The following is a 111929-nucleotide window of genomic DNA, read 5'->3' as shown; positions in this document are numbered from 1 at the left end:
CGGCGGCACCGGAGCCGGGTGCGGCCACTGCCGTGCCGGCGCCGCCCGCGAGCGCCGAACCCACCGCCCGCACCTGGCGGGTCGACCCGTCGACAGGTGACGCCTGGCCGGCACGACCGGGGCGCGACCCGACGCCCAGGGCACTCCGTGGGCCGGCCACGGCACCGGACCGGTCGGTGGTGCTCCGGGTCGAGGAGGACGGCACCTCGCATGTGCTCCAGGTGTCGCACGTGGTGTGGCGGGAGACGTCCGGCCTGACGCCGGACGGGCCCCCCGTCGTGCGGCAGGTGAACCCCTCGCGGGGCGACGACTACCGGCTGACGGTGAGCTGCTCCGGGGACGGGGCGGTCGCCGTGCAGCTCTCCGGTACCGGGTCCGGTGACGCGCGTCGGTTCCTCCGGTGCGGCGGGCGGCTGGAGCTGCCCTTGCTGGGCGGCACCGGCGCGCCGGTGCTGGTGCGGTTCACCGGCGTACGCGGCCGGGCCGAACTGGACGCCCGGCTCGAAGCGCTCTACTGACCGCCGTCGCGCCGGCCCTCAGCCGCCCAGCCGGGCCAGGTCGGCGCCGTAGTCCGACAGCGGGCCCAGCTCCGGCACCACCCGGACCAGCGAGCCCTGCCGGTCCACGAGCAGCGCGGCGGCGGTGCCGGGATGAGCGGACAGGTGCAGGTAGGAGCGCAGGCCGCCGGCCGGGTCGCCGAGCGGGCGTACCCCGGGGACGCTCGCGGGTCCGGCGCTGCGGCCCTCGGTCACGGTGACCACCGTGACGCCGGGCGGCGCGGCGCGCGCCGCGGTGCCGACCTGCTCGGCGCAGGCGCAGGCGTCGACCAGGATGATCATGGCGGGCAGCAGGCTGCGCAGCGGTACCGGTGTGTCGTCGGCGCCGACCAGGTCCAGCGCGGGCAGTGGGCCGACCGGTTGCGGCGCGGTGGTGGAGCGGGGGAGCACCGTCGGCGCGCCGGACCGCGTGGTGGTACGCGGCCAGGTGACGGCGGCCAGCCCGGCGAGTGTGACGAGCACCGACACGAGCAGGATCAGCACCGGCAGCCCGAGGCGGGCCGGAACGGTACGCCGGCCGGAGCCCTGCCGCGCGCGGCGCAGCTCCCGGCGGACCTGCCGGGCCTCGTCGGCGAGCGCCGAGGCGTCGTCCGGGACGACCACCCGGCCCCACTCCGGAGGCAGGCCGGGCAGCCCGTCCGGCGGCCCCTGGCCGTCAGCGTCAGGCACGCCCATCGGACCCCCAGGAACGTCTCGGTGAGCGGACGTCACGTCCCTCACCAGCGTCCCGCACCGACCGCCGTAACGCCACACCTGGGCGCGGACGGAGTTGCGGAGCTACCATGGAAGGAGCGCATTGCCCTAGATCTGGACGCTCCCGTCACCCCTTACCGGGTTGTCACGTGTTCCTCACGGAGCGTGTCGAAAGCATCGGTTTGACCGCCTGTCAAGCTGAAGAAATACCTCTCACAGGGCCCCTGAGCTGCGCCAACGATCAGGACAGCGGTGAGACATCGGTGCCTGAGCGTGTTACCCTAGACACAGCGAAAGGGGTTTCGAACCTATGGTTTTCAGTGTCGGCGAGACCGTTGTTTACCCCCACCACGGGGCCGCACTCATCGAGGCAATCGAGACTCGGGTCATCAAGGGCGAGCCCAGGGAATACCTCGTCCTGAGGGTCGCACAGGGTGACCTGACGGTCCGGGTGCCCGCCGAGAACGCCGAGATCGTGGGTGTGCGCGAGGTGGTCGGCGAAGAGGGCCTGGGCAAGGTCTTCGACGTGCTCCGTGCACCGCACACCGAGGAGCCGACCAACTGGTCGCGGCGTTACAAGGCGAATCTGGAGAAGCTGGCCTCCGGAAACCCGCTGAAGGTGGCCGAGGTCGTCCGCGACCTGTGGCGCCGGGAGCGGGAGCGGGGCCTGTCGGCGGGCGAGAAGCGGATGCTCGCCAAGGCTCGTGACATCCTCGTCGGCGAGGTCGCGCTGGCGGAGAAGAGCACCAAGGACGAGGCCGAGACGCTGCTCGACAAGGTGCTGACCGAGGCCTGATCCACGCCTCTGCCTCTACCCACCCCGCAGCGAACGAATCCGAGGACCGCGACGTGACCGCGCAGCTCAATCCGCGCGGTGACGTCGCGGTCCTCGTTCCTGCGGCAGGTGCCGGGGTACGCCTCGGACCCGGCGCCCCGAAGGCACTCCGGCTGCTCGCCGGTGAGCCGCTGCTGGTGCACGCGGTCCGCCGGATCGCCGCCGCACCCTCCGTGCACACGATCGTGGTGGCCGCACCGGCGACCGAGGTCGAGGCGGTACGCGCGATGCTCGCCCCCGTGGCCCCGGTGACTGTGGTGCCCGGTGGCGCCGAACGCCAGGAGTCGGTGGCGGCGGCCCTCGCCGCGGTTCCCGCCGGTCCGGAGATCGTCCTCGTGCACGACGCGGCCCGTGCACTCACCCCGCCCCACCTGGTCGAGTCGGTGGCCGCGGCGGTCCGCGACGGGCACGACGCGGTGATCCCGGTACTGCCGGTGGTCGACACGATCAAGGAGGTCGACGCGACCGAGCGGGTGCTCGGGACCGTCGACAGGTCCGCGTTGCGGGCGGTGCAGACGCCGCAGGGCTTCCGCCGGTCGGTGCTGACCGCGGCCCACCGGTCGCCGGGTGACGCGCTGACCGACGACGCCGGCCTGGTCGAGAAGCAGGGGATCCCGGTGACCTGCGTGCCCGGCTCCGAGCTGGCCCTGAAGATCACCCGCCCGTTCGACATGGCCCTGGCCGAACACCTCCTGACCACAGGCGCCTGACGCCGCCCGCCCGCGGTCCCGTTCGCGGCTTCGAGATCTTGGTACGAACTGGCCCCCATAGGGGCCGTTTCCTACCAAGATTTACTCGTATCCCGGGTTCTGGAATGTGGATCCCACTTTTCGGTCGATGGTTGACCGGTGCGCTGGGGCGCGTCCGTGTTCGAGAGCTGGGCGGCGTCGGGCAGAGCGACGCTCCACTCGTACAGCCCACAGGCTTGCTTCATGGCCACGGCGGTAGCCAGCTGGAGACGTGCGATCTTCTGCCGCGCCGACCGTAAGAAGGAGCCCCAGGCGCTTGCACGAGGCAGAGGCGACACCGGGGCGTACGGCAACCGAAGCCAACCACAGCCCGGGCCGCGGTCAAGGCGCGACGCGTACCCTCTGGTCATGATCGTTCCTCGGGTGGCTGTCGGCACCGACGTGCACGCGTTCGCGGCCGGGCGGCCCTGCTGGGTCGCGGGTCTGCACTGGCCGGACCAGGACGGCCTGGCCGGGCACTCCGACGCCGACGTGGCGGCGCACGCCGCCTGCAACGCCCTGCTCTCCGCCGCCGGGCTCGGTGACCTGGGCGCGAACTTCGGCGTGGACCAGCCGGAATGGGCCGGCGCGTCCGGGGTGGCGCTGCTGACCGAGAGCGCGCGCCGGGTACGGACGGCGGGCTTCCAGATCGGCAACGTGTCGGTGCAGGTCGTCGGCAACCGTCCCAAGATCGGGCCGCGCCGGGAGGAGGCGCAGCGGGTGCTCTCCGAGGCGGTGGGCGCGCCGGTGACCGTCTCCGCGGCCACCACCGACGGGCTGGGCTTCACCGGGCGCGGGGAGGGGCTGGCCGGGATCGCGGTGGCCCTGGTCTACGAGGCTCCGGCCGGCTGACGCGGTGACCGGGGACGCCGGTCACCGCGTCCACCCGATCAGTCGACGTCGGTGCAGACGTTGTGGGTGGTGCCGTGGAGCATCGTGATGGTCTTGTCGTAGGTGGGGGAGAACTCCACCCGGAACCGGCCGTCGACGATCCACAGCCCCTTCGGCAGCGTGCCGGCGTTCTCCCGGAAGCCGAGCAGCACCGGCCCGGTCACGTACCAGGTCATCGAGCCGTCGGTGCGGTAGGCGACGAGGGCGGTGCCGCTCGCGTCCGCCGTCGAGGTGGCGCCGGTCTCCAGGTTCGTCACCCGGTTGAGCAGAGCGCCGGTGAACAACTCCCGCTTCGGCGCGCCGTCCGGGTAGGTCTCGATCGTCAGCTTCCGCACCTCGTCCACGATCGGCTCGACCCGTACCGCGAACTCGCATCGCGCGCCGGCGGGCATCTCGAACGGCGCCTGGGGCGCCGGCTCCCAGGCACCCGGGGCGGGATGCCGCCCCGGCGCGGCGGACGCCGACCCCGGTAGGGCCGCGACCACCGCCACCGCGACGCTCGCCACCGCGATACTCATCCTGAACCGCATGTTCCACTCCATCCCTCGCTGGTCCGGGCGGCGAGCATCGCCGGGCCCGCTCACCACCGGCTCACCGCGTCGAGCGGCGGGCGTCGCGCGGGCGGACCCGGCCGGCCGGGTTCCTCACCATGCGATCACCGCCGGGCGACAACCCCGGGCCGGTACCGGGTCGTCCTGTTCGGTATGGAGTTCCGCCTGCTCGGGCCGTTCGAGGCCCGCCACGACGGCCGGCCGGTCGAGGTCGGCAGCCGGCGCCAGGAGCGTTGCCTGCTCGGGGTGCTGCTGCTCGACGTGGGCCGGGTGGTGCCGACCGACCGCCTCATCGACCTGCTCTGGAACGGCCGGCCGCCGCCCACGGCCCGCAGCGCGGTGCAGACGTACATCGGGCGGCTGCGGGGCTCGCTCAACCCGTACGGGGTGCGGATCAGTACCCGGGGTGAGGGCTACGTGGTGGAGGAGGACGGGCACCGGGTCGACGTCGACGAGTTCGCCGACCTGGTACGGGCGGCCGGGCGGACCGCCGATCCCGCCGAGCGGGTGCGGTCGCTCGACCGGGCGCTCGCCCTGTGGCGCGGGCCGTTGCTCGACGACGCGGCGGACGACGAGCTGCGGGACCGGCTGCACGGCACGGTCGAGGAACTTCGCCTCGTCGCCGTGGAACTACGGGCCGAGGCGCAGCTCGCGCTGGGCCGGCACACAGGGGCCATCGCCGACCTGATGCCGCTGGCCGCCCAGCACCCGACGCGGGAACACCTCGTGGCGGTCCTGATGACCGCCCTGTACCGGGGCGACCGGCGGGCCGACGCGCTGCGCCTCTACCGCGCCACCCGGGACCTGCTCGCGGCCGACTTCGGCGTCGAGCCGGGGCCCCGGCTCCGGGAGGTGCAGCGCCGGGTGCTCGCGGGCGACGACCGGCTGGACCGGGCCGCCCGGCCGATGCACGAGATCCGGGTCGGCGACGAGAGCCTGCCGTGGAGCGTGGGCGGCCACCCGGCCCTGGACTTCTGCAACACGCTCGCCGGGTGGGGGCACGAGCCGCCGTTGCCCGGCGCCGAGTGGCTGCGCGGCTACCGCACCCTCGCCGTCTGGGCCGGCCATGTCGGGCTGGTGGACGAGGTTTCGACGAACCGCCTGCTGCACCTCGCGCGCCGTGACCCGGCAGCGGCGGAGGCGGTGCTCGACGAGGCCCGGACGCTCCGCGCCGCGCTCTACGCCGGCCTGGTCGACCCGGACGACGGCCCGGCCTTCGAGACCGTCGCGCGGGCCGCCGAGGCCGCCGCTCGTACGCTCGTCTTCCGGCGCGAGGCGGACGGACGCGGCAGGTGGTGGCCGGACCTGGCGGCCGGGCTGCGGCTGCCGGTGCACGCCGCCGCGTTCAGCGGCGCGCAGCTGCTCGCCGATCCGGCCCGGTTCACGGTGCGGGTCTGCCCGGACCGGCGGTGCGGGTGGCTGTTCCTGGACGAGAGCGGACTGCGCCGGTGGTGCAGCCTGGGGACGTGCGGCGGCCGGGCGGGCGCGTCCTGCCGGAGTGCCTGACGCCGGGCACCCTCGGCGCGCGGTGGGGCCGGGCGGATACGCTCGCCGGGATGCCGAGTGACGCCGCCCCCGACCAGTCCGCCGCCGACGGTTACCTGCAACGCGCCCACCTGCTCGCCGAGCTGGGACGCTACGACGAGGGAATCGGCGAACTCACCGCGCTGATCGCGACCGAGCCGGCGCACGTGCCAGCGTTGACCATGCTGGCCCGGATGCACCTGGCCGCCGGCCGCCCGGCCGAGGCGCTCGCCGCCACCGAGGCCGCCGTCGAGAAGGCGACCGCCGGTCCCGAGGCGGTACCGGCGCTCGTGGCGCGCGGGTTCGCCCTCCTCGACCTCGAACACTGGAAGCCCGCCGCGGCCGCCGCCGACGAGATCCTGGCGCGTGCGCCGGGCGACGCGTACGCGCAGCGCAGTGCCGCCGCCATCCTCTCGGCGTCGCGCAACGGGCAGGCGGCGCTGGACGCGGCGTGGCGCGGGGTGGAGCTGGCCCCGGAGGAGCCGGAGGCGCATCTCGTGCTCGGCCTCGTCGCGGTGCGTTTGCAGCTGTTCGACCTGGCCGAGCGGGCCTACCGGGAGGCGCTGCGGCTGGACCCGGAGCTGGGCGACGCGGGGCAGGACGTGGGCGTGGCCCGGCTGGAACGCCGCCGGTACGCCGAGACGCTGGAACACCTGACCGCGCTGGCGGACCTGCCGGTGGCGCGCCCCGACCCGGTGCGGACCGTGGACGACGGCATCCGGCGGCTCCTGCTGTCGGTGGCCGGCTGGTCGCTGCTCGCGAGCGTGCTGGTCGCCGCGCTGGCCCCGGCCTCGTCCGGCGCGTCCCGGCTGTTCGCGGTGCTGGCGGTGGCCGGGACGGCGGTGCTGCTGCGTCGCCCGGCGACGTGGCGGCCCGGCCTGCGGGAAGCGATGTCACGCGGCCTGGTCGTGCCGGTCTACGCGGCCGCCGCCGCGGTGCTGCTGCTGCTCGTGTACGCGCTGGTCGGCGGCCCGTTGCCGCTGGTCGGGGCGATCACCGCGTCCGTGGTGGCCGGATTCACCGCGTTCGCTCGCCGGTGAGAGGGTAGGAGGACCGGAAACACCGGCTGAAGGAAGCGGGAACCAGTGCTCACCGTCAACGCCTACGCGGCGACGTCCGCGACCGAACCGCTCGCCCCGACCACCGTCGAGCGGCGCGATCTCGGACCGGACGACGTTCTCATCGACATCAAGTTCTCCGGCATCTGCCACTCCGACATCCACACCGCGCGCAGCGAGTGGGGCCCGACCCGCTACCCGATCGTGGTGGGTCACGAGATCGCGGGCGTGGTGCGGGAGGTCGGCTCCGCGGTCACCAAGTTCGCCGTCGGCGACCGGGTCGGCGTCGGCTGCCTGGTCGACTCCTGCCGGGAGTGCGACAACTGCCGCAAGGGGCTGGAGCAGTACTGCCTGAAGGGCAGCACCGGCACGTACGGCGGGGTGGGCCGGGACGGCAAGCCGACCCAGGGCGGCTACTCGCAGGCCATCGTGGTCACCGAGGACTTCGTGCTGCGCATCCCGGACGGCATCGAGCTGGACGCCGCCGCGCCGCTGCTCTGCGCCGGCATCACCACGTACTCGCCGCTGCGGCACTGGAACGCCGGGCCGGGCCGCCGGGTGGCGGTGATCGGCATGGGCGGTCTCGGCCACATGGCGGTGAAGCTGGCCCACGCGATGTGCGCCGAGGTGACTGTGCTGTCCCAGTCGCTGAAGAAGCGGGAGGACGGGCTGCGGCTCGGCGCCGACCACTACTACGCGACAGCCGACGAGGACACGTTCACCGAACTGGCCGGCTCGTTCGACCTGATCATCAACACGGTGAGCGCGACCCTCGACATGGACGCGTACCTGCGGCTGCTCGCGGTGGACGGGACGCTGGTCAACGTGGGCGCGCCGGAGAAGCCGCTGTCGGTGCACGCGTTCTCGCTGATCCCGGCCCGGCGGTCGTTCGCCGGGTCGAGCATCGGCGGCATCGCCGAGACCCAGGAGATGCTCGACTTCTGCGCCGAGCACGGGCTGGGCGCCGAGATCGAGGTGATCGGAGCCGACAAGATCAACGATGCGTACGAGCGGGTGCTCGCGTCCGACGTGCGCTACCGCTTCGTCATCGACGCGTCCACGTTCTGACGACCGTGTGCGAAGGGGCCGCGTCCGTGCCGGGCGCGGCCCCTTCGCGCGTACGTCAGGACTTGCGCGCCCAGGTCCAGGCGTAGCCGTCGTCCTCGCAGCCGGCGGCGGCGTCGCAGAGGTCCAGCGGGCGGAACGTGTCCACCATGACCGCCAGCTCGTCGAAGAACTCCGCACCGATCGACCGCTCGGCGGCGCCCGGCTGCGGGCCGTGGGTGAAGCCGGACGGGTGCAGCGAGATCGAGCCCTGCTCGATGCCGGAGCCGCGCCGGGCCTCGTAGTTGCCGCCGGTGTAGAACAGCATCTCGTCGGAGTCGACGTTGTGGTGGTTGTACGGCACCGGGATGGCGGCCGGGTGGTAGTCCACCTTGCGCGGCACGAACGAGCAGATCACGAAGTTCGGGCCCTGGAACGTCTGGTGCACCGGCGGCGGCTGGTGGATCCGCCCGGTGATCGGCTCGAAGTCGTGGATGGAGAACGCCCACGGGTACATGTGCCCGTCCCAGCCGACCACGTCGAACGGGTGGTTGGCGTAGACGTACTTCGTCCACCCACGCCTGTGCCTGACCAGCACCTCCACCTCCTCGCCGTCGACCAGCAGCGGGGTGTCCGGTCCCCGGACGTCGCGCTCGCAGTAGGGCGCGTGCTCCAGGAACTGCCCGCGTACGGAGAGGTAGCGCTTGGGCGGCCCGATGTGGCCGGACGCCTCGACGGCGAGCAGCCGGGTCGGTTCGTCGCCGGTGGGCACCAGGCGGTGGATGGTCGAGGTGGGGATGACGACGTAGTCGCCGGCGACCGCGTCGAGCACGCCGAACGGCGACTCCACACGCATCGACCCGGCCTCCAGGTAGAGGCAGTGGTCGCCGGTGGCGTCGCGGAACAGCGGCGACGGCCGGTCGGCGAGCACGTACGCGATGCGTACGTCGTCGTTGGCGAGCAGGTACTGCCGGCCGAGCACCGGGTCCGCGCCGGTGCCGTCGAGCTTGTGCGTGCGCAGGTGGCGCGGCTTGAGCGGCAGGTTCGGCACGCGGGTGACTGTGGGCGGGGCGTACTCCTGCGCGGCGAGGATCGCGGTCGGCGCGTGCCGGTGGTAGAGCAGCGACGAGTCGGAGGAGAAGCCCTCCTGGCCGACCAGTTCCTCCGCGTAGAGCGTGCCGTCGGGCTGGCGGAACTGGGTGTGGCGCTTGCGCGGCACGTCGCCGACGCTGCGGTAGTACGGCATCTCGCCTCCCGATATGTCCCGTTCTCCGGCCGGTGGCGTCCGATAATCGGACGCTGTTGTCCGTTCCTCGTAGCGTCCCGTACATTCTTGTCTCGTGTCAACGCAGGTGCCCCGCCTCCTCTCCGGCCTGGTGGACGACGCCGCGGTCTTCCCGCCCGGCAACGCCCCGCTGCCCGACGCGGTGACCGCGCACCGCACCCACCGCACCGCCTGGTACGCGGACATGGTCGGCCCGCTGCTGCTGCCCGCCTCGGAGATCCAGCGCGGGTCGCTGAGCGGCCTGGTGGACCCGGCCGAGGGCCTGGTCATCGGGCTGATCGGCGACACCGGCCTGGATCAGCTCCCGCAGGCACTGGACGCGCTCGCGCCCGACGGGGTGACCGCCCGGCAGATCGAGGCGCCGGTCGCCAAGCGCGGCGAGGACCCGCAACCCGGGCTGGCCGAGCTGATGACGCTCGCCGGCCGGCTCGACGGCACCGCCGTGTACGCCGAGATCCCGCTGACCTTCGGCCTGATGGGCGCGCTCGACACGCTCGCCGGGGCACGCGCCGCCGGGCTGCCGGTGGCCGCCAAGTTCCGCACCGGCGGGCTCGCCGCCGAGCTGTTCCCCACCCCGGCCGAGCTGGCCGCGGTGATCTGCGCCTGCCGCGACCGGAAGCTGCCGTTCAAGCTCACCGCCGGGCTGCACCACGCGATCCGGCACCGCGACCCGGAGACCGGCTTCACCCACCACGGTTTCGTCAACGTGCTCGGCGCGACGCTCGCCGCCGTCGGGGGCGCAGAGGTGGACGGCGCGGCCGAGCTGCTCGCCGCCACCGACCCGGTACGCGTGGTCGAGCCGGCCCGGGCGCACCGCGACGCCGAGCGCCCGCTCTGGGTCGGGTACGGCTCGTGCAGCATCTCCGAACCACTTACCGATCTGATCCGGCTGGGGCTGGTGAACGGAGGCTACGAGGCATGACCTGGGTTCCGGGTGTGGCAGGGTCGCCGTACGGGGTGACGAACCTGCCGTACGGCGTGTTCCGGCACGGCGAGGGCGAGCCGCGCGTCGGCGTCCGCATCGGTGACTTCGCGCTGGACCTGGCCGGCGCGGAGGCCGCCGGTCTGGTGCTGGCCGGCGGTGCGCTGGGTGAGCCGGCGCTCAACGCCTTCATGGCGCTCGGCCGCCCGCAGTGGACGGCGGTCCGGCAGCGGGTCGTCGAGCTGCTCACCGAGCCGGAGCACCGCGCGGCGGTCGAGCCGCTGCTGGTGCCGCTGCGCGAGGTCGAGATGGCGCTGCCGTTCGAGGTGGCCGACTACGTCGACTTCTACTCCTCGGAGCACCACGCCTCGAACGTCGGGCAGATCTTCCGGCCCGGGCAGCCGCCGCTGCTGCCGAACTGGAAGCACGTGCCGATCGGCTACCACGGCCGGGCCGGCACCGTGGTCGTCTCCGGCACCCCGGTGATCCGCCCGACCGGTCAGCGGGCCAGCGCGCAGGGCCCGACCACCGGCGCCTCGGTCCGGCTGGACATCGAGGCCGAGGTGGGCTTCGTGGTGGGTGTGCCGAGCCGGCTCGGCGAGCGGGTGCCGGTGGCCGACTTCGCCGACCACGTCTTCGGCGTGGTGCTCGTCAACGACTGGTCCGCGCGGGACATCCAGGCGTGGGAGTACCAGCCGCTCGGACCGTTCCTCGGCAAGTCGTTCGCCACCTCCGTCGCGGCGTGGGTGACGCCGCTGGAGGCGCTGGCCGACGCGTTCGTACCCGCGCCCGACCAGGATCCGCCGGTGCAGGACTACCTGCGCGACACGCCGCACCTCGGGCTGGACCTGACGCTGTCGGTCGAGTGGAACGGCGAGCGGGTCGCCGAGCCGCCGTTCGCCGGCATGTACTGGACCCCGGCGCAGCAGCTCGCGCACCTCACCGTCAACGGCGCGTCGCTGCGTACCGGCGATCTCTACGCCTCCGGCACCGTCTCCGGTCCGGAGCGCGGCCAGGTCGGGTCGTTCCTGGAGCTGACCTGGGGCGGGTCCGAGCCGGTCAAGTTCGCCGACGGCAGCGAGCGGACGTTCCTGGAGGACGGCGACACGGTGACGATCACCGCCACCGCGCCCGGCCCGGACGGCACCACTGTCGCTTTGGGCGAGGTCACCGGGACGATCCTCCCGGCCCGCTGAGATCCGACCTTCCGAACCGGCCCCGGTCGCACCCGATGTGCGACCGGGGCCGTTTCCTTCGGCGTTGATCGCTGGGATCACCTACGCCCCGGCCGGTGGCTTCTCCCGAGAGCTGCCCGCGGTGCCGGGCCGGGCGTACCAGCGGAAGCCGAAACAGGAAGGATCGAGCATGACCGAGTTGACCGGTGCCGTCTGGCGCACCAGCAGCCGCTCGAACGATCAGGGTCTCTGCGTCGAGGTGGCGACGAACGTGGTCGCCGCGCACGGCGTGGTGGGCGTACGCGACTCGAAGGACCCGGACGGTCCGGCGCTCGCGGTGAGCCCGCCGGGCTGGGCCGCGTTCGTCACCGCGCTGCGGGGCGGCACGTTCGGAGGCTGACCGCTCGCGCCCACACCGGTGCCCCGGCCGGGGCACCGGTGGTGGAAATGTCACCGGGAGGCTCCCCGTTTCCGGTCACGGCCCGTACCGTGTACGACACGGGAGGTGCCATGTCGACGGTGACGGTTTCCGCATTCATCGAAGCGCAGGACGCCGACCTGTGGCGACTGCTCACCGACCTCCCGGCCCGCGCCGACTGGCTCTCGGCGGTGGATGCGGTCGAGGTCGTCGGCACCGGCGGCTTCGGACCGGGCACCGTGTGGCGGGAGACCCGCGTCCGGCCGGACGGCGGCACCGAGCCGGAGGAGTTCGAGGTGATCGAGGCGGTCGCGCCCGGCCGCCTGGTGCTCGGGTCGCGCGGCGCCGGCGCCGACTACCGGATCACCTGGACGCTGCGCACCGTCGAGCGGCGGCGGCGCGGCTGCACCGAGGTCACCGTCGAGCAGGAGGCGGTGCCGACCCGGGCGTACGGCCGGGTGCTGGCCCTGATCCTCGGTGGCCTGGCCGCCCGCGCGGTCGAGGGCGCGCTCCGGCGTGACCTGGCCGACCTGGCGCTGGCCGCCGGTTCCGACCGATCCACCGAGGCCGCCTGAGCCGACCCGGCCGCTCCCCGCACCCCGCCCGCACACGGCCGGTAGGGTGCCGGGGCGGAGGTGACGGATGGCGAAGGCCGCGAGGCGGCGGGCCGTGGTGGCGCTGGTGGCGGTGCTCGCCGTCGCGGCGTCGGTCGCCGTGGTCGTCCGGGTGCTGGCGCCCGCCGAGGTCGACACCCCGGCCCGGAAGCCGTACCCGGCGGCGCCCGCGCCGATCGCCGGGGTGCTCGCGCGGCTGCCCGTGGCGCCGCTCGTCGTGGACGGCCGCCTCCGCGTCTACGCGGGCGCCCGTCAGGTGTACGCGGACCAGCCGGTCACCGGGCGGCACCGGGTCACCCCGTTCTGGTCCTTCCGCCGCTGGCCGGCGACGCTGGTCGGCGTGCTCACCGAGGGGACCACGGTGGTCAGCCGCTGGTCCGACGGGAAGCTGGTGGCGCTCGATGCGCGTACCGGACGGGTGGCCTGGCAGGCCGACGGCCCGCATCCGGGGTCGGTGCCGGAGCCGCGACGCACCTTCGCCGCCACGGTCTGGGATCCGGCCGGGCTGCACGTGGCGCGCACTGCGGCCGGGCGGACCGTGCTGCTCGCGGCCGGTCCGGGCGGGCTCGGCGGCTACGACCTGGCCGACGGCCGCCGGCTCTGGCGCGCGGACGTGGGCAGGGGTTGCCGGTCCGACGTGGGCACCACCGCCAGCGGCGAACTGGTCGGGGTGGACAGCTGCGACGGCCCGGCCGCGGTCGAGCTGCGGGACGCGGCGACCGGTACGGTGCGGACCCGCTGGCGGCCGCCGGACGCGCCGGAGCAACTCGTCGTCACGCCTGTCGGCTGCCCGCACGGGCACTCCGGTTGCCGAGGGCTGCGTACCGCCGGGCCGGACGGCGCGGGCAGCCGGGGCTGGCTGGTGACCGACCCGGGTGAGCCGGCCGCCGCGCCGGGCCTGGACCACCCGGACACGGTGCTGGACGGCGAGCGGGCGGTGGACACGTCCGGCCCGGTGGTGGTCGGGCGCTCGGCGCGGACCGGCGAGGAGCTGTGGCGCCGGGCGGACATCCATCCGGCCCGGGTGCTCGCGACCGAGCCGGGGCGGGTGCACCTGCTGACCGACCGGCGGGAACTGGTGACTGTCGACCCGCTCACCGGGACCACCCGGTCGAGTTTCGTGCTCGACCTGGGCCGGGACGGGATCGGTTGGCGGCCGGGCCGGGCGTACGCGGTGGACGGCTACGTCGCGGTGGAGCGGCTGCGGGAGAGCGCCGATCCGGAGGACGACGACCAGGGCTACTTCCTGATGGCCGAACCGGTGCTGCTGGCAGTGACCTGATTCGGCGGGTCAAGCCTCAAATCGGACAAAAGCACCTATAGTCCTCTTGTCTGATCGGTCGGACGAAGACGCCCGGCGCCGGTCCGTAGGGGGTTGACGGACCGACGCCGGGCGCGCCCGGTCAGGCCAGCGCGGCCTCTGCGGCGGCCAGGAACGCGTCGTTCTCGGCCGGGGTGCCGATGGTGACCCGGACACCGTCGCCGGGGAACGGGCGGACGATCACGCCACGCGCCTCGCACGCCCGGCCGAACTCCACCGCCCGCTCGCCCAGCGGCAGCCAGACGAAGTTGGCCTGGCTGTCCGGCACGTCCGGGACGAACTTGCGCAGCGCCTCGGTGACCCGGTCCCGCTCGGCCACGACCAGCGCACAGCGCCGCTCCACCTCGTCGGCCTGCGCCAGCGCGGCCAGCGCGCCGGCCTGGGCGGCCGTGCTGGTGGAGAACGGGGTGACCACCTTGCGCACGGCGGCGGCCACCTCCGGCGCCGCGACCAGCCAGCCGATCCGCAGACCGGCCAGGCCCCACGCCTTGGACAGCGTGCGCAGCACCGCCACGTTCGGCCGGTCCAGGTAGGTCAGGCCGTCCGGCACCTCGGGGTCGGTGACGAACTCCCGGTACGCCTCGTCGATCACCACGAGCACGTCGTCCGGCATCGCGTCGAGGAAGCGGTCCAGCTCGGCCCGGCGCACCGCCGTACCGGTGGGGTTGTTCGGGTTGCAGACCAGGACCATCCGGGTCCGGTCGGTCACCGCCGCCGCCATCGCGGAAAGGTCGTGGCCGTGGCCGGCGTCGTTCGGCACCCGCACGCTCGTCGCGCCGCTGGTCGCCGCGATGATCGGGTACGCCTCGAAGGAGCGCCACGAGTAGAGCAGCTCGTCACCGGGCAGGCAGGTGGCACGCACCAGGTGCTCGGCCAGCGCCACCGAACCGCAGCCGGTGGCGATCCGGTCGGCGTCCACGCCGTACCGCTCGGCGAGCGCCTGACGCAGCGCCACCACGCCCATGTCCGGGTAGCGGTGCGAACCGGCCACCGCCTCCGCGACCGCCTCCACCACGCCCGGCAACGGGCCGTACGGCACCTCGTTGCTGGCCAGCTTGATCGCCTCGGCCAGCCCCAGCTCGCGGGCCAGGTCGGCCGGGCTGCGGCCGGGCACGTAGTTGGGCAGCGCGTCCAGGTCGGCGCGGGTGAGCCGCAGCGCGGGCTGCTGGCGTCCGGTCTCGGTCATGGGGTGTCTCCCGGGGTGTCGGCGCTCTCGGGCGGGGTGGTACGGGTGTCACGTTTGCGGGGGAGCTGGACCACCACCGTCTGCGCCCGCTTGTCGTGCAGGGCCTGGCGCAGCGGATGGTCGAACAGGGGTGAGACCGCGTCGATGAGCTGGAGCACCAGGCCCAGCCCGCAGCAGTACCAGAGCAGCGTCGGCAGGCCGAGCGTGCTCCAGCGCCGGGTGGCCCGGCCGAAGCCGAGCGGCTGGTCCGCCTCGACAGGCAGCGCGCGGATACCCATCAGCCGCTTGCCGAAGGTCTGGCCGCGTGCCGCCATCGACGGCACCTCGTACGCGTACCAGAGCGCGGTGGCGATCACCAGAATGGCGATCTGGAGGCCGCCGGCCTGGTCGTCGATCTGGGGCAGTCCCTCGGTGGACGTGTCACCGTTGAGCGCCCGGCGCACCGACTCACGCAGGTACGGGGACACCGCCTCGATGTAGCGCCAGACGAACCAGCCGTTGACCACGGCGTTGAGCAGGAACACCACGCCGAAGTCGATCAGGCGCGCGACCAGCCGGGCGCCGTACGACGCGAGCGGCAGCCCGTGCGGGCGCGGGATCGGCTGTGCGCCAGGCCAGTGCGGGTACGGCCAGCCCGGCGGCGGTCCCTGCATGCCCGGCCCGGCCTGTCCCGGCTGCCCGGCCTGTCCCGGCTGCCCGGGCGGGCCCGGCTGGCCCGGCCACGGGTTCACCTGACCCGGCTGTCCCGGCCACGGGCCGCCCTGGCCGGGCTGACCCGGCTGACCCGGCCACGGGCTCGGTCCGCCCGGGCCGCCGGGCGTGCCGGACGTCGGCGTCGCGTCGGGGCGGCCGCCGGGGCCGGTGGCCTGCTGGCCGGCGGCGGGCGTCGCGGCGGCCGGCGCCGGCTCCGGTTCGGGGGGCGGCGGGCCGTCGGGCGGGGTGACGTCGACCGGGATCGGCGCGCCGATCCAGCCCTCGCCGTCCCACCACCTGCGGGTCTCTGTGTCGGCGGGGTCGACGTACCAGCCAGGTTCCAAACTCACGGGCCAACCTTAACGACGACCGTTCCGGCGAACTTGTCGTGGAGGCACTGCTGCCAGGGCTTGTCCCACAGTTGCCAGAAACCGTCGAGGTAGCTGAGGAACGGCACGAACATCCCGCCGGCGAACTCGACGACCCAGCGCTTGCCGAGCATCCCCCGGCTCAGCGCGGCGTCCGGCTGCAGCGGCACGATCCGCAGCTTCATCACCTTCTTGCCCAGCGTCTGCCCGGTCCGGCGGGCGTACTCGACGTGGTAGACCCAGTAGAAGGCGAGCATCAGCAGCAGGACCCCGAGCTCGGCGGCGAACAACGGCAGGAGCACGCCCGTCCAGAGCTCGGCCGGGTCGGGGCCGTTCGGCCCGGCCTGCTCGATCTCGTCGATCATCCGGACGAAGACGAGGAAGAAGACCGGCAGGAACAGTGCCATCGTCACCGCCATGGCGACTGCGGTGTCGATCAGGTAGGCGAGCAGCCGGTCACCGAAGCTCGCCAGCGGCTGCCCGTTCGGCGCCACCGGAGGCGGGAGGGGCGCCGGGGCGTACCCGGGCGGGGGGTACCCGGGCGGTGGGTAGCCGGGCGGGCCGGCGTACCCCGGGGGAACGTGCTGCGCGGGCACCGCCGGTCCGCCGGGCGGCGCGAAGCCGCCGCCCGCGGGTGGAGGACCGGCGGGCGGCGGCGTCGGGTTCGGAGGAGGCTGGGTCACGCGGACAGTGTTACAGGTTCCCGCGCTTCTCCTGCTCGCGCTCGATCGCCTCGAACAGGGCCTTGAAGTTGCCCTTGCCGAAGCCGAGCGAGCCGTGCCGCTCGATCAGCTCGAAGAAGACGGTGGGGCGGTCCTGCACCGGCTTGGTGAAGATCTGGAGCAGGTAGCCGTCCTCGTCCCGGTCGACCAGGATCTTGCGGGACTGAAGCTCCTCGATCGGCACCCGGACGTTGCCGATGCGGGCGCGCAGCTCCGGGTCCTCGTAGTACGAGTCCGGGGTGTCCAGGAACTCGACGCCCGCCGCGCGCATGGCGTCCACGCTGGCCAGGATGTCGTTCGTGGCGACGGCGATGTGCTGGGCGCCGGGGCCCTGGTAGAACTCCAGGTACTCGTCGATCTGCGACTTCTTGCGGGCCACGGCCGGCTCGTTGAGCGGGAACTTCACCTTGCGGGTGCCGTTGGCGACGACCTTGCTCATCAGCGCCGAGTAGTCGGTGGCGATGTCGTCGCCGATGAACTCCGCCATGTTCGAGAAGCCCATGACGCGCTTGTAGAACTCGACCCACTCGTCCATCCGGCCCAGCTCCACGTTGCCGACCACGTGGTCGACGGCCTGGAAGAACCGCTTCGGCTGGAGGCCGGCGTCGATCATCGGCTGGCGGTCCACGATCGGGCCGCGAGCGACGAAGCCGGGCAGGAACGGGCCGGTGTAGCGGGACCTGTCGACAAGGCTGTGCCGGGTGTCGCCGTACGCGGCGATGGACGCCATCCGCACGGTGCCGTGCTCGTCGCTGACGTCGTGCGGCTCGACCAGGCCGGTCGCGCCCTGCGCCACGGCGTGCGCGTACGCGGCGTCCACGTCCGGCACCTCCAGCGCGATGTCGGAGACGCCGTCGCTGTGCTTCGCCACGTGCTCGGCGCCGTCGGCGTCCGGGCGGACCGCGCCGGTCAGCACGAAGCGGGCCGAACCGCTGGTGAGCACGTACTGCGCGTGATCGCGGTAGCCCTGCTCCGGCCCCCGGTACGCCACGCAGGTCATGCCGAACGCGGTGGAGTAGTAGTGCGCGGCCTGCTTGGCGTTCCCTACCAGGAAGTGGACGTGGTCCATGCCCTTGACCGGGAACGGGTCGCGGGTGATGTCGTGGTCGACTGCGCCGACGAGAGCGTCGACGTCGACCTCCTCGGTCGACTGGGGTCGGTCGATCGCCTGGGTCATGGTGGCCTCCCTCGCGTACCGGCCGGCCTCGGGGGCCGCCGTGGATGTGCTCTTCCGGCGAGGATCTACGGACCGCGGTGAGTTGGGCAACAGTTGACGTAATTCCTGGTCAGGTTGTGCATTCGGTACCGTCGGACACCATGAACACTGGTCAGGATGTACAGCTCGACGAGCTCGACGCGCGCTTGATCGAACTGCTCGCGGAGGAGCCCCGGATCGGCGTGCTGGAGTGCTCCCGGCGCCTCGGCGTCGCCCGCGGCACGGTCCAGGCCCGGCTCGACAAGCTCGTCGACCGGGGCGTGGTGACCGGGTTCGGGCCGGACATCACCCCCGCCGCGATCGGGTTCGGGGTGACCAGCTTCGTCACCCTGGAGATCAGCCAGCGGCACGGCCACGACCAGGTCACCGCGCACCTGGCCGCGATCCCCGAGGTGCTGGAGGCGCACACCATCACCGGCTCCAGCGACCTGCTCTGCCGCATCGTCGCCCGGTCGAACACCGACCTCCAGCGGGTCATCGACCAGATCGTCGCCTCGGAGGGCATCCGGCGCGCGTCCACCATCATCGCGCTGGCCGAACAGATCCCGTACCGCACGCTGCCGCTGGTCCGCTCCGCCGCCCGCGGCGGCCCTTAACACCCCGGGCCACTCAAGAAGCGCCGCGACACGCACCGCACGCGGCCCGGGGGACCGGTGATCGTCGCTACCGTGTGCGGTGTGAAGGGCCTAGGGGTACGCGGCTGGTTGCTGCTCGGGCTCGTCACCGTGGTCGTACTCGCCGCGACAGGTGTCTGGAACCCGTTCCCGGCGCTGTGGGACTGGGTCGACCGGAGCAAGCCGATCAGCGAGCCCGACGTGGTCTGGCAGCAGCGCGTCGGCGGCACGCCGCGCAGCGTCACCATCGCCGGCGACACCGTGATCGTCGAGCAGCGCACCCGCATCGAGGCGCGCAACCTCGCCGACGGCGGCCAGCTGTGGGAACGCAAGGCCGACTGGTCGGCGGTCGCGGGCAGCGGCCGGGAGTCGGTCGTCGCCGTGGGCAAGCTGCTCGACAAGGGGTACGAGGTGCTCGACCCGGTCAGCGGCGTGACCCGGCGCCGCGACGATCGCGCGATCGCCGTCTGGACCTACCGGAACCTGCTGCTCGACGCGTACTGCGTGCAGGCCACCGACTGCACACTGCGCGCCTGGGACCCGCGCGGCACCGCTCCGCTGTGGAGCGCGTTCCTGCCCGGCGTGCACAGCGGCGTGCTCGCCGACAACCCGGAACTCCTCGGCACCCGGCGGCTCGGCGCCACCCGGATCGACGGCGGAGTGGCCGGGCCGGAGTCCGTCCCGCCGCTGCTCGGCTTCCCGGTCGACGGGCGGGTGCACGTGGTGGACACCGCCACCGGCCGGGTGCTCCAGAACGTCCAGCCCGGCCGGGAGGAGCGGCTCGCCGTGGTCGGCGGCCGGCTGCTGCGGATCGAGGCCACCTCCCGCGACGGGAGCTGCTACTACGCGGTCACCGCCGTGGACCCGGCCACCGGTCAGCAGGTGTGGCGGCGTACCGGGATCAACCTGCGCACCGCCGACTACGCCGGCTGCGTGCAGCGGGAGGACCCGCAGGGTGGACGCAACGTCCTCATCGGGGTCGCCCCGGACGGCCGTGAGGCGGTGCTCGACGGGTACGACGGCCGGCTGCTCCAGGTCGGCGCGGACGGCGAGAAGCTGCTCGCCGTGGACGACCGCTACGCCGTGGTGCGCAGCGCCGACAAGGGTTCGCTGTTGGGCCGGGAGCTGTCGGCCGACCGGACCCGCTGGACCCGCCCGGCGGGCGGCAAGAGCGGCGCGGCGCTCACCCCGTACGCGGCGGTGATCAGCGAGGAGAAGCCGTCCCGGCTGATCGCGGTCGGGCCCCGGGACGGCCGGGTGCTGGTCGAGCTGCGCACCTCCGCGAACGCGCTGGCGGTCGGCCCGAACGGCATGATCATCGGCGAGGGGCGGGAGATCGGGTACGTCCGCTGGGGCGCCGGCACGTCCGAGGCGCCGGGGCCGGACCAGGACGGCGCGCCGGTGGCGCCCGACCCGGGAGGCAGCTGGCGCCCGCCGAGCGACCAGGGAAGTTGCGGGCCGAAACGGGAACTCTGCGCCGACGGCAAGTGACAGCGGGTGAGAGGGTCGTCCCAGGACCGACCTGCGGGTGCCACCGATCGACGGCTCTGCCCTAGGCTTTTCGGTCATGAGCAGTGCCGCCGCCTTCTCGTACGCACCCCTGCTGCCGACCGGTCCCGACCAGACCGAATACCGCCTGGTCACCGACGAGGGCGTGGACGTCGTCAACGGCCCCGGAGGCCGCCGGTTCCTCACCGTGGATCCGGGCGCGCTGACCGCGCTGACGGCCGAGGCGATGCACGACATCGCCCACTTCCTGCGCCCGGCCCACCTGGCTCAGCTCCGCGCGATCATCGACGACCCGGCGGCCTCGCCGAACGACCGCTTCGTCGCGCTCGACCTGCTGCGCAACGCCAACATCGCGGCCGGCGGTGTGCTGCCGATGTGCCAGGACACCGGCACCGCGATCGTGATGGGCAAGCGCGGCCGGCACGTGCTCACCGACGGCACCGACGCGGAGGCGATCTCGCGCGGCGTCTACCAGGCGTACACCCGGCTCAACCTGCGCTACTCGCAGCTCGCCCCGCTGACCATGTGGGACGAGCGGAACACCGGCAGCAACCTGCCCGCCCAGGTGGAGCTGTACGCCGAAGACCCGGACGGCCACGCCGACGCGTACAAGTTCCTGTTCATGGCCAAGGGGGGCGGCTCGGCCAACAAGTCCTACCTCTACCAGGAGACCAAGGCGCTGCTGAACCCCACGCGGATGATGCAGTTCCTGGAGGAGAAGCTGCGGCTCATCGGCACCGCGGCCTGCCCGCCCTACCACCTGGCGATCGTCATCGGCGGCACCTCCGCGGAGTACGCGCTGAAGACCGCGAAGTACGCCTCCGCGAAGTACCTCGACGCGCTGCCCACCGAGGGCTCGATGAGCGCGCACGGCTTCCGTGACCTGGAGCTGGAGGCCGAGGTGCTGGAGCTGACCCGCAACTTCGGCATCGGCGCGCAGTTCGGCGGGCGCTACTTCTGCCACGACGTACGGGTGGTCCGGCTGCCCCGGCACGGCGCCTCCTGCCCGGTGGCGATCGCGGTCTCCTGCTCGGCCGACCGGCAGGCGGTGGCGAAGATCACCCCGTCGGGCGTCTGGCTGGAACGACTCGAGACCGACCCGGCGCGTTACCTGCCCGACGTGACCGACGAGACGCTGGAGACCGAGGAGGTCGTCCGCGTCGACCTGAACCGGCCGATGGACGAGATCCGCGCGGAGCTGTCGAAGTACCCGGTGAAGACCCGGCTGTCGCTGACCGGCCCGCTGGTCGTGGCCCGGGACATCGCACACGCGAAGATCGCCGAGCGGCTGGACGCGGGCGAGTCGATGCCGCAATATCTGCGCGACCACGCGGTCTACTACGCCGGGCCGGCCAAGACCCCCGAGGGCTACGCCTCCGGCTCGTTCGGCCCCACCACGGCGGGCCGGATGGACGCGTACGTGGAGAAGTTCCAGGCGGCCGGCGGCTCGATGGTGATGCTGGCGAAGGGCAACCGGTCCGCCCAGGTCACCCGCTCCTGCCAGGCCCACGGCGGGTTCTACCTCGGCTCGATCGGCGGCCCGGCGGCCCGCCTCGCGCAGGACTGCATCAAGCACGTCGAGGTGCTCGAATACGCCGAGCTGGGCATGGAGGCGGTCTGGAAGATCGAGGTGGAGGACTTCCCCGCCTTCATCGTCGTCGACGACAAGGGCAACGACTTCTTCGCCGAGGTCACCAAGCCGGTCCTCACCGTCGGCCGGCGCTGAGTTCTTGACGTACGCGAGGGGCGCCTGGGAGTGAACCCGGGCGCCCCTCGGCGTGTCCGTCGTGCATCGACATCGGTGCGCCTGCCGACCGAGCGGCCGACAGGCGCACCGCCCCCGTCGGATGTCGTCACCGACAACCCGCGACGAGTCTGGGTGCCGTCGCTATCGGATCGCTATCGCCTCGACGAGGCGTTCGGTGACCGTAGGGCTACGCTGCTGGAAGTTGCATGCGGCGGGCGGGGGCGCGGGTGCGGTTCGGGATCTTGGGACCCTTACGGCTTGGCGGTGGCGAAGCCACAGTTACCGCGGGCCGGGACCGGACCGTGCTCGCCATGCTGTTGCTGCGCCCGGGCCGTGTGGTGCCGGTGGAGGACCTGGTCGACGCCGTCTGGGAGGAACGCCCTCCGGCCACCGCGCGGACCCAGCTCCAGATCTGTGTGTCGCGACTGCGGCAGCGGTTCGCGGCGCTCGGGCTGCCGGCCGACACGATCGTCACCGACCCGGCCGGCTACGGCTTGCGGGTGGGGCCGGACGACCTCGACGCGGAGACGTTCGCCCGTACCGTCGAGGCGGCCCGAGCCGAGGCCGCCACCGGCCGGCTGGCCGACGCGCGGCACCGCTTCCGGGCCGCCCTGGATCTCTGGCGCGGCCCGGCGCTGGCGGGCATACCCGCCCAGAGTGTGCGGCGGCGAGCCCAGGCGCTCGACGAGCAGCGGCTCGCCGTGCTGGAGGAGTGCGTCGACGTCGAGCTGCGGCTACGCCGGGCGGCGGAGCTGGTCGACGAGCTGACCGAGGCGGTCGACCGCAACCCGCTGCGGGAACGGCTTCGGGGACAGCTCATGCTGGCCCTCTCGACGGTCGGCCGCCACGCGGACGCGCTTGCCGTCTATCGGGAGGGCCGGCGGATCTACGCCGAGGAACTGGGCATCGAGCCCGGCGCGGGGTTGCAGGAACTGCACCAGCGGCTGCTCGCCGGTGACCTGGCGCTGGGCGGGCCGGAGAGCCGGACCGGCGCCCCGGTGCGGGCGCTGCCACGGGCGATCGGCGACTTCACCGGACGGCGGCAGACCGTGGCCCGGCTGGTGAAGGAGATCGAGGAGGAGGCAATCCGCGTCCATCTCATCGACGGCATGGCGGGCAGTGGCAAGACGACGCTCGCCGTCCAGGTGGCCGGCGCGGTCGCCGATCGGTTTCCCGACGCGCAACTCTTCATCGACCTGCACGGGCACAGCGAACGCAGCCCGGTGGCCACGACCGCGGCCGTGGCCACCCTGCTCCGGCAGCTCGGCGTGCCGGCCGAGCGGGTGCCGGCCGATTTGGCGGACCGGCTGGCGATGTGGCGTTCGGAGCTGGCCGGCCGGCGGGCCGTGGTGGTGCTCGACAACGCCGCCGAGGCCGGCCAGGTGGCGCCGTTGCTGCCGAACGGCCCGGACTGCCTGGTGCTGATCACCAGCAGACGTCGTCTGGTCGGCCTGGACTCGGGCCGCCCGTCCTCTCTTCCGGTGCTCGACACCGACGAGGCGGTCGAGCTGCTGGCCCGGGTGGCCGGCGCGGAGCGGGTGGCCGCCGAGCCCGAGGCGGCGGCGGAGGTGGCCCGCCGCTGCGGGCACCTTCCGCTGGCCCTGCGGCTGGCCGGGGCCCGGCTGGCGCACCGGCCGCGTTGGCGGGTGGCCGACCTGGCGCAGCGGCTGGCCGGCGCGTCCGATCCGCTGGCCGAGCTGGTGGCCGGGGAGCGCTCGGTGGCCCGCGCCTTCGCGCTGTCGTACGAGCAGGTGTCGCCGGGCGCGCAGCGGGTCTTCCGGCTGCTCGGGCTGCACCCGGGCCACCGCATCGACAACCGGGTGCCGGCCGCGCTCGCCGATTTGCCGCTGCCGGAGGCCCAGGACGCGCTCGACGAGCTGGTCGACGCGCACCTCGTGGAGGAGGTGGATCCGGGCCGCTACCGGCTGCACGACCTGATCCGGGAGTACGCGCGCACCCTCGGCGCGGGACGCGAGACCGCCAGTGAGCGGCGGGCAGCGTTGGGCCGCCTCGTCGACTTCCACCTTCAGGTCACCGCGTCCATCGGCCGGTCGCTGGAGACCGGGTCCGAGCAGTCCCTGTTCGACCTGCCGGCGCCGGTGCTGCCCGACCTGGTGGCGGCCACGGCGGCTCTCGGCCGGCCGTGGCTGGACGAGAACCGCTCGACTCTGACGGCGCTCGTCCGGCTGGCGGAGAACGAGGGTTTCCTCAGGCAGAGCTGGCTGCTGGCCCGGGTCGGCTGGGTCAGCAACTTCTACGGCGGTCACCTCGACGACCTGATCGAGACACATCAGATCGGTCTGCGGGCCGCCGAGCGTCTGGGCGACGAGGAGGCCGTGGCGACGATGCTCAACTATCTCGCCTCGGCGGACTACCGCCGGGCGCGGTTCGCCGAGGCGATCGGGCGGCTGGAGGCGGTGGCGGGCCTCTACCGGAGGCTCGGCCGGTCGGACAAGCTGCGGAAGGTGCTCGGCAACCTCGGCACGGCGTACGCGCTCGACGGGCGGGCCGGGCAGGCGTCCGAGATGTTCGAATCGGCCCTGGCCCTCGCCCGCCGGACCGGTGACCCGTTGACGCTGGCGAACGCGCTCAACAACGTGGCGTTCGCCCTGATCTCGCGCGGCCGTTACGACGAGGCCCTGCGGATGTGCCGGTACCAGGCGGCCCTGGCCCGGCAGGTCGGCGACCTGCGGCAGCTCGGCAACGCGATCGGCCATCTCGGGATGGTGCGGCACCGGCGTGGGGAGCACCGGCCCGCGCGTCGCCTGCTGCACGCCGGCCTGGGGCTCAAACGCCGGGTGGGAAACCGCTACGGCGAGGGCGAGCTGCTCAACGAGCTGGGCATGATGGAACGCGAGGAGGGCCGGCCGGAAGCGGCCGGCGCGTTGCACTGGGAGGCGCTCGTGGCCATGACCGACGCCGGGGACCTGGTCGGACAGTGCGCGTCCCGGAACATGCTGGCCCGGGCGATCCTGGATCAGGGAGACGTCGCCAGCGCGTTGGACCTGCACCGCCGGGTGCTCGGCGACGCCACCCGGCTCGGTGCCCGCTACGAACAGGCCCGTGCGCTCGACGGCATGGCCCGCTGCCTGCCGCACACCGACGGCGATCAGGCTCGCCGGTACGCCGCGCGGGCGCTGGCACTGTTCCGTCAGGTCGGGTCGCCGGACCAGCGGGACACGGAGAAGCTGCTGGCCGAGCTGGGCTGAGGGCCGCGCCACTTTCCCTGCACACCGCCCGGCGGCGCGGCAGGATGGAATGCGTGACGACTCCAGAGGCGACCGGCTACCGGATCGAACGCGACTCGATGGGCGAGGTGGAGGTGCCCGCCGAGGCGCTGTGGCGGGCGCAGACCCAGCGCGCGGTGCAGAACTTCCCGATCTCGGGGCGCGGGCTGGAACCGGCCCAGATCAAGGCCCTGGCGCAGATCAAGGGTGCGGCGGCCCTGGTCAACGGTGAGCTGGGGGTGATCGACGCGGACGTGGCGCAGGCGATCGCCACCGCCGCCGCGCACGTCGCAGAGGGCGGCTACGACGACCAGTTCCCGGTGGACGTGTTCCAGACCGGTTCCGGCACCTCGTCCAACATGAACACCAACGAGGTGATCGCCACTCTGGCGAGCCGCGAGCTGGGCCGCGACGTGCACCCGAACGACCACGTCAACGCGTCGCAGTCCAGCAACGACGTCTTCCCCACCTCGATCCACCTGGCCGCCACCCAGTTCGTGGTGGAGGATCTGATCCCCTCGCTGAAGCAGCTCGCGGGCGCGCTGGAGGAGAAGGCGGCCGAGTTCGAGACGGTGGTCAAGGCCGGGCGTACCCACCTGATGGACGCCACGCCGGTCACGCTCGGACAGGAGTTCGGCGGGTACGCGGCGCAGGTCCGCTACGGCGTCGAGCGGCTGGAGTCGGCGCTGCCCCGGCTGGCCGAGCTGCCGCTGGGCGGCACCGCCGTCGGCACCGGCATCAATACGCCGCTGGGCTTCGCGGACCGGGTGATCGGCAAGCTGCGGGAGTCGACCGGTCTGCCGCTGACCGAGGCGCGCAACCACTTCGAGGCGCAGGGCGCCCGGGACGCGCTGGTGGAGACGTCCGGCCAGCTCCGTACCATCGCGGTCGGTCTTTACAAGATCGCCAACGACGTGCGCTGGATGGGCTCCGGCCCGCGTGCCGGGCTGCGTGAGCTGCGCATCCCCGACCTCCAGCCGGGGTCGTCGATCATGCCGGGCAAGGTGAACCCGGTGGTGGCCGAGGCGATGCGGCAGGTCTGCGCCCAGGTGGTCGGCAACGACGCGGCGGTGGCTTTCGCCGGGTCGCAGGGCGACTTCGAGCTGAACGTGATGCTCCCGGTGATGGGCCGCAACCTGCTGGAGTCGATCAAGCTGATCGCCGCGTCCAGCCGGCTGTTCGCCGAGCGGCTGGTGGCCGGCCTGGTCGCGGACGCCGAGGTCTGCCTGGCGTACGCGGAGGGCTCGCCGTCGATCGTCACCCCGCTCAACCGCCACCTCGGGTACGACGAGGCCGCCTCGATCGCCAAGGAGGCGCTGGCCAAGCAGGTGTCCATCCGCGAGGTGGTGATCGCCCGGGGGCACGTCGACTCGGGCAAGCTCACCGAGACCCAGCTGGACGAGGCGCTGGACCTGCTCCGGATGACCCACCCCTGAGCCGGCGCCGGTAATTGCCTCGACCCGTCACAGGGGGCGCGGCATGATCCGACGGTGCGTGACGACGGTGGCGTGTTGCTGGAGACCGCGCGGCTGACGCTGCGCCGGTTCACGACGGACGATGTGGACCGGCTGGTGGCGCTGGACGCCGACCCGGAGGTCATGCGCTTCCTGACGGGCGGCGTGCCGACCCCGGCCGGGACGTTCCGGGACGAGGTGCTGCCCCGGGTGCTCGCGCAGTACGACAGGCATCCCGGGCTCGGCCGCTGGGCGACGCTCGACCGGTTCACCGGAGAGTTCCTCGGCTGGCACTCGCTCGACCCGTCCGACGACGGCGCCGAGGCGGAGCTGGGCTACCGGCTGCGCCGCGCGACGTGGGGACACGGGCTGGCCACCGAGGGCGCGCGGGCGCTGGTGCGGCACGCGTTCGACACGGTCGGCGTCCGCCGGGTGTGGGCCCAGACGATGGCCGTCAACGACCGCTCCCGCGCGGTCATGGCCCGCGCCGGGTTGCGCTACGTCCGCACCTTCCACCTGGCCTTCGACGACCCGATCCCGGGTACGGAGCACGGCGAGGTGGAGTACGAGCTGCGCCGCGACGCCTGGCCCGCGACGCGTCAGGAGTGGGACGCGGCGGCCCTGCGGGCTCGGTAGGCGCTCACCGCGGCCCGGTTGCCGCAACCGGCGTCGCAGAACCGGCGGGACCGGTTCCGGGACAGGTCGACCAGCACGTTGTCGCAGTCGGGGTGGTCGCAGTGCCGCAGCCGGCTCAGTTCGCCCATCCGGACCAGGTCGGCCATCGCCATTGCGGCTTCGACCGCCATCCGGGTCGCCAGCGGTGCGTCCTGTGGCACGGCGTGCACGTGGTACGGCTCGTCGTCGTGCCGGACGAGTTGCGGCAGGGCGTGCGACTCGCGCAGCAGCGCGTTGACGATCGCCACCACCTCGTCGATGTCGGCGTACCAGATGCGGCGCAGCCGGGGCCGCAGCGCGCGGACCTGGCGCAGTTCGGCGTCGGTGTGCTCGTACCGGCCGCTCCACCCGTAGGCGGTGAAGAAGGTGTCCAGGGCGGTCACGTCGGGTAGCCCTTCCCGCCCCTCGCAGACGGTGTTCACCAGCGCGGCGGCGCCGACCAGCGCGCATTCGGTGTCATGAGCGAAAAGCAACTTGACTCCTGTCGGAGGCTACGCCTAGCGTCATCAGCATAACCTTCCTTCACTCATGACCGGGAGATGCCGATGCGGGAACGGTCAAGCGTCGGGCTCGGCCTGGCACTGCTGTCCGCGATCACGTTCGCCACCTCGGGCACCTTCGCCCGCCCGATGATCACCGGTGAGTGGTCGGCGGTCGCCGTGGTGATCGCCCGGGTCGGCATCGCCGCGCTGGTGCTCGCCGTCCCCGCTGTGCTGGCACTGCGCGGCAGGTGGGCGGTGCTGCGCCGCAACGCGGGCACCGTCGTGCTGTTCGGGCTGCTCGGCGTGGCCACGGCGCAGGCGTGCTTCTTCAACGCGGTCCGCTACCTCCCGGTCGGCGTGGCGCTGCTGCTGGAATACCTCGGCATCGTGCTCGTGGTCGGATGGATGTGGCTGGTCCACGGGCAGCGCCCCCGGCTGCTCACTGTGGCCGGTTCGATCATCGCCCTGTGCGGGCTGGTGCTCGTCCTCGACCTCACCGGCGCCGGACGACTCGACCCGGTGGGCGTGCTCTGGGGCCTCGGCGCGGGCGTGGGACTCGCCGGATACTTCGTCATCGCCGGCCGGATCGACGCGGGCCTGCCCTCGGTCGTGATGGCCAGCGGCGGCATGGCCGTCGGCGCGCTGGCGCTGCTCCTGCTCGGTGGCATCGGAGCGCTGCCGCTGGCGGCCGGCACCTCCGACGTCACCTTCGGCGGGCACCAGGTGAGCTGGCTGGTGCCGATCGCCGGGCTGTCGCTCATCGCCGCGGTGGTCGCGTACCTCGCCGGGGTCGCCGGCACCCGGCTGCTCGGTGCGCGGCTGTCCTCCTTCGTCGGGCTCACCGAGGTGATGTTCGCGGTGCTGATCGCCTGGCTGGTGCTCGACGAACTGCCCAGCCTGATCCAGCTGGCCGGCGGCGTGCTCATCCTCGGCGGCGTCGCGCTGGTCCGGGCCGACGAACTGCGCGGCACACCATCGGCGCCGGAGACGGCGCCGGCCGAGCCGGTGCTGACCGGCGACCGATGAGCGGGCTACGCGGCGCCGTCGTCTTCGACGCCGACGAGACACTCGTCGACCTGCGCCCGGCGGTCACCGGCGCGCTCGTCGCCGTACTCGACGAGATGCGGCGGCGGACCCCGGCGGCGGCCGGTGTGGTGCTCGCGGACCTGGAGGGGGACTGGGGTGCGGCCTTCGGCGCGCTCGGCGCCGCCCCGGTGCAGGAGATCCGGCGAGCCGCGCTGACTCGGTCGCTGGCCCGGGCGGGGCTGGAGGCGGACCTGGACGAGTTCGCGGCGTTGTTCTTCGCCCGCCGGTACGCGCTGAGCCGCCCCTTCCCGGACGTGCTGCCCGCGCTGGCGGCGCTGCGCCCGCACCACGTGCTGGGCTTCGCCACGAACGGCAACAGCCGCGCCGAACGCTGCGGCCTCGCCGGGCAGTTCGCCTTCGAGCTGTACGCGCACGAGGGCGGCCTGCCCAAGAAACCGGCGCCGGAGTTCTTCGCGGCGGTGGTGGCCGCGTCCGGGCTGCCCGCCGCGCGCATCGTCCACGTGGGCGACTCGCCGGAGCACGACGTGGCCGCCGCCCAGCGGGCCGGGCTGCGCGCGGTCTGGCTCAACCGGGCCGGGCTGCCCCGCCCGCGCGGCCTCGAACCGGACGCCGAGGTGGCCACGCTCGCCGGACTGTCCACGGTGCTCGCCACCTTGATGAGCGCGAATGCCTAGTTGCCGCCGATAACGGACGTCGATCTGGCGGAACCCGCTCCCGTGATGTGGGATGACACCACGTCCCTCAACGAGAGGATCTGATGTGGTGAGCAAGCGCTTCACCGTCGGCGCGGTCGCGGCTGCGGCCTCGCTGGCACTCACGGTGACCGGCCTGAGCATCCCGGCGAACGCCGCGCCGTCGGAGTTCCGGACCTTCACCGTGCTGGCCGAGAGCGGCGTCTCCAGCGACGCCGCGGTCGCCGCGATCACCGCCGCCGGTGGCAAGGTCGTCGCCCGCACCGACGACGTCGGCCTGTTCCAGGTCAGAAGCGACCGGGCGGACTTCGCCAGCCGGGCCACCGCGGCCGGCGCGCTGGTCGGCGCGGCCGAGGAGAAGGCGATCGGCCGCAAGCCGAAGCTGGACCGGGTCGAGCAGGAGCACCTGCTGGCCGCCGCGGCGACCAAGGGCAAGGCCGCCAAGGGCAACGGCAAGAAGATGGACCCGCTCGACGACAAGCTCTGGGGTCTGGACATGATCCGGGCCGACAAGGCCCGCAAGATCGAGCCGGGCGACCGCCGCGTCACCGTCGGCATCCTGGACACCGGCGTCGACGCCAGCCAGCCCGATCTGGCGCCGAACTTCAACTGGGCGCTGTCGCGCAACTTCGCCCCGGACATCCCCGAGGTCGACGGCCCGTGCGAGGTGGCGAGCTGCCTCGACCCGGTCGGCACCGACGACGGCGGGCACGGCACGCACGTCGCAGGCACCATCGGCGCCGCCGCCAACGGCTTCGGCCTGTCCGGCGTGGCCCCGAACGTCTCCCTGGTCGAGCTGAAGGGTGGCCAGGACAGCGGCTACTTCTTCCTCAACCCGGTGGTGAACGCCCTGGTGCACGCGGGCCGGTCCGGGCTGGACGTGGTGAACATGTCCTTCTACGTCGACCCGTGGCTCTACAACTGCACCGCCAACCCGGCCGACTCGCCGGAGGCGCAGGCCGAGCAGCGCACCGTCATCGAGGCCATGAAGCGGGCGCTGAACTTCGCGCACCGCAAGGGCGTCACGCTCGTCGGCTCGCTCGGCAACAACCACGAGGACCTGGGCGCGCCGCGCACCGACGTGAGCAGCCCGGACTACGGCGCGGACCCGTACCCGCGCCCGATCGACAACGCGACCTGCTGGGACCTGCCGGTCGAGGGCCCGCACGTGATCGGCGTGTCGGCGGTCGGCCCGTCCGGCAAGAAGTCCGACTACTCGAACTACGGCACCGAGCAGATCTCGGTGGCGGCGCCGGGCGGCTGGTTCCGCGACGGCTTCGGCACCGACACGTACCGCACCGACGCCAACATGATCCTCTCCACGTACCCGAAGAAGGTGCTCCAGGAGGAGGGGTCGGTCGACGAGAACGGCGACATCGTCGCCGGCTTCGAGAACTCGGTGTTCAAGCAGTGCACCGCCAAGGGTGAGTGTGGCTACTACACCTACCTGCAGGGCACCTCGATGGCGTCCCCGCACGTCTCGGGCGTGGCGGCGCTGATCGTCAGCAAGCACGGCAAGAAGGAGGGCCGCAACGGCTACGGCATGGCGCCCAACCTGGTCGAGCAGCACCTCTACCGGACGGCGGCGGAGCACGCCTGCCCGGAGCCGCGGCTGCAGAGCTACACCAACGAGGGCCGGGACGCCGAGTTCGACGCGTACTGCGCGGGCTCGCTGAACTTCAACGGCTTCTACGGCTACGGCATCGTCGACGCCTACGCCGCGGTGAAGACCCCGGTCAAGCCCAACGTTCGACCGTAACGACCGTTTCCCCGAGGTGGCGGTGTCCGGTGGTCCCGGACGCCGCCACCTCGGCGTTCCGGCGGGTGTCACGGCCGCCACCCCCGGGCCACCAGTGCGGCGCGGATCTCCCGCACCAGTGCGGGGAACTCCTTGCGCAGACGGCGGCCGGTCACGTGCAGCACCAGCCAGCCGGCCGCGACGAGCTGGTTGAGCCGCCGCCGGTCTAGGTGCATCCGGTCCGCGTCGGAGTGCCACTGACCGTCGTACTCGACAGCGACCCGGAACTCCGGCCAGGCCAGGTCGGGGTACAGGATCAGCCCGGTCGACACCCGCACCGGATACTGGGCCACCGCGCGAGGCAGGCCGGCGAGGACGAGACGGACCCGCAGGTGGGACTCGGGCGGGGACTGGGCCAGCCCGTCGGTCAGGCCGAACACCCAGACCGCCCGCCGCCCACCGGGGCGACAGGCGTTCCGGGCCGCCTCGCTCGCCAGCGCCGACCGGTTCACCGAACCGGTACGCAGCAGCCCGTCGATGATGCCGACCGCCTCCACCGGATCGGCCCAGACCGCTGTCTCCCAGGCACAGGCGGCCGGCTCGGTGCGGGGCGGAGGCCCGGCCAGGATCATCACCGCGCCGGGAGACGAGCGGTCCGCCGCCAGGTGTGCCGCGACGGGTGACCTCGTGCCGGCGGGTGACCTCGTGCCGGCGGGTGGGCTCGTGCCGGCGGGTGCGGCGGCGCCGACGGGGACCAGGAGACCACTGCGTGTGCTCGACATAGGGGCGTGGTGCACCCGGACACCCGGCTGGGAGTCGGCCCGGACCGTGGTCGGCAGCAGGACGTGCACGTCGTCGGTGAAGCCCGCGGCGTGCTCGACCCCGTGCAGGTAGGCAGCCGACGGACCGGCGATCGCCGCGCCGGGTGGCAGGCGCAGCAGCGCCGCGCGGCAGGCCAGCGCGTGGTCGCGGTCGAGTCGCGCGTCGGCGTAGACGTCCTGCCGGAGCCGGATCCAGGACGCGCCGCGCAGATGATGCCGGGACAGCAGCCCGCGCCGGATCGCTTCCGAGCCCCGGAAGACCTGCCAGGCCAACTCCGGTGGTCGATGAGGATGAGGTGGCATGTGACGAGCGTGGCGGCGCACGGGTCGAGATCGGAACCCCTGTGGACAGTCGCAGCCGGGCCGCCCTACGCGCCCTGTGGACAACCCCCGCACCACCTTGTCCGCGTGCTATAGCCCTTCGGCCCGTGCATGATCCCCCCCATCTCGGGGAGGTGGCGGTATCCGGGCCGTTTGATGCAGCCACTTCGCCGATCTGGCGTGAGGACCCGCGGCGTGAGGACCCGCGGCGTGAGGACCCGCGAGGACCGGCGAGGGCACGCGGGTCAGGAGAGCGCGGCGGCCACCGCCTCGGCGGCGGCGGTGACCTGGGCGCCGACGTCCGCCACGTCGAGCGGGGTCAGTGACACCACCCCGACGCTGCCCTCCAGGCCCGGCACACCGAGCACCGGCGCGGCCACCCCGTACGCGCCCGACTGGAGCTCGCCGCTGGTGCTCACCGGCCCCGGATCACCGGCCCGCCCGGCCAGCACCGCCCGGCCGGCGGCCCCCCGCTCCAGCGGGTGCCGGGTGCCGGTCCGGTACGCCACGTGGAAGGACGTCCAGCTCGGCTCGACCACCGCGAGCGCCACCCCCTCGCCGCCCTCGACCACGGTCAGGTGCGCGGTCGCCCCGGTGCCCTCGGCGAGCCGGCGCAGCGCCGGCAGGGCGCCCTCGGCCAGCAGCGGCTGGGCGCGGCGGGCCAGGTGCAGCACACCCACGCCGATGCGCAGGCGGCCCTCGCCGTCGCGCCGCAGCATCCCGTGGCCGGTCAGCGCGCCGACCAGCCGGTAGACGGCCGCCCGGCCGATGCCCAGCCGGTGCGCCGCCTCGGTGACTGTGAGCCCGCCCGGCGCGTCCGCGACCAGGTGCAGCAGCCGCAGGCCCCGGTCCAGGGTCTGTGCCGTCTCTCCCGTGCGCGCCGCCGTGTCCACAGCACGCAGCGTACGACCCGGCTCCGGCCAACCCGGAAATGTGCGGACGGCTACCCTTGTGAGGTGACGCTACGCCTGTATGACACCGCCACCCGATCGGTGCGGGACTTCGTCCCGCGGGAAGCCGGCAAGGTGGGGGTCTACCTGTGTGGTCTCACGCTCCAGGCCCCGCCGCACATCGGTCACCTTCGCTCCGGCGTCAACTACGACGTGCTGCGCCGCTGGCTGCTCAGCAAGGGCTTCGAGGTCACGTTCATCCGCAACCTGACCGACATCGACGACAAGGTCCTGGCCAAGGCGATGGAGCAGGACCGGCCGTTCTGGTCGATCGCGTACGCGAACGAGCAGATCCTCACCACCTCCTACCGGGCGCTGAACGTGCTCCCGCCGACGTACGAGCCGCGGGCCACCGGGCACATCCCGGAGATGCACGAGCTGATCGCCCGGCTGATCGAGACCGGCCACGCCTACCCGGCCACCGACGGCTCCGGCGACGTCTACTTCGACGTGGCCTCCTGGCCCGCGTACGGCTCGCTGTCCGGCCAGTCCCCGGCGGACATGCAGCCCGCCGGCGACGCCCCCGACCGGGGCAAGCGGGACCCGCGTGACTTCGCGCTCTGGAAGGGCGCCAAGCCGGGCGAACCGGCCGACGCCTACTGGCCGTCGCCGTGGGGCCGCGGACGCCCCGGCTGGCACATCGAGTGCTCGGCCATGTGCTGGCGCTACCTGGGCCCTGAGTTCGACATCCACGGCGGCGGGCTCGACCTGACGTTCCCGCACCACGAGAACGAGATCGCCCAGTCGCAGGCCGCCGACCTGCCGTTCGCCCGCTACTGGGTGCACCACGGCCTGCTCGGCATCGGCGGCACGAAGATGGGCAAGTCGCTCGGCAACACGCTCGACCTCGACTACGTGGCCTCGCTCGGGGTGCGCCCGGTGGAGCTGCGCTACTACTACGTCGCCGCGCACTACCGGTCCCGCATCGACTACTCCGAGGACGCGCTCCGCGAGGCCGCCGTGGCGTACCGGCGGATCGAGGGCTTCGTGCAGCGGGCGGCCGAGCGGGTCGGTCCGGGCCGGCCCGGCGACCTGCCGGCCGGTTTCGTGGCCGCGATGGACGACGACCTCAACACGTCGGCGGCGCTGGCGGCGCTGCACGAGGTGGTCCGTGACGGCAACACCGCGCTGACCGCCGGTGACGATGTGACCGTCCGCACGACGCTCGCCGCCACCCGGGCGATGCTGGATATCCTCGGCGTCGACCCCCTGGACCCGGCCTGGACCGGCGGCGGCCGCACGGACGACCTGCGCGGCGTGGTGGACTCCCTGATCGCGCTGGCCCTGGAGCAGCGCGCGCAGGCCCGTGGCCGCAAGGACTGGGCCGCCGCCGACGCCGTACGCGACCAGCTCAAGCAGGCCGGCGTGGTCGTCGAGGACACCCCCCAGGGCCCGCGTTGGACTATTGGAGAGCAGGACTGATGGCCGGCAACTCGCAGCGCCGTGGCCGGCGACTGACGCCGAAGGCGGGCGCCCCCAAGGGCACCGGTGGCAAGAACAAGGACTCCCTCGCCGGGCGGGGCCGCACGCTGCCCGCCGACGAGCGGCCCTGGCACAAGGCGTACTCGGGCACGGAGAAGCTGCCCCAGCGCACCGCCTGGAAGCAGGACAAGGAGCGCCGCGCCGCCGCCGAGGAGGGGCGCGCGCCCAAGATCGGTCAGCCCGGCACCAAGGACACCACCTGGGGCAAGGGCGGTGGCCGAGGCACCCCCACGACCAAGGGCCGGGGCGGCAAGCCGGCCGGCGGCCGGGGCGGTCCCCGGGTCGCGCCGGGCCGCAAGGCCAACCCGGCGAAGGACAGCCCGGAGCTGCTGGTCGGGCGCAACCCGGTGCTGGAGTCGCTGCGTACCCAGGTGCCCGCGACCGCGCTCTACACCGCGCATGGCATCGACATCGACGACCGGGTCAAGGAGATCGTCCGCACCGCCGCCGACCGGGGCATCGCGATCCTCGAGGTCAGCCGCGCCGAGCTGGACCGGATGACCGGCGGGGTGCTGCACCAGGGCGTCGGCCTCCAGGTGCCGCCGTTCGCCTACGAGCCCTTCGACGACCTGGTCGCCGCCGCGATGGAACAGGCCGCCCCGCTGCTCGTCGCGCTCGACGGCGTCACCGACCCGCGCAACCTCGGCGCGGTCATCCGGTCGGCTGCCGCGTTCGGCGCGCAGGGTGTCTTCGTACCCGAAAGGCGTGCCGCCGGGATCACCGCGACCGCCTGGCGGACCAGCGCCGGCGCGGCCGCGCGCGTGCCCGTCGCCCAGGTCACCAACCTGACCCGGTCGCTCAAGGCCTGCAAGGAGGCCGGCTTCGTGGTGGTCGGCCTGGACGCCGACGGACAGACCGACCTGTACGACCTGGAAGCCGCCGTCGGTCCGCTCGTCGTGGTGGTCGGCTCGGAGGGGCGCGGGCTGTCCCGCCTGGTCGGCGAGACCTGCGACCTGACCGTCAGCATCCCGATGGTCTCCGACGTGGAGTCGCTCAACGCCAGCGTCGCCGCCGCGGTCACGCTCGCCGAGGTCGCCCGCCGCCGGTCCGTCGAGGTCTGATCGAGAGTACGAAGAAGGGGCGGTCCGCCGTGGCGGGCCGCCCCTTTCTCGCGTACGTCAGATCCGCTCGCCGGTGGCGGAGTGGAAGACGTGGCTGCGGCCGGTACGCGGCTTGACGAACACGGTGTCGCCCATGTTCGGCATGCTGCGCCGGTCGGTGCGGACCACGAACCGCTCGTTGTGGCCCTCCAGCGCGGCGTGGCCGTAGACGTTGGCGTCGGAGCCGAGGTCCTCGACCAGCTCGACCACGACCGGCATGCCGCCCTCGGACGGGCTGACCAGGTCGCAGTCCTCCGGCCGGAAGCCGACGGTGACCTTGCCGTCGCCGCCCTCGGCGCTGGCCGCCTGGACCTGCTCGCGGGTCAGCGGCACGATCATCTCGGCGAACGCGCCGCCCTGCTCGGTCAGCTTCACCGTCTTGATGTTCATGGCGGGGGAGCCCATGAAGCCGGCGACGAAGACGTTGGCCGGGGTGTCGTAGAGCGCCCGCGGGGTGTCCACCTGCTGGAGCACGCCGTCGAGCATGACCGCCACCCGGTGACCCATGGTCATGGCCTCGACCTGGTCGTGGGTGACGTAGACCGTGGTGACGCCCAGCTTCGCCTGCAGCGAGGCGATCTGGGTACGGGTCTGCACGCGCAGCTTGGCGTCGAGGTTCGACAGCGGCTCGTCCATGAGGAAGACCTGCGGCTCGCGGACGATCGCGCGGCCCATGGCGACACGCTGGCGCTGACCACCGGAGAGCGCCTTCGGCTTGCGGCTGAGGAACTCCTCCAGCTGGAGCAGCCCGGCCGCCTCCTTGACCCGCCGGTCGATCTCCGACTTCGAGGTCTTGCGCAGCTTGAGCGCGAACGCCATGTTCTCGTACACCGTCATGTGCGGGTAGAGGGCGTAGTTCTGGAAGACCATCGCGATGTCGCGGGCCTTCGGCGGGAGGTGGGTGACGTCCCGGTCGTCGATGTAGATCGCGCCGTCGTCGACGTCCTCCAGGCCGGCGAGCATCCGGAGGCTGGTGGACTTGCCGCAGCCGGACGGGCCGACCAGGACGAGGAACTCCCCGTCACCGATCTGGAGGTCGAGCTGGTTGACGGCGGGGCGCTCGGTGCCCGGATAGATCCGGGACGCCTTCGAGTAGGTGACCGTAGCCATGATGGAGCGCTTCCTTTCACCGGCAGGAACGTGCCGGACGATCCGAGTGAAGGAGCGACCGGCGCCCAAGGCACCGGCCAACGGGGTCGTCGCTCAGGGCAGCCGAGGCCGACCGGAGTGTCGTCCGTGTCACTGCACCGTAAACGGCTTTCGCGATCGTGCCAAGACGTAGCGCTCCGGGTGGGATGGACGGCATACGCATAACGGTCAGTCGGGCACGGCGAGGCATCAATCTCCCGCCTGGGAGCGCGACCGAGCGATGATCCATCGGCCGCACCGGTCGGGATACCGACGTTTTCCGTGCTCGGGAGCCCTGCGAGGCGGGATTTCCGGGGGCAAGTCGCTATGCTGAGCGCGACGCACGCGCCCCTGTAGCTCAGCTGGCCAGAGCACTCGCCTTGTAAGCGAGATGTCGCCGGTTCGATCCCGGCCGGGGGCTCCAATTCCATCAGGTGTTTCGCGGCGGCAGCCGCTGCGATCCGGCCGGATGACAGCAACGCTGACAGCAACGACGGTCACGACAGCCGCCCGTCGAGCTTGCCGAGCGCCTGACGCATCGCGTCGAGGTTGGCGTGGGCGTAGACCTTCAGCGTGACCTTGACGTCGGCGTGCCGGGCGATGGCCTGCACGACGTGCGGAGGGACGCCCAGCTCCATCAGCAGCGACACCACCGTGTGCCGGAGGTCGTGCAGCCGGACACCGGGCAGGCCGGCGGTCTCGCGCAGCCGGGCAAATGATCGGCTGAGGTTGGTGGGCTCCATCGGAGTGCCGCGCTCGGAGGGGAAGACCAGGTCGTGATCCTCCCAGACCTCGGCGAGACCGGCCCGCTCTGCCTGCTGGCGCTCCTGGTGCTCCATCAGGCTCAGCCAGGTGACCTCGGGCAGCGGCAACACCGCCTCGGAATCCTCGGTCTTGGCGTCCAGGACGTGAAGCGTCCCGGCGACTCGCTGGACAGTCTGCTGAACCCTCAGGGTGCCTTGGTCCAGATCGACGTCCGACCACCGCAAACCGACAAGCTCACCGCGTCGTAGGCCCATGGTGGCCGCCACGACGTAGAGCGCGTGAAGCCGGTGGCCCGACGAGGCGGCAAGGATCTTGCGTACCTGGTCGACCGACAGGCCCTTACCCACCTTGTACCGGGGTGAGGGGACCCGGACGAGCTTGGCGACGTTGCGCGACACCAGCTCCTCCCGCATGGCATGTTGGAGCGCATTGCGCAGCACGGCGTGAACGAACTGGATCTGCCGAGCGCTGGGATAACGCTGGCAGCAGTTGCCGACCGAGCAGCAACGCCGATCAGCCGGGCGGATCTTGTCCAGGCCGTTCGTGCAGCAGAGGCACTTGCGGCGGAAGTCGTCCATGAACGCCTTGACGTGTTGGACCTGGAGGCCGTCGAGGCGCTTGGTGCCGAGTGCCGGGATCAGGTGTAGCCGGACGGCGCTTTCGTAGCCGCGTGCGGTGGTGGGTTTGAGGTCGGTGACGTAGGCGGCGAGCCAGTAGGGCAGGTAGTCGGCGAGTTTCCAGGCTCGGTCGGGCACGGGTATGCCGCGTTGGGATCTCGACTTGAGTTCGACGAGTTTGGCGTGGGCTTCCTCCCAGGTGGCGCCGTAGACGAACTTGCGTTTGCGGGTGCCGTCGGTGGTGAGGACGTATGCCTGTCCGACCCAGCGGCCGTCGCTGGCGCGTTGGTAGATGGAGCCTTCGCCGTTGGGGTTGCGGCGGGCGGGTTGGCGGGGCGTGGGTTGTCTGGGCATCAGGCGGCTTCCTCGGTGAGTGTGGTGATGACTTCGTCGATGGCGGTGGCGGGGATGAGGCGGCGGCTGCCGACCTTGAAGGAGCGCAGCCGTCCGGAGCGGATGAGGTCGTAGACGAGCGACCGGCCGATGCCGAGCGCTCGGGCGGCTTCCTCGACGCGCAGCACGCGAGGAGTGATCGGGGTCGGGATGTCCAACGGGTGGCCTTCCTCGTGTGTCGGGTGGTGGTCACGCGGCAACCGGCGGCATGTCGGCCGGGGTGATGGCGCTGAGTTCGTGGGCGAGTTCTTCGCGGCCGATGGTTCGTCGTTCGCGGGCGAGGGCGGCGGCGGTGTTGGCGAGCAGTGCGTCACCCGAGGTGTGCCAGCCGACTCCGGCGAAGGTGAGGGTGCCGACGATGAGCGTCGTGTCCTCGTCGACCAGGTCGGTGGGTGGGCCGCTGGTGGCCGGGTGTTCGTGGTCCTGGTGCTCGTGGCGCCGGAACGCAACGCGGGTGTCGCGTAGGAGCCGGAAGGTGACGGAGTAGCGGCGGGCTTTGGTGAGGAAGTGGCCGCCGTAGCCGAGCATGTGCGCCCATCGGCGCAGCCGGGCGTAAGGGTTGGCCGTCGTCGATTCTGTCGGTTCGGTGTCAAGGGCGGCTTGACGGCGGGCGACGCAGACGGGGCAGGCGGCGTAGCGGGTGTGGGTGCCGCAGTCGGGGCATTCCCAGCGCTGGACGAAGCCGGGCCGGGGCCGGGGCTGGCGGGACCGCTCGGCCAGCGGGGTGGGTGTGCCGGTGGGTCGGCCGATGCGCCAGCAGGCGTCGATGAGGCGGGCGGTGTGGTCGCCGTCGGGGTCGGCGTAGTCCCCGATCGTGTCGGCGGTCAGGCGGGTGGAGGTGTGCCCGGTGGCCTCGGTGCTTTTGGTGGCGTACTTGGCAAGGTAGCCCGCGACCATCCCATCGGTGACCTCCCCCGAGCCGTCGGTAGCGATCGGTTCCAGGTCGACCTGCTCGCCCCAGGCGATCGGCCATCCGTCGGGCCGGTCGGGGTGGGGCGGGGTGTGGAAGGCGATCTGCCGGGCGGCGTGGCGCAGCGCGTCGACGAGGTCGTCGACGGTGAACCCAGGCGGTGGGGGCACGATCGCTTGCGGGTCGGTGGGGTCGACGCCGTCGAGGCGGGCGATGGCGTGGAAGTGCACCGCTCCCCGCGCTTGCAGTTCGGCGACCTTCCCGGGCGACAGCCGCACCGGAGCGACTTTCCGGGGCTTGCCGGAGGCGGTAACCACCTCGACCCGAGGGACGCCGCGGCGTCGGGCGAGTTTCGCCAGCCAGCGCTCGGCGGCTTGTTTCGTGCGGTGCCAGAGTTCGCCGGAGAAGATGTTCCAGACGACCTGGTGGTCGTGGTCGTAGCAGTCCAGGCACAACGGATGCCCGAGCACCGCGTCACCGGTCTCGTGGCGGGCCCAGCAGACGGCGGGTCGGCCGTGGGGGCAGAGTCCGGTGTCGCGGCGGGCGTGGCAGGGTTCGGCGCGGCAGTCGCAGCGGCGTCGGTTGCGGCAGGTGTGCCGCTTCACGATCCGGGCGTGGACGGTGCCGAACGACGGCGCGGTGAACGTGGCGAACACCGCCGGATGCTGCGCGACCGATTCGGGGACGCCTTTGCCGCCGACCAGGCCCGCCCGCAGGAGTTCACGATGCCGCGCGCCGAGACGCTTGATCTGCGCGACAAGGTGGAATCGCTCGTCGACCAGTCTGGCCAGTCTTACCGGATCAGCGTCGAGAGCGGGCGCACCAGCTGGGGCGGCGACAGCGGAGAGATCATGGCAGTGGCTCTCTACGTCAGCGGCGCGGTCACCCAAGCTGCAATCGGGCACCAGGTGGGGAACCTCTTTGCCCAACTTCGCCAGCGACGTCAGGCGCGCACAACCGCCGAAGTGAGGCCGCTAATACTCCAACGTCACTTGGCCTGTCTGCGCTGGTAGTGGGCTCGGCGGGCTCGGGATTGGGATGTTCGTCGCCAGATCGACCAGTGCAGGATGTGCTCTGGTGGGAGCGCCACGGCGAGGACGAGGGCGTTGAGGAGTCGGCGGATCTCGGCGACGGTCAACGCGATGATCCCCGAGTCGGCGTTGGGTTGCTGCGCGGTGGCGGCGAGGATGGTCAGGACGGCGAGAGCGAGTATGGCCAGGGTGATGAAGCGGTGCCAGCCGGTCCAGCCGCGGACTTGGTAGTGGTCCAGGCCGACCTGGCCTTTGCTGGCCTGGAACAGCTCTTCGATGCTCCAGCGGGAGCCGGCGACACGGACGAGGGTGTGCAGCGGGACCGGTCGGGGTGACCAGCACAGGTAGAAGGCCAGCTCACCGGTGCTCCGGTTGCGGCGGATCAGCAGCCACCGATGCTCACCCCGGTTGGTGGCGGTGGTGATCCACGCCCACAGGTAGTCGCGGGGACCTTTCGCCCCGGGTCCGCAGCTGTGCTGCTGCCACGCGCGGGTGGGGAGCCGCTCGGCGAGGTCGTCGACGCGGATGAGGGTGCGGCCGTCGTTAATGTGCACGCGTCGGTCGCAGCCGACGGCCAGGACGTAGCCGATCTGACGCTGCTCGAGGTCGCCGCGCAGGCCGGGGTCGGCGCCGTAGACCTCGTCGCCGGTCACCCACCCCGCAGGGACACCGGCGTCCAACGCGGCAGCGATCATCTGCCGGGCCAGCGCAGGCTTCGTCGCGAACTCGACCTCGTCTGGAACGCCGGCGGCGGCGAGACGCTCGGGCCGCTCGCACCACGTCGCCTCGGGCAGGTAGATCCGGCGATCGATCAGCGCCCGCCCCAGGGGCGAGACGTAGGCCAGGAACACCCCGACCTGACTGTTCTCGATCCGACCAGCGGTGCCGGTGTACTGCCGCTGCACCCCAACTGAGCACACGCCCTTCTTCAGGAACCCGGTCTCGTCGGTGGCCAGCACCGCGTCGGGGTGCCCGAGCTGCTCGACCAGCCAGGAACGCACGTCATCGCGGACGTCATCGGCGTCCCACACCGCCGTGCGCAGCAGCCGCTGCATCGCCTGCGGATCAGCGTGACCGGCGCGTTCCGCCAACGACCAGCAGGTCTTGCGTTCCACATCCGACAGCAGCCCTTCCACGAACTGCCCGGCGGTCCGACGAGGCTCCGCCCGCACGAACCGGGCAGCGACACGCGTCACCGCCTCGTCCAGGATGACCCGCCACCGATCAAGGTCTACGCTGTGGCACGCGGCCACCGCACGATCTTCGGTTGTCCTCACAAACCATCGATGATCAACGCGGTGGCCGTCTTCACGCCCGCGCCACGCCCAACGCCGAAGCCAAGTGACGTTGGAGTACTAAGCCGTGAGGAGGCGATCTCCCGAGCGAGGTGGAGCGTCGCACGCCGATATGCGGCGATGTTGTCCGTCGGCGCGATCGATGTCGATCGGCTTGACGTCGTCGGGGAAAGTGAGGATCGCGAGAGCGGTGCTTGGACCATCACGCTTCTGAGCGACCTGGGCTGGACCTTCCAGGTGACACTTCGAACCCGGGAGGGCCTTGTGACGATTGACCGGGTGGACGCGAACCGCGAACGATAGTCGCTCCTGGAGTGTGGGGCACTCTGGGGGCACAAGACACCGTCAAACGTCGTCAACCAGCGAGCAGCCATGGCAGACAGGGAAGCCCCGTGAGCAGGCGCAGGAGTGTGTTCCCGCTGGTTGACGGAAAGCGGCTCTGAGTTCCGCTTCAACGTCTGACGGTCGCCGGTCTTTGCGGTTGTGCCACGGAACCGGGAGCAGGGGGATGTGGTTGTCACGCTCCGAATCGTCGACTGCGGGCCGAGTAGGAGCGCAGGGCGCGCAGGAAGTCGATCTTCCGGAAGCCGGGCCAGTACACGTCGCAGAAGTACAGTTCGGAGTAGGCGGCCTGCCAGAGCAGAAACCCGGACATGCGGCGTTCTCCGCTCGTGCGGATGACCAGATCAGGGTCGGGTTGGCCGCCGGTGTACAGGTGCGCCGCGAGAGCCTCGGCGGTTAGTCGCTGTGCGACGTCGTCGAGCGTGGCGCCCGCTCGTGCCTCCTGTTCCAACAGGGAACGAACTGCACTGACGATTTCCTCGCGGCCGTCGTAGCCGATGGCGACTGTGAGATGGAACTCGGCACCGCGTTCGCGGGTGGCGTCTTCCGCGAGTTTCAGGGCGTGGCGTGTCGAGTCGGGTAGGACGTCCGCGCGGCCGGCCAGGTGAAGCTGCCAGGGATTGGCCGGGCGGAGGAGCGGCTCCGCGACGACCTCCTCGATCATCCGCATCAGGTTCTCCACCTCTTCGGATGCCCGTTTACGCATGTTGTCGACGGAGGCGATGAACAGAGTGACGTGATGGATGCCCATGTCGGCACACCAGCCCAGTACCTCGTGGACGTGTTCCGCGCCGTACCGGTGGCCCACCCCGGGGTCATCGAAGCCCACCTGCCTGGCCCACCGGCGGTTCCCGTCCATCACCATTGCCACGTGCCGTGGCAGCGACTTCCCAGCCAGTTGGGCGCGGAGGCGGCGGGCGTAGAACCGGTAGGCGCCACGGCGTATGGGCTGCATCATGATCGAATGAAATCACCTCATCGGCGCTGGCGTTGGCCCGGCTGCTCAAACGTCAGGCGGACGGGGAATTGTGACCTTTGCCCGGGCGGGCTGTCGACAGCAACGGTGACAGCTACGAGCCGGAACAAAGACGACCACGCCCGGCGTCGCGTGGACGGTCGGCCGAGGCGGGCGACGGATGCGGACGCAGGCAGACGAAGCGCACGGTTCTTGTAAGCGAGATGTCGCCGGTTCGATCCCGGCCGGGGGCTCCATTTTCACAAGGTGTTCCGGGGCCGCCGTCGCCACGAGACGCACGGCCGCCCAGTCGCCCGTCGCCGGATGTACGCCGCCGTCACGATCGGACGTTCGTGGCCGCCTGACAGCGGGATCGCAGTGGCTCGATGAAGCGGCTAACGTGCGGGGATGGGTCACGAGGATGGCGGCTCGCATGCTCTGCCCGAGGTCGTCGGAGTCGAGATCGTCGAGGTGCTGGACTGGTACGACGGACCGCTGGACGGCCTGGCCCGTCACGGGGGTCGGTTGTTCTGGTTCTCGGCCGGGCCGGACTGGGTTCCGGGCCAGCCTCGACGGCTCGTCCTGTATGCGGTCACCGCAGAGCAGGCGGCTCGGTTGCGTGCAGAGGCCCAGCGGTCCGAGGCGTTCGCAGCCGCGGTTCCCGCTGATGGCGACGCCTGGGAGCCGTCGGGTTGGTTCGTCGCCTGAGCCGGCGCCGTGGGTGACAGTTCGGGCTGGACGCTCGTCGAGCGGTAGTGGGAATCTGCTCGGATGAGCCAGGAGCAAGCGCAGGTCCTGTCCCGTGGTGCCAACTGGGCAGTCGTGCAGGTGCCAGGTCGGGCTTTTCCCGGCCTTCACGTGCAGGGCGATACGTTTGCCGCCCTCTGGACGCAGCTCGCCGGAGCGGCTCGCATGCTCCGCGAGGATCCCGGGAACGGCGAGGCTCTCGACGACCTGGACGATGCGGTCCGAGGGGCGGGGGAGTTACTTCGTTTCTACGAGGCGGCGCTCGCGAAGCGAGGCATCCGGCGGCCGTACTGACGGGGCGGTCGCCGACGCCGGCATGGCCGCCAGGACGGTCGGGCCGGGCTTCTGCCACCAGGAAGACACGTCGTAGGACTCCGGTGCCAGGTCGACCCCGAGATGGGTGGCGTACCAGCGGTTGATCCGGTCCGGGTTGTGGGCGCGGAAGAAGACGCCGCCGATGCCCGTCACGCGTTCCATGATCTTCTCCCCCGCTGGGTGCTGTCAGGCCGAGCCTGCCGGGTTCAGGCTAGAGAGGCCCCTGGCGTCTGACGAGCAGCCATTCCGGCGACCCGGACGAGGACCAGCGCGACGTGCTGCCCTTGCGGAGGCTCTCTCCGGCGGGCGGGTCGGGCCACGAATGGTCAGTCCCAGAAGTTGAACATCAGCTCGCCGACGGTGGCCGGTGTCCAGTAGCGGATCTGGTCGAGTTCGACGCGGTCGAGAGCGGTCAGGTCGGCCTGTGACAGCGGGGTCTGGAGCTCATCGGCGGGGAGGACCTGGGCGTCGGTCAGGGTGTCGAGGACAGCGGCGAGGCCGGGGTGGTCGACGAACGTGACGGTGGCGTCGTCGCCGCCTCGTGGGCGGGCGAAGGCGATGAACGGCACGGTGACGTGCCGCAGCACCGCGACGTGGTGCCGGGCAGCGGCGATGTCGACGGTGTGGAAGCTGGGTGTGACGCCGGCGGGGGTCACGCCGGTGACGGTGGCACCGAGGGCGCGGGCGGCGTGGTGACAGACGGCGGTGAAGGCCCTGACGTCCGCTCGTGCGCCGGGTGCGTGGAAGCCGGTGGCCCCGGGCGGCAGTCTCATGGTCGGGCTCCCTGGTCGTCGCAGTCGGCGGATATCGATTGTCCGCCCGGGACGCCTGCGTCACCCTCTCCGCATGCTTGAGACGCGCGTCCTCGGCGAGGACGACTGGAAGGTGTGGCGGGAGCTGCGGCTCGCCGCGCTCACCGAGGCCGGGTACGCCTTCGGTGCCCAGCTGGCGGACTGGCAGGGCGACGGTGACCGCGAGGAACGTTGGCGCGGGCGGCTTGCAGTGCCCGGCTCGTACAACGTCGTGGTGCTGCTCGACGGGCAACCGGTCGGGATGGCCAGCGGGATGCCGACCGAGCACGACGGGGTCGTCGAGCTGATCTCGATGTACGTGGCACCGGCGGGGCGCGGCCGGGGCGTGGGAGACCACCTCGTCCGGGCGGTCGAGCAGTGGGCCCGGCTGGCAGGCGCGCGGACGCTGCGGCTCGCGGTGGCGGAGGGCAACCCGAACGCGTGGGGCCTGTACCTGCGCAACGGCTTCCGGGACACGGGCGACGTCGGCGGCCTGATGCCCGACGGCGTACGCCGCGAGCACATCATGGCCAAGAGCCTCGCGCACGAGCCGTAGGGACGCGAGGCGCGGGCCGCGCAGTAGGCTGACCAGCGATGAGCCGCGCCGTCGAGGAGTCCAACCGGGCGATGCTGCGCGCCCGGGACGCGATGGACCGGGCGTACGCGCAGCCGCTGGACATCCCCGCGCTGGCCCGGATCGCGTACGTCTCGGAGGCGCACTTCATCCGTACCTTCCGGGCCACGTTCGGCGAGACGCCGCACCGCTACCTGCAACGCCGCCGGGTGGAACGGGCCATGTACCTGCTGGTACGCACCGACGAGCCGGTCACGGAGATCTGCCACCTGGTCGGCTTCGGCAGTCTGGGCACGTTCAGCCGGACGTTCCACGGCATCGTGGGTGAGTCGCCGTCGGCCTACCGGCGCCGCAAGACCGTGCCGGCCGGCGTCCCGGGCTGCTTCACCAAGGCCTGGATGCGCCCGAGCAGCACGGCGGGCGAGCCGGTCACCGCCGGCGAGCCGGCCACGGAGGGCAAGAGGCCAGCCGCCGCGGTCAGCGCCCCCGCACCTGCCGCCGCACGATGACCCAGAGCCGGTCGCCGAGCCGGCTGCGCCGTACCCAGCGCAATCCGGCCAGCCGGCTCTTCGCCGGCGTACGCGGGCGCGGCGGCGCGGTGACCCGGGCGTAGGTGGCACCTGTCGACGGCCTGGTGAAGGCGGGTTCCAGCCGTTCGGAGGCGACCGCCAGCGCGGTGAACTGGGCGAGCACCCGGGGATCGGGCCGGCCGCCCCGGGCGGCGGTACGCAGGTCCCGCTCCACGACCGGCCGCCGGATCAGCTCGGTGAGCGGCCCGTGCACGGTGTCCAGCAGGTCGGCCACGGCGGCGACGCCGTCGCCCTCCCAGATCCGGGTGGCCCGGGACGGCCCGGTGGCGGCGCTGACGAACGGCACGTCCGCCCACTCCGGTACGAGCCGGGCGATCAGCGCGGTGTGCGGCAGTCGTGCCCGCTTCTCCGCCACGGTGAACGCGAAGCTGGCCGCGACGAAGCCGGGCGCCAGGAACGGGGTGACCATCCCGGTGGTGTACGCGGAGGTGCACCACCGGCGCATCCGCTCGACCAGGTAGAGGTAGTCGATCAGGTGCTCGTCGCGGAGGCCGATGTCGCGGGCGTAGGCCAGCAGGGCGGTGACCCGGTCCCGTTCGGTGGCCAGTGCCTCCGGTGACACCGCGGCGTTCGGCACGCCCGCCAGCAGCTTGGTCAGGCCCGCCTGCTCCGGGGTGGGCGCCGGGTCGGCGTCGGCCCGGGGATACCAGTAGCCGACCACCAGTTCGCCTGCCGCGCCGGTGAGGCTCGGCGCGCGTACCACCTCGGGCAGCCGGGTGCGCACGGCCGGCCGGGCCAGGTAGTTCGACGGGAACTGGTGGTCGTGCAGCGCGGCGAGCCGTCGCGCCCGGTCGCGGAGGCCGACGCCGAGGACGGTGGCCGGGGGCGCGGCCGGCACGAGGCGGTGCGGCAGCTCCAGGCCGCGCCGGTCCCGCACGAGCCGGACCAGCTCGCGGGCCACGTCGCCCTCGGCGGCGGTGTCGTCGTTCGTGGCCAGGTTCGGCGTACGGCCGGCGGCGACGAGCGTCGCGGCGATGAGCCGGGAGTCCTTCCCACCGGAGAGGCCGAGCGTCACCTCACCGTCGTGCAGCCGGTGCAGGCCGGCGACGGCCCGGGTCAGCGCGTCAGCGGCCCGGTCCAGCCGCTCGCCGAGCGGCCGGTCCCGGTCGGCGAGGCCGCTGCGGACCACGTCGTCGGTGGCGTACCGGATCTCGCTGGTGAGCTGCCAGCCGCCGTCGGCGCGGCGGCGGCCGGTGATCCGCTCGCCCGGCCGCAGCAGCCGGATGTCGGCCAGCGGGGAGAGGTCGCCGCCGAAGTGGCCGGTGAGCAGGTACGACGTCCACCCGCCCGGGTCGGGGCGGGCCTCGCCGTGCAGGAAGGCGGCGAGCAGGCCGGGCCGGGTGCACCAGGCGGTGACGCCGTCGGAGGTGCCGGTGAACACGCGGGCCATGCCGAGCCAGTCCTGTTGCAGGGCGAGGCGGTCGTGGCCGAGGGCGAGCAGCGCGAACGGCGGTACCACGTCGCGGTGCACGTCCGCGCCGGTGAGCAGGTGGCGGGCGAGCGTCACCGGGTCGTCGCCGTCGACGCCGACCGGGATGCCCACCGAGACGGCGGTGACGTCGCCGTCGCCGGCGACGGGCGGCCACCGGTAGCCGCCCGGGTCGGCCGGGTGCAGCACCAGCACACCCCAGTCGGTGCCGCCGAGGTGCCGGCGGTGCCAGCTCTCCGGCACCAGCTCGGCGGCGGCGCTGTGGAATCGGGCGACGGCGGCGTCACCACGGGAGGGCGGGAGGGCGCTCGTGGCGGCCCAGGCCAACATCAGCTGCATCGACTTCCCCCGATTTCGTCGCGAAGACGTCAACAGCGGGTGACGAAATGGTGTCCCCGTGTGGGCAAACGACGCAAGCCGGACCAGGGTGCCGGGCGGCAGGACTGCGCGGTTTTGGATAAGCAGCAGGCCGGGGCGCTGCTCTAGCGTCGTCGGCATGACGATGCTTTCGACTTCCCGCTCCCAGATCTACGTGCTCGACCAGGACGAGGCGCTCGACTTCTACGTCGGCAAGCTCGGCCTGGAGGTCAGCCTCGACCAGGATCTCGGTTTCATGCGCTGGCTCACCGTGCACGTGCCGGGCGACCCGGGCCGGGAGATCCTGCTGGAGAAGCCGGGCCCGCCGGCGCTGGACCCGAAGACCGCCGAGCAGGTCCGGGAACTGCTCACCAAGGGCGCCGCGGGCGGGTTCCTGTTCTTCACCACCGACGACGCGCACAAGACGTACGCGGACCTGGTCGCGAAGGGCGTCGAGGTGACCGACGAGCCGACCGACCAGCCGTACGGCATCGACTTCGGCATCCGCGACCCGTTCGGCAACCGCATCCGGATCGGGCAGATGCGCCAGGGGCAGTGAACGGCGCGGCGGCGGGCTAGTCTCGCGGTCCCCGACCGTGGAGGTGCCGATGCCCAGCCGCCTGCTCTACCTGGTCCGTCACGGCGAGCAGGACCGGCCGGAGGAGGAGGCGGACACCGGGCTGTCGGAGCGAGGGCGGCGGCAGGCGACGCTACTGGGCGCGCGGCTGCGCGGCACGCGCTTCGCCGCCGTACATCATGGGCCGGCCCGCCGGGCCGCGGAGACCGCCGCGCTGGTCGCGGCGTCGCTGCCAGATGTTCCGGTACGCGAGGACGACCGCGCCGGCGACCACATGCCGCACGACACCGACCCGGCCGGCCTGCCGGAGTCGTACGCGGCGTTCCTGGCCGGCTTCTCCGAGCGGGAGCGGCGCGACGGACCGCGCGTGACCGCGGAGGCGGTGGCGCGGTTCGCCGCCGCTCCCGCGGAGGGTGACGTACGCGAGCTGGTCGTCACCCACAACTTCCTGGTCGCGTGGCTGGTGCTGCACGCGGTGGACGCGCCGGCGCGCCGGTGGATCGGGCTGAACCAGCAGAACTGCGGGTTGACGGTGATCCGCTACAGCTCGGGCGGCCCGCCGGCGCTCATCGCGTTCAACGACGTCGCCCACCTGCCGCCCGAGCTGCGTGCCACCGGCCTGCCCGGCGACTACCGGATCTGACTCAGGCGATCAGCTTCACCACGGCGTCGGCCACGGCGCGGGCGGACTGCGGGTTCTGGCCGGTCACCAGCCGCCCGTCGACCACCACGTGCTCGGTGAAGTCCGGCGCCGGTACGTGCTGCGCGCCCGCCTCGCCGAGCTTGTCGGCGAGCAGGAACGGCACCTCGTCGGTGAGGCCGACGGCCGCCTCCTCGCTGTTCGTGAACCCGGCCACCCGCTTGCCGGCGACGAGCCGGGAGCCGTCGGTGAGGGTGAGGTTCACCAGCGCCGACGGGCCGTGGCAGACGGCGGCCACCACGCCGCCGCGCTCGTACACCGAGCGGGCGATCCGGGCCAGGTCGGGGTCGTCGGGGAAGTCCCACATGGTGCCGTGGCCGCCGGCGAAGAGGATCACGTCGTACCCGGCCGGGTCGACGTCGGCGGCCTTCGGGGTGTCCGTGACGCCGGCGGTGGCGAGGAAGTCGTTCTGGGTGCTGTCGTTCTCGTCCCGACCGTCGACGGGCGGCTCCCCGCCGGCCACCGAGACGAGGTCGACGTCGTACCCGGCGGACCGGAACACCTCCCACGGCTCGGCGGCCTCGCCGACGTAGTAGCCGGTCGAGCGGCCGGTGCGGCCCAGCTCGGAATGACTGGTCAGGGCGATGAGTGCGCGAGTCATGCCTTCCATGCTGGCCCGGTCGCCCGCCGGCCGGCCATAGGCCGATGTCACAGCCGGAACGGGTTTGAAATCGGGCCGGGTCAGCCGGTGGCGCCGTTGAGCAGGTCCACCACCTGCGCGGTGACGGCCGGCGGCGTGGTCTCCGGCGGGCAGTCGACGTAGCCGACCTGCCGGGGCCCGATGGTGAGCCGGTAGGTGAACGCGTCGGCGCACATGGTCGGCGGGACTGTGGCGGCGGCCTCGGTGGCCAGCCGGGGGTCGGCCGCGAGTTGCCGCAGCCGGGTGAGCTTCTCCGCGCCGAGTTGTCCCTCGCGGGAGGCGCCGGCGCGGTCGGTCCTCGTCCAGTGGCCGTCCGGCCCGACCCGGACGGTGTCGGACAGCCCGGCGATGCCTCCCGACTTCTCGAGCACGACCTCGGAGACGAGCGGCGGGGGCCCGTCCGTGACGACGGGTGGCGCGTCGGTGCGGGCGCAGCCGGCGAGCGGGACGAGAAGGGCGGCGACGGCCGCCACGGCGGGGGCAGCTCTCATACCGGTTCGGACGCGCGACGGGACCACCCGGTTCCGGGTCACCGCTCCTCCTCATCCGTTCGGTCAGTGTCTCCGGCGGGATCCCGCCAGCCTCTTTCACGTTCTTCGATGTATCGCTATATCTACATCAGTGACTACCCCCGTCACAACTTCGCCTTCCAGGAGGGCCCGTGAAAAGATCCGTCGCCGCCGTCAGCGCAGCGCTGCTCACCAGCGGCGTGCTGGCCTGCGTCACCACCTCGGCGCAAGCGGCAGCGCCAACCGCCCCCAGCCCCGAGACCTCTGCCGCAGCCAAGGCCGCGAGCCTGCTGCGCGCCAACCCCGGCGTCGTCCAGGGCGCCGGCGGTGAGGCCTATCAGGCCGTCCGCACCAAGGTCGACCCCTCCGGGGCCGCGCACACCCGGTACAGCCGGACCTACCAGGGCCTGCGGGTGTACGGCGGTGACTTCGTCATCCACACCGCCCCGAACGGCACCCTGACCAGCGCGTCGGTCAGCCTGTCCGCCCCGCTGACCCTGAGCACCACCGCGAAGGTCGGCGCGGACGCGGCCAAGGCCAGCGCCCGCAAGACGTTCTCCGGTTCGCTCACCTCGGTCGGCGCGCCGGAACTGTTCGTCGACGCCAGCAGCGGCAAGGGCCGCCTCGCCTGGGAGACCGTCGCGACCGGCTGGAAGGCGGACAAGCAGACGCCGTCGAAGCTGCACGTCATCACCGACGCCACCACCGGCAAGGTGATCGGCTCGTACGACGAGATCGAGACGGTGGCCGGCACCGGCCAGGGCGTCTACACCGGCTCGGTCACCATCGACACCACGCTCTCCGGCAGCACATACCAGATGATCGACCCGGTACGCGGCAACGGCCGTACCTGCGACATGAACAACGGGACCTCCACCTGCACCACGTTCACCGACGCGGACAACGCGTGGGGCAACGGCGCCACCTCGAACCGGCAGTCGGCCGCCGTGGACGCGCACTTCGGCGCCGCCAAGACGTTCGACTACTTCAAGAACACGCACGGCCGCAACGGCATCTTCGGCAACGGCCAGGGCGTGCCGAGCCGGGTGCACTACGGCAACAACTACGTCAACGCGTTCTGGGACGGCGCCCAGATGACCTACGGCGACGGCTCGGGCAACTCCCGCCCGCTGGTCTCGCTGGACGTGGCCGGGCACGAGATGAGCCACGGCGTCACCGAGGCGCTGGCCGGGCTGGTCTACTCCGGTGAGTCCGGTGGCCTCAACGAGTCCACCAGCGACATCTTCGGCAACATGGTGGAGTTCTACGCCACCGCGCCGAGCGACCCGGGCGACTACCAGGTCGGTGAGAAGATCAACATCAACGGCAACGGTACGCCGCTGCGCTACATGTACAACCCGTCGCTGGACGGCTCGTCCGACTCCTGCTGGTCCACCAGCACGAAGAACAAGGACGTGCACTACTCCTCCGGCGTCGGCAACCACTTCTTCTTCAACCTCGCCGAGGGCACCGGCGCCACCGCGTACGGCACCTCGCCGGTCTGCGGCTCGGCCCCGGCGGTCACCGGCATCGGCCGCGCCAAGGCGGAGAAGATCTGGTACCGGGCGCTCGACGTGTACTTCACCTCGAACACCTCGTACGTCAACACCAGCAACCCGGCCAACACCGCCCGCGCGTACACCCTGCGGGCCGCGACCGACCTGTACGGCAACTGCTCCACCGAGTACAAGACCGTCCAGGCCGCGTGGACCGCGGTGAACGTGGCCGGCAACGACGCGCCGTGCAGCTCGACCGGCAACGACTTCTCTGTCTCGCTCTCGCCGACCTCCGGGTCGGTGACCGCGGGCGGATCGGCCTCCGCCACCGTCGGCACGTCCACCACCAGCGGCACCGCGCAGACCGTGACGTTCTCCGCGTCCGGCCTGCCGACCGGCGCCACCGCGTCGTTCAGCCCCACCTCGGTGACCTCGGGCGGGTCGTCCACCCTCACCATCGCCACCAGCTCCAGCACCCCGGCCGGCACCTACTCGGTGACCGTCACCGGCAGCGCGGCGTCGGGCACGAAGACCGCCACGTACTCGCTGACCGTGAGCAGCGTCGGCGGCGGTTGCACCGGCGCCGGCCAGAAGCTCGGCAACCCCGGCTTCGAGTCCGGCAACACGGTCTGGTCCGCCAGCTCCGGCGTGATCGGGCAGCACGGCAGCAGCCAGCCGACCCGCACCGGATCCTGGAACGCGTGGATGAACGGCTACGGCAGCACCCGTACCGAGACGCTGTCGCAGTCGGTGAGCCTGCCGAGCGGCTGCTCCGCGTACACCCTGTCGTTCTGGCTGCACATCGACTCGGCCGAGACCACCAGCAGCGTTCAGTACGACAAGCTGAACGTGCAGGTGCTCAACTCGTCCGGTTCGGTGCTGGCCACGCTGGCGACCTACTCGAACCTGAACAAGGCCAGCGGCTACAGCCAGAAGTCGTTCAACCTGGCGGCGTACGCCGGGCAGACCGTCACGCTGAAGTTCACCGGCACCGAGGACGTCTCGCTGCAGACCTCGTTCGTGCTCGACGACACCGCGATCAACGTCTCCTGACCTGACCACCGACTCCGGGGCCCGGCGGCCACCCCACGCGGGTGGTCGCCGGGCCCCGGCCGTTACGGTCGCACCATGTCCGACGCGGAACTGACAGTCACCCTGGACGGGCCGGTGGCGACTGTGGTCATCCACAACCCGACCCGGCGCAACGCCATGACCCCGGCCATGTGGCGGCAGCTTCCGGTACTGCTCGACGGTTTGGAGGCGGACCCGGCGGTACGGGTGCTGGTGCTCACCGGCGCGGGCGGCACGTTCTGCGCCGGCGCCGACCTGGGCGACCTGGACGAGCTGCTGGCCGCCGGTGACGGCAGCATCGCGGTGGCCGCCGAGGAACGGCTCGCCGCGTTCGGCCGCCCCACGGTCGCCGCGATCGAGGGCGCCTGCGTGGGCGGCGGCTGCCAGCTCGCCGTCGCCTGCGACCTGCGCCTGGCCGCGGCGGACGCGCGGTTCGGCGTACCCCCGGCCCGGCTCGGCCTGGTCTACCCGGCGCCGACCACGCGGCGGCTGGCCGCGCTGGTCGGTCCGTCGGCGGCCAAGCACCTGTTGTTCACCAGCGAGCTGGTCGACGCCGAGCGGGCGCTGCGGATCGGCCTGGTGGACGAGGTGCTGCCGGCCGGTGAGCTGGCCGGGCGGGTGGCGGCGCTGACCGCCACCATCGCCGAGCGGTCCCGGCTCACCGTGACCGCCGCCAAGGAGATCGTCGACGGGCGCACCGACGCCGACCGGCTCGCCTGGTGGCACGCCCAGGTGCGGGACAGCGGCGAGGCCCGCGAGGGGGTGGCGGCGATCAACGAGCGCCGTCCGCCGCGCTTCGGCTGGACCCCGCCCGCCACGCGCTGACCGCCGTTTGAACGGCGCCCCCCCCCGGCGGGTACGTTCAGGCCGTCGAACGGGGGAGACCATCGTGGACGGTGGGCGGGAACGTCACGAGATCCGGCGGGGGCGCCGTCGGTTCCGGCTGCTGCTGGTCGGCGTGGCGCTGGTGTTCGCGCTGGTGTCGCTGCTGGTGGGGCTGATGGCGGGCGGCGCCTTCCCGAGCAGCTGGCTGGAACGCGGTGACCCGCCCACCTGGATGACGGTGACCGGCGGGGTCCTCACGGTGCTGGGCCTCGTGCTCGAGATCGTCGCGTTGGTCCGCATGATCCGCAGCGGCACCTACCGGGCCGACCGGGAGTCCCGGCTGTGGGCGGTGAGCATCAGTCGTCGCCGGGAGCTGGCCCGGGCGGTCCGGCGCGGGGTGGTGGACTCCCCGAGCGACCTGCCCTGGCTGCGGACGACCGCTGCGCAGATGATCCGGCAACGGAGATTCGTCCCGATGATCGGGGGCCTGGTGACGATGAACCTCGGCCAGATACTGCTCAGCCTCACCCCGATGTGGTTCGTCCTGTTCGGCGTCACCGGGGCGATGTTCGCGTTCGCCTGCTGGCAGATCCTCCGGGACGCGCCCCGGGCCGAGGCGTTCCTGCGGGAACACCCCGGCGATCCGGCGGTCACCGGCTCTCCCTGACCTGGGCCAGCAGTTCCTCCACCGACCACTGGTCGGAGGCGTGTTCGCCGTATTTCTCGGCGAGGACCCGCCCGTCGGGCGCGATCAGGAAGTCGGCCGGCAGCCCGAGCCGCCCGCCGTGCGGGGAGGTGGACGGCAGCTTCTCCCGGCCGCGCAGCACATGCCAGGTGCCGGTCACGACGGCACGCAGGATCGGCAGCCAGGCGCGCGGGTCGAGCAGCGACCGTCGCGCCGACTCCACGCCGAACTCCCGGTAGAGCCGCCGGTCCGGATCGGCCACCACGGCGAACGGCAGGTCGGCGACGTGCTCGCGCAGTTCGTCGGCGGGGGAGTGGAAGAAGACCACCTCGCGTACGCCGGCAGCCTCGATCTCGGCGTGCCGGCGGACGATCGAGCGCAGGTGGAGGTTGCAGACCGGGCAGCCGGCGAAGCGCCGGAACTGGAGGTGGACCAGGCGGTCCGGATCCGGCAGTTCGATCCCGGCGCCGGTCACGCTGGTCAGGTGGCGAGGGGTGACGACGTCCATGCGCGCTCCCGTTGTAGGCGTACGACGTACTCCTACAACCGTAGGCGTATCTTGTACGCTGTCAAGGCCATGCCCCGTCCCCGTTCTCTGACCCCGGCCCAGCTCGCCGACGCGGCGCTCGCGGTGCTCGACCGGGACGGCCTCGCCGGCCTCACCATGCGCGCGGTCGGCGCGCAGCTCGGCACCAGCACGATGGGCCTCTACCGCTACGTCGCCGACCGCGACGAACTGGAGGCGCTCGTCGTCGAGCGGGTCCTCGAACCTGTGGACACCCGTCCGCCGGGCGACGTCCCGTGGGCGGACGGCATCCGCGACCTGGCCGAGCGGGTACGCCGCGCGGTCGGTGTCCACCCGGCAGTGGTGCCGCTGCTCCCCGCGTACCGGCACCGCTCGCCGACGATCCTGCGCTGGGGCGAGGCGGTGCTCGCGGTGCTGACAGGGGCCGGCTTCACCGGCGTCGGACGGGTGATCGCGTTCCGCGCCCTGCTCGGCTACGTGGTCGGGGCGATCCAGATGGAGCACCTCGGCGCGCTGTCAGGCCCCGGAACGGCTGTCATCGCGGCGCTGCCCCGCGACGAGTTCCCCCTGCTCGCCGCGACCGCGCGCGAGGCCGGCGGGGTCGCGCCACAGGACGAGTTCGGGGGCGGGCTGGACCTCCTGCTCGACGGGCTGGCCCGGCGTCTCGACAGGTAGGCGCCCTGGTGGGACCGGCGGGCGCGGCGCCGGGGCGTACCCCCGACACCGCCCCCTGTGCCCGCCGGCCGTCGGTCACCGCGCCAGCGCGGCCCAGCTCGGCGTCACCGGCTCCCGCCGCAGCGGCATGCCCGCCTCGGCCGGGGTCCGGTCACCCTTGCGCTGGTTGCACGCGTAGCAGGCGGCGGTGGTGTTCCCCCAGGTGTTCCGGCCACCGCGCGAGCGGGGCAGGATGTGGTCGATCGTGCTCGCCGCGCCGTCGCAGTACGCGCACTTCCGCCGGTCACGCGCCAGCACCCCAGGCCGGGACCAGGCCGGGCCGGCGCTGAACCGCCAGCGGGTCACCACGTACCGGACGAGGCGGACCACCCGCGGCAGCGGGAAGACGCCGATCACCCGGTCGGGCTCGGCCTCGTGGATCTCGGCGACCCGGCGGCAGAGCATCCGGATCGCGTGTTTGACGGTGACCCGGTGCAGCGGGCCGAGGTCGGCGTTGATGACGAGGACGGCGTCCACCGGGCTCTCCCTTCACGATCGGCGGTACGGCGACGACGGGGACGCGCGAGGCGCGTCAGTCGTGCCCTCCGGGCCGGGGACCGTGTTCCCGGCAGCCGTCGCCGAGCAGCCACGACGTCGTCGTGGTGGCGGATCGCAGCGACATGGACGGCTCCCGGAGCGGTGGTTGGCCTTGCGCGCTCACGGTAGATCGATTCGGGAATCGTGGGCAACGTATTTCGATCCGTCGGCGGCGGGCCGCCGCTGGCGTCCGGCCCGGCCGGCGCGCCGGGCGGCGGTGAGCGGCCGGTCGATCCGGGCGGTCATCTGCACCACCAGCTCGCTGTCCAGCAGCGGGCGGTTCACCTCGGCCGCCACCGACAGCGTGGGCGTGGAGATCGACCGCCAGATCGCGGTGAACCCGGCGCCCAGACCGACGAGCGCCACCGCCGCCCGGGTGGTGGGGGAGCCGGCCGCGGCGGCGGCGCTCACCCCGACCACCGCCAGCAGCACCACCAGCAGTGGCGCCAGCACCGGCCAGAAGATGCCCCGGGCCGCCTGCGCCACCAGCTTCCGGTCCCGGATGATGACGTTGCGGGCGACCACCGCCCAGTTCTCCTCGTCCAGCAGGTCGCGCGGGTGCAGGCCGCCGGTCAGGACGTCCTGCCACAGGTCGCCCTGGTTGCGCAGCTCGCGGGCCAGCTCGGCGAGCCCGGCCTCGCCCGGGTCACCCACCGTGGCGCGGCCGACAGCCGTGGCCCAGGCGGCAAGTGAGCGGCGCACCACGGCGGCCGAGTACGGCGGCAGCACGCTCGCCAGCTCGTCCAGCCACCTGCTGATCTGGAGGTGCCGGCCGCCGAACCGAGTGGCGAGATGGTCGGCGTCGCCGCGTCGTACGGTGTCGGCGAGCGAGCGCCCCAGCCGGTACGCCACACCCACCCGGTGGTTCGTCGCCATCGTCCAGCGCAGCACGTCGATGTTGAGGTCGTCGAGCGCGCGCAGCAGCGGCTCCCGGTCGGTGCCGGTGGCGCGGCGCGCGGCGGCGGTGGACGGCACGGTACGGCCCGCCGGGGTCAGTGGCGCGATCTGCGCCAGCGCCACGTCCACGCCGTCCAGGTACATGCCGAGCCGGTGCCATCCGGCCAGCTCGGTCAGGTTCGACAACTTCGGCGGCGCGGCCACCGGCCGGTTCCCGCCGTCGGTCAGGTCGGCTGTCTGCGCGTGGTGGTAGGCGTCCGCCATGGACCAGCCGAGTCGCAGCGCGGTGACCACCGCGGTCCGTTCGTCCCGTGGTGTCCCGTGCTCCTCGTCGCGCCGCTCCCGTGTCGCGGTGCTCACCGCCCGACCTCCCGTGTCACCGGATCAGTCGAGCCTAGAGCCGTTTTTGTCCGCTTAAAGCCGTTTCGGTCCCGTCTTCCCGGCCAGCAGGCCGCGCGGCCGGATCGAGCGGACCGGCTCGGCCGCCGCCCCCTCGGCCCGCAGGATGTGGTTCGCGGCGATGATCCCGGTGGCCGCCGACCGTTCCATCAGCGCGCTCGGGAACTCCGTGCGGATGCCGTCCCCGGCCAGGTAGAGGCCCGGCGCGTCGGTCTCCACCCCGGGACGCCAGGCGTGGCTGCCCGGCGTGAACGCCGGCGCCTGCGCCTCGACCCGGGCGCGCAGCTCGCGTACCCGCAGGTCGGCCACCTCCGGCCAGAGCGCGGTCAGCTCCCGCAGCATCCGGGCGGCCAGCTCGTCGGCCGGCACGTCCGGCTCGCAGGCGTACGCGTGCAGCTCCACGACCGAGCCGCCGGTCTGCTCGGCCCAGCGGCGGGGCTCCTCCTCCAGCCGGTGGTAGAGCGTCACCGAGTCCAGCGTGGGCTGCCGGGAGACGCCGCTGAACACCGCCCGGTCCGCCCGGACGTCCCCGTCCATCCAGTAGCGTGCCACCGCGTACGGCGGCCCGGGCGTGCCGAACGCGGGCATCCGCGCCACCAGCTCGGGTGCCGCCGCGACCAGGCCGGGCGAGGCGCCGACAAGCGCGGCGAGCGCCGGTGGGTCCACCGCGAGCACCACGTGCGGCGCCTCCCAGACGTCGCCGTCCGCGCCGGTCACCCGCCACCCCGCCGGGGTACGGTCCAGCCGGGCCGCCGCCGCGCCGGTCGTCACCCGGCCGCCGTGCTTCTCCACGTACCGGGTCAGCGGCTCCCAGATCGCGGTGCCGTAGTCCCGATCAGGGCAGTCGAAGGCCAGCCCCTCCGGGTTGCCGAGCAGGTAGAAGTGGAACTGCGCGATCATCTCGGCGGCCGACATCTCCGCCTCGTGGTTGAAGAACGAGTGGGAGAAGACCTCGAACAGCATGGCCCGCGCCCGGTCCGGCAGCCGCAGCGAGGTGAGCAGCTCGTCGGCGGTCCGCTCGTCGAACTCCTCGTAGGTGCGTACCGGGTCGTAGGTGAGCAGCGGCAGCGCCGCGTCCCGATCCATCGTGCGCAGGTCCGCCAGGCGCAGGCTCGGGCTGCGCAGCAGCAGCGCCAGGAGGTTGGCCGGCGGCGCGGGCGGCAGCTTGCCGAACTCCTCCGTGGGCCACTGCTCGGACAGGATCGGGTAGCCCGGGATCGGCTTGAGGAAGCCCAGCGCCGGATCGACGCGGCGCAGGATCGACCGCCAGTTCCAGTACTGCCGGAAGAACGCGTGGAAGCCGTGCTCGTTGCGCTGGACGCCGTCGGACAGCTTCTCCGGCCAGGCGCCGAGCCGCCCGCCGAGGTGCGGCGCCGCCTCCAGCACCGTCACCGCCACGCCGCGCTCGGCCAGCACCACCGCCGCCGACATGCCGGCGATGCCGCCGCCCACCACCAGCGCCGGGACCGGTCGCGGCACGCGGTCGGCGCCACCGCCGCCCGGGTCCACCAGGTGCTCGCGTACGCCGATCAGACGACCTACCACTTGCGACAGACTCACGGGGGCATCCTCCAGTCGGCGGTCCCCCCAGTCTGCCGCTTGAAAGGGCAACACGCTGGGTACGCGTCGACGGGGCTTTCACGGCAGGCAGCGGCGGGGGCGGTCCGACGGGGGCCAGACGTACTCCAGGTCGGGGGAGACGTCGGTGAACAACCGGGCATAGTGGGCGGGGTCCTTGCGCAGCAGCGACGACCGGTGGCTGCGGTGCAGGTCGTCGCGGCCCAGCCAGGGCGGCAGCTCACCGGCGGCGGCCAGCTCGTCCTGGGTACGGATCAGCGTGATGCCGCAGGCGGCGGCGAGGTCGGTGGCGAGCGTCCCGGCGCAGGTGTCGGCCCGGCCCGGCTCGCACCACACCGCGCACATGTCCAGCCCGTACCGGGTCAGCGCCTCCTCGTACCCGGCCCACATCTTCACCGCGGGGTGGTTGCGCCAGCCGTAGTCCGGCCGGGTCAGCCCGCGCAGCACCTGGATCGTCTCCACGCGCTGCTTGCCCAGCCGCTTCTGGTCCAGCGTGCGCGCGCTGGCCAGGAAGTCCGGATACGGCAGGAACGTCTGCATGCCGGTGCTCTACCCGTACCCGCCCCTGCCATGCGTCCATGATCGCCGGGGCTGCGCACATCGCGAGCGGCTGACTACGATCCGGACATGGCCGAGCCTCTCCGCGACCGCGCGCGCCGCGCGACCGGCTGGCGGCTCCGGATGAACGGTGACGAACGCCCCCACTACGTGGTCTGCGGCTCCGACCCGCTCGCCTACTGGGTGGTCCGGTCGCTGCTCGCCACCGACAACGCCGACGGCCGGGTGCGGGTGACGCTCGTGGTGCCGGGCCGCCGCCGGTCCGAGGGCCCCGACGGGCGCGACGTGCCCGGGGTACGGGTCGTGACTGCCGAACGGCTCGACGAGGCCGCGTTCCGCCGGGCCGGGCTGGCCGGCGCGGCCGGGCTGGCCCTGTTGCACCAGGACGACGTGGGCAACATGCACGCCGCGCTCTGCGCCCAGGAGGTCGAGTCGCGGCTGCGCCTGGTGGTGCGGATGTTCAACACCAACCTGGCGGACGGGCTGCGGCAGCTCTTCCCCGACTCGGCGGTGCTCTCCGACGCCTCGATGGCCGCGCCCGCCTTCGTGGCCGCCGCGCTGGGTGAGGTGGCGCCGACCCACTTCCGGCACGCGGGGCGCACGCTCTACGTGGCCCGCCGGGACGACGTACGCCCGCAGGACGTGGTCTGCGGCCTCGCCGTCACCACGGATCCGGACCTGGTCCGGGTGCTGCCCGCCGACGAGTCGGCAGCCGACGTGGTGCTGGCCGAGGCGACCGGGCGCCCGGCGGGCACCGAGGTCGCCGCCCGGCGGCTGGTACGCGCGCGGCGGCGCCGGCAGCCGGTGGCGGTGCTGCTGAGGGCGGTCCGCCACTTCGCCACCCGCAAGATCGGCATCGCGGTGCTGGTGCTGCTCGGGGTGATCGCGGCGCTGGGCTGGCTCAACGCGCGGGCCGCCGACGTGAGCTGGAGCGAGGCGATCTACCTGACGCTTGTCACCACGCTCACCGGCCAGGATCCGGACGTCGGCAAGCCGGTAGCGGCCCAGGTGATGCAGGTGGTGCTCAACCTGGCCGGGCTGGCGCTGATCCCGCTGATCACGGCCGCGGTGGTCGACGGCATCGTCAACGCCCGGCTGGCGTTGCACGCGGGCCGGGTTCAGCCGGACCGCTCCGGGCACGTGGTGATGGTCGGGCTGGGCAACATCGGCACCCGGGTGATGGCGCAGTTGCACGACTTCGGCGTCGAGGTGGTGGCGATCGACAAGAACCCGGACGCGCGCGGCGCCGCGCTGGCGCGCCGGCTGGGGGTGCCGCTGATCGTGGGCGACGCGGGCCGGGAGGAGACGCTCCGGTCCGCCTCGGTGGACACCTGCCAGGCGCTCGTGGTGGTGTCCACCGACGACGGGACGAACCTTCGGGCCGCGCTGATCGCCCGGTCCCTCGACCCGGACCTGCGCGTGGTGCTGCGGCTGTTCGACGGCGACTTCGCCGAGCGGATCCAGCAGGCGTTCGGCATCGGCATCTCGCGCAGCGTGTCCTATCTGGCCGCGCCGGCGTTCGCGGCGGCCCTGCTGGATCGCGCGGTGGTCGCCACCATCCCGGTCGACCGGCACGCGCTGCTGGTCACCGAGGTGCCGGTGGTGGCCGGTTCGCCGCTGGACGGGCGTCCGCTGAGCGCGGTGGCCCGGCCGGGCGAGGTGCGCCTGCTCGCGCACACCCGGCCGAGCCAGAAGGCCGACTGGTCGGCCGACCCGCGTGTGGTGATCCAGGCCGGTGACCGGCTCACGGTGGTGGCCCGGCGGGCCGGGCTGACCGCGCTGCTCCGGGAGACCACGCCCGCGCCGCCGCCGGCGCCCACCGGCCCGCCCGCCGCGCGCCGCCCGCAGGAGTGACCGGGCGCGTCGGCGGTCAGGGCCGCCGGGCGCATCAGGGACGGTCGGGCCGCGTCAGGCAGGTCGACGACGGCTGCGGATCGCGTACCCGAGCGCGCCGAGGGCGAGCACGCCGAACCCGGCGAGCACGCTCGGCAGCGGCAGGTTGACCGCCAGCACCAGGCAGCCGACGAGCCCGAGCGCGGCGAGCAGCCGTACCGGGAGGCGCCGGTCCGGGTCCGGGCCGAGCGTCAGCGCCGACGCGTTGGTGATCGCGTAGTAGACGAGCACCGTGCAGCTGGAGAAGCCGATAGCGCCCCGGATGTCGCCCACTGTCACCACGGCGGCGACCACGGCGGCCACCGCCAGCTCGGCGCGGTGCGGCACCCGGTGGCGCGGATGGACCGCCGCCAGCGCGCCCGGAAGATCGTGCCGCCGGGCCATCGCCAGCGTCGTGCGGCCGACGCCGGCCAGCAGCGACAGCAGCACCCCGGTCACCGCGACGGCGGCGCCGGCCCGGACCAGCCAGGCAAGCCCCGGGTGCCCGGCGGCGGTCACCACCTCGACCAGTGGCGCGTCGGTGGACGCCAGCCGGTCGGCGCCGAGCACGCCGAGCGCGACCACCGCCAGCGTCAGGTAGATCGCCAGCACCGCGCCGAGCGCCAGCGGCACCGCCCGGGGGATGGTGCGTTCCGGGTCGCGGACCTCCTCGCCCAGCGTGGCGATCCGCGCGTACCCGGCGAAGGCGAAGAACAGCAGCCCGGCGGCGGTCAGCACGCCGCCCGCCCCGATGCCGGCGGGCGCGGTGAGCCGGTCGGCCGCGATCTGCGGCGCGCCGGTCACCGCCACCACGGCGAGCACCGCCAGCACCACCGCGACGAGGACCCGGGTGGCGGTGGCGGTCTTGCCGATGCCGCGCAGGTTCACCGCTGTCACCGCCACCACCGCGAGGACCGCGACGAGCCGCGCCCGCCCCGGCCACAGGTACGCCCCGACGGTCAGCGCCATCGCCGCGCAGCTCGCCGTCTTGCCGACCACGAATCCCCAGCCGGCGAGGAAACCGGCGAACGGGTGCAGGCGTTCCCGGCCGTAGACGTAGGTGCCGCCGGACTCGGGGTAGCGGGCGGCGAGCCGGGCCGAGCTGGTCGCGTTGCAGTAGGCGATGAAGCCCGCGACCGCCAGCGCGACCAGCAGGCCCGGACCGCCCGCCGCAGCCGCGGCCGGTGCGAAGACCACGAAGACGCCCGCGCCGAGCATCGAGCCCAGACCGACGACCACCGCATCGGGTACGCCGAGTCGCCGCGCCAGCTGTTCCACACCGGCAGCCTAGGGTGCTCGGGTGAACGGGAGGTGCCCCGCGACCGGAAATTGACGAAAATGATTTGCGTAATTTAACCGGTGCTCAGCGGTGGCTGATTGCGGAGGGCCTGGGTAGAGTCGTTTACGCAGGTCAAGCAGTTTGCAAATGTTCCGTTCCGATTATCCGATGGCGATGATCAGATTCTTTCTGCGTCGATCGGGCAATGGCGCCCTCGAATCGGCTCCGGCAATTTCGGGAACGTCTTCTCCGCGAACGCGGGAGGTACCGCACATGACGCTTTTCGGCTGGGACGCCAGTGACTACGACGTCGACCGGGGGTTGACGGCCGACCGGATCCGGGAGGCCCGCGCCGCGGGCATCGACTTCATGACCTACAAGGGCACCGAGCAGTCGCGCGACGGCACGTTCCACAGCCAGTACTACGGGGTGATGCTCACCGCCGCGAAGGACGCGGGCATCCCGTTCCTGGGCATGTACGTGGTGGTGCACTCCGACGTCTCCATCGAGGACCAGGCCACCACCGCCATCGACTACGCCGACAAGCACACCCCCTGGTGGCGCACCTACGACGGGTTCTTCTGGCAGATCGACCTGGAGCGCTGGCCGACCGACGACGTGCCCCCGCACATCGGCGTCGACGTGGGTAAGGAACTGGAGGAGCGCACCGGCAAGGTGGCGGTGATGTACGCCTCGCGCGGTGAGTACGGCGACGACGACCTGGGTGACTTCCCGCGCTGGAACGCCGACTACCCGTACCGGGTGGCCGAGGACTTCAAGGCCGCGTACGCGCGGGCCGGCGGGGACTCCGGGCCGGGCTGGACCCGCTACGGCAAGCCGGCGGAGACGCCGCGCATCTGGCAGTTCACCGATTCGGCGATCATCGGCCGCCAGCACACCTGCGACGCGGACGCGTTCCGCGGCACCACCGACGACTTCGCGAAGATGATCGGGGAGAAGACGTCCACGACGACGAAACGGGACGTGATCGCCACCTTCCACAGCACCGCGCACGCCGGCGACACGCTCGGCACCACTGACGTCTTCCACGCCATCCGCTGGGCCACCGGCCTCTACCACTGGACCGTGCCGGAGACCGGGCTGGTGAGCATCCAGGCGACAGTCGACCTGCGCGGGTTGCGGCGCGACGACCTGGTCCGGATCCGCGCCGAGTACACCCGGCCCGGAGACTCGGAGAACGACACCCCGCTTCTGCGGCAGGAGCGGGTGTCCGTCGACCCGGAGACCACCGGCGGGGTGTTCGTGGTGAGCACGCCGGACGAACGGGTCGAGCTGCCGAAGGGCACCCAGATCCGCATCCAGGTGGCGGTGCGGCCGGAGGACGGCGACCACCGCCGCAAGCTCACCTACAGCACCCGTACCCGGATCAGCATTGTGGAGATCCGGCCGGCCGGCTGAGCGCCGCGCCCGCCCGTCACCGCGTCGCGGAGGCGGCGGGCGGCGCGGACCAGGCGACCGGCCGTCCCCGGTCGCCGAGGCGACGCGGCAGCGGCAGGTCGTCCCAGGGCACCCGGCGCAGCAGGCGGTCCAGCAGCAGGCCGAGCAGCAGCCCGGCGACGGAGTCGGTCAGCCAGTGCCAGCCCAGGTAGACGGTGGTGCAGAAGACCACCGCCGGGGGCACCACCCGGACCGCGGTGACCAGCCCGGCCGGGACGGTACGGCCGAGCGTGCGCACGAGCGGGGCCAGCAGCAGGGCCAGGACGCCGTACCAGACGATCGAGTTGGCGACGTGCCCGGACGGGTACGACTGCGCGAAACGCACCGGCAGGTCGTGCTGGAACAGCGGCAGCGTCTGCTCGGGCGACAGGAACGGCTCCTTGACCGAGGCGCTCGGCGCCGGCCGGGCCGTCCACACCTTCAGCGGGCCGACCGTGAAGAACGTGAGCACGAAACCGGCCACCGGCGGCAGCAGCGGCCGTACCGAGCGCAGCCGCCACGCCAGCAGAACGCCCAGCCCGGCCGCGAGCAGCGTCAGCGGCGTGCCCTGGCCGAGCAGGTTCAGCGTCATCGCCACCCAGCGGGCGGCGGCCGGGCGGTTCTCGTCGGACCAGTCTGCGACCGCACGGTCGAGGCCGAACAGGTGACCGGAGGCGAGCGCGACGGTCAGCGCCACCACTGCCGCGAGCAGCAGTCCGTCGAACCACCACCCGGCCGGCCGGACCGGCCGCAGCCGCAGCCGCAGGTCACCGCGTACCCCCGAGGTCTGACGCACGCGACCACGCTACCGGCCGTCCGCGGCGGCCGGGCGGCGCGGGCATCGGCGGCTGTGTGCCCAGCCACGAAGGGAGGCGCGGCGCGGGGGTCAGCGGTCACACTGGTTGCCGTGCGGATCACCTCGGCTCTCGTCGACCCGGCGCTGCTCGACCTCCCCTGGTCGACCCCGCTGGAGCAGTGGCCTGCCGAGCACCTGGTGGCGCTGCCGCAGGGCATCTCGCGGCACATCGTGCGGTTCGTCCGGCTCGGCGGGTACGTCTACGCGGTCAAGGAGACCGGCGAGCGGGTCGCCGAGCGCGAGTACGACCTGCTGCGGGCGCTGGAGCGGATCGACTTCCCGTCGGTCGAGGCCATCGCGATCGTGGCCGACCGGCAGACCGACGACGGCGAGCCGCTGGACCCGGTGCTGATCACCCGGCACCTCCAGTTCTCGCTGCCCTACCGGGCGCTGTTCTCCAACACGCTGCGCCCGGAGACGATGAACCGGCTGCTGGACGCGCTGGCCGCGCTTATCGTGCGGATGCACCTGACGGGGTTCTTCTGGGGCGACTGCTCGCTGTCCAACACGCTGTTCCGGCGCGACGCGGGCGCGTTCGCCGCCTACCTGGTCGACGCCGAGACCGGGGCGCTGTACCCGTCGCTGTCAAACGGCCAGCGCGGCGAGGACCTGGAGATCGCCCGGGTCAACATCTTCGGCGAGGCGCTCGACCTCCAAGCCGCCGGCCTGCTGCACGAGTCGATCGACCCGGAGGTGGTCTGCGAGGAGGTCGTGCGGCGCTACGAGCGGCTCTGGCACGAGATCACCTACGAGCAGCAGGTCGAGCGCGCCGCGCGGCACGACATCGAGCGCCGCATCCGCCGCCTCAACGAGCTGGGCTTCGACGTGGCCGAGGTGGCCATGTCGACAGTCGACAACGGGCGCTACCTGGTCCGGCCGAAGGTGGTCGACGCCGGCTACCACACCCGGCGTCTGCTGCGCCTGACCGGCCTGGACGCGGAGGAGAACCAGGCCCGCAAGCTCCTCAACGACCTGGACGCCTACCGGCTGGAGAGCGACCTCACCGACGAGCAGCAGGCGGCGCACCGCTGGCTGACCGAGGTCTTCGAGCCGGTGGTCCGGGCGGTGCCCGCGCACCTGCGCCGGAAGCTGGAGCCGCAGGAGCTGTTCGCCCAGATCATCGAGCACAAGTGGCTGCTCTCCGAGCAGGCCGGTCGGGACGTCGGGATGCGCCGGGCGGTGCAGTCGTACCTGGCCGACGTGCTGGTGCACCGCCCCGACGAGCAGGCGGTGCTCGGCGTCGAGGTGCCCACCGTCTGACGCCCGGGCGGATCACTCCACCCAGTCGCCGCCGCGCATCACCCGTACCACGTTCAGGTCGTCGTCCAGCACCACCAGGTCGGCGCGCAGCCCGGTGCGCAGCGCGCCCACCCGGTCGCCCAGGCCGATCGCGCGGGCCGGGGTGGTGGCGACCATCCGGCAGGCGTCCGGCAGGGCCACACCCGCGCCGACCGCGTGCCGCAGCGCCGCGTCCATGGTGAGCGTGCTGCCGGCGATCGCGCCGTCGCGGCTGAGCCGGGCCACCCCGCCGGCCACGGTGACCGCCTGGCCGCCGAGCTCGTACTCGCCGTCGGGCATGCCGGCGGCGGCCATCGCGTCGGTGATCAGCGCGGCCCGCTCCGGGCCGGCCACCGAGGTGGCGAAGCCGAGCATGCCGTCGTGCAGGTGCACCCCGTCGGCCACCAGCTCGCACACCACGTTCGGGGCCTCCAGCAGCGCCACCACCGGGCCGGGCTCGCGGTGGTGCACCGGGCGCATCCCGTTGAACAGGTGGGTACCGACCGTCGCGCCCGCCGCCACCGCCGCCCGGGTCTGCTCCCAGGTGGCGTCGGTGTGCCCGACCGCCGCGACCACGCCGTGCGACACCAGCAGCTCGATCGCCTTGGTGGCGCCGTCCCGCTCGGGAGCGATGGTGACCATGCGCACGGCACCGCCGCCCAGCTCGATCAGCTCGCTCAGCTCGGCGGTGGACGGGTCGCGCAGGAACTCCGGGTTCTGCGCGCCGCAGCGGTCCGCGGACAGGTACGGGCCCTCGAAGTGGACGCCCGCGAGCACGCCGGACTCCACCAGCGGGCGGTAGGCGGCGGTGGCGTCGCGCATCAGCTCGAACGGGGAACTGACCAGGCTCGCCAGCAGCGTGGTGGTGCCGTGCCCGAGGTGGAACGCGGCGGCCTGCCCGGCCGACTCCGCGTCGCCGGTGGTGAACGTGTGCCCGCCGCCGCCGTGGGTGTGCATGTCCACGAAGCCCGGCACGATCCAGTGGCCGTCGCGCACCGACGGATACTCGGCCACGGCGGTGATCCGCCCGTCCGCGATCTCCACGCAACCCTGCCGGATGACGCCGGTCGGGGTCACCACCTTGCCGGTCACGCGCCGGGTCATCGACTCTCCTTCGCCAGGGTGTCCAGGGCCAGCAGGGCGGCGCCCAGGCAGCCGGCCTCGTCACCGAGGTCGGCCGCGACCAGGCGCGGCTCGCGGTGGAACGTCAGCCGCTCACGCAACGCCGCCCGCAGCGGGTCGAACAGCCGGGGACCGGCCTGGGCCAGCCCGCCGCCGAGCACCACTGTCGAGACATCGTAGAGCGCCTGCCCGGTGGCGAGTCCGTCGGCGAGCGCCTCGACCGCCTCCTGCCACACCTCCACGGCGAGCGGCTCACCGGCCGCCGCGCGGTCGGCCACCTGAGCGGCGGTGGTGGGCGCGCCGGACAGCTCGGCGTACCGGCGCCCGATCGCCGAGGCCGACGACACCGCCTCCAGGCAGCCGGTCCGTCCGCATCCGCAGCGCGGGCCGCCGGGGCGTACCAGGATGTGGCCGATCTCCCCGGCGGCGCCGTGCGCGCCGGTGGCGGCCGACCCGTCGACCACGTGGGCGGCGGCGATGCCGGTGCCGATCGCGACGAACAGCACGTGGCCGGCGTCCCGCCCGGCGCCGAGCCGGGCCTCGGCCAGGCCGCCCGCCCGCACGTCGTGGCCGAGCGCCGCCGGCAGTGCCAGCCGCGTGCCCGCCAGCTCCCGCAGGGGTACGTCCCGGAAGCCCACGTTCGCCGACCAGACCGCGACTCCGCGCGCCTCGTCGACCACTCCGGGTACGGCGATGCCGCAGGCCACCGGCGTACGGCCGTCGGCGCGGGCCTTGCCGGCGAGTCCTTCGGCCACGTCGAGGATCGTGCCGACCACCGCCTCCGGGCCGCGCTGCGCGCCGGTGGCGTGCCGTTCGGTGTGCACAGTCGTGCCGTCCGGCCGGACCAGGGCGCACTTCATCCCGGTGCCTCCCACGTCCAGCGCGACGACGACCTCGTCGCCTGCGCTCATGCCATGGGCTCGCTTCGCTCGCTCATGCCATGGGCTCGCTTCGCTCGCTCATGCTGTGCCGGCTGGGCATGCGCTCACGGCCCTCGCTTCGCTCGGTGCGTTCGCTCATGCTGTGCCGGCTGGGCATGCGCTCACGGCCCTCGCTGCGCTCGGTGCGTTCGGTCATGCTGTGTCGGCTGGGCATGCGCTCACGGCCCTCGCTGCGCTCGGTGCGTTCGCTCATGCCAGGACCACGGACCGAGTCAGGTGACGCGGCGCGTCCGGGTCGAGACCGCGGCTGGTGGCGAGCGCGACCGCGAAGCGCTGGGCCAGGATCAGGTCGGCCATCGGGTCTACCGGGTTGCGGCCGGCCGACCAGCTCGTCAGCACCGTGCGCCAGCCGTGGGTGCGGCTGTGCACGAACGCGGCGCCGGTCGCGGCCACGTCCTCGGACAGGCCGTCCGGGATCTCGCCGAGCGCCCAGACCAGCCGGCCGGGCGCGGCGACCGAGATCGGGCCGTGCCGGTAGTCCATCGCCGGGTACGCCTCGGCCCAGAACGTGGCCGCCTCGCGGCACTTCAGCGCGGCCTCCTGGGCCAGCCCGACGGTCCAGCCGCGGCCGAGGAAGGTGACCTGCTCGATGCCGGCCGGGTCGATCGGCAGCGGGGCGCGTACGGCGACCTCGGCGTCGGCGGCCAGCCGCCCGAGGTCCTCGCCGAGGTGGGCGCGCAGCAGCGCGAGCGCGGTGGTGGCGAAGCGGGTCTGCACCACCGACCGCTCGTCGGCGAAGGGCAGCGCGACTGTGGCGTCGGCGAGCGTGACGGCGGCCGAGTCCGGGTCGCCGACCAGGACCGTGGTGGGGATCCGCCCGCGCAGCGCGGTGAGCAGGTCGAGCACCTCGGTGGTGGTGCCGGAGCGGGTGATCGCGATGAGCCGGTCGTAGTGGCGGCCGGCCGGGAACTCGCTGGCCTGGAAGGCGTCGGTCTCGCCCTGGCCGGCGGCCTCGCGCAGCCCGGCGTACGCCATCGCCATGAACCACGACGTGCCGCAACCGACCACGGCGACCCGCTCGCCGGGACGCGGCAGGTGCTCGGCGACGGTCGGGGCGAGTCGCGCCGCCTCCCGCCAGCAGTCGGGCTGGCTCGCGATCTCCGCGTGCACGTACGCCATGACAACTCCTCCCCAGGGGAGACCTTGCGCAATACGGCGCGATACGGCCGCCTTTCGCGCGTCATTCTGCGCGAAAGCTGGTGGTCGTGGCAACCGTCTCCCCGTTCGCGCAGCGCAGGGTTTTGCGCGGACCCAGTTTCGCGCACTAGTGTGCACGCAACCGATCACCGTTCACGCACAGTCTGGGGAGGGCCCCGCGGTGGACCGCTACGCGCGCTGGAACGCGCTGCTGGAGATGCTGACCGACAGCGGCCGGGTCAGCGTCGAGGAGGCGGCCGGGCGGCTCGACGTCTCCCAGGCCACCATCCGGCGCGACTTCGACCAGCTCGCCCAGCAGCAGATGATCACCCGTACCCGGGGTGGCGCGGTCGCCAACGGTGTCTCCTACGACCTGCCGCTGCGCTACAAGACCGCGAAGCACTCGGCCGAGAAGCAGCGGATCGGCACCGCCGCCGCGGCGCTCGTGTCGCCGGGCACCGTGGTCGGTCTCAACGGCGGCACCACGAGCACCGAGGTGGCGCGGGCGCTGGCGGTCCGCCCTGATCTCAACACCAGCGCCGAGGGTGCCCAGCTCACAGTGGTCACGAACGCCCTGAACATCGCCAACGAGCTGCTGGTGCGCTCGCGGATGAAGGTGGTGGTGGCCGGCGGCGTGGTCCGGCCGAAGTCGTTCGAGCTGGTCGGCCCGCTCGGCGGGGCGCTGCTGCGCGAGGTCACGCTGGACGTGGCGCTGCTCGGCGTGGACGCGATCGACCCGCAGCTCGGCGCCGCCGCGCACCACGAGGGCGAGGCGGCCATGAACAGCCTCATGGTGGCCCGGGCCAAGCGGGTCGTCGTGATAGCCGACTCGTCGAAGCTCGGTGGGCACGCGTTCGCCCGGATCTGCCCGGTGGACCGGGTCGAGACGCTGGTGACCGACTCCGGCGCGTCGCCGGACGTCGTGGCGGCGTTCCGCGAGGCGGGCGTCCACGTCGTCTGCGCCTGACCTCTCCCGACACACCGACACTGCATACCGGGTATTGCCTTCCGGTGCATACCGCGTATGGTATCGCTGACGCCTACTTATCGGGGGAGGTCAGCTGTGTCGGCTGTCCTGGAGATCGAAGGTCTCCGCAAGACGTACCGGAGCCGGAAACGCGGGGTCCGCCACGCGCTCGACGGCTTCGACATGCGAGTCGAGGCCGGCCAGGTGCACGGCTTCCTCGGCCCGAACGGCTCGGGCAAGACCACCACGCTGCGGACGCTGCTCGGCCTGATCAAGCCGAACGGCGGCCGGATGGCCATCCTCGGCCAGGAGCTGCCGCACGCGCTGCCGGCGGTCGCCGGGCAGGTCGGCGCCATCGTGGAGAGTCCGCAGTTCTTCCCGCACTTCACCGCGCGGGACACGCTCGGCCTGCTCGCCCAGGCCGGTGAGCTGCCCAAGCAGCGCGTGGACGAGGTGCTGGAGCTGGTCGGGCTGCGCGACCGGGCCGGCGAGCGGGTCAAGACCTACTCGCTCGGCATGAAGCAGCGCCTCGCGGTCGCCTCCGCGCTGCTCAAGAACCCCAAGCTGCTGATCCTCGACGAGCCGGCGAACGGCCTCGACCCGGGCGGCATCCGGGAGATGCGCGGGCTGATGCGGGAGCTGTCCGAGGCCGGGATGACAGTGGTGCTCTCCAGCCACATCCTGGGCGAGATCCAGCTCATCTGCGACTCGGTCACCATCATCTCGCTCGGCCGCCGGGTCGCGTTCGGGCCGGTCGACCAGGTGCTCGCGGCCCACTCCCAGGGCGCCGTGCGGGTACGCCTGGAGGCGGTCGACGACCTGCCCCAGGCCGCCGACGCGCTCACCCGGGCCGGGGTCCAGGTGGCCGCCGAGCCGGACCACCTGATGCTGTCCGGCGTGGACAAGCCGGCCACCGTCAGCCGTCTGCTCGCCGAGCAGGGCCTGTACGTCAGCGAGCTCACCCCGGTCGCTGTCGACCTGGAGAGCGTCTTCCTCGAACTGACCGCCACCGCGCCGGTCCCCGGCCAGCACCGTCAGGTCGATCAGTCCGCCAAGGTCGACCAGACCGGCACCGCAGGAGGTTGGGGCGCATGAGCCTGTTCGTCACCGAGCTGCGCCGGCTCGGCAAGCGCCGGGTGACCCGGCTGATGCTCGTGCTGCTGGTGCTCGGCCTGGCCACCGTCGCGACCGCGTTCAGCTTCTCCAGCGAGAAGCTCTCGCCCGCCGCCGTGGCCGAGGCCGAGGCCAAGGCGAACAACGACTACCAGTCCGCGATGACGGACTGGAAGCGCACCGTCGCGGAGTGCGAGGCGGCCCAGGCGCGCGGCGAGAAGACCGAGGAACGGTACGGCCCGAACTGCGGCAAGGACTACCAGCCGCAGCCCGACATGTTCGAGGCGAAGTGGTACCTGCCGTACCAGTTCGACTTCCGGGCCGAGTTCCCCCTGTTCATCGCCGTGTTCGCCGCCTCCGTGGCACTGTTCGGCTTCATCGTCGGCGCCTCCTTCGTGGGCGCCGAGTGGAACACCGGCGGAATGATGAACCTGTTGCTCTGGCGGCCGAAACGGCTGACCGTGCTGGGCACGAAGCTGGCCGCCCTGCTCGCCACCGTCTTCGGCCTGACCGTGGTGCTCGGCGCGCTCTGGACGGCGGCGTTCTGGCTGATCGCCAGCCAGCGCGGCAGCACCGCGAAGATGACCGCCGGAGTGTGGCAGTCGATCGGGCTGGACGGGTTGCGGGCGCTGGGGATGACGCTGCTCGTGGCGGCGGTCGGGTTCGCGCTGGCCTCGCTCGGCCGGCACACGGCGATGGCGCTCGGCGCGGCGGTGGGCATCTTCGCGGTGAGCGAGATCGGCATCCGGATCGCGGTGGCGGTGCTCGGCGTCCAGTTCGGTGACCGGTACGTGCTGTCCACGTACGCACAGTCGTGGTTCCTGAAGCAGGCGGAGCTGTTCGACTACGACACCTGCCAGTTCTCCCAGGGCGCCTGCGAGCCGGCGACGTACGTGGTCACCTGGCAGCAGTCGGCGGTGGTGTTCGGCGTGGCGCTGGTGGGCGCGGTCGTGGCCGCGTTCTGGACGATGCGGCGGCGGGACATCGCCTGACCTGGTCCGCGCCGCCGGCTCCCCCGGCGGTGCGGACCCCGCGTCCGATGCGGCCGGGGGCGGCCCTGGTTACGCTGGGGCTCCCCCGGCCGGCGCGCTCCGCGTGCCGGTCACCCGCCGTCGGAGAGGAGCGCCATGTCCGCCGACGCCTCGCAGCGGGCCGCCGTCGACCGGTCCGGCCCGGCAGCGGGTACGCGCCACGCGGGCGGGACCGTTCCGCCGCCGCGCACCGCTCCGCCCGTCGAGTCCACCGCACCCTCGGAGCCGTCGGAGTCCGCTCGGCCCGCCGAGCCCGCCGCCGCCGGGCCCGCCTCGCCGCCCGTCGAGTCCGCCGCGCCGGTCGAGCAGGCCGGTCCGGATGCCGCAGATGCGGCCGGTGCGGGCACGACGCCCGTCGGCCTCACCGAGCGGGAGCAGCGGATCCTCGCCTTCGAGGCGCAGTGGTGGAAGCACGCCGGCGCCAAGGAGCAGGCCATCCGGGACACCTTCGGGCTCTCCGCGACCCGCTACTACCAGCTCCTCAACGTGCTGCTCGACCACCCGGCCGCGCTCGCCGCCGAGCCGATGCTGATCGGCCGGCTACGCCGGCTGCGGTCGTCGCGCGCCCGCAACCGGCGTCGCTGACCGGCGTCACTTCTCGTACGTGCGCAGCCCGTTGCCGATGGCGAAGAACGTCGGCGCCCATTCGCCGATAAAGATGCCCCAGCGGTCCGCCCGCGCCACCCCGGCGCGCTCCATGTGCTTGGAGAGGAACCAGCTGGTGACCGAGAGGCCGATGCTGACGAATCCGGCGAGGTAGGCGTGCTCCGCCCGGATGCCGCCCTCGTGCAACCGCTCCAACATCTCGTACCCCCTGTCACCGGGACCGACCCGGTCGCATCCGACGCTACCGAAGGTTGGGGGAAGATGACGCACGGTTACCGCGATCGGGGTCGGCGGCGGATGACCCGGCGCGGTCCGGGTAGGCGGCCGGCGACGACGAACGGAGGCCGACGATGGGGGCACCAGACCGCAGGTACGCGATCGGCAGCAGCCCGGCCCGCCCGGCCGCGCAGGCGCCGGTGATGCGGGTGCGTTCCGCCTCCGACCCGGCCCCCGGCCGGCCGGAGAACGAGGACGTGGTCTTCCGGTTCGGCCCGCTCGTCGGCATCCTCGACGGGGCCACGGTGCCCGAGGGCTTCGACACCGGCTGCGCGCACGGCCCCGCCTGGTACGTCCGCCACCTGGCCGCCCGGATCGGCCTGGCGGTCGCGGCCCGTCCCGCAGCCACGCTGATGAGCAGCCTCGCGGCGGCGATCCTCGCGGTACGGGCCGACCACGGCGGGACGTGCGACCTCGACCATCCCGGCACCCCGTCGTCCACCGTCTGCCTGCTCCGGGCCGGCGGCGACCGGGTCGACTACCTGGTGCTCTGCGACAGCCCGCTGGTGCTCGACACCGACCGCGGGATCGAGGTGGTCACCGACGACCGGCTCGCGGACGCGGTGGCGGACCTGCGTCGCAGCGCCGCCGCGCTGCCCGACGGCGAGACCGACCCGGCGACCCGGTTCCGGCGCGCGACGACCGTGCAGCGCACCCGGATGAACCGCACCCACGGCTACTGGGCGGCGGCGAGTGACCCGGACGCGGCGTACCACGCGCTGACCGGGACGCTTCCGCTGCGCGGTCCGGGTGCGCTGCGGCGGGCCGCGCTGCTCAGCGACGGCGCCTCCTGCGCTGTCGACCAGTTCGGCCTGTTCGACTGGGCCGGGCTGCTGGAGGTGCTGACGGTGGAGGGCCCGGACGGGCTGATCGACCGGGTCCGGGCGGCCGAGCGGGACCAGCCGGACCGGCTACGGCGACGCAAGCGCACCGATGACGCGTCGGCGGTGCTCTGCGAGTTCGACAGTCGGCCGTGACCACGCTCACGTCGGAACGACCGGTCGGATGACAACGCAGCGTGAGGCGGGAACACCCCGGGGGTACGACCGGACGAGGCGGTCGGCCATAGCGGCAATCCCTCCCCAAAGGGGTGGACGACCCGGACCACGCGCGGCAGACTGCGCGACGTGACGGGTGCTGTACGGCTGGAGCCGGTGGACGAACGGAACCTGGAACCGTTGCTCTCCGTAGCGGCGGCTGAGGCGGAACCGGAGGACGTCATGCCTCCGGTGGACGCCCCGGCGGGCTGGTCGCTGGCCCGCCGTGACGCGTTCCGCGAGTTCCACCGCGCCAACCTCGGCGGGCTGAACGGCCCGACCGGCACCGCCATGTACGCGATCGTCTCCGGCGGTGAGGTCGTCGGCATGGTGCGGATGACCCGCCGGGACGAGCCGGGAACCGTGGAGACCGGCATGTGGCTCGGCCGGTCGGCGCGGGGCCGGGGCCTCGGTGCCGCCGCGCTGCGGCAGTTGCTGCACGCCGCCGCCGCGGCCGGGATGCACACGGTGGTCGCGGACACCACGCCGGACAACGCGGGCGCGATCTCGGTGTTGCGCAGATGCGGCGCGGAACTGCGTACGGAGGACGGCAGACTGCACGCCCGGATGTCCCTGGACTCGGCCCTGCCGATCCGCTGACCCGTTTCGTTCCCCGATCACGTTTCTCCTGCTCAGAGCCGCCTCACCGGGCGGTTTCGTGCTCGCACGGAAGTGTTTTGCCGAGGGGGTGACGGGTACTGCCCGCGTCTCCGGGACCCGACCTCCCCGGGGAGCGCGGAGGAGAGCGGATGAAGAGCGGATCACGGGTGGCGTTCGCCGTCGGGTTCGGCTACCTGCTGGGTCGCCGGAAGAAGATGCGTACCGCGTTGACGCTCGCGGCGGCGGTCGCCGCCGGGCGGGCCAGCCGACGCCCGGGTGGCCTGAAGCAGCTCGGCGCGGACCTGATGGCCGCGAACCCGCAGCTGCGCAACCTCGGCGGGCTGGCGCCGCCGCTGGTGGCCGCGGGCCGGGCGGCCGCGACCGCCGCCGCCGGCAACGGCATCGACGCGATCGGCGGGCGACTGCGGGAGGGCGCCGGCGCGTTGCGCCGCAGGACCGGCGCGGGCCGGCCGGACGCCGAGCGGTCCGGGCCGAACAAGGACCGTTCCGGGCCGGGCGCCGAACGTTCCGCGCCGGACGAGGAGCAGGAGCTGGACGACCAGCCCGCCGCGCCGGTGCCGGCCCGAGCCGATCGGGGGCGGTGAGCCGTGGCGACGGGCAGCCTGGCCGACCGGGCCCGCGACCAGATCGGCGGCGAGCTGCACAATCTCGCCACCGCCCTCGGCGAGCGGGCCGTGCAGGTGGTCACCGACCGGATCACCGACGCCACCGGACGCCTGAGCGAGTACGCGAAGCGGGGCGGCGACCCGGGCCTGGTCGCCGCCGCCACCGGCGCGCAACGGCTCGCCGAGGGCGCCTCGCCGGTGACTGCCATGTTCCGGGCCGGCCTGGCCGGCGGTAAGGAGAAGCTGATGGCGGCGTTCGGTCGCAGGCGCGGCCGGGACGGCGGCCAGAAGCTCAAGGTCACGAACATCGTCGAGACCGTCGAGGTCGGCGTGCCGGTCCGGGCCGCCTACAACCGGTGGACGACGTTCGGCGACTTCCCGAGCTTCATGAAGAAGGTCGAGCAGGCCGACTGCGACGCCGACGAGAAGATGACCTGGAAGGCGCAGGTGCTCTGGTCGCACCGGAGCTGGGAGTCGACGATCGTCCGGCAGATCCCGGACCGGCTCATCCACTGGCGGTCGACGGGCGAGAAGGGCTCGGTCGACGGCACCGTCAGCTTCCACGAGGTCGGCCCGGAGCTGACCCGGATCCTGGTCGTGCTGGAGTACCACCCGCAGGGCTTCTTGGAGCACACCGGCAACCTGTGGCGGGCCCAGGGCCGACGGGTCCGGCTGGAGCTGAAGCACTTCGTCCGGCACGTGATGACCCGGACCGTGCTCGACCCGGACGCGGTCGAGGGCTGGCGCGGCGAGATCGAGGACTCCCAGGTGGTCAAGGACCACGAGACCGCGCTGCGGGAGGAGCGGGGAGACGCCGGGCCGGCGGACGACGAGTACGCCGCCTACGACGAGGGCAACGACTTCGACGACGACGAGTACGCCGGCGAGCCGGTCCTGACCGAGCCGGAGCGTGCCCGCAGCCGGACGGCTCGCGGGCAGCGCGAACCCGAGCGCCGCCGCCGTGTAACGGAGCGCCCCCGCCGCCCCGCCGCCCGCCGCCGCGACGAACGCTGACCGGTCAGGACCGGCCGGCGGCGTACGACTCCAGCTGCGCGAGCTGCACCGGGTCCAGGGACGGGCGGACCCGGTTCCGGGCCGCCTCGACGTGCGCGGCGGTCACCGTGCTCGCCTCCAGCGACTCCCGCATGGCTGCCAGCGCCGCCTCCCGGACCAGCGCGGTGCAGTCGGCGGCGGAGAAGCCGTCCAGCTCGGCGCCGAGCGCGTCGAGGTCCACGTCCGGCGCGAGCGGGACGTCCCGGGCCGAGGCGCGGAGGATCTCCGTGCGGGCCGGACCGTCCGGCGGCGGCACGTAGACCAGCCGTTCCAGCCGGCCGGGACGCAGCAGCGCCGGGTCGACCAGCTCGGGGCGGTTCGTCGCGCCGACCACCACCACGTTGCGCAGCGCCTCCACCCCGTCCAGTTCGGTCAGCAGCGCCGCCACCACCCGGTCGGTCGTACCGCCGTCGGTGGCCTGCCCGCGTACCGGGGCCAGCGCGTCCACCTCGTCCAGGAACACCAGCGTGGGCGCCGCCTGGCGGGCGCGGCGGAACAGCTCCCGGACCGCCCGCTCGCTCTCACCCACCCACTTCGACAGCAGCTCCGCGCCCTTCACCGACAGCACGTTCGCCCGCCCGGAACCGGCCAGCGCGGTCACCAGATAGGTCTTGCCGCAGCCGGGCGGACCGTAGAGCAGCACCCCGCGGGGCGGCGTCACGCCCAGCCGGGCGAACGTGTCCGGGTAGGTGAGCGGCCACAGCACCGACTCGGTGAGCGTCTGCTTGACCTCGTGCAGCCCGCCCACGTCGTCCAGCGTCACCGACGCCAGCTCCAGGGTGGACGCGGACATCGTGGTCGGCCGGACCACCTCCAGCGCTGCGGTGAAGTCGGCCATCGCCACCGTCGGCGTCTCCGCCGCCTTCTGGCGCAGCGCCGCGCGTACCCCTGCTTCGCGGACCAGCGCCGCCAGGTCCGCCGCGACGAAACCGGGGGTACGGGCGGCCACCTCGTCCAGCCGGACGTCACCGGCGAGCGGCACCTCACGGGTCAGCACCGTCAGCTGTTCCCGGCGCAGCGCCGCGTCGGGCAGCGGCACGGTGATCCGCAGCGCGAGCAGGTCCGGGCCGCGCAGTGCCGGATCGACCGCCTCGGGGCGTCCGCTGGTGCACACCACTGCGGTACCGGCCCGCAGCGTCTCGGCCACCACCTGGCGGAACACGGTGGCCAGCGGGCCCGGCTCGTCGGCCGGGGCGATCGACTCCACGTCGGTGACCAGCAGCACGGCGGGGCCACCGGCGCGTACCGCCGAGGCCGCCTCGCGCAGCCGGCGGGCCGCCGCGTCGTTGCTGAGCGCTGCCAGTTCCGGTGCCCAGAGCGGCCGTACGCCCGCGCCGACCTTGGCGGCGACGGCACGCACCAGCGCGGACTTGCCCGAACCGGCCGGGCCCTCCACCAGCACGCCGAGCGAGACGGTGGTGCCGAGCCGGCCCAGCACCTCACGGTGGTGGAAGCCCAGGTCCAGCAGTTCGGTCAGCTCCTCGGCCTGGGCGCGCAGGCCGGGCAGTTCGTCCACGTCGGGCGCGTCCTCCGGGCCGAGCAGGTCCGGTTCCGTCCCGGCCGGGGTGGCGGGGGCGGAGACCCGCGCGGTGGGGTCCGAGGACGCCGGGCCGGAGCCGCGGGTGGCGGGACCGTGTTCCCAGCCCACCACCGTGTCCATGGTGACGAGCGCGCCGACCGCCGGTTCGGCCGACACGACGGTGAGCAGCGTGCTCGTCCAGGCGTACCCGACGGAACTGGCGAGACTGCGCCGCGCGGCCTCGATCAGGCCGCGCACGGCGGCGTCCGGCAGCACGTCCTGCGGCAGCAGCGAGACGTCGTCCCCGGCGGTGACCACCTTGCCGAGCAGCGCGAGCCGCAGCATCTCCGGCGGGACAGCGGCGACCACAGCGGCCGGGCCGGACACTGTGAGCCGGCGTGCCGGGGCCGCCGGCAGCGGGCTCACCGTGACCTGGCCGCCGGCCCGCAGGCCGAGGTTGCCCAGCAGCAGGTCGTCGGCGTGCAGGAGGGCGCCGCTGGTGCTCGGCTCGGCGGCGGCAGCGATGCCGGCGGTGACCCGGCGGCCGGTCAGGCGGACCGGGTCGCCGGGGCGCAGCGCCAGCGCGGTGAGCACCTCGGGATGCAGGCGTACCACGCCGCGGCGGGCGTCGAGCGCGGCCGGCCGCAGCGTCGCGGTCAGGGTCAGGTCGGGTTCGGCCACCCGCCGACAGTAGCCGCCCCGATCATCGGTTGCCGGTCAGCGCGGGCCCGGATCGTCCAGCAGCGAGGGGTCGCGCCGGATCATCTCGGCCAGCCGGGCCGCCGGGTCGGACTCCAGCGGGTCGTGGCCGGGCGCCGGCACCGTCTTCACCGACATGGGCCACGCCGGCGGCGGCGCGGGCGGCGCCGCCGGCCCCACCGTCACCGCCGTGCCGGACCAGGAGACCCGCAGCGGGTACGCCTGCTCGCCCAGTTCCACCCGCAGCGTCACGGCCAGCCCCGGGTGCTCGGCCACCACCCGTCGGACCGCCTCGGCGACCTCCTCGACCGGGTCACGCCGCACCGGGGCCTCGCCACCGCGCAGCCGGTACGCGCCGTGCCCCGCCCGCCCGTCGCCCGGCTCGTCCGCCGCCTCCGCGGGTACGTCCCGCTCGGGCGTCCCGGCCGGTTCGCCGGGCATCGGTGCCCGGCGGCGCAGCGCCTCCTCGCGCCGTGCCATCCGGGCCAGTGTCTCGTCCAGATCACCTCTCATGGCGTCCACCCCTTCGCCAGACAACGGATCGAAACGACTGCCGGTTCAGCCTGCCCGGGATCGGGTGGCCCGGTCCAGCGCGCGGTCCAGGACGACGAGCAGGGCGTCCCGCACCGAGAGGCGGTCCCGCGCGTCGAACTGCACCAGCGGCACGTGCTCACCGATCGCCAGCGCCCAGCGGATCGACGGCAGGTCCAGGGCCAGCCGGCCGTCGAAGGCGTTGACGCCCACCGCGAACGGCAGCCCGGACCGCTCGAAGAAGTCGATCGCCGGGTAGCAGTCGTCGAGCCGGGCGCTGTCCACCACCACGAGCGCGCCGAGCGCGCCCCGGGCCAGGTCGTCCCACATGAACCCGAAGCGCGCCTGTCCGGGCGTACCGAAGAGGTAGAGCTTCAGGCTGCGGTCGATGGTCACGCAGCCGAAGTCCATGGCCACGGTGGTGGTGGTCTTGCCGGCGACCCCGCCCGGGTCGTCGATGCCGATGCCGGCGGTGGTCATCTCCGCCTCGGTGGTCAGCGGCGCTATCTCGGAGATCGCACCGACGGTGGTGGTCTTGCCGACCCCGAACCCGCCGGCGATGAGGATCTTGACCGGGATCGGCGGCCGGGGCGCCGGCACCCGGCTGACGATCGGGGCCGGTTCGGCCGGCGGCACACCCGGCGGCAGGTACGGCAGCGGCGGCGTGGGCGGGGGTGGCGTGGCCCGGCCGATCAGCGGCGCCGGGCCGCCGTAGCGGCTCGGGGCGCTGTTCGCGGCCGGCCCGCCCGTGGCGGCCACCGGCCATTCAGGAGATCGCACGAAGTCCATCAATCACTCGCAGGATGATGTCGGGATCGAGGGCGTCGTCGACGTCCGCGACGTGCACGTCGAGATGGCCGGCGGCCCGGAGGTCGCCGACCAGCACCCGGGTCACCCCGAAGTGCATCCGGGTCCGGGCGGAGATCTCGGCCACCGAGACGGGCTCGGCGCAGATCGCGACGATCGCCGCCAGCTCCGGGGCCAACCGGGCGGTCACCGCCCACGAGGTGCTGCCCGGACGAGCGGTGACCTGGGTCTCCAGGCCGATCGCCGGGTCACCGTCCACCCGTCCGGAGGTCAGCACGAAGGGGCGTGGGCCGGTCGGCTCCCCGTCGCCCGCGTCCGGCTCCGGCACCGGAGCGGACGCGTTCAGGAAGGGGCGGATCCGGACGCCGGGCTCCGGCTCCGGGTCCGCGCCGGCGGCCCCTGGGATCATTGCTGTACGGCGTTCTTCAGCTCGGCGATCAGCCGCGGACTCAGAGCGCCGCCGGCGCGTCCGGCGAACAGCGTCATCTCGTACGCCACGGTGCCCAGGTTCGCGGTGCGGTCGGCGACGACGCCGAGGACCGAGCCGCTGCTGATCGCGCTGATCAGCAGGTATCCCTCGGCCATGTCGACGATCACCCGGTTGAGCGCGCCGAGCGCGTACCAGCTCGCGGCGCCCCCGGCGAGGCTGGTCATGCCGGAGACCACGGCGGCGAGCCGTTCCGCGTTGGACCTGTCCTTGATCGCGGACATGGCCATCAGCAGCCCGTCCGAGGAGACCGCGATCGCCTCCATCACCCCGGCGGTGCTGGAGGTGAACGAGTCGAGCAGCCAGTTGAAGGTGCGTGCCTCGGGACTGAGGTCGCCGGTGGTGCTCTGTTCGACGTTCTCGTGGAGGAAGGGGCTGGTCACCGTGATGGGTCCTCTTCGTAGCGGCGGTCGGTACTGACTTCGCGCAGAGCACGGGCGACGCCCGCCTCGAATTCGCTGATCCGGTTGCGGACCTCGACGGGATCGCCGGGGTCGGAACTGGTGGGGGGCGCGGACTGTGCCGGGGAGACGGACAGGTTCGCGCCGGGCACCCGGCGGCTGAGCCGGGGCCGTTCCGTCGCCGGGGGCGTGGGATCGACCGCGCCCTCGGCCCGCCGTACCCCGTCCTGGAACGCCTCGACCAGGGCCCGGACGCTCGACGGATCCGCCGGGACGCCGATCAGTGGACCGCCGGTGGCCGGTCCGGCCGGTCCGGCGGGCGGGGCGGCCGGCAGGTTCGCGCCGGGCACCCGCTGCCGGATCGGCGACCGGGTACCGGGGCGGCCGGCGGGCGGGCCGACCGGGTTGGGCCCGGTCGGCGCCGGCACGGCCGGGGGTGGCCCGGCGGGCGCCGGCGGGCGGGCGCCACCGGGCGGCGGCGCGAGCCCTGGGCGGTGCTGCGGCGCGAGCCCGGGACCGTGCTGCGGCGCGAGCCCGGGACCGTGCTGTGGCGCGAGCCCGGGACCGTGCTGTGGCGCGAGCCCGGGACCGTGCTGTGGCGCGAGCCCGGGACCGTGCTGTGGCGCGAGCCCGGGACCGTACTGTGGCGCGAGCGCCGGCCCGGTGGACGGCGCCGGGGCCGGACGGCCGGTCGGCGGCGTCAGGGTGGGGCCGGCCGCCGGCCCGGCGGCCGGGGGAGCGGCCGGGGCCGGGCCGGCGACCGGTGCCGGCGGGGAGACGTGCCCGGGACGCGCCGGCGGTACGGCCGACGGCGGCCATACCGGTGGCGGACCGCCGGTGGCCGGACCGGCGTCCTCGTCCGCCTCCGCGGTGTCGGCCTGGTGGCCGAAGGCGTTCCACGGGTCGCCGCTGGACATGCTGCGCGTGGCCCGGCTCAGCAGTTCGGCGTCGAAGCCGGCCGGCGCCTCGACGACCGCCGGCTCCGGCTCGCGGGCGCCGGGTACGGCGGCCCGGCCGGCGCTGACGCCGACCGGTTCGGGACGGCGGATCACGAGTGAGGCGCCCGGGATCTCCAGGGCCGCGGTGACGCCGCCACCGGGGGTGTGGCTCAACTGGACGCTCCAGCCGTGCCGGCGGGCCAGCCGGCCGACCACGAACAGGCCGAGCACCTCGGTCGGGGCGAGGTCGAGGCGTTCCCGCCGGGTGAACCGGGCGTTCTCCTCGGCCATCCGGTCCCCGGTCAGGCCGATGCCGTGGTCGACCACGACCAGCCGGGCTCCGCCGTCGGTCAGCTCGCCGGTCACCACCACGCGGGTGTGCGGGGGCGAGAACGAGGTGGCGTTCTCCATCAGCTCGGCGAGCGTCAGCACCAGGTCACCGGCGATGGCGGGGGCCGCCGCCACGCCGGGCGGGACCTCCACGTCCACGCGGGTGTAGTCCTCGATCTCACCGAGCGCGAGTCGGACCACGTCGGCCAGCGGCACCGGGGCCACGTGGCCGTCCGAGCCGGTGGCGCCGGAGAGCACCACCAGGCTGCCCGCGTTGCGGCGCAACCGGCTGGAGATGTGGTCGAGCCGGTACAGGTGCTCCAGGCGGCCCGGGTCGGTCTCCTGCCGTTCCAGCCGGTCGATGAGCGCGATCTGGCGGCCGACCAGGTTCTGCGTACGGCGGCCGACGTGGCCGAACATCTGCGCCACGTTGCGCCGGCCGGCGACCTGCCGCTCGACCAGCCGGGCGGCGGTGTGCTGCACCCGGTCGAACGCGCGGGCCAGGTCGCCGATCTCGTCCCGGGCGCTGACCTCCACCGGGTCGAGGCGTACCGGGGGGACCGTCTCGGACTCGTCGTCGGCGACGCGGGTCAGTTCGGCCTCGGTGACCCGGGCGACCCGTTCGGCGGAGCGGGTGAGCCGGCTCAGCGGCCGGGCCACCGTACGCGCCACGGTCATGCTCAGCAGCACCACGACGAGCAGGATCGCGGCCGCCGCGAGGCTGACCAGCCAGGCCGCGGTCAGCGCCTCCCGTTCCCGGGCGCGGGTCTCCGCGATGACGTCCGCGACGACCTTCTTCTCCACGAACTGGCCCAGCGTGATCATCGACCGGGCCGACGGGAACAGCACGTCCAGCGGCACCGGCGCGATCGCGCCCTCCGGGTCGCGGAGGCTGTCCACCAGGAACGTCGGGCTGGTCCGGGCGGCCACCGCGGCGTCGTCCAGCTGGGCCACCTTGAGCTGCTCGGGCGTGATCAGCTTGCGGAACCGCCGGTTGTCGACGTTGAGCGCCGCCATGCAGGCCACGAACGCGCGGGCGACCTCCGGATTGCCTGTGGCCTTGACCAGCACGATCTGGGTGGTGCACGAGCTGAGGGACTCGTCGACGCGCAGCAGCGCGTCGAGGGCGAGCACCTGCCGCCCGGCGGCGGTGTCGGTGTCCACCCGGAAGGGCAGCCGCAGCGCGTCGATCAGGGCGGTGTCGACCTCGCCGAACACGGTCAGGATCTGCTGCGGCGTGGCCCGGCCGGCGAGCGTGGCGTTGCGGACGTCCTCCAGCCGGCGTACCCCGTCGAGGCTCTCGCGGACGGCCGCGGGGAGCGGCTCGGCGCGCAGGTCGGCGACCCGGTCGTCGACGGTGGCCGACTTCTGGATCAGCTCGGTGCGGCTCACCCGCCGCAGCAGCAGGCCGATCGAGAGCAGGCGTTCCTGCTGGAGGTCCTGGACCAGGCTGCCGACCCGGCTGGCGACGCGGACGGTCTCGGCGGTGTCGGCGGCCCGCTGGGCCGTGGACACCCGGTCGATGACGACCGGTACGGCCAGGCCGACCATGCTGAGCAGCGGAATGATCACCAGCAGGGCGAGCTTGCCCCGGATGCGTAACCTACCGAGCAGCATCGAACGGCCTCCACCGGTCGGCGTCGCCACCGCGTCCCACCGCGACCGGCTGGCGGTCGGCCCCGGGCGCGTTCAGCGGTGGCTCCGGGTGGACGGTCGGCGCCGGGGCGGCCTCGGCCGGTTCCCGGCGGGACGGGGTGGCCCGGTTGCGGTCCCGGCGCAGCGCGGCCACGTGCAGCGCGACGATGCCGGCGATCAGCAGCACCGCCGCCCCGGCGGCGATCCGGCCCAGCAGCCGGTCCCGCTCCAGGGTGTCGAGCCGTTCCCGCAGCAGCGCGTCGAGCTGGTCGAGGATGACCGTACGGAGCTGCTTGGCGGCGTTCTGCGCGCTGATCCCGGCTTTTGTGAGCTGGTCGGTGCCCGGCGCGGACCGGCCGGCGCCGGGCGCCGAGTAGACGGCGAACGTCTCCAGGGACCGCTGGTAGGTGTCCAGCGGGGTGAGCACGTTGGCGCCCAGGTCGGTGCTCTCCGAGCTGTCCACCGCCGAGCGCAGGTCGGTGACCAGGTCGGTGGCCGGACCGAGCGCGGCGACCCGCAGCTCGGCCAGCTCGGCGCCCACCCGCGCGCGCTCGGCGGCGGGGCGCTTGGCGGACAGCCGGGCCAGGTCGACGAGCCGCCCGGCCAGCACCGTCGCGGTGGGCAGGTCCCCGCCGATGCCGTCCTGGAGGAAGAACGAGTCGGAGCGGGGGTCGCGGATCAGCCCGGAGCTCTCCCGCACCTTGCGGTAGAGGGCCAGCAGCAGGTCGGACGCCTCGCCGTAGGCCCGGTACGCCGCCTCGGGGTCGCCGATGCCGCGGTCCGGCAGCGCCTCCAGCTTGGCCCGCAGCCCGGCCCAGCGTTCGTGGGTGCGCAGCTCGTCACCGACGGCGTTGTCCACCTCCGCGACGCCCTCGATGGCGGCGGCGAGCGAGGCCCGGGAGACCGCCCCCTCGGCGACGGCGATGGCCTGGGCCTCCACCAGCGTGTCGGTGACCGGCCCGAGGGCGCGCAGGTAGCGGACGCCGAGCCGCTCCCGGCTCACCAGGTCGTGGTCGTCGGCGAAGTCGCGTTCGGCCTGGATGAAGATCAGCCCGAGCGGGGCCAGCAGCGCCAGCACCAGAACCAGGGTGAGCGTACGGCCCGGTACGGCGGGCCGCCGACGGACCCGCGACGCGGGGACTGTCATGTGTTCTCCTCCGGCGACGGCGGGGCGATCGGTGCCCCGGGAGGTCGCCGTACGCAGTCCCGTGCACCGGACCGGAAAAGTAGCCGAACCGGACGCGCGTGAGACCTCGGCCGATGAGTCGGCTTCACGTCAGTCCACTTTGGGTGACCCTGTGTCAGGGCGAAAGGTACGTAGCGTGTGATCGAGTTGCCGAGAAATGACATCGACGATGGTTTGCGCCTGTAGATGTGAATTCACGTGATCCGAATACGTCCCGCTGGGATGCTCTGGACCTTTGGCGGATGACGGACGCTTCGCGACGATCGGCGCAACCGGACAGACGTACGGCGGATCTCAGCGAATGCTCAGCCGCCGGCCCGTACCGTGTGCCGCATGAGATCAACCGCCGCGCGGCTCCGGCGCGCCCTGGCCGGCCATCCGCGCCGCACCGTCGCCGCGGTGGCGGTGGTCGTCCTCGTCGCCGCCGCGCTGGTCTGGGCGGCCCGGCCGCGGGGTGACGACTTCCGGACCGAGGCGGCGCTGGTGACCGTACGCTCCGGGCCCTCCGGTGACGAGCCCGTCGACCTGGACACCACGCTCTACCTGCCGGCCGATGCCTCGTCGTCGAAGCGGGTACCGGCGGTGCTGCTGGCGCACGGCTTCGGCGGCACCAAGGACTCGGTCCGCTCGGACGCCGAGGACCTGGTCGCCCGCGGGTACGCGGTGCTCACCTGGACCGCCCGCGGCTTCGGGCGCAGCGGCGGCCAGATCCACCTGGACAACCCCGACTACGAGGTGCGGGACGCGCAGCGCCTGCTCGACCGGCTCGCCCAGCGGCCGGACATCCGCCTCGACGCGGCCGGCGACCCCCGGGTCGGTGTGGTCGGCGGCTCGTACGGCGGCGGCCTGGCCCTGCTGCTCGCCGCGCAGGACCAGCGGGTCGACGCGATCGTCCCGATGATCACCTGGAACGACCTGTCCCGCGCCTTCCTGCCCGAGAGCAGCGGCCGGCAGCCCACCGACGGCGTGTTCAAGAAGGGCTGGGCGGGCATCTTCTTCGGCGGCGGCGGGAACGCCGGCTCCGGTCCGGCCGGGCTCTCCGGCGCCACCGCCGCCGCGCCGGAGGGCGCACCCGAGTCGGCCGGCCCGCCGAGCCCGCAGCCGGGCGCCGGGCCGGGCACCGGTTCCGGTCGCGCGCCGGCCGGCGCCGCCGACCCGTCCTGCGGGCGCTTCGCGGCCGACGTCTGCGCCGCGTACCTGCGCATCGCCACCACGGGCCGGGCCGACGCGGCGGCGGTCGAGCTGCTGCGCCGGTCGTCGCCGGCCGGCGTGCTGGACCGGATCAAGTCGCCGACGCTGCTGGTGCAGGGCGAGGCGGACACGCTGTTCCCGCTGGCCGAGGCGGACGCCAACGCCCGGGGCATCGCGGCGGCCGGCACGCCCGTACGGGTCGCCTGGTTCACCGGCGGCCACGACGGCGGCTCCGGACCCACCTCCGACTCCGACCGGGTGAAGTTCCTGACCGCGCAGTGGCTCGACCACTACGTCAAGGGTGACGGAGCTGCCCCCGGCGACACGTTCACGTTCTCCCGGATCGCCGGCTTCGACGCGCTCGACCGGGGCCTGGTGGCTACCGGTTTCCGTACCGCCGACTATCCGGGCCTGGCCGGCCAGGACCGCCGCGAGGTGACGCTCGCCGGTCCGCCGCAGCCGGTCGCCGTACCGCCGAACGGCAACCCGGCGGCGATCTCCTCGGTGCCGTTCGCGGGTGCGCTCGGCTCGCTGCTGGACGGCGTCGCCGGTGACATCCCCGGCCAGCACGCCCGCTTCGAGTCGGCGCCGCTGGACGAGCCGGTCGACGTGGTGGGCGCGCCCACCGTGCGGATCAGGGCCGCCTCACCGACCGGCGAGGCGGTGCTGTTCGTGAAGCTCTACGACGTCGACCCGCAGGGCGCCGCCACGCTGCCGTCCGGCCTGGTCGCGCCGGTGCGCCTGACCGGCCTGCCGGCCACCGTCGACGCGGCCACGCCGGTCACCGTGACGCTGCCGGGGATCGTCCGGCGGGTCGAGGCCGGGCACCGGTTGCGGCTCGTGGTGGCGACGTCGGACCAGGCGTACGCCTCGCCGGCCGAACCGGCCGTGCACACGGTGGCGCTCGCCGACGGGCCGCTGACGCTGCCCACCGTCGACTCCACGCCGATCCCCACCACCGCGACGATCTGGCGCTGGGCGCTGGCCGGCCTGCTCGCCGCGATCGTGGCCGGGCTCGTCGTGGTCGTGCTGCTCACCCGCCGCCGGCACCGCCGCCAGGACGACTCCGTGCACCCGGAGTACGCGGGCGTCCCGCTCGCCGTACGCAACCTGCGCAAGGAGTACGCGGACGGCTTCGTCGCGGTCTCCGACGTCGACTTCGAGGTGCACCCCGGTCAGGTGGTCGGCCTGCTCGGACCCAACGGGGCGGGCAAGACCACCACGCTGCGGGTGCTGATGGGGCTGACCCAGCCCACGGCCGGGGAGATCTACGTCTTCGGGCACCGGCTGGTGCCGGGCTCGCCGGTGCTGTCCCGGATCGGCGCGCTGGTCGAGGGGCCGGGCTTCCTGCCGCACCTGTCCGGTCTGGACAACCTCAAGGCGTACTGGCGGGCGACCGGCCGGCCGTGGGAGGACGCGCACTTCGACGAGGCGCTGGAGATCGCCGGCCTGGGCGACTCGGTGCACCGGCGGACGAAGAAGTACAGCCACGGCATGCGGCAGCGGCTGGCCATCGCCCAGGCCATGCTCGGCCTGCCCGAGCTGCTGGTGCTGGACGAGCCGACGGACGGGCTGGACCCGCCGCAGATCGCCGAGATGCGCCGGGTGCTCCAGCGCTACGCCACCGACGGCCGGGCGGTGCTGGTCTCCAGCCACCTGCTCGCCGAGGTGGAGCAGACCTGCACGCACGCGGTGGTGGTGAACAAGGGGCGGATCGTGGCGTCGGGCCCGGTGGAGGAGATCGTCGGCGAGTCGCCGAGCGTGCTGTTCGAGGTGAGCGACCCGGACGCGGCGCGGACGGTGCTCGACCGGCTCGACGGCGTACGGGTGCTGCCCGACACCGAGGGCGGGCTGGTGGTCGACACCAACGGCACCGCCCGCAGCGAGGTGGTGGCCGAACTGGTCCGCGCCGGCATCGGGGTGGACCGGGTGGTGCCCCGGCGCCGCCTGGAGGACGCGTTCCTCGCCCTGGTGGGCGAGAACTCTCGGGGAAGCGGGGACCGGTGATGGCGGGTTCGTCTGTGGCATCGTCGCCTGGCGGCGGCACGTCCGGTACGCCGGCGCCGGGCGCGGGCGGGGCGGCTGCCGGTTACCGGCCCTCGGCCACGCTCCCGTTCGCCGCGGAGTTCCGGCGGCAGGCGTCGCGCCGGCGTACCCAGCTCGCGCTGGGGTTCATGGTGCTGCTGCCGCTGATCATCCTGGTGGCGTTCCAGTTCGACGCCGGGGACGACGACGGCGGCGGGCGGGGCGAGTTCTCCAGCCTGGCCGACCTGGCCACCTCGGGCGGGCTCAACTTCACCCTGTTCTCGATCCTGGTGTCCGCGTCGTTCCTGCTGGTCGTGGTGGTGGCGCTGTTCTGCGGCGACACGGTGGCGAGCGAGGCGAGCTGGGGCAGCCTGCGCTACCTGCTGGCGGTGCCGGTGCCCCGGGCCCGGCTGCTCGCGGTGAAGCTGGTGGTCGCGCTCGCGTACTCGGGGCTGGCCCTGCTGTTGCTGGCCGGCACCGCGCTGCTCGCCGGCACGCTCCGGTACGGCTGGAAGCCGCTGAGCAGCCAGGTCTCGGCCGAGCTGGCGCCTGCCGACGGGTTGCTGCGGCTGCTCGGCGTGCTCGGTTATCTCGCGGTCGTGCTGCTGGTGGTGGCCGGGCTGGCGTTCCTGCTGTCGGTGACGACGGACGCCGCGCTGGGTGCGGTCGGCGGGGCGGTGCTGCTGTGGATCCTGTCCAGCATCCTGGACCAGATCACCGCGCTGGGCGGGCTGCGCAACCTGCTGCCGACCCACTACAGCAGCGCCTGGCTGGGGTTGCTGTCCACGCCGATGCAGACCGACGACGTGGTCAAGGGCGCGTTCTCGGCGGTCGTCTACGCCACGCTGTTCTGGGGTCTGGCCTTCTGGCGCTTCACCCGCAAGGACGTCACGAGCTGAGGTGACCGGACGGGGTCGCGGCGGGGCGGCCGGGCCCATATCATGGGAGCGTTCCCATGAGATTGTCCCGCCTGCAAAGATATCGATTAACATCTATCAATAGTCCCGCCATCCTGGACGGCGTCCGCCACCCGTACCAGGAGGTTTCCCATGATCCCGGCGCAGCTGAAGGCCCCCGTGCTGTCCCTGTTCCGCATCGTCACCGGCCTGCTCTTCCTCTGCCACGGCGCCGCCTCGATATTCGGCGTCTTCGGCGGCAATCCGGCCACCGGCGGCGCTGTCCCGTTCGCCACCTGGCCCGGCTGGTGGGCGGCGCTGATTCAGCTCGTGTGCGGCGCGCTGGTGCTCGTCGGCCTGTTCACCCGGCCGGCCGCGCTGCTCGCCTCCGGTTCGATGGCGTACGCGTACTTCGTGGTGCACCAGCCGGACCACCTGATGCCGATGCAGAACGGCGGCGAGCTGGCCGCGCTCTTCTGCTGGTCGTTCCTGCTGGTCGCGGTGCTCGGCCCGGGCAACTGGGCGATCGACGCGCTGCTGGCCCGCCGCAACGCCGTCCCGGCCGAGCGCGCCGCCGCGCCGGCCTCGGTCCCGGTCTGAGCGTCCGCCGCCGAACCAGATCCCGGTCGGGGCGCTCCCGTGCCGGGTTCTGGTTCTACAGCGGATTGACCGGCGGCGTCGTGGGCGGCGGTGGGGCGGCCGGCGTGGGCGTGTCGCCCGGGCCGGGCTCCCGGCGCTCCCACGCGCTGACGCCCAGCCGGCCGGTGTTGCCGAGGTCGATCGGCCCGTCCAGGGCGACCGGGTACGCCGGCCGGCCGGCCACCGGCGCGACGTCGAGTCCGGTGCCGTTCGTCGCCGGCACCGTCGCGTCGGTGACCAGGTTGCGCCAGATCAGCGCCGCGCCGGCCCGCTCGCCGGGGGCCAGCACGATCCGGGTGGGCGGGTGGTCGAAGCCGGAGGTGATCGGCTTGGCACCCGGGATGATCCGCGCCTCGATCGGGTCGCCGTCGGCGTCCCGGAGCGTGACCGCGGGATAGCCGCGCAACTCGTACGGCTGGTCGCCGCAGTTGAGCAGGTCCAGGCCCATCGCCCGCAGCCCCATCGCGGCGCTCACGCCCAGCTCGGTGATCGCGATGCCCTCGGGGGAGCAGGTGGCGGCGGGTGCCGGCCCGGCCGTGGGGGCGCCCGGTCGTGGCGGCACCGTGGTCAGCGGGTCGACACCGGTGAGGGGCGGGTCGGGCAGCCGCCCGTCGGCGGGCCCCTGCGCCGGGGCGCAGGCGGTCAGCAGCGCCACGCCGGTGAGGGCGCCGATCAGGCGCGCCGGTCTCCGCATCCGGCGATCATGCCACTCCGTCGCGCTCGGCGAGGACCGCATCGAGCAGGCCCGGGCAGCCCGCTGTGGTGGAGCCGGTCGCGGTGGTCGGACGCTGAGCCGGCCCACAGCGTGGGATCCCGAGGTGGCGCGGCCGTGAGCAGCGCATAGACTCGGCGGCACAACTGAATACCTCATCCAGAGGGGCTGAGGGATACGGCCCGACGACGCCCCGGCAACCACCCGCACGCTCGACGACGAGCGACAGCGGGCAGGTGCCAATTCCGTCCCCGCCGCACCCGGCGATGCGGGGAAAGATGAGAGGAACTCCTCGACATGACGTCGACGCTTCCCGTCGCCACCGGTATCGACACCACCCTCAGCCCGGCCCGCGCCCTGGTCTGCCGCGCCTGTTCGGCGCGCTACCCGCTGGCCGCCCAGCACGCCTGTTACGAGTGCTTCGGGCCGCTGGAGGTCGACTACGACAGCGCCGCGCTCGCCACCGTCACCCGGGAGCAGATCGAGGCCGGTCCGGCGAACATCTGGCGGTACGCGGCACTGCTGCCCGCCGGTCAGGACCCGGCCACCCGGGTCACGCTCGACCCGGGGCTGACCCCGCTGGTCGCCGCCCCGAACCTCGCCGCCGAGCTGGGGCTCACCGCGCCGCTCTGGGTCAAGGACGACAGCGCGAACCCCACCCACTCGTTCAAGGACCGGGTCGTCTCGGTGGCGCTCGCCGCCGCCGAGGCGCTCGGCTTCACCCGCTACGCCTGCGCCTCCACCGGCAACCTCGCCAACTCCGTCGCCGCGCACGCGGCCCGGGCCGGTGTGCCGTCGGTCGTCTTCATCCCCGGTGACCTGGAGCAGGGCAAGGTCGTCACCACCGCCGTGTACGGCGGCGACCTGGTCGCCATCGACGGCTCGTACGACGACGTGAACCGGCTCTGCGGCGAACTGGTGGAGACCGACGAGTTCGAGGACACCGCGTTCGTCAACGTGAACGTGCGGCCCTACTACGCCGAGGGCTCCAAGACGCTCGGCTACGAGGTGGCCGAGCAGCTCGGCTGGCGGATCCCGGCCCAGGTGGTCATCCCGATGGCCAGTGGCGAGCTGCTCACCAAGATCGACAAGGCGTTCACCGAGCTGGTCGAGATCGGGCTGGTCGAGGCGCCGGCCGGTGGCTGGAAGGTGTTCGGCGCGCAGTCGGCCGGCTGCAACCCGATCGCCACCGCGCTGCACGGCGACACCGACACGATCACGCCGGTCAAGCCGGTCGGCATCGCCAAGTCGCTGAACATCGGCGACCCGGCCGCCGGGCTGTACGCGCTGGAGGCGGTGCGCCGTACCGGCGGCTGGATGGACTACGCCGACGACGACGAGATCCGCGCCGGCATCCGGCTGCTCGCCCGTACCACAGGGGTGTTCGCCGAGACGGCCGGCGGCGTGACCGTCGCCGTGCTGCGCAAGCTGGTCGAGTCGGGGCGGCTCGACCCGTCCGCCGAGACTGTCGTCTTCAACACCGGCGAGGGCCTGAAGACGCTCGACGCGGTGGCCGCCCAGGTCGGCCCCACCCACCGCATCAAGCCCAGCCTGCGCGCCGCCCGCGACGCAGGCCTCCTCGCCTGACGGTCCCTTCTCCCGCCACCCCGGTCGGGCCGGGATGGCGGGGTGGCCGGGTGGGGGAGGTGGGGCTCGCCCGGGCGGGGGATCGGGTGAGACCGGTGGGTAACCGGTGATGTGCGGTGAGTGCCAGAAAACCACCCTCAAGGACTTGACGGCAGGAACCGGACGGCGCAAGATGCTTCGTGCGGGAGGGCATCCGCCGGAGACTTTTCAAGTTCTTGCGACCCAACGCCGGAGGCGTTGTGCGGACGTCCCTCCCGACCAACGTTCGAAGGGGCCGGCGGAAAACCGCTGGCCCCTTCGCTGTGTCCGGCGCACCCTCGGTGGCATGACGCTCACCGTGACGCCGCTGGATCCCACCGACCGGCAGACGCTCGACGCGGTGTACCGGATCGCCTGCGCCGCCCAGGCCGTCGACGAACCGGACCTTCCGCCGACCTGCCGCCGCCGCTTCGAGGCGCTGCTGTCGCACCCGATGCCCGGCATCGAGGGACGCTGGCTCGTCGCCCGCCTGGACGGGCTGCCGGTCGGCTGGCTCCGGCTGCACCTGCACACGATCGAGAACACCGAGAACGCCACCGTCGAACTGACCGTCGACCCGGCGTACCGGCGGCGTGGCATCGGGCGCACGCTGCACGAGCACGGCGTCCGGCTGCTGCGGGAGCGCGGCGGCAAACGCCTGGTCGGTGCGACGGTCGCCGCGCTGCCCGGCGAGGAGGACCGGGTCTTCCCCGGCGCCGCGTTCGCCGCCGCCCTGGGCGCCGAGCCGGCACTGGCCGACGTCCGCCGCCGGCTCGACGTGGCCGGGCTCGACCGTGACCGGCTCGCCGCGCTGCTGGCCGAGGCCCGCGCCGCGGCCACCGGCTACCGGCTGGTGCGGTGGCGCGAGCACGCGCCCGACGAGTACGTCGCGGACGCCGCCTACCTGGAGGGCCGGCTACTGCTCGACGCGCCCATGGGCGAGCTGGACTGGGAGCCGGAGCGGATGGACGCGGCGCGGGTGCGCGACGCGGAACGGGCGCTGGACGCCCGGGGTGTACGCCGCTACAACACCGGTGCGGTGCACGAGGCGACCGGCCGCCTGGTCGGCTGGACCCAGCTCAGCCTGGACGCGAGCAGCACCGACCACGCCTGGCAGCAGATCACCCTGGTCGACCCCGACCACCGCGGCCACCGGCTCGGCCTGCTCTGCAAGGCGGAGAACCTGGCGTACGCGCTGGCGCACGAACCGGCGTTGCGGGCCGTCGACACCTGGAACGCGGCGGCGAACCGGCACATGATCGCGATCAACGAGAAGCTCGGCTTCCGCCCGGTCGCCGGCTCGATCGACTGGCAGTTGACGATCTGAGTTGTGACACGCCCCTACTGATCTGGTGCCTGACTGTTGCATGATGGCGGGCATGACGGAGACCCCGCACCCCCTGTACGACAGGCACCGCGAGACCCTCGACCGGGCGCTGACCGCCATCGCGGAGCGCGGGTACTGGTCGGCCTACCCCGAGTCGCCCAGCCCCCGGGTGTACGGCGAGACGGCCGCCGCCGACGGCAAGGCCGCCTTCGAGGCGTACCTGGGCGGCGACTTCCCGCTCGACCAGGCCGGTGACGGCACCACAGTGGCGACCGAGATCAGCCCGTTCGGAGTGGCGCTGGACGTGCGCTACCCGCACGCGAGCGCCGACCAGTTGGTGTCCGCCGCGAGCGCGGCGCTGCCCGCCTGGCGCGACGCCGGCCCGCAGGCCCGCGCCGGTGTCTGCCTGGAGATCCTGGACCGGCTGCACCGCAACGTGTTCGAGCTGGCGAACGCGGTGCAGTTCACCAGCGGCCAGGCGTTCGTGATGGCGTTCCAGGCCGGTGGCGCGCACGCGCTGGACCGGGCGCTGGAGGCGATCGCCTACGCGTACGCGGAGATGACCCGTCACCCGGGGACCGCCGGCTGGGAGAAGGCCGCCGGCAAGGGCGACCCGTTGCGGATGACCAAGACCTTCCACGTGGTGCCGCGCGGGGTCGCGCTGGTCATCGGCTGCAACACGTTCCCGACCTGGAACTCGTACCCCGGTCTGTTCGCCTCGCTGGCCACCGGCAACCCGGTGGTGGTGAAGCCGCACCCGCGCGCGGTGCTGCCGCTGGCGATCACCGTCAAGTACGCCCGCCAGGTGCTCGCCGAGGCCGGCTTCGACCCGAACCTGGTGCAGCTCGCTCCGGAGACGGACGGCGAGAAGCTCGCCACCACGCTGGCCCTGCACCCGGCGGTCAAGATCGTCGACTTCACCGGCTCCACCGAGTACGGCGACTGGCTGGAGGCGAACGCCCGGCAGGCCGCCGTCTACACCGAGAAGGCCGGCCTGAACACGGTGGTGATCGACTCCACCGACGACTTCGCCGGGCTCTGCCGCAACCTCGGCTTCACGCTGACCCTGTACAGCGGCCAGATGTGCACCACCTCGCAGAACCTGCTGATCCCGCGCGACGGCATCTCCACCGACCAGGGGCACAAGAGCTTCGACGAGGTGGCCGCCGGGATCGCCGGCGCGGTCGCGAAGCTGACCGCCGACCCGGCCCGGGGCGTCGAGCTGACCGGCGCGATCGTCAACGACGGCGTGCTGGAGCGGCTGGACGAGGTCACCAAGGTCGGCGAGCCGGTGCTGGAGTCGCGCACCGTCGAGCACCCGTCGTTCCCCGGCGCGGTGGTGCGTACGCCGACAGTGGTGAAGCTCGACGCGTCCGACACCGCCACGTACTCGCGGGAGTGGTTCGGGCCGATCTCGTTCGCCATCGCCACCGACTCGACCGAGCACAGCCTGCGCATCCTGCGCGAGACGGTGGGGGAGAAGGGTGCGCTGACCGCGGGCGTCTACTCCACCGACGAGGCGGTGCTGGACGCGGCCGAGGCCGCGGCGGTCGACGCCGGGGTGCACCTGTCCTGCAACCTGACCGGCGGGGTGTTCGTCAACCAGTCGGCCGCGTTCTCCGACTTCCACGGCTCCGGCGCGAACGCGGCGGCCAACTCGGCGCTGACCGACGGCGCGTACGTGGCAAACCGGTTCCGCATCGTCCAGAGCCGCCGGCACGCCTGAGTCACCGCCTTCGGGTGCGTCGGTCGTCGCGGTGACGACCGACGCACCCGGCGGCGTTCTCAGGCCGGGCGGCGCATCTGGAGCTCGTGCAGGCCGGTGATCCGGGGGTGCGGCACCCGGACCCCGGTGTCCACGAAGCCCAGCTTCTGATAGGCCCGGTAGGCGCGGTCGTTGCCGACCACCACCTCCATCATCAGCTCGGGCCGTCCGCAGGCGCGGGACCAGGCCGCCACCTCGTCGACGAGCGCCGCCAGCAGGCCGGTGCCCCGCCGCGCCGGCGTCACGTAGACCGCGTAGACGAGCGTCAGGCCCGGCTCGTCCGGTGCGGCGATGCCGCCGGCGTGGCCCACCAGACGGCCGCCCGGGTCGGCCACGAACTGCGCGTTGTGGTCGCCCCGGGAGACGGCCGCGACCCGGGCCGCGTACTCCGTGTGCGGCAGGGCGGCGGCCTCGGCCACGGTCTCCAGGAACGCCAGCGGAGAGTCGGCCAGCATCTCCAACCGGAGCGCCCGCATCCGGGCGGCGTCGGTCGGCCGGACCCGGTGGACGGTGGTCGTGGTGCGCACGCTGGTCATGCCGCATGCATACCGGACGGCCCGGCGCGCGTGTGCGACCGGGCTGTTCCACGCCCGGAATATGCCCGATTTGTGGTCGTGCGCCGTCGTCACGCCTCGTGTAGCGTGCGATTTCGGTCACCGAATTCAGCGTTACCGATCGCTGGGCCGGTGCGCCGCCGGTGCCGGTCCGCCGGTCTCCGGGTCTTGGAACGCCGCGCAGAGTGAGGAAGTGCACCGTGGCACAGGGCACCGTGAAGTGGTTCAACGCCGAAAAGGGCTACGGCTTCATCGCCGTCGACGGCGGGCAGGACGTCTTCGTCCACTTCTCCGCGATCGAGATGGACGGCTACAAGGCGCTCGACGACGGCCAGCGCGTCGAGTTCGAGATCGCGCAGGGGCAGAAGGGTCCGCAGGCCGAGCGGGTCCGCGTCATCGCCTGATCTGCGGCGGGCGGTGCGCTCCGTGACCGGGCCCCGGACCGGGGGCTGCGTCGCGGCCGGCCACCATGGAAGATCATGAGCCGTTCCAGCCGTAGTCGCTGAGGAGGGCCCATGTCCGATCTGCCCCCGTCGGGTTCCACCGAGCCGGTGCCGCCGGCGTCGTCCGGCCCTCCGGCCGACCCGACCGCGCCCCCACCGCCGGCCGCCGCGCCGGCGCCGTCGGGGACGCCCGCCTCCGGCCCGCCCGGCGCCGACCCGTGGGCCGGCCAGACCGGCCACGCCCCGATCATCCCGGAGTACGGCAGCCCGCAGCCCGGCGCCCCGAACCCGGCCGGCCAACCCGCCTGGGGCGCCCCGCCCGGCTGGACCGCGCCGGGCGACGCCTCATCCGGCTGGGCCGCCCCGGGCGACGTCCCACCCGGCCACACCCCACCGGGCTGGACCGCCCCGGGCACTCCGCCGCAGGGCTGGAACGCCCCGGGCACTCCGCCGCACGGCTGGAACGCGCCGCCCGGCACGCCGCCCACGGGCTGGGGCCCTCCCGCGTACCCGGGCCATCCGATGCCCGGCGCGGCGTACCCGGTGCCCGGGGCCGCGTACCCGATGCAGGCCGGTCCCGGCGCCTACGCCGGCTGGTTCCCCGGCCTCGACCCGCAGGATCCGCTCGTCAACCCGCCGCACGCGGGCATCGGTCCCTGGTTCGCCCGCTGCACCGGCGCGTTGCGGCGCGGCTGGCGGCAGCTGCTGCCGATCGTGCTGCTCACCCAGGTGCTCCCGGCTTCGGTGATCAGTGTCCTCACGCTCGTCTTCAGCCCCGAGGGCGAGCTGGCGACCGCGCCGGACGGCGCGCCGGTGCTGCCGGCCGGCTTCTGGGGGCAGATGTTCGCCTTCTACGGCGTGCTCCTGTCCGCCGGGCTGGTCTTCGGCCTGCTCCAGGCGATGGGCTGGGCCGCCGGCACCTGGGTGGTCACCCGCCAGGCGGCCGGCGAGCCGGTCGAACTCGGCGCCGCCTTCCGGTACGGGCTGCGCCGCGCCCTCGGCCTGTGGGGCTGGACGCTCCTGGTCTCGCTTCTGGTCGTGCTCGGCAGTTGCTTCTGCCTGCTGCCCGGCCTCTACGCCGCGTTCGCGCTGGCCCTGTTCGGCCCGGTCTACCTGTTCGAGCGGCGGGAGCCGATCGGGCGCGCGTGGCGGATGTTCCACAGCCGGTTCGGCATGGTGCTGGGCCGGGTCACGCTGGTGATCGCGGTGCTCTTCGCGGCGACGGTGCTCGACGCCGTGGTGGGCGGGATCAGCGGGGCGGCGTTCGGCGTCACGCCGATGAACGCCGTCGGCACCGCGATCGGCGCCGTGGTGCTCGCCGTGTTCGGTGCCCTGCTCGCCGCCCCGGCCTACCTGGCGCAGCAGGTCGGGCTGGTCGTCACGTACGCCGAACAGCGGGCTCACGAAGGCCCGGTGAACGCGGCCCGGCTGGCGGCGGAACTCGGCTGAGCGGGGCTGTCGTGCTTGCACTCGGCTAGGGAGAGTGCTAAACAAGTCATTGGCACTCGCGTACGGTGAGTGCCAGAAGGTCGGGGCGGTAGGGCCACGGTCGCACCGGTGTCCGAAGGGGTGCCGGAGCGGTACGAGGCCGGTCGTCGCGGGCTGTCCGGCCCGACCGAGGAGACGTCGTCGTCGCCAGGTGGCGACGTCCCCAAGGTGCGTACACCAGACGGCCCATCCGGGCATCCCGGGTGGCCCGTGAGTGTCCAGGAGGACAACGCCGTATGGCCAAGATGATCGCGTTCGACGAAGAGGCGCGCCGCGGCCTCGAGCGGGGCATGAACCAGCTCGCCGACGCCGTGAAGGTGACCCTCGGCCCCAAGGGCCGCAACGTCGTGCTCGAGAAGAAGTGGGGTGCCCCCACCATCACCAACGATGGTGTGAGCATCGCCAAGGAGATCGAGCTCGAGGACCCGTACGAGAAGATCGGCGCCGAGCTGGTCAAGGAGGTCGCGAAGAAGACCGACGACGTCGCCGGTGACGGCACGACGACGGCGACCGTCCTGGCCCAGGCCCTGGTCCGTGAGGGTCTGCGCAACGTGGCCGCCGGCGCCAACCCGATGGCCCTGAAGCGGGGCATCGAGGCGGCCGTGGCCAGCGTCTCGGAGGAGCTGCTCAAGCTCGCCAAGGACGTGGAGACCAAGGAGCAGATCGCCTCCACCGCCTCCATCTCCGCCGCCGACCCCAGCGTCGGCGAGATCATCGCCGAGGCGATGGACAAGGTGGGCAAGGAAGGTGTCATCACCGTCGAGGAGAGCAACACCTTCGGCCTGGAGCTCGAGCTCACCGAGGGCATGCGCTTCGACAAGGGCTACATCTCCGCCTACTTCATGACCGACCCGGAGCGTATGGAGGCCGTCTTCGACGACCCGTACATCCTGATCGTCAACAGCAAGATCTCGTCGGTGAAGGACCTGCTCCCGATCCTGGAGAAGGTCATGCAGTCGGGCAAGCCGCTGCTGATCATCGCCGAGGACCTGGAGGGCGAGGCCCTGGCCACCCTGGTGGTCAACAAGGTCCGTGGCACCTTCAAGTCGGTCGCCGTCAAGGCGCCGGGCTTCGGTGACCGCCGCAAGGCCATGCTGACCGACATCGCCATCCTCACCGGTGGTCAGGTCATCAGCGAGGAGGTCGGCCTCAAGCTGGACGCGACCGGCCTCGAGATGCTGGGCCGCGCCCGCAAGGTCGTGGTGACCAAGGACGAGACCACCATCGTCGACGGTGCCGGTGACGCCGAGCAGATCCAGGGCCGGGTGAACCAGATCCGGGCCGAGATCGACAAGAGCGACTCCGACTACGACCGGGAGAAGCTGCAGGAGCGTCTGGCCAAGCTGGCCGGCGGTGTTGCGGTGATCAAGGTCGGCGCGGCCACCGAGGTCGAGCTGAAGGAGCGCAAGCACCGCATCGAGGACGCCGTCCGCAACGCGAAGGCCGCCGTCGAGGAGGGCATCGTCCCGGGTGGTGGTGTCGCGCTGGTGCAGGCCGGCAAGACTGCCTTCGACAAGCTGGACCTGGCCGGCGACGAGGCGACCGGCGCGCAGATCGTCAAGGTCGCGCTGGACGCCCCGCTGCGGCAGATCGCCGTCAACGCCGGCATGGAGGGTGGCGTCGTCGTCGAGCGGGTTCGCAACCTCGACCCGGGTCACGGCCTCAACGCCGCGACCGGCGAGTACGTGGACCTGCTGGCCGCGGGCATCATCGACCCGGCCAAGGTGACGCGTTCCGCGCTGCAGAACGCCGCTTCGATCGCCGCGCTGTTCCTCACCACCGAGGCCGTCGTCGCGGACAAGCCGGAGAAGACCCCGGCCGCCCCGGCGGGCCCGGGTGGCGGGGAGATGGACTTCTGAGTCCAGCTCCATCCAGTACGCCGAAGGGGGCGGGCCGCGTCAGCGGTCCGCCCCCTTTCCGCGTTTCCGGTTCAGGTGGGCAGCGGGCGCTGGTTGCGCCGCTTGTGCGCCCTGTCGTACGGCGGCGGCAGTCGCCTCGGCTCGTCCACCGGCTGCCGTGACTCCTCCACCGGTGGCCCGTCGCCGCCGGTCAGCTCGGCGAGCTGTTCGGCGTCGCCGACGTCGAGCCGGTCGAACGGAAGCTGGCCGGGAAGCTCGTCGGACGGGCGCCGGCCCGCCGCCGGATCCTCGGCCCGTTTGTCATTCGTGGTCATGCACCGCCTCCTCTGCTCCGACCGTAGAGCCCGGTCGATGGCGAAGGAGGCCGAATGGCGCTATTGACGTCTATGCCCCTTTGACGGCTTTCCGATAGAGGAAGAACACCCGCTCGATCCGGGCGCCCGCCGCGTTCGAGTAGAACGGCACCGGCCCCACCCAGCCGATCTGCGCCGCGGTGATCCCGGCGGCCGCCTGGTCACGCAGGCAGCGGCGCAGCAGCACGCCGCCGATCCCGGAGCCCTCCGCCGCCGGTGCGGTGCCCATCGGCCCGAACCAGCTCGGCCGCGCCGACCCGTAGGCGGCGAACCCGAGGATCTCGCCGTCCCGCTCGGCCAGGTGCACACCCGCGTCCGGCCGCCCCACCGAACCGGCCAGCTCACCGTCCCAGGTGCCGCCGAACGTGGACCTGGCGAACGCGGCGAGCGCCGGCAGGTCGTCGGAACCGGCCCGGCGTACCGTCACGCCCCGCCCGGCCAGCCGCTGCTCGGCGGCCTCGGTGGGACGCAGCGCCGCCGACCCGTCGGACAGCTCGGCGGTCATGTTCCAGGCGGTACGGTCCTGCCGGTAGCCGAGCCGCTGCGCGGCGCAGACCGCCGGGGTGTAGCGCACGTCGATACCCGGCCAGGCGTAGTGCGGCGGGTTGCCGGCGAGCAGCACCTCGGCCGCGCCGAGCCGGCTCTCCGCCTCGGTCAGCAGCGCCCCGCCCACGCCCTGGCGGCGCTCTGTGGGCGCGACCGCGACCAGGTCGACGTAGCCGAGGCGCGGATCGGCCGCCGACAGCGACCCGATCAGTACGCCGACCAGCGCGCCGTCGCGTACCGCGCCGAGCACCACGACCGGCCGGTGCGCCGCCGCCCGCCGGGTCAGAGTGTCCACGATGCCCGGCGCCTCGGCCGCGTCCTCGGACAGGTCGAGCGCGCGCCGGCACAGGTCGACAACCGCAGGCGACGGCTCGGGCGGCAGATCGGTGATCTCCACGTTCATGGCTGCCGACGGTAGCGCCCTCCACCGGACGACGGGTGTCGGACCCGGTCTCTAGGCTGCGCCCGTGAGCATGAACGGGAATTGGACCCGGGTGACGCCCGACGAGTTGGCGCGGGCCAGAGCGGACCACGCCTGGGCCTACGAGTTCGCGCAGGCGGCGGCCGATGCCGAAGACGTGCGGCACGCCGGCACGGGCAAGGCCTGGCAGGCACTGCAGTTCCTGCTGGAGCGGCGCGGCGTCACGGTGCCGCTGGTCACCGGCGGCGAGCTGCTCGTCGCGCTGCCCGACGCCCCGCCGGAGGGCATGGACTGGGCGGAGTTCCTCGAGCCGTACGACTGGGGCTACGGCCCGCCGGCCTACCTGACGCCGGAGCAGGTGGCCGAGGCGGCGACCGCGCTGGCCGGGATCACCGAGGAGGACCTGCTGCGGGGCGTCGACCCGGCCGAGCTGACCGCTGCGGACATCTATCCGCTGATCTGGGACCGCGACGGTGAGCTGGACTGGGTGGCCCACCACCTGCCGTACGCCCGGGACTACTTCGCCGCGGCGGCGAAGGCGGGCGACGCGGTCATCTGCTGGCTCGACTGACCGGCGGGGCGTCGCGGTGGCCGGTGGTACGGCGGTGACGACGGGCGTTCACCCGGCCCGGGCCGCGCGCACCGCCGCGTACGCGTCCACGAGCCCGGCGCCGGAGACGTCCTGCGGTCCGCCGCAGGTGCCGGCGGGCGACGCGGCCGGCTGGGCGGTGTCGCGCAGGATGGCCCGGGTCCGTTCCAGGTCCCCGAGCAGCGCGGGATTCGCCGACCACATCAGCGCCACCACGCCCGCTACCTGTGGCGTGGCCATCGAGGTGCCGTCCAGGGCGGCGTAACCACCGCCGGGCATCGCCGAGACCACAGCCGCACCGGGGGCGACCAGGTCCGGCTTGGCCTGGCCGTCCGGCGCCGGGCCCCGGCTGGAGAACTCGGTGACGCGGCGCTGCCGGTCCACCGCCCCGACGGTCAGCACGTCCGGGTACGGCGCGGGCGGGTCCGCGATCGAGCCGCACGACGGGCCGGTGTTCCCGGCCGCGGCCACCACCAGGATGCCCGCCGCGGTCAGCGCGGCGGTCGCCGGTCGCAGCGCCCCCGGGTCGCACCCCTCCACCGGCGGGCAGCCCCACGAGTTGGTGAGCACGTCCGGGGCGCGGGAGGGACGGCCGTCGGTCAGCGGGTTCCCGCCCGGCGGGAACGGGGCCAGCATGAACTGGAGGCAGTCGAGGTAGCGGGCCGGGCTGCCCATGTTGCGGTCCAGGTTGACGCAGCCGACCCAGCTCGCGCCGGGCGCGACGCCGATCCCGTCCCGGCCCACCGCGCTGCCCAGCGTGTGGGTGCCGTGGCCGCCCCGGTCAGCCGGGGCGCGGCGGCCCTCCCACGGGTCGTACCAGGAGTCGTCGCCGCCCCGGAAGCCGGACGCGAGCGCCGGGTGGCGGCCGTCCACCCCGGAGTCGGAGCTGCCGACCACCACGCCGGAACCGGTGACGCCCAGCTCGGACCAGACCCGGTCCGCGCCGATCAGCGAGATGTTCCAGGCCGGTCCGGCCGGTGCCGGCGCGTCGCCACGCGCCTGCGGGGCGAGCGCCGGCAGCGGGCGCACCCGCTGGCTCACCAGCACCCGGGCCACCTCGGGACGGCTGGACAACCAGGCCCGTACCGCCGGACCGCCGTCCGTCTCGATGGCGTTCACCAGGTAGTACGGCGTCGGGTTCAGCCGCATCCGGGTGAGCGTGCGGCGCAGGTCGCCCTGCGTGCGGTCGGCTGTCGCCACCAGCCGCCGGTAGACCTCCGTCGCCCGGGCGTCGCGCCCGGCCCGGCCCGGCGTCCCGGCCGGCAGGCCGGTCAGGTCGGCCTGCTCGCGCAGCACCACGAGCAGCCGCTCGCCGTACAGTCCGGGCTGGCCGGGGCCCACGTACACCACGGCGACGGCGGCGAGCAGCGCGGCGGCGGCCAGCGCGGCCGGACCGCGCCGGGGCGCGCGGGCGCGGGACCGGGCGAGCAGCACGCCGTACCCGACTGCGAGCAGGACCGCGACGGCGAACGCCACGCCGGTGCCCACCGCGACCCAGAACGGCATGTCGCGGGTGGCGGAGAGCAGGAGGCTGATCTCCTCCGGGTCGGTGAACGCCAGCGGCCCCAGCAGGGCGAGACCGACCAGCCGGCGCACCGGCGCAGGCCCGGCCGGACGGCCCGCGTGGCGGGCCGCCGCCTCCAGCGCGGCCAGCACGAACCCGAGCGGCGGCAGCAGGAGCAGCGCCGGCAGCTGCACGCCCGTCTGCCCGGCGCCGGCCGCGAGCGGCGTCAGCGCGACACCCGCGACCAGGCCGCCGACGAGCACCAGCCGGAGCGGGCCGGGCCCGAACGCGGCCCAGAAGCCGGCGCCGAGCAGCGCCCCGGCGAGCGCGCCCAACGCGGCGGCGGCCAGGGCGGCCAGCAACGTCTCCAGCGCTCCGCCGAGCGCGCCCACCCAGGCCCACGGCAGGAGTACGGCCAGCCCGGCCGCGATCGCCAGCAGCGACACCGAGCCGAACCGGCCCTCCGGGGCCGCGTCCACGACCACCGGTGGCCGGACCCGGCCGAGACGGACGGCGACGAGCGCGAGCACCGCGGCGGTCACCGCGAGCGCGGCCAGGTACGCCTCGTGGTGCACCGGTGGCACCGTCCGCAGCAGCGTGGTCACGCCGAGCCCCACCACGGCGGCGGTCCAGGCCCGGCCGGTCGCCCGCAGCGCGGGGGAGCGGGGCGCGAGGGCCAGCGCCAGCGCCGGGGCGCCCGCCAGCAGCACCGTGGCCACCGCCACCACCGGCCAGGCCGCCACCGGCCGGTCCGCGCCGATGACCAGCGCCACCTGGTCGACCAGCCAGCCGGTGACCTGGCCCGGCACGGTGACCAGCACGATCCACACCCCGGTCGCCACCGCCGCGACGACCGGCCACGGACCGGTCTCGCGCGGTGGCGGCGGCGGTACGGGGGCGAGCGGCGGACCGGTCAGCATGGTCATCACGGTACGGCCGGGCCGTGTCGCCGCGCGCCCGGGACGGTTACCGTTGACTGGTGCGTGACCCGAGTGTGTCCCGATCCACGGCCGGCCGGCTGTCCCCCGAGCGCCGCGCCGACGACCTGCGCCGGCTCCGGGCCGAGCGGTTCGACGTGCTGGTCATCGGCGGTGGCGTGACCGGAGCGGGCGCCGCGCTCGACGCCGCGTCCCGAGGGCTGAAGGTGGCCCTGGTGGAGGCGCGCGACTACGCCGCCGGCACGTCCAGCCGGTCCAGCAAGCTGATCCACGGCGGCCTGCGCTACCTGGAGCAGCTGGAGTTCCACCTGGTCCACGAGGCGCTGACCGAGCGCGGCCTGCTCGCCACCCGGCTCGCGCCGCACCTGGTCCGGCCGGTGCCGATCCTGGTGCCGCTGCCCGCCGAGGGCGGCGCGCGTGACCTGCCCCGGCGGTTCTTCCGCCGCTCCTACTACGGTCTCGGCGTGGCCGCGTACGACGCGTTCGCCGGGGTCTTCGGCGGCGGGCGCGGCATGCCGCTGCACCGGCACCTCACGCGCGAGGGCACCCGCCGGATCTTCCCCAGCCTCCGGCCGGACAAGCTGGCCGGCGCGATCCGCTACTACGACGGCCAGGTCGACGACGCCCGCCTGGTGGTGACGCTGGCGCGCACCGCGGCGAGCCTCGGCGCGACTGTGGTGACGAGCGCCCGCGCGGTCGGCCTGACCCGGCAGGCCCGGGAGGTCACCGGCGTGCGGGTCCGCGACCTGGAGGCGCCCGCCGGTTCGCCGGACGCCGAGTTCGAGGTACGCGCCCGCACCGTGATCGCCGCCACCGGCGTGTGGAGCGACGACATGTCGCGGATGCTCAACGACGTCGGGCTGCGCCCGAAGCTGCGGGTCCGGGCCTCCAAGGGGGTGCACCTCGTGGTGCCCCGCTCGGCGATCGTCGGCGAGACCGGCCTGATCCTGCGTACCGCGACGAGCGTGCTGTTCGTGATCCCCTGGGGCGGGCACTGGATCATCGGCACCACCGATACGGACTGGCAACTCGACAGGTCCCACCCGGCCGCGACCGCGAGCGACATCGACTACCTGCTGTCGCAGGTCAACACCGTGCTGGACCGGCCGCTGACCACCGCCGACATCGAGGGCGTCTACGCCGGGCTGCGCCCGCTGCTGGCCGGCGAGGCGGACTCCACCTCCAAGCTGTCCCGCGAGCACGCCGTGGTGGAGCCGATGCTCGGCCTGCTGCTGGTCGCGGGCGGGAAATACACCACCTACCGGGTGATGGCCTCGGACGTGGTCGACCGCGCCATGCACCGGCTCGGCCGGACCCGCTCCTCGCGTACCGCCGACCTGCCGCTGCTCGGCGCCGACGGGTACGCCGCCATGTGGCGGGACCGGGCCGACCTGGCCCGCCGGCACGGGGTGGCGGTCGGCGTGGTCGAGCACCTGCTGGAGCGCTACGGCAGCCTCACCCTGGACCTGCTCGCCATGGTCGACGCCGATCCGCTGCTCGGCTCGCCGCTGGCGGGCGCGCCGGAATACCTCGCCGCCGAGGTGACGTACGCCGCCCGCGCCGAGGGCGCGCTGCACCTGGAGGACGTGCTCACCCGGCGTACCCGGATCTCCATCGAGACCAGCCACCGCGGCCTGGAGTCGGCGGAGCACGCCGCCGAGCTGATGGGTGCGGTGCTCGGCTGGGACGCGGCGACCCGGGACCGGGAGGTCGCCCACTACCGGGCGCGGGTGCTGGCCGAGCGGGAGTCGCAGCTCATGCCGGACGACATCGCGGCCGACGCGGCCCGCCTCGGCGCGCCCGATGTGCGCGGATTCGCGGCAGACCGAGGGATCGACGGCCCGGGCGTTGAACTTCCGGCCTCCCCCAGGTAGGGGATCCCCGACCCGGGCCGCTCGGCCGCTGGTGCGCGCTACCTACGGAAGTGTAGGTTTCCCCGCGTGGTCCGCCCATCCTGGTTGCGCGTCCCCGCCCTGTCCGCTGTTGTGCTGCTGGCAACCGCTCTGACCGGCTGCTCCTTCGGCCGGGCCGAGGGCGCCACCACACCCGGGGCGGCCGGCACGGCGAGCCCGGCACCGGACGGCAGACGCGTCTCCCTGGTACAGCGGCTCGGCGACGGCCCGGTCCGCAACCTCGACGTGGACCCGTCCGGCCGCTGGCAGTGCCGCGACTGCGCCGGCGACGGCGTGGACGCCACCGGCACGCTGAGCCCGGACCAGACGCGGCGGCTCCAGCGGATGCTCGCCGACCCGGCGATCGCGACGGAGACCGACCAGGCCCGCAACTACAAGCAGGGCTGCATCGGCGTGCTGACCTCGACGCTGCTCGTGCCGCCGGACCTGACCGTCACCATCCAGGACTGCCCGGGTGAGCCGAAGCCGAAGGTGGCCTACGACGTGCTGCTGCTCGTCACCCAGGCCACGCCCGCGGAGGACAAGGGCTAGAAAACCTTGCCGGGGTTGAGCAGCCCGGCCGGGTCCAGCGCCGCCTTGATCGCCTGGTGCACGCGTACGCCCACCGGGCCGATCTCGCGGGCCAGCCAGTCCCGCTTGAGCAGCCCGACGCCGTGCTCCCCGGTGCAGGTGCCGCCCAGGTCGAGCCCCAGCCGCATGATCTCGTCGAAGGCCTGCCGTCCCCGGGCCAGGCTCGCCGGATCGGCCCGGTCTACCACGATGTTCGGGTGCATGTTGCCGTCGCCGGCGTGGCCGACCACCCCGATCGGCACCCGGCACGCCTCGGCGATCCGGGCCACCCCGTCGAGCAGCTCCGCCAGCCGGCCGCGCGGCACCGCCACGTCGTCGATGACCAGGCCGCCGTTGCCGCCCGGGAACGTCTCGGCGGCGAACCGCTCCATCGCCGGGTGGGCCAGCCGCCGCGCCTGGAGCAGGGCCGCCGCCTCGGTCGCGTCGGTGGCCGCGTAGACCTCGTCGGCGCCCGCCGCCGTGCACACCTCGGCGAGCCGGGCCAGGTCGTCGGCGGCCCGTGTGCCGGTGTCCACCGCCGCGAGCAGCAGCGCCTCGGCATCGGTGCGCAGACCCATCGGCCGGTACGCCTCGATCGCCAGCAGATGCGTCCGGTCCAGCAGTTCCAGCAGGCTCGGCGTGAGCCCGCGCTCGGCGATCCCGGCGACCGCGCCACCTGCAGTCGCCACGGTGGGGAAGACCGCGACCAGGGTCAGTGACTCCTCCGGGGCCGGACGCAACGCCACGGTCACCTCGGTGATCACGCCGAGCGTGCCCTCCGAGCCCACGAACAGGCGGGTCAGGTCGTACCCGGCGACCCCCTTGGCGGTACGCCGCCCGGTGCGCAGCACCTCGCCGGAGGCGAGCACCACCTCCAGGCCCAGCACGTACTCGCTGGTCACGCCGTACTTCACGCAGCACATGCCACCGGCGTTCGTGGCCACGTTGCCGCCGATCGTGGACGACTCCCACGAGCCGGGGTCCGGCGGATACCAGAGGCCGTGCTCCCGTACCGCGCGGGCCAGCGCCGCGTTCACCACCCCCGGCTGCACCACAGCGATCCGGCCGACCGGGTCGATCTCCCGGACCGCGTCCATCGCCACCGTGCTCACCACCACCGCGCCGTCGACCGCGTTCGCCGCGCCGGCCAGCCCGGTCCGCGCGCCCTGCGGCACCACGGGTACGCCGTGCCGTCCGGCCGCGCGGACCACCGCCACCACCTCGTCGGTGTCGCGGGGGCGTGCCACCGCCAGCGGGGTGCCCGAGTCGCACAGGTCGGCCTCGTCGCGCTCATGCCCGGCCAGCAGGTCCGGGTCGGTCAGCACGGCGGCGTCACCGAGCGCGGCCCGCAGGTCGTCGAGGAGGGGATGGGCGGCCATGACGGGAAGGCTACCGGCGTACCGTCTGTTGCCGTGCTCTACCTGGACCCGCCCGCCGTGCCCTGGCGCGGCCGGCTCTGGTCGCACCTGATCAGCGACGTCTCCTACGCCGAGCTGCACGCGTTCGCCGAGATGCTCGGCGCGCCCCGGCGCGGCTTCGACCGCGACCACTACGACGTGCCCGCCGAGCGGTTCCGGACAGCGGTCTGGCTGGGCGCCACCGTCGTGCCCTCGCGGGAGATCGTCCGCCTGCTGCGGGACGCCGGTCTGCGCCGCCCGAAGCACCGCGTCTCAGGTGAGCGCGGCCAGCTCCCGGGACAGGTTGGCCCGGGCCCGGTCCTCCCAGCGGGCGTGCGGCTCGGGTAGGCGGTACAGCGCCGGCAGGTCGAGCAGGTGCCGCAGCACCGCGGCCCGGCCGGTGCGGAAGTCCGGATCGGGCACGTGCGCGTACTCGGCGCGGATCGCCGCGGCGTACCTGTCGTAGCGCTCCGCCGGGGCGGCGAGCACCGCCAGGTCCGCGTCGCACAGCAGCGCGCCGTCCGGGTCGTCCGGCCCGACCGCGTGGCCGGCGGTGAGCAGCACCAGGCGGCGTACCCCGGTCACCGTCGTGGCCGGGAGCCCGGCGGCGGCCAGCAGTTCCCCGGCCAGGTCGGCGCTGGCCCGCTCGTTGGCGTCGCCCGCCGCGCGCGGGTCGTAGACCGCGTCGTGGCACCACGCCGCCAGCCGGACCAGGTCCGGGTCGCGGGCCAGACCGGCGTACGCGTCGACCACGTCGAGCACCGCCCGCAGGTGCGCCTCGTCGTGGTAGCGCCGGTGCGGCTCCCGCCAGCCCGCCAGCAGCCGGGCACCGGCCCGGTCGACAGCCGCCGGATCGGTCGCGCCCGCCGCCCGTGCCGTGTCCCGCCAGCGTGCCGTCAGGTCGTCCATCGGGTGCAGTCTGCCCCACTCCGGCCCGGTCGGAGGGATTCAGCCGGAGCGGTACGGGTAGTACCGGCCATGGCCCGGGACGGACGACTGCAGTTCCTGCGTCGTGGCAAGCTGCGCGAAGGGCTGGCGGACCGGGACGGGCAGCGGATCGCCTCCGCGATGGAGGAACTGCGGCACCGGGGCAAGGCGACGCTGCACGACCGGCTGCACCGGGTCCGTACCGCGTTCGGCCTCGCCGTGCAGGCCGGCCTCGCGGCCGGTCTGGCCTATCTGATCTCGCACCGGCTGCTGAAGAACCCGCAGCCGGTCTTCGCCCCGATCTCCGCGGTGGGCACGCTCGCCGCCTCGGTGGGGCAGCGGTTCCGGCGTACGGTCGAGCTGATCGTCGGCGTGGCCGTCGGCGTGCTCGTCGGCGACGCGCTCATCTACTTCGTCGGCACCGGCGCCTGGCAGCTCGCGCTCGTGGTGACCTCGGCGATCCTGCTGAGCATCTTCGCCGGGGCGAGTGTCGCCATCGTGATCCAGGCCGCGGCCACCGCGGTGCTGATCGTGACGCTCAGCCCGTCCACCGAGAACCTGGAGTTCCCCCGGTTCATCGACGCGTTGCTCGGCGGCGGCATCGCGCTGCTGGTCACCGCCATCCTGCTGCCGCTCAACCCGCTACGGGTGATCAACCGGGCCGCCCGGCCCGCGCTGGACCTGCTCGCCGGCCAGCTCGACGCCTGCGCCGACGCGGTGCGCAACCGGGACCGGGACGCGGCCCAGCGGGCGCTGTTCCGGCTGCGCGAGAACAAGGAGGAACTGGCCGCGCTCTCCGAGGCGATCGAGGGCGCCAAGGAGACCAGCACGCTCTCCCCGGCCCGCTGGCACCGGCGCAGCGAGCTGACCCACTACGCGGAGGCGGCCGACCCGATCGACCGGGCGATGCGCAACAGCGGCACGCTGATCCGCCGCGCGGTCACCATGATCGAGGACGACGAGCCGGTCCCCGAGCCGATGCCGGACGCGATCGGTCACCTGGCCGAGTCGGTGCGCCTGCTCCGCCAGGAGTTCGCCGCCGGGCAGGAGCCGCAGGAGGCCCGCGAACGGTCGCTGCGCGCGGTGAGCGAGGCCGGCCGGGCGTACGCCGAGGGGGTCGGCTTCTCCGGCAGCGTGGTGATCGCGCAGGTGCGTACCACGGCGAGCGATCTGATGGTGGCCTCCGGGATCGAGCAGGAGGAGGCGAACCGGCTGGTCCGGCAGGCGTTCGGCGAGAACCGCCAGGGCGAACCCGCAGCCCAGAACCCCGCCGCCCACCCACCCACAGCCCCACCCGTCGGCTGACCCCGCCCCGCCCCCCGCCCTCGCCGCCGCCCCCGCCCCGCCCCCCGCCCCCGCGCTCCCGCCCGGCCGCCCTTACCGCGTCGATCAAGGAGTTAGTGGACTCCGAGGAGATCAACTAGTGCACAAACTCCTTGATCACCGCACGTGGTCCGGGCGGGGGTGAGGCTGCGCGGGGGCGGGCTCGCCCGGCTACCCGTCCGGCGGCGATCATGGAGTTAGCTGCCGGGAAAGCGCTTTCCGGGCCGGCCAACTTCATGATCGACGAGGCGGGGGAGTGAGTGGGTGGGGTGCGGCGGGGGAGAGGGCTAGGAGAGGTGGGTCAGGGCCGTCAGTAGGGCGTCTACCTCGCTCGGCGTGGTGCCCAGGCCGAGGCTGGCTCGTAGGGCTGTCGGTGGCAGGTCGGTGCGGCCGGTACGGGCGGCGGCCTCGGCCAGCAGGCGCCGGGTCAGCGGGTGGGCGCAGAACAGGCCGTCGCGTACCCCGATCCGGTGCCGGCTCGCCAGGTGGGCGGCCACCTCGGCGGAGTCCCGCCCGGCGACCACGAAGCTGACGATGCCCACCCGGGGCGCTTCGGGGGAGAACATGCGCAGCTCCACCACGTCCGGCAGCGCGGCCAGGCCGGTACGCAGCCGGGCCAGCAGCGCCTGTTCCCGGGCGTGCAGCGCGTCCCGGTCGGCCGCGCCGAGCGCCTCGCAGACCGCGGCGAGCGCCACCGCGCCGAGCAGGTTCGGAGTGCCGGCCTCGTGCCGGGCCGGGCCGGTCGTCCAGCGCACCTCGTGCGTCGCCGCGCCGACGTGGCTGGTGGCGCCGCCGCCGGCCAGGTACGGCGGGGCCGTGTCCAGCCAGTCCGCGCGCCCGGCGAGCACGCCCGCGCCGAACGGGGCGTACAGCTTGCGCCCGGACACTGCCACGTAGTCCACGTCCAGCGCGGTCAGGTCGACCGGGGCGTGCGGGGCGAGCTGCGCGGCGTCGACCAGGATGCGGGCGCCGTACCGGTGCGCCACCCGGGCCAGTTCGGGGACCGGCAGGCACTCGCCGGTGACGTTGCCGGCGCCGGTGACCGCCACCAGCACCGGCAGGCCGGGCCGGGCGTCGCGGGCCAGTTCGCCGAGCGCCGCCGCGAGGGACCGGACCGCCCCGGCCGGGCTGTCCGGCACCGGCAGCCGTACCGAGCCGCGCGGCCAGGGCAGCAGGTTGGCGTGGTGCTCGCCGCCGAACGTGATCACGGTGGTGCCGGCGGGCAGCGCCCGGGCCAGCAGGTTCAGCGCGTCGGTGGTGTTCCGGGTGAAGATCACGTGGTCGCCGGGGCGGGCGCCGAGGAAGTCGCCTACCGTCTGCCGGGCCCGCTCGTAGGCCAGCGTGCAGCGCCGCGACAGCGCGCCGGCGCCCCGGTGCACGCTCGCGTACCAGGGAAGAAGCCCGGCCACCGCGTCGGCCGCGGCCCGCGCGCACGGCGCGCTGGCGGCGTGGTCCAGGTTGATCTCCCCCGGTACGCCGAGCACGCCGAGCGGGTCGGGCCGGGCCGGCGCGGGCAGCACGGGCAGCGAGGGTACGAGGGTGACGGTCATGCCGGAGCCTCCGGGTCACAGGGACCCCAGGCGTGCCGGG

107 protein-coding genes, 1 tRNA gene, 1 pseudogene and 1 riboswitch (1 of these 110 only partly in view) are annotated in these 111929 nt (G+C 73.4%); of the genes and pseudogenes, 61 read left to right on the top strand and 48 right to left on the bottom strand.

From position 1 onward, the window contains the following. Positions 1 to 518, top strand: the 3' portion of a protein-coding gene (locus SM452_RS04250) for a hypothetical protein (protein ID WP_402813681.1). The gene continues 85 nt to the left of window position 1, outside the view; the window shows 518 of its 603 coding nt (coding positions 86-603); the start codon falls outside the window, past its left edge; its stop codon occupies positions 516 to 518. Positions 519 to 536: 18 nt separating this feature from the next. Here the strand turns inward: SM452_RS04250 and SM452_RS04245 are convergent, their stop codons facing one another. Further along, a complete protein-coding gene (locus SM452_RS04245) occupies positions 537 to 1232 on the bottom strand; it encodes a hypothetical protein (RefSeq protein WP_357209514.1) in 696 nt (231 codons plus the stop codon). A 328-nt stretch (positions 1233 to 1560) separates the two neighbouring features. Here SM452_RS04245 and SM452_RS04240 point away from each other — a divergent pair, with 328 nt between their 5' ends. The 3 genes from SM452_RS04240 to ispF all read left to right on the top strand — a co-directional run bounded on the left by SM452_RS04240 (position 1561) and on the right by ispF (position 3665). Continuing rightward, positions 1561 to 2046: a CarD family transcriptional regulator gene (locus SM452_RS04240; RefSeq protein ID WP_013288937.1), complete on the top strand. Its 486-nt coding sequence runs from the start codon at positions 1561 to 1563 to the stop codon at positions 2044 to 2046. Between the two features lie 53 nt (positions 2047 to 2099). Next, entirely contained in the window at positions 2100 to 2795 is a 696-nt protein-coding gene (gene ispD, locus SM452_RS04235) for a 2-C-methyl-D-erythritol 4-phosphate cytidylyltransferase (RefSeq protein WP_355513269.1), read from the top strand. A 387-nt stretch (positions 2796 to 3182) separates the two neighbouring features. Beyond that, positions 3183 to 3665: a 2-C-methyl-D-erythritol 2,4-cyclodiphosphate synthase gene (ispF, locus tag SM452_RS04230; RefSeq protein WP_262013373.1), complete on the top strand. Its 483-nt coding sequence runs from the start codon at positions 3183 to 3185 to the stop codon at positions 3663 to 3665. 38 nt (positions 3666 to 3703) lie between these two features. On the opposite strand, the gene SM452_RS04225 is transcribed toward ispF, so the two are convergent. Continuing rightward, positions 3704 to 4234 carry a hypothetical protein gene (locus SM452_RS04225; protein WP_463839323.1) on the bottom strand — a complete coding sequence of 177 codons (531 nt, stop codon included), beginning with the start codon at positions 4232 to 4234 and terminating at the stop codon, positions 3704 to 3706. A 174-nt stretch (positions 4235 to 4408) separates the two neighbouring features. Here SM452_RS04225 and SM452_RS04220 point away from each other — a divergent pair, with 174 nt between their 5' ends. From SM452_RS04220 to SM452_RS04210, 3 genes are read left to right on the top strand one after another with little or no spacing between them, the layout of a single operon-like run. After that, on the top strand, positions 4409 to 5761 hold the full coding sequence (locus SM452_RS04220; RefSeq protein WP_262013371.1) for a BTAD domain-containing putative transcriptional regulator: 1353 nt from the start codon (positions 4409 to 4411) through the stop codon (positions 5759 to 5761). Between the two features lie 50 nt (positions 5762 to 5811). After that, on the top strand, positions 5812 to 6819 hold the full coding sequence (locus SM452_RS04215; RefSeq protein WP_355513275.1) for a tetratricopeptide repeat protein: 1008 nt from the start codon (positions 5812 to 5814) through the stop codon (positions 6817 to 6819). 45 nt (positions 6820 to 6864) lie between these two features. Next, on the top strand, positions 6865 to 7905 hold the full coding sequence (locus SM452_RS04210) for an NAD(P)-dependent alcohol dehydrogenase (RefSeq protein ID WP_463839322.1): 1041 nt from the start codon (positions 6865 to 6867) through the stop codon (positions 7903 to 7905). Positions 7906 to 7960: 55 nt separating this feature from the next. On the opposite strand, the gene SM452_RS04205 is transcribed toward SM452_RS04210, so the two are convergent. Further along, positions 7961 to 9127, bottom strand: a complete 1167-nt coding sequence (locus tag SM452_RS04205) for a homogentisate 1,2-dioxygenase domain-containing protein (RefSeq protein WP_463839321.1) — start codon at positions 9125 to 9127, stop codon at positions 7961 to 7963. A gap of 94 nt (positions 9128 to 9221) precedes the next feature. Here SM452_RS04205 and SM452_RS04200 point away from each other — a divergent pair, with 94 nt between their 5' ends. The 5 genes from SM452_RS04200 (at position 9222) to SM452_RS04180 (ending at position 13577) form a co-directional block, all read left to right on the top strand. Further along, positions 9222 to 10088, top strand: a complete 867-nt coding sequence (locus tag SM452_RS04200; protein ID WP_355513281.1) for a hypothetical protein — start codon at positions 9222 to 9224, stop codon at positions 10086 to 10088. Then, a complete protein-coding gene (fahA, locus tag SM452_RS04195) occupies positions 10085 to 11284 on the top strand; it encodes a fumarylacetoacetase (RefSeq protein WP_262013477.1) in 1200 nt (399 codons plus the stop codon). The genes SM452_RS04200 and fahA overlap by 4 nt, the downstream gene beginning before the upstream one ends. A 169-nt stretch (positions 11285 to 11453) precedes the next feature. Continuing rightward, positions 11454 to 11663, top strand: coding sequence for a DUF397 domain-containing protein (locus SM452_RS04190; protein ID WP_194801919.1), 210 nt, complete (start codon positions 11454 to 11456; stop codon positions 11661 to 11663). Between the two features lie 110 nt (positions 11664 to 11773). Beyond that, entirely contained in the window at positions 11774 to 12256 is a 483-nt protein-coding gene (locus SM452_RS04185) for an SRPBCC family protein (protein WP_135242307.1), read from the top strand. 67 nt (positions 12257 to 12323) lie between these two features. After that, positions 12324 to 13577: an outer membrane protein assembly factor BamB family protein gene (locus SM452_RS04180; RefSeq protein ID WP_355513284.1), complete on the top strand. Its 1254-nt coding sequence runs from the start codon at positions 12324 to 12326 to the stop codon at positions 13575 to 13577. A gap of 121 nt (positions 13578 to 13698) precedes the next feature. Here the strand turns inward: SM452_RS04180 and hisC are convergent, their stop codons facing one another. The 4 genes from hisC to hppD are packed head-to-tail and all read right to left on the bottom strand — an operon-like array spanning position 13699 to position 17762. Next, on the bottom strand, positions 13699 to 14802 hold the full coding sequence (gene hisC / locus SM452_RS04175; protein WP_355513287.1) for a histidinol-phosphate transaminase: 1104 nt from the start codon (positions 14800 to 14802) through the stop codon (positions 13699 to 13701). Further along, positions 14799 to 15845: an RDD family protein gene (locus SM452_RS04170; RefSeq protein ID WP_463839320.1), complete on the bottom strand. Its 1047-nt coding sequence runs from the start codon at positions 15843 to 15845 to the stop codon at positions 14799 to 14801. Before SM452_RS04170 ends, hisC begins: the two co-directional genes overlap by 4 nt. Beyond that, positions 15842 to 16546 (bottom strand): RDD family protein, encoded by a 705-nt coding sequence (locus SM452_RS04165; RefSeq protein ID WP_262013362.1) that lies wholly within the window; start codon positions 16544 to 16546, stop codon positions 15842 to 15844. The genes SM452_RS04170 and SM452_RS04165 overlap by 4 nt, the downstream gene beginning before the upstream one ends. A 10-nt stretch (positions 16547 to 16556) precedes the next feature. Then, positions 16557 to 17762: a 4-hydroxyphenylpyruvate dioxygenase gene (hppD, locus tag SM452_RS04160; RefSeq protein ID WP_013288921.1), complete on the bottom strand. Its 1206-nt coding sequence runs from the start codon at positions 17760 to 17762 to the stop codon at positions 16557 to 16559. 140 nt (positions 17763 to 17902) lie between these two features. Here hppD and SM452_RS04155 point away from each other — a divergent pair, with 140 nt between their 5' ends. From SM452_RS04155 to SM452_RS04130, 6 genes are all read left to right on the top strand, one after another. After that, the gene (locus SM452_RS04155) at positions 17903 to 18397 is read left to right on the top strand and encodes an Lrp/AsnC family transcriptional regulator (protein ID WP_262013361.1); all 495 of its coding nucleotides are present in this window, start codon (positions 17903 to 17905) and stop codon (positions 18395 to 18397) included. Positions 18398 to 18469: 72 nt separating this feature from the next. Beyond that, entirely contained in the window at positions 18470 to 19906 is a 1437-nt protein-coding gene (locus tag SM452_RS04150) for an outer membrane protein assembly factor BamB family protein (protein ID WP_355513297.1), read from the top strand. A 76-nt stretch (positions 19907 to 19982) separates the two neighbouring features. Beyond that, on the top strand, positions 19983 to 21650 hold the full coding sequence (locus tag SM452_RS04145; protein WP_463839319.1) for a fumarate hydratase: 1668 nt from the start codon (positions 19983 to 19985) through the stop codon (positions 21648 to 21650). Positions 21651 to 21898: 248 nt separating this feature from the next. Then, on the top strand, positions 21899 to 24880 hold the full coding sequence (locus tag SM452_RS04140) for an AfsR/SARP family transcriptional regulator (protein ID WP_463839318.1): 2982 nt from the start codon (positions 21899 to 21901) through the stop codon (positions 24878 to 24880). A gap of 44 nt (positions 24881 to 24924) precedes the next feature. Next, complete coding sequence (locus tag SM452_RS04135) at positions 24925 to 26334, top strand: class II fumarate hydratase (RefSeq protein ID WP_463839317.1); 1410 nt, start codon at positions 24925 to 24927, stop codon at positions 26332 to 26334. Between the two features lie 54 nt (positions 26335 to 26388). Further along, the gene (locus SM452_RS04130) at positions 26389 to 26988 is read left to right on the top strand and encodes a GNAT family N-acetyltransferase (RefSeq protein WP_463839316.1); all 600 of its coding nucleotides are present in this window, start codon (positions 26389 to 26391) and stop codon (positions 26986 to 26988) included. Here the strand turns inward: SM452_RS04130 and SM452_RS04125 are convergent. Beyond that, positions 26952 to 27500 carry a CGNR zinc finger domain-containing protein gene (locus SM452_RS04125; protein ID WP_262013356.1) on the bottom strand — a complete coding sequence of 183 codons (549 nt, stop codon included), beginning with the start codon at positions 27498 to 27500 and terminating at the stop codon, positions 26952 to 26954. The two genes, SM452_RS04130 and SM452_RS04125, sit on opposite strands and share 37 nt — an antisense overlap. Before the next feature lie 72 nt (positions 27501 to 27572). On the opposite strand from SM452_RS04125, the gene SM452_RS04120 reads away from it, so the two are divergent. From SM452_RS04120 to SM452_RS04110, 3 genes are all read left to right on the top strand, one after another. Continuing rightward, positions 27573 to 28535 carry an EamA family transporter gene (locus tag SM452_RS04120; protein ID WP_355513309.1) on the top strand — a complete coding sequence of 321 codons (963 nt, stop codon included), beginning with the start codon at positions 27573 to 27575 and terminating at the stop codon, positions 28533 to 28535. Next, a complete protein-coding gene (locus SM452_RS04115) occupies positions 28532 to 29230 on the top strand; it encodes an HAD family hydrolase (protein WP_463839315.1) in 699 nt (232 codons plus the stop codon). Before SM452_RS04120 ends, SM452_RS04115 begins: the two co-directional genes overlap by 4 nt. A gap of 88 nt (positions 29231 to 29318) precedes the next feature. Further along, complete coding sequence (locus tag SM452_RS04110; RefSeq protein WP_318335934.1) at positions 29319 to 31007, top strand: S8 family serine peptidase; 1689 nt, start codon at positions 29319 to 29321, stop codon at positions 31005 to 31007. Positions 31008 to 31075: 68 nt separating this feature from the next. Here the strand turns inward: SM452_RS04110 and SM452_RS04105 are convergent, their stop codons facing one another. Next, a complete protein-coding gene (locus tag SM452_RS04105) occupies positions 31076 to 32110 on the bottom strand; it encodes a hypothetical protein (RefSeq protein ID WP_463839314.1) in 1035 nt (344 codons plus the stop codon). Between the two features lie 263 nt (positions 32111 to 32373). Next, a complete protein-coding gene (locus SM452_RS04100) occupies positions 32374 to 33021 on the bottom strand; it encodes an IclR family transcriptional regulator (protein WP_047891141.1) in 648 nt (215 codons plus the stop codon). A 63-nt stretch (positions 33022 to 33084) separates the two neighbouring features. Here SM452_RS04100 and cysS point away from each other — a divergent pair, with 63 nt between their 5' ends. Together cysS and rlmB are read left to right on the top strand one after the other, a co-directional pair. Next, positions 33085 to 34500 (top strand): cysteine--tRNA ligase, encoded by a 1416-nt coding sequence (cysS, locus tag SM452_RS04095; RefSeq protein WP_355513869.1) that lies wholly within the window; start codon positions 33085 to 33087, stop codon positions 34498 to 34500. Continuing rightward, entirely contained in the window at positions 34500 to 35621 is a 1122-nt protein-coding gene (gene rlmB / locus SM452_RS04090) for a 23S rRNA (guanosine(2251)-2'-O)-methyltransferase RlmB (RefSeq protein WP_463839313.1), read from the top strand. Before cysS ends, rlmB begins: the two co-directional genes overlap by 1 nt. A gap of 57 nt (positions 35622 to 35678) precedes the next feature. Here the strand turns inward: rlmB and SM452_RS04085 are convergent, their stop codons facing one another. Then, complete coding sequence (locus SM452_RS04085; protein WP_262013349.1) at positions 35679 to 36770, bottom strand: ABC transporter ATP-binding protein; 1092 nt, start codon at positions 36768 to 36770, stop codon at positions 35679 to 35681. Positions 36771 to 37135: 365 nt separating this feature from the next. Here SM452_RS04085 and SM452_RS04080 point away from each other — a divergent pair. After that, a tRNA-Thr gene (locus tag SM452_RS04080) sits at positions 37136 to 37212 on the top strand. A gap of 73 nt (positions 37213 to 37285) precedes the next feature. Here SM452_RS04080 and SM452_RS04075 read toward each other — a convergent pair. The 3 genes and pseudogenes from SM452_RS04075 to SM452_RS04065 form a co-directional block, all read right to left on the bottom strand. After that, positions 37286 to 38524, bottom strand: coding sequence for a tyrosine-type recombinase/integrase (locus tag SM452_RS04075; RefSeq protein WP_278091069.1), 1239 nt, complete (start codon positions 38522 to 38524; stop codon positions 37286 to 37288). Beyond that, positions 38524 to 38691: a helix-turn-helix domain-containing protein gene (locus tag SM452_RS04070; RefSeq protein ID WP_262013347.1), complete on the bottom strand. Its 168-nt coding sequence runs from the start codon at positions 38689 to 38691 to the stop codon at positions 38524 to 38526. Before SM452_RS04070 ends, SM452_RS04075 begins: the two co-directional genes overlap by 1 nt. Positions 38692 to 38752: 61 nt before the next feature. After that, positions 38753 to 40195: pseudogene (locus SM452_RS04065) on the bottom strand (replication initiator); the annotation flags it as partial. On the opposite strand from SM452_RS04065, the gene SM452_RS04060 reads away from it, so the two are divergent. Beyond that, positions 40088 to 40486, top strand: coding sequence for a hypothetical protein (locus SM452_RS04060; protein ID WP_463839393.1), 399 nt, complete (start codon positions 40088 to 40090; stop codon positions 40484 to 40486). The pseudogene SM452_RS04065 and the gene SM452_RS04060 sit on opposite strands and share 108 nt — an antisense overlap. Here SM452_RS04060 and SM452_RS04055 read toward each other — a convergent pair. Beyond that, a complete protein-coding gene (locus SM452_RS04055; RefSeq protein WP_463839312.1) occupies positions 40462 to 41757 on the bottom strand; it encodes an IS701 family transposase in 1296 nt (431 codons plus the stop codon). The genes SM452_RS04060 and SM452_RS04055 overlap by 25 nt on opposite strands. A 33-nt stretch (positions 41758 to 41790) precedes the next feature. On the opposite strand from SM452_RS04055, the gene SM452_RS04050 reads away from it, so the two are divergent. Continuing rightward, positions 41791 to 42102, top strand: coding sequence for a hypothetical protein (locus tag SM452_RS04050; protein WP_463839311.1), 312 nt, complete (start codon positions 41791 to 41793; stop codon positions 42100 to 42102). Positions 42103 to 42316: 214 nt separating this feature from the next. On the opposite strand, the gene uppS is transcribed toward SM452_RS04050, so the two are convergent. After that, positions 42317 to 43099, bottom strand: a complete 783-nt coding sequence (gene uppS, locus SM452_RS04045) for a polyprenyl diphosphate synthase (RefSeq protein WP_435055925.1) — start codon at positions 43097 to 43099, stop codon at positions 42317 to 42319. 405 nt (positions 43100 to 43504) lie between these two features. Between uppS and SM452_RS04040 the strand changes: the two genes are divergently transcribed. Further along, on the top strand, positions 43505 to 43804 hold the full coding sequence (locus SM452_RS04040) for a hypothetical protein (protein ID WP_463839310.1): 300 nt from the start codon (positions 43505 to 43507) through the stop codon (positions 43802 to 43804). Between the two features lie 63 nt (positions 43805 to 43867). Further along, positions 43868 to 44137, top strand: coding sequence for a DUF6959 family protein (locus SM452_RS04035; protein ID WP_410054907.1), 270 nt, complete (start codon positions 43868 to 43870; stop codon positions 44135 to 44137). Here SM452_RS04035 and SM452_RS04030 read toward each other — a convergent pair. Together SM452_RS04030 and SM452_RS04025 are read right to left on the bottom strand one after the other, a co-directional pair. Then, positions 44081 to 44320 carry a hypothetical protein gene (locus tag SM452_RS04030; protein ID WP_262013328.1) on the bottom strand — a complete coding sequence of 80 codons (240 nt, stop codon included), beginning with the start codon at positions 44318 to 44320 and terminating at the stop codon, positions 44081 to 44083. The genes SM452_RS04035 and SM452_RS04030 overlap by 57 nt on opposite strands. A gap of 164 nt (positions 44321 to 44484) precedes the next feature. Next, the gene (locus SM452_RS04025) at positions 44485 to 44931 is read right to left on the bottom strand and encodes a hypothetical protein (protein ID WP_463839309.1); all 447 of its coding nucleotides are present in this window, start codon (positions 44929 to 44931) and stop codon (positions 44485 to 44487) included. A gap of 73 nt (positions 44932 to 45004) precedes the next feature. Here SM452_RS04025 and SM452_RS04020 point away from each other — a divergent pair, with 73 nt between their 5' ends. Next, positions 45005 to 45505: a GNAT family N-acetyltransferase gene (locus SM452_RS04020; RefSeq protein WP_355513856.1), complete on the top strand. Its 501-nt coding sequence runs from the start codon at positions 45005 to 45007 to the stop codon at positions 45503 to 45505. A 38-nt stretch (positions 45506 to 45543) separates the two neighbouring features. After that, positions 45544 to 46032: an AraC family transcriptional regulator gene (locus SM452_RS04015; RefSeq protein ID WP_357209523.1), complete on the top strand. Its 489-nt coding sequence runs from the start codon at positions 45544 to 45546 to the stop codon at positions 46030 to 46032. Here the strand turns inward: SM452_RS04015 and SM452_RS04010 are convergent. Further along, complete coding sequence (locus SM452_RS04010; protein ID WP_463839308.1) at positions 46001 to 47881, bottom strand: asparagine synthetase B family protein; 1881 nt, start codon at positions 47879 to 47881, stop codon at positions 46001 to 46003. The two genes, SM452_RS04015 and SM452_RS04010, sit on opposite strands and share 32 nt — an antisense overlap. Positions 47882 to 48038: 157 nt before the next feature. On the opposite strand from SM452_RS04010, the gene SM452_RS04005 reads away from it, so the two are divergent. Together SM452_RS04005 and SM452_RS04000 are read left to right on the top strand one after the other, a co-directional pair. Continuing rightward, positions 48039 to 48458, top strand: coding sequence for a VOC family protein (locus SM452_RS04005; RefSeq protein ID WP_135242286.1), 420 nt, complete (start codon positions 48039 to 48041; stop codon positions 48456 to 48458). A gap of 49 nt (positions 48459 to 48507) precedes the next feature. Then, positions 48508 to 49119: a histidine phosphatase family protein gene (locus SM452_RS04000; RefSeq protein WP_357209525.1), complete on the top strand. Its 612-nt coding sequence runs from the start codon at positions 48508 to 48510 to the stop codon at positions 49117 to 49119. A gap of 1 nt (position 49120) precedes the next feature. On the opposite strand, the gene SM452_RS03995 is transcribed toward SM452_RS04000, so the two are convergent. Beyond that, positions 49121 to 49777, bottom strand: coding sequence for a type 1 glutamine amidotransferase domain-containing protein (locus SM452_RS03995; RefSeq protein ID WP_355513844.1), 657 nt, complete (start codon positions 49775 to 49777; stop codon positions 49121 to 49123). A gap of 80 nt (positions 49778 to 49857) precedes the next feature. Next, the gene (locus SM452_RS03990) at positions 49858 to 50289 is read right to left on the bottom strand and encodes a hypothetical protein (RefSeq protein ID WP_262013321.1); all 432 of its coding nucleotides are present in this window, start codon (positions 50287 to 50289) and stop codon (positions 49858 to 49860) included. A gap of 188 nt (positions 50290 to 50477) precedes the next feature. Between SM452_RS03990 and SM452_RS03985 the strand changes: the two genes are divergently transcribed. The 3 genes from SM452_RS03985 (at position 50478) to SM452_RS03975 (ending at position 54384) form a co-directional block, all read left to right on the top strand. Continuing rightward, a complete protein-coding gene (locus tag SM452_RS03985) occupies positions 50478 to 52874 on the top strand; it encodes a M4 family metallopeptidase (protein WP_463839307.1) in 2397 nt (798 codons plus the stop codon). 75 nt (positions 52875 to 52949) lie between these two features. Then, positions 52950 to 53717 (top strand): enoyl-CoA hydratase/isomerase family protein, encoded by a 768-nt coding sequence (locus tag SM452_RS03980; RefSeq protein WP_355513835.1) that lies wholly within the window; start codon positions 52950 to 52952, stop codon positions 53715 to 53717. Between the two features lie 64 nt (positions 53718 to 53781). After that, positions 53782 to 54384, top strand: coding sequence for a hypothetical protein (locus SM452_RS03975; RefSeq protein WP_463839306.1), 603 nt, complete (start codon positions 53782 to 53784; stop codon positions 54382 to 54384). Here the strand turns inward: SM452_RS03975 and SM452_RS03970 are convergent. Beyond that, complete coding sequence (locus SM452_RS03970; protein ID WP_355513829.1) at positions 54368 to 54910, bottom strand: peroxiredoxin-like family protein; 543 nt, start codon at positions 54908 to 54910, stop codon at positions 54368 to 54370. The genes SM452_RS03975 and SM452_RS03970 overlap by 17 nt on opposite strands. Before the next feature lie 69 nt (positions 54911 to 54979). On the opposite strand from SM452_RS03970, the gene SM452_RS03965 reads away from it, so the two are divergent. Next, positions 54980 to 55603, top strand: a complete 624-nt coding sequence (locus SM452_RS03965) for a TetR/AcrR family transcriptional regulator (protein ID WP_355513826.1) — start codon at positions 54980 to 54982, stop codon at positions 55601 to 55603. A gap of 75 nt (positions 55604 to 55678) precedes the next feature. Here the strand turns inward: SM452_RS03965 and SM452_RS03960 are convergent, their stop codons facing one another. The 4 genes from SM452_RS03960 to SM452_RS03945 all read right to left on the bottom strand — a co-directional run bounded on the left by SM452_RS03960 (position 55679) and on the right by SM452_RS03945 (position 59593). Continuing rightward, the gene (locus tag SM452_RS03960) at positions 55679 to 56119 is read right to left on the bottom strand and encodes an HNH endonuclease (RefSeq protein WP_262013315.1); all 441 of its coding nucleotides are present in this window, start codon (positions 56117 to 56119) and stop codon (positions 55679 to 55681) included. Positions 56120 to 56299: 180 nt separating this feature from the next. Continuing rightward, a complete protein-coding gene (locus SM452_RS03955) occupies positions 56300 to 57436 on the bottom strand; it encodes a hypothetical protein (RefSeq protein ID WP_463839305.1) in 1137 nt (378 codons plus the stop codon). Positions 57437 to 57490: 54 nt separating this feature from the next. Further along, the gene (locus tag SM452_RS03950) at positions 57491 to 59035 is read right to left on the bottom strand and encodes an FAD-dependent oxidoreductase (protein ID WP_463839304.1); all 1545 of its coding nucleotides are present in this window, start codon (positions 59033 to 59035) and stop codon (positions 57491 to 57493) included. Between the two features lie 78 nt (positions 59036 to 59113). Then, a complete protein-coding gene (locus SM452_RS03945) occupies positions 59114 to 59593 on the bottom strand; it encodes an MSMEG_6728 family protein (protein ID WP_135242275.1) in 480 nt (159 codons plus the stop codon). Between the two features lie 87 nt (positions 59594 to 59680). Between SM452_RS03945 and SM452_RS03940 the strand changes: the two genes are divergently transcribed. Continuing rightward, on the top strand, positions 59681 to 61465 hold the full coding sequence (locus SM452_RS03940) for a potassium channel family protein (protein ID WP_262013311.1): 1785 nt from the start codon (positions 59681 to 59683) through the stop codon (positions 61463 to 61465). A 54-nt stretch (positions 61466 to 61519) separates the two neighbouring features. On the opposite strand, the gene SM452_RS03935 is transcribed toward SM452_RS03940, so the two are convergent. Beyond that, a complete protein-coding gene (locus tag SM452_RS03935) occupies positions 61520 to 62761 on the bottom strand; it encodes an APC family permease (RefSeq protein ID WP_463839303.1) in 1242 nt (413 codons plus the stop codon). Positions 62762 to 63035: 274 nt separating this feature from the next. Here SM452_RS03935 and SM452_RS03930 point away from each other — a divergent pair, with 274 nt between their 5' ends. Continuing rightward, on the top strand, positions 63036 to 64181 hold the full coding sequence (locus tag SM452_RS03930) for a glycoside hydrolase family 25 domain-containing protein (protein WP_262013309.1): 1146 nt from the start codon (positions 63036 to 63038) through the stop codon (positions 64179 to 64181). 16 nt (positions 64182 to 64197) lie between these two features. Here SM452_RS03930 and SM452_RS03925 read toward each other — a convergent pair whose 3' ends face one another. After that, positions 64198 to 64995, bottom strand: coding sequence for a phosphatase PAP2 family protein (locus tag SM452_RS03925; protein WP_463839302.1), 798 nt, complete (start codon positions 64993 to 64995; stop codon positions 64198 to 64200). A 111-nt stretch (positions 64996 to 65106) separates the two neighbouring features. Between SM452_RS03925 and SM452_RS03920 the strand changes: the two genes are divergently transcribed. Continuing rightward, entirely contained in the window at positions 65107 to 66315 is a 1209-nt protein-coding gene (locus SM452_RS03920; RefSeq protein WP_120572862.1) for a DUF4032 domain-containing protein, read from the top strand. Between the two features lie 12 nt (positions 66316 to 66327). Here SM452_RS03920 and nagA read toward each other — a convergent pair whose 3' ends face one another. From nagA to SM452_RS03900, 4 genes are read right to left on the bottom strand one after another with little or no spacing between them, the layout of a single operon-like run. Beyond that, on the bottom strand, positions 66328 to 67437 hold the full coding sequence (nagA, locus tag SM452_RS03915; protein WP_463839301.1) for an N-acetylglucosamine-6-phosphate deacetylase: 1110 nt from the start codon (positions 67435 to 67437) through the stop codon (positions 66328 to 66330). After that, the gene (locus SM452_RS03910; protein ID WP_262013306.1) at positions 67434 to 68366 is read right to left on the bottom strand and encodes an ROK family protein; all 933 of its coding nucleotides are present in this window, start codon (positions 68364 to 68366) and stop codon (positions 67434 to 67436) included. The genes nagA and SM452_RS03910 overlap by 4 nt, the downstream gene beginning before the upstream one ends. Before the next feature lie 22 nt (positions 68367 to 68388). Beyond that, a complete protein-coding gene (locus SM452_RS03905; RefSeq protein ID WP_463839300.1) occupies positions 68389 to 68589 on the bottom strand; it encodes a hypothetical protein in 201 nt (66 codons plus the stop codon). Further along, positions 68586 to 69515, bottom strand: coding sequence for an SIS domain-containing protein (locus SM452_RS03900; protein WP_262013304.1), 930 nt, complete (start codon positions 69513 to 69515; stop codon positions 68586 to 68588). The genes SM452_RS03905 and SM452_RS03900 overlap by 4 nt, the downstream gene beginning before the upstream one ends. Before the next feature lie 199 nt (positions 69516 to 69714). Here SM452_RS03900 and SM452_RS03895 point away from each other — a divergent pair, with 199 nt between their 5' ends. From SM452_RS03895 to SM452_RS03880, 4 genes are all read left to right on the top strand, one after another. After that, the gene (locus tag SM452_RS03895; RefSeq protein WP_013288879.1) at positions 69715 to 70500 is read left to right on the top strand and encodes a DeoR/GlpR family DNA-binding transcription regulator; all 786 of its coding nucleotides are present in this window, start codon (positions 69715 to 69717) and stop codon (positions 70498 to 70500) included. A gap of 96 nt (positions 70501 to 70596) precedes the next feature. Then, positions 70597 to 71595 carry an ATP-binding cassette domain-containing protein gene (locus tag SM452_RS03890; RefSeq protein WP_262013303.1) on the top strand — a complete coding sequence of 333 codons (999 nt, stop codon included), beginning with the start codon at positions 70597 to 70599 and terminating at the stop codon, positions 71593 to 71595. Further along, the gene (locus SM452_RS03885; protein ID WP_355513651.1) at positions 71592 to 72605 is read left to right on the top strand and encodes an ABC transporter permease subunit; all 1014 of its coding nucleotides are present in this window, start codon (positions 71592 to 71594) and stop codon (positions 72603 to 72605) included. Before SM452_RS03890 ends, SM452_RS03885 begins: the two co-directional genes overlap by 4 nt. Before the next feature lie 135 nt (positions 72606 to 72740). Further along, positions 72741 to 73229, top strand: a complete 489-nt coding sequence (locus SM452_RS03880; protein WP_355513648.1) for a DUF3263 domain-containing protein — start codon at positions 72741 to 72743, stop codon at positions 73227 to 73229. Between the two features lie 6 nt (positions 73230 to 73235). On the opposite strand, the gene SM452_RS03875 is transcribed toward SM452_RS03880, so the two are convergent. Next, positions 73236 to 73448: a hypothetical protein gene (locus SM452_RS03875; protein ID WP_013288875.1), complete on the bottom strand. Its 213-nt coding sequence runs from the start codon at positions 73446 to 73448 to the stop codon at positions 73236 to 73238. Positions 73449 to 73600: 152 nt separating this feature from the next. On the opposite strand from SM452_RS03875, the gene SM452_RS03870 reads away from it, so the two are divergent. The 4 genes from SM452_RS03870 (at position 73601) to SM452_RS03855 (ending at position 76803) form a co-directional block, all read left to right on the top strand. Then, on the top strand, positions 73601 to 74503 hold the full coding sequence (locus SM452_RS03870; protein ID WP_355513646.1) for a hypothetical protein: 903 nt from the start codon (positions 73601 to 73603) through the stop codon (positions 74501 to 74503). A gap of 150 nt (positions 74504 to 74653) precedes the next feature. Beyond that, on the top strand, positions 74654 to 75163 hold the full coding sequence (locus SM452_RS03865) for a GNAT family N-acetyltransferase (RefSeq protein ID WP_262013299.1): 510 nt from the start codon (positions 74654 to 74656) through the stop codon (positions 75161 to 75163). 149 nt (positions 75164 to 75312) lie between these two features. Beyond that, positions 75313 to 75768: a hypothetical protein gene (locus SM452_RS03860; protein WP_355513642.1), complete on the top strand. Its 456-nt coding sequence runs from the start codon at positions 75313 to 75315 to the stop codon at positions 75766 to 75768. Positions 75769 to 75771: 3 nt separating this feature from the next. Further along, entirely contained in the window at positions 75772 to 76803 is a 1032-nt protein-coding gene (locus tag SM452_RS03855; protein ID WP_355513639.1) for an SRPBCC family protein, read from the top strand. 4 nt (positions 76804 to 76807) lie between these two features. Here SM452_RS03855 and SM452_RS03850 read toward each other — a convergent pair whose 3' ends face one another. The 7 genes from SM452_RS03850 to SM452_RS03820 are packed head-to-tail and all read right to left on the bottom strand — an operon-like array spanning position 76808 to position 85336. After that, complete coding sequence (locus SM452_RS03850; protein WP_463839299.1) at positions 76808 to 79042, bottom strand: AAA family ATPase; 2235 nt, start codon at positions 79040 to 79042, stop codon at positions 76808 to 76810. A gap of 36 nt (positions 79043 to 79078) precedes the next feature. Beyond that, complete coding sequence (locus tag SM452_RS03845; RefSeq protein ID WP_262013295.1) at positions 79079 to 79573, bottom strand: hypothetical protein; 495 nt, start codon at positions 79571 to 79573, stop codon at positions 79079 to 79081. Positions 79574 to 79618: 45 nt separating this feature from the next. After that, positions 79619 to 80380 carry a GTP-binding protein gene (locus SM452_RS03840; protein WP_262013294.1) on the bottom strand — a complete coding sequence of 254 codons (762 nt, stop codon included), beginning with the start codon at positions 80378 to 80380 and terminating at the stop codon, positions 79619 to 79621. After that, on the bottom strand, positions 80358 to 80807 hold the full coding sequence (locus SM452_RS03835; RefSeq protein ID WP_018787957.1) for a DUF742 domain-containing protein: 450 nt from the start codon (positions 80805 to 80807) through the stop codon (positions 80358 to 80360). Before SM452_RS03835 ends, SM452_RS03840 begins: the two co-directional genes overlap by 23 nt. Further along, a complete protein-coding gene (locus SM452_RS03830) occupies positions 80804 to 81268 on the bottom strand; it encodes a roadblock/LC7 domain-containing protein (protein WP_013288866.1) in 465 nt (154 codons plus the stop codon). The genes SM452_RS03835 and SM452_RS03830 overlap by 4 nt, the downstream gene beginning before the upstream one ends. Further along, complete coding sequence (locus SM452_RS03825; RefSeq protein ID WP_463839298.1) at positions 81265 to 84171, bottom strand: sensor histidine kinase; 2907 nt, start codon at positions 84169 to 84171, stop codon at positions 81265 to 81267. The genes SM452_RS03830 and SM452_RS03825 overlap by 4 nt, the downstream gene beginning before the upstream one ends. Next, positions 84158 to 85336 (bottom strand): hypothetical protein, encoded by a 1179-nt coding sequence (locus SM452_RS03820; protein ID WP_463839297.1) that lies wholly within the window; start codon positions 85334 to 85336, stop codon positions 84158 to 84160. Before SM452_RS03820 ends, SM452_RS03825 begins: the two co-directional genes overlap by 14 nt. A 372-nt stretch (positions 85337 to 85708) precedes the next feature. Here SM452_RS03820 and SM452_RS03815 point away from each other — a divergent pair, with 372 nt between their 5' ends. The 3 genes from SM452_RS03815 to SM452_RS03805 all read left to right on the top strand — a co-directional run bounded on the left by SM452_RS03815 (position 85709) and on the right by SM452_RS03805 (position 90087). Next, complete coding sequence (locus SM452_RS03815; RefSeq protein WP_463839296.1) at positions 85709 to 88573, top strand: alpha/beta fold hydrolase; 2865 nt, start codon at positions 85709 to 85711, stop codon at positions 88571 to 88573. After that, positions 88573 to 89490 (top strand): ABC transporter permease subunit, encoded by a 918-nt coding sequence (locus SM452_RS03810; protein ID WP_318335892.1) that lies wholly within the window; start codon positions 88573 to 88575, stop codon positions 89488 to 89490. The genes SM452_RS03815 and SM452_RS03810 overlap by 1 nt, the downstream gene beginning before the upstream one ends. Before the next feature lie 150 nt (positions 89491 to 89640). Beyond that, positions 89641 to 90087 (top strand): DoxX family protein, encoded by a 447-nt coding sequence (locus tag SM452_RS03805; protein ID WP_355513624.1) that lies wholly within the window; start codon positions 89641 to 89643, stop codon positions 90085 to 90087. Between the two features lie 55 nt (positions 90088 to 90142). On the opposite strand, the gene SM452_RS03800 is transcribed toward SM452_RS03805, so the two are convergent. Beyond that, positions 90143 to 90820 carry a DUF4232 domain-containing protein gene (locus tag SM452_RS03800; RefSeq protein ID WP_355513621.1) on the bottom strand — a complete coding sequence of 226 codons (678 nt, stop codon included), beginning with the start codon at positions 90818 to 90820 and terminating at the stop codon, positions 90143 to 90145. Positions 90821 to 90990: 170 nt separating this feature from the next. Beyond that, positions 90991 to 91123, top strand: a riboswitch (SAM riboswitch). A 12-nt stretch (positions 91124 to 91135) separates the two neighbouring features. Here SM452_RS03800 and thrC point away from each other — a divergent pair. From thrC to paaN, 3 genes are all read left to right on the top strand, one after another. After that, a complete protein-coding gene (thrC, locus tag SM452_RS03795; RefSeq protein ID WP_463839295.1) occupies positions 91136 to 92425 on the top strand; it encodes a threonine synthase in 1290 nt (429 codons plus the stop codon). Positions 92426 to 92750: 325 nt separating this feature from the next. Further along, positions 92751 to 93770, top strand: a complete 1020-nt coding sequence (locus SM452_RS03790) for a GNAT family N-acetyltransferase (protein WP_357210540.1) — start codon at positions 92751 to 92753, stop codon at positions 93768 to 93770. Positions 93771 to 93822: 52 nt separating this feature from the next. Continuing rightward, positions 93823 to 95496 carry a phenylacetic acid degradation protein PaaN gene (gene paaN, locus SM452_RS03785; RefSeq protein WP_355513615.1) on the top strand — a complete coding sequence of 558 codons (1674 nt, stop codon included), beginning with the start codon at positions 93823 to 93825 and terminating at the stop codon, positions 95494 to 95496. 59 nt (positions 95497 to 95555) lie between these two features. On the opposite strand, the gene SM452_RS03780 is transcribed toward paaN, so the two are convergent. After that, positions 95556 to 96071 carry a GNAT family N-acetyltransferase gene (locus SM452_RS03780; protein ID WP_355513612.1) on the bottom strand — a complete coding sequence of 172 codons (516 nt, stop codon included), beginning with the start codon at positions 96069 to 96071 and terminating at the stop codon, positions 95556 to 95558. 218 nt (positions 96072 to 96289) lie between these two features. Here SM452_RS03780 and SM452_RS03775 point away from each other — a divergent pair, with 218 nt between their 5' ends. From SM452_RS03775 to groL, 3 genes are all read left to right on the top strand, one after another. Further along, the gene (locus tag SM452_RS03775) at positions 96290 to 96493 is read left to right on the top strand and encodes a cold-shock protein (RefSeq protein WP_013288855.1); all 204 of its coding nucleotides are present in this window, start codon (positions 96290 to 96292) and stop codon (positions 96491 to 96493) included. A gap of 111 nt (positions 96494 to 96604) precedes the next feature. Further along, positions 96605 to 97981: a hypothetical protein gene (locus SM452_RS03770; protein ID WP_463839294.1), complete on the top strand. Its 1377-nt coding sequence runs from the start codon at positions 96605 to 96607 to the stop codon at positions 97979 to 97981. A gap of 275 nt (positions 97982 to 98256) precedes the next feature. Then, positions 98257 to 99879: a chaperonin GroEL gene (groL, locus tag SM452_RS03765; protein ID WP_030502773.1), complete on the top strand. Its 1623-nt coding sequence runs from the start codon at positions 98257 to 98259 to the stop codon at positions 99877 to 99879. A gap of 71 nt (positions 99880 to 99950) precedes the next feature. Here the strand turns inward: groL and SM452_RS03760 are convergent, their stop codons facing one another. After that, entirely contained in the window at positions 99951 to 100193 is a 243-nt protein-coding gene (locus tag SM452_RS03760; RefSeq protein WP_463839293.1) for a hypothetical protein, read from the bottom strand. Positions 100194 to 100263: 70 nt separating this feature from the next. Then, a complete protein-coding gene (locus SM452_RS03755; RefSeq protein WP_463839292.1) occupies positions 100264 to 101181 on the bottom strand; it encodes a GNAT family N-acetyltransferase in 918 nt (305 codons plus the stop codon). Between the two features lie 70 nt (positions 101182 to 101251). On the opposite strand from SM452_RS03755, the gene SM452_RS03750 reads away from it, so the two are divergent. Next, entirely contained in the window at positions 101252 to 101770 is a 519-nt protein-coding gene (locus tag SM452_RS03750) for a YfbM family protein (RefSeq protein ID WP_262013272.1), read from the top strand. A gap of 48 nt (positions 101771 to 101818) precedes the next feature. Here SM452_RS03750 and SM452_RS03745 read toward each other — a convergent pair whose 3' ends face one another. After that, on the bottom strand, positions 101819 to 104218 hold the full coding sequence (locus SM452_RS03745) for a S8 family serine peptidase (protein ID WP_463839291.1): 2400 nt from the start codon (positions 104216 to 104218) through the stop codon (positions 101819 to 101821). A gap of 68 nt (positions 104219 to 104286) precedes the next feature. Between SM452_RS03745 and SM452_RS03740 the strand changes: the two genes are divergently transcribed. Both SM452_RS03740 and SM452_RS03735 read left to right on the top strand, forming a co-directional pair. Then, positions 104287 to 106104, top strand: a complete 1818-nt coding sequence (locus tag SM452_RS03740) for a glycerol-3-phosphate dehydrogenase/oxidase (RefSeq protein WP_463839386.1) — start codon at positions 104287 to 104289, stop codon at positions 106102 to 106104. Between the two features lie 66 nt (positions 106105 to 106170). After that, positions 106171 to 106674, top strand: a complete 504-nt coding sequence (locus tag SM452_RS03735; RefSeq protein WP_262013247.1) for a hypothetical protein — start codon at positions 106171 to 106173, stop codon at positions 106672 to 106674. Here SM452_RS03735 and SM452_RS03730 read toward each other — a convergent pair. Further along, positions 106671 to 108071, bottom strand: a complete 1401-nt coding sequence (locus tag SM452_RS03730; protein WP_463839290.1) for an FAD-binding oxidoreductase — start codon at positions 108069 to 108071, stop codon at positions 106671 to 106673. The two genes, SM452_RS03735 and SM452_RS03730, sit on opposite strands and share 4 nt — an antisense overlap. Positions 108072 to 108104: 33 nt before the next feature. On the opposite strand from SM452_RS03730, the gene SM452_RS03725 reads away from it, so the two are divergent. Then, entirely contained in the window at positions 108105 to 108437 is a 333-nt protein-coding gene (locus tag SM452_RS03725) for a DUF4031 domain-containing protein (RefSeq protein ID WP_194801852.1), read from the top strand. Here the strand turns inward: SM452_RS03725 and SM452_RS03720 are convergent. Then, on the bottom strand, positions 108363 to 108998 hold the full coding sequence (locus tag SM452_RS03720; protein ID WP_463839289.1) for an HD domain-containing protein: 636 nt from the start codon (positions 108996 to 108998) through the stop codon (positions 108363 to 108365). The genes SM452_RS03725 and SM452_RS03720 overlap by 75 nt on opposite strands. A 69-nt stretch (positions 108999 to 109067) precedes the next feature. On the opposite strand from SM452_RS03720, the gene SM452_RS03715 reads away from it, so the two are divergent. Beyond that, entirely contained in the window at positions 109068 to 110321 is a 1254-nt protein-coding gene (locus SM452_RS03715) for an FUSC family protein (RefSeq protein WP_262013244.1), read from the top strand. A 305-nt stretch (positions 110322 to 110626) separates the two neighbouring features. Here SM452_RS03715 and SM452_RS03710 read toward each other — a convergent pair whose 3' ends face one another. Next, complete coding sequence (locus SM452_RS03710) at positions 110627 to 111889, bottom strand: aminotransferase class V-fold PLP-dependent enzyme (RefSeq protein WP_463839288.1); 1263 nt, start codon at positions 111887 to 111889, stop codon at positions 110627 to 110629. Positions 111890 to 111929: the final 40 nt, after the last annotated feature.

It is taken from the genome of Micromonospora sp. SYSU B005, assembly GCF_055362685.1.
Note: the sequence above shows the minus strand (reverse complement) of the source record. Positions and strands in the feature narration are given on the sequence as shown.

Excerpts from the sequence above, each read along its gene's own strand:
- SM452_RS03940 (WP_262013311.1), top strand. The coding sequence starts at position 59,681 with ATGGCCGAGCCTCTCCGCGACCGCGCGCGCCGCGCGACCGGCTGGCGG.
- SM452_RS03900 (WP_262013304.1), bottom strand. The coding sequence starts at position 69,515 with ATGGCGTACGTGCACGCGGAGATCGCGAGCCAGCCCGACTGCTGGCGG.
- SM452_RS04020 (WP_355513856.1), top strand. The coding sequence starts at position 45,005 with ATGCTTGAGACGCGCGTCCTCGGCGAGGACGACTGGAAGGTGTGGCGG.
- SM452_RS03995 (WP_355513844.1), bottom strand. The coding sequence starts at position 49,777 with ATGACTCGCGCACTCATCGCCCTGACCAGTCATTCCGAGCTGGGCCGC.
- SM452_RS03880 (WP_355513648.1), top strand. The coding sequence starts at position 72,741 with ATGTCCGCCGACGCCTCGCAGCGGGCCGCCGTCGACCGGTCCGGCCCG.
- ispF (WP_262013373.1), top strand. The coding sequence starts at position 3,183 with ATGATCGTTCCTCGGGTGGCTGTCGGCACCGACGTGCACGCGTTCGCG.
- SM452_RS04240 (WP_013288937.1), top strand. The coding sequence starts at position 1,561 with ATGGTTTTCAGTGTCGGCGAGACCGTTGTTTACCCCCACCACGGGGCC.
- SM452_RS04050 (WP_463839311.1), top strand. The coding sequence starts at position 41,791 with ATGATCAACGCGGTGGCCGTCTTCACGCCCGCGCCACGCCCAACGCCG.
- SM452_RS03745 (WP_463839291.1), bottom strand. The coding sequence starts at position 104,218 with ATGACCATGCTGACCGGTCCGCCGCTCGCCCCCGTACCGCCGCCGCCA.
- SM452_RS04135 (WP_463839317.1), top strand. The coding sequence starts at position 24,925 with ATGGAATGCGTGACGACTCCAGAGGCGACCGGCTACCGGATCGAACGC.
- SM452_RS04000 (WP_357209525.1), top strand. The coding sequence starts at position 48,508 with ATGCCCAGCCGCCTGCTCTACCTGGTCCGTCACGGCGAGCAGGACCGG.
- SM452_RS03840 (WP_262013294.1), bottom strand. The coding sequence starts at position 80,380 with ATGGACTTCGTGCGATCTCCTGAATGGCCGGTGGCCGCCACGGGCGGG.
- SM452_RS03815 (WP_463839296.1), top strand. The coding sequence starts at position 85,709 with ATGAGATCAACCGCCGCGCGGCTCCGGCGCGCCCTGGCCGGCCATCCG.
- SM452_RS04085 (WP_262013349.1), bottom strand. The coding sequence starts at position 36,770 with ATGGCTACGGTCACCTACTCGAAGGCGTCCCGGATCTATCCGGGCACC.
- SM452_RS04075 (WP_278091069.1), bottom strand. The coding sequence starts at position 38,524 with ATGCCCAGACAACCCACGCCCCGCCAACCCGCCCGCCGCAACCCCAAC.
- SM452_RS04190 (WP_194801919.1), top strand. The coding sequence starts at position 11,454 with ATGACCGAGTTGACCGGTGCCGTCTGGCGCACCAGCAGCCGCTCGAAC.
- SM452_RS03790 (WP_357210540.1), top strand. The coding sequence starts at position 92,751 with ATGACGCTCACCGTGACGCCGCTGGATCCCACCGACCGGCAGACGCTC.
- SM452_RS03870 (WP_355513646.1), top strand. The coding sequence starts at position 73,601 with ATGGGGGCACCAGACCGCAGGTACGCGATCGGCAGCAGCCCGGCCCGC.
- SM452_RS03715 (WP_262013244.1), top strand. The coding sequence starts at position 109,068 with ATGGCCCGGGACGGACGACTGCAGTTCCTGCGTCGTGGCAAGCTGCGC.
- SM452_RS03755 (WP_463839292.1), bottom strand. The coding sequence starts at position 101,181 with ATGAACGTGGAGATCACCGATCTGCCGCCCGAGCCGTCGCCTGCGGTT.
- SM452_RS03875 (WP_013288875.1), bottom strand. The coding sequence starts at position 73,448 with ATGTTGGAGCGGTTGCACGAGGGCGGCATCCGGGCGGAGCACGCCTAC.
- SM452_RS03820 (WP_463839297.1), bottom strand. The coding sequence starts at position 85,336 with ATGACAGTCCCCGCGTCGCGGGTCCGTCGGCGGCCCGCCGTACCGGGC.
- thrC (WP_463839295.1), top strand. The coding sequence starts at position 91,136 with ATGACGTCGACGCTTCCCGTCGCCACCGGTATCGACACCACCCTCAGC.
- paaN (WP_355513615.1), top strand. The coding sequence starts at position 93,823 with ATGACGGAGACCCCGCACCCCCTGTACGACAGGCACCGCGAGACCCTC.
- SM452_RS03910 (WP_262013306.1), bottom strand. The coding sequence starts at position 68,366 with ATGAGCGCAGGCGACGAGGTCGTCGTCGCGCTGGACGTGGGAGGCACC.
- fahA (WP_262013477.1), top strand. The coding sequence starts at position 10,085 with ATGACCTGGGTTCCGGGTGTGGCAGGGTCGCCGTACGGGGTGACGAAC.
- SM452_RS03965 (WP_355513826.1), top strand. The coding sequence starts at position 54,980 with ATGCCCCGTCCCCGTTCTCTGACCCCGGCCCAGCTCGCCGACGCGGCG.
- SM452_RS04005 (WP_135242286.1), top strand. The coding sequence starts at position 48,039 with ATGACGATGCTTTCGACTTCCCGCTCCCAGATCTACGTGCTCGACCAG.
- SM452_RS03945 (WP_135242275.1), bottom strand. The coding sequence starts at position 59,593 with ATGCAGACGTTCCTGCCGTATCCGGACTTCCTGGCCAGCGCGCGCACG.
- SM452_RS03750 (WP_262013272.1), top strand. The coding sequence starts at position 101,252 with ATGAACGGGAATTGGACCCGGGTGACGCCCGACGAGTTGGCGCGGGCC.
- SM452_RS04245 (WP_357209514.1), bottom strand. The coding sequence starts at position 1,232 with ATGGGCGTGCCTGACGCTGACGGCCAGGGGCCGCCGGACGGGCTGCCC.
- SM452_RS03720 (WP_463839289.1), bottom strand. The coding sequence starts at position 108,998 with ATGGACGACCTGACGGCACGCTGGCGGGACACGGCACGGGCGGCGGGC.
- SM452_RS03810 (WP_318335892.1), top strand. The coding sequence starts at position 88,573 with ATGGCGGGTTCGTCTGTGGCATCGTCGCCTGGCGGCGGCACGTCCGGT.
- SM452_RS04215 (WP_355513275.1), top strand. The coding sequence starts at position 5,812 with ATGCCGAGTGACGCCGCCCCCGACCAGTCCGCCGCCGACGGTTACCTG.
- SM452_RS04035 (WP_410054907.1), top strand. The coding sequence starts at position 43,868 with ATGAGCCAGGAGCAAGCGCAGGTCCTGTCCCGTGGTGCCAACTGGGCA.
- SM452_RS04115 (WP_463839315.1), top strand. The coding sequence starts at position 28,532 with ATGAGCGGGCTACGCGGCGCCGTCGTCTTCGACGCCGACGAGACACTC.
- SM452_RS03825 (WP_463839298.1), bottom strand. The coding sequence starts at position 84,171 with ATGCTGCTCGGTAGGTTACGCATCCGGGGCAAGCTCGCCCTGCTGGTG.
- SM452_RS04015 (WP_357209523.1), top strand. The coding sequence starts at position 45,544 with ATGAGCCGCGCCGTCGAGGAGTCCAACCGGGCGATGCTGCGCGCCCGG.
- SM452_RS04225 (WP_463839323.1), bottom strand. The coding sequence starts at position 4,234 with ATGCGGTTCAGGATGAGTATCGCGGTGGCGAGCGTCGCGGTGGCGGTG.
- hppD (WP_013288921.1), bottom strand. The coding sequence starts at position 17,762 with ATGACCCAGGCGATCGACCGACCCCAGTCGACCGAGGAGGTCGACGTC.
- hisC (WP_355513287.1), bottom strand. The coding sequence starts at position 14,802 with ATGACCGAGACCGGACGCCAGCAGCCCGCGCTGCGGCTCACCCGCGCC.
- SM452_RS03780 (WP_355513612.1), bottom strand. The coding sequence starts at position 96,071 with ATGACCAGCGTGCGCACCACGACCACCGTCCACCGGGTCCGGCCGACC.
- SM452_RS03800 (WP_355513621.1), bottom strand. The coding sequence starts at position 90,820 with ATGCGGAGACCGGCGCGCCTGATCGGCGCCCTCACCGGCGTGGCGCTG.
- SM452_RS03905 (WP_463839300.1), bottom strand. The coding sequence starts at position 68,589 with ATGAGCGAACGCACCGAGCGCAGCGAGGGCCGTGAGCGCATGCCCAGC.
- SM452_RS04220 (WP_262013371.1), top strand. The coding sequence starts at position 4,409 with ATGGAGTTCCGCCTGCTCGGGCCGTTCGAGGCCCGCCACGACGGCCGG.
- SM452_RS03860 (WP_355513642.1), top strand. The coding sequence starts at position 75,313 with ATGAAGAGCGGATCACGGGTGGCGTTCGCCGTCGGGTTCGGCTACCTG.
- SM452_RS04120 (WP_355513309.1), top strand. The coding sequence starts at position 27,573 with ATGCGGGAACGGTCAAGCGTCGGGCTCGGCCTGGCACTGCTGTCCGCG.
- SM452_RS03805 (WP_355513624.1), top strand. The coding sequence starts at position 89,641 with ATGATCCCGGCGCAGCTGAAGGCCCCCGTGCTGTCCCTGTTCCGCATC.
- SM452_RS04105 (WP_463839314.1), bottom strand. The coding sequence starts at position 32,110 with ATGCCACCTCATCCTCATCGACCACCGGAGTTGGCCTGGCAGGTCTTC.
- uppS (WP_435055925.1), bottom strand. The coding sequence starts at position 43,099 with ATGATGCAGCCCATACGCCGTGGCGCCTACCGGTTCTACGCCCGCCGC.
- SM452_RS04205 (WP_463839321.1), bottom strand. The coding sequence starts at position 9,127 with ATGCCGTACTACCGCAGCGTCGGCGACGTGCCGCGCAAGCGCCACACC.
- SM452_RS04040 (WP_463839310.1), top strand. The coding sequence starts at position 43,505 with ATGGGTCACGAGGATGGCGGCTCGCATGCTCTGCCCGAGGTCGTCGGA.
- SM452_RS04185 (WP_135242307.1), top strand. The coding sequence starts at position 11,774 with ATGTCGACGGTGACGGTTTCCGCATTCATCGAAGCGCAGGACGCCGAC.
- SM452_RS03730 (WP_463839290.1), bottom strand. The coding sequence starts at position 108,071 with ATGGCCGCCCATCCCCTCCTCGACGACCTGCGGGCCGCGCTCGGTGAC.
- SM452_RS04180 (WP_355513284.1), top strand. The coding sequence starts at position 12,324 with ATGGCGAAGGCCGCGAGGCGGCGGGCCGTGGTGGCGCTGGTGGCGGTG.
- rlmB (WP_463839313.1), top strand. The coding sequence starts at position 34,500 with ATGGCCGGCAACTCGCAGCGCCGTGGCCGGCGACTGACGCCGAAGGCG.
- SM452_RS03885 (WP_355513651.1), top strand. The coding sequence starts at position 71,592 with ATGAGCCTGTTCGTCACCGAGCTGCGCCGGCTCGGCAAGCGCCGGGTG.
- SM452_RS03970 (WP_355513829.1), bottom strand. The coding sequence starts at position 54,910 with ATGGACGTCGTCACCCCTCGCCACCTGACCAGCGTGACCGGCGCCGGG.
- SM452_RS03835 (WP_018787957.1), bottom strand. The coding sequence starts at position 80,807 with ATGATCCCAGGGGCCGCCGGCGCGGACCCGGAGCCGGAGCCCGGCGTC.
- groL (WP_030502773.1), top strand. The coding sequence starts at position 98,257 with ATGGCCAAGATGATCGCGTTCGACGAAGAGGCGCGCCGCGGCCTCGAG.
- SM452_RS04145 (WP_463839319.1), top strand. The coding sequence starts at position 19,983 with ATGAGCAGTGCCGCCGCCTTCTCGTACGCACCCCTGCTGCCGACCGGT.
- nagA (WP_463839301.1), bottom strand. The coding sequence starts at position 67,437 with ATGACCCGGCGCGTGACCGGCAAGGTGGTGACCCCGACCGGCGTCATC.
- SM452_RS03930 (WP_262013309.1), top strand. The coding sequence starts at position 63,036 with ATGACGCTTTTCGGCTGGGACGCCAGTGACTACGACGTCGACCGGGGG.
- SM452_RS04025 (WP_463839309.1), bottom strand. The coding sequence starts at position 44,931 with ATGAGACTGCCGCCCGGGGCCACCGGCTTCCACGCACCCGGCGCACGA.
- SM452_RS03980 (WP_355513835.1), top strand. The coding sequence starts at position 52,950 with ATGTCCGACGCGGAACTGACAGTCACCCTGGACGGGCCGGTGGCGACT.
- SM452_RS03760 (WP_463839293.1), bottom strand. The coding sequence starts at position 100,193 with ATGACCACGAATGACAAACGGGCCGAGGATCCGGCGGCGGGCCGGCGC.
- SM452_RS03710 (WP_463839288.1), bottom strand. The coding sequence starts at position 111,889 with ATGACCGTCACCCTCGTACCCTCGCTGCCCGTGCTGCCCGCGCCGGCC.
- SM452_RS04030 (WP_262013328.1), bottom strand. The coding sequence starts at position 44,320 with ATGGAACGCGTGACGGGCATCGGCGGCGTCTTCTTCCGCGCCCACAAC.
- SM452_RS03845 (WP_262013295.1), bottom strand. The coding sequence starts at position 79,573 with ATGAGAGGTGATCTGGACGAGACACTGGCCCGGATGGCACGGCGCGAG.
- SM452_RS04155 (WP_262013361.1), top strand. The coding sequence starts at position 17,903 with ATGAACACTGGTCAGGATGTACAGCTCGACGAGCTCGACGCGCGCTTG.
- SM452_RS04010 (WP_463839308.1), bottom strand. The coding sequence starts at position 47,881 with ATGCAGCTGATGTTGGCCTGGGCCGCCACGAGCGCCCTCCCGCCCTCC.
- SM452_RS03770 (WP_463839294.1), top strand. The coding sequence starts at position 96,605 with ATGTCCGATCTGCCCCCGTCGGGTTCCACCGAGCCGGTGCCGCCGGCG.